This window comes from Sphingopyxis sp. GC21 (genome assembly GCF_025727575.1).
In the GTDB taxonomy this organism is placed as follows: domain Bacteria; phylum Pseudomonadota; class Alphaproteobacteria; order Sphingomonadales; family Sphingomonadaceae; genus Sphingopyxis; species Sphingopyxis terrae_A.
In genome coordinates, this window is the sequence record NZ_CP095845.1 from 3,584,761 (window position 1) to 3,698,126 (window position 113,366).

Here is a 113,366-nt window from a genome sequence, read left to right on the forward strand (position 1 = left end):
ACCCTTGCGCATGTCCGTCGCCCCGCAGGCCAGGAATATCCGCGTCGATGGCGGCAGCGGGATCATCGCGTCAGGATACCGATCACCCGCGACAGGGCGTCGGCATCGACCGTAGCGTCCACACTCACCCTGATGCCCGACGGCAGCTCGATGCCGATCACACCGTCGCTGCGCGCGGCGACCGTTGGGGCGGGCAAGGCCAGCTGCTCACTGATCTGCACCTCCGCAAATGCCGGCTCCGCCAGCTTGCGAACCCCGGCAAGCTCGCCGGACATCGCCTGTCGTCGCCAGGTGTAGATCGAGCCGCTGCCGACGTCATGGCGTTCACACGCCGCGCGCACGCAGCCCTCCGGCCCGAATGCATCCCGCAGCACGGCCAGCTTCTGCTCCACCGTCCAGCGCCGCCGGCCCGACAGCCGGCTAACGACCTCTATCCGACTACTCATACGACCGCTCGTATGAGTAGTCGCTGCACCGCTAGCTGAAACCTCGATCTCGTCCGACACCGGCCACCCCGCTCAAAGAGCGGCAATCATCCCCGCGAATGGGCGCCGTGCAAGGCGGTCGTCAGACCTCGCTTACGTCCTCGGAGGCTCCAGCGCGATCGCCTGAAAGCCGACGTTTGTCAGCCAAATCTCTGTTAGTTTGGTTTCTTGCTTGAGATTTTCGGTATCAAGCCACTCACATGCTACTTTGCACTACGCTACAGACGAAACCAGTGAGGCCTCCTTGATCAGCGCGTCGAGGAGCTTGAGAAGCTTCGAAACGTCATAGCTCGCCGACAGCAACGCCTCAGGAGACTGATCATAGAAGTGGCGCTGATAGGACTCCTTGAACTCAAGAGCACCGTGCCACGCCTCAATGTCCTTTTTGAAATTGCTCCATAGAACTTGCGCGGGACCGTAGGAGGGGAGGTTGAGATCGAGATAGCACTCGATCGCGGCCGCCCGGCCGTTAATATCTGAAATGCCGACGCCTTCCGGTCCGCGTGTCGGAAAGCTTCGAAAGTCGTCTAGGTCTGGCAGAAGCATGGAGCGCATGTTGCCCGGCAGCTTGAGCGCGTTCAGTTTCCGGTAGGCGTCCACCCCTTCAGCATCGTTGTCAAAAAGGAATAGCACTTTGTTCTGTACGTCGATGCGAAGCAGACCCTCGGCGAATTTCACGAGATTGCCTGTGCCCCAGAAGTGATGCCGTTCATCTACATCGACGAAATTAAAGAAGTCCGAAACATCAGGGCGAAGGATTTCGAGCGCACGCTTGATGATACGCGCATCCGATGCGCCTTCCGTCGCGATCAGGATTTTCTGCATCCTGCGTGCGCCCGGCTCGAAATTCTCTCGGCTCGCCCAGCCTGCTACGACCAGCGGGCCAAACTCCCATTTCACCTCTGCGTCGAGATTGTCTGGATTCAGCGCAAAGACATGGAGCATGGACTCAGGACTTAGAATCGCGAGCTTAGCAGCGATAAAGCTCGATTCCGACCAGAAGCTGTCGGAGTTGTCAGTCCAAGGGAGGCGGTCGAAATCCTTATCCGCCGCGAGCCTGCCTTTCGCTTTTTCTTTATCGTGAAACTCTGTTCCGCCGCCAAGGCTTGAAAGCGGATAACGCCGAATCAGAGCGCAGTATTCTTCGAAGGTTAGGAAATCAGTTTCATCGGGCGGCTCGCCATAGGACGCAAACTCTCGCGCTTCTGCGATGATTGCCTCGTATTCAAAGCGCGCGCTTTCGATACTGGAACCGAAGAGAAAAAGGCGGGGGAGCACACGCGATAAGGGCCTGACGAAGGCGGCCTCATGCACAACCAGCTCGTCTTTTTCTTCCGGGTGCTCCTCGTAATAGTCGTAGTTGATCGCGTCCGATTTACGGCGCGTCTCATCTCCCCGTTGGAACAGATATCCGAAGTCCATGCCCATGTGGTTTTTGGCGTAGGAGATAGATACATCGCCGACCTCCAGTTCGATCGCAGTTCCCATCAGGCGGCTGGCTCCTTGCGAGGCGGGACGGCCCACTTCATCTCGCCGGTGTCAGGATCGCGCCAAGAATTGAATCCGGAGGGGTAATCATTCCCGACTATTTCGAAAATACGGGCGATCTCGCTTGTCGTGATGAAGCTGAGACGGGTTTTCTTGTCACGGTCGCTGGTGAAGAAAGCGCCGTGCCCATCATCATGTCCAGATAATACGAAGATGAAGCTGTGAACCATCTGATGCGCAACGTAGAGAAGATCACGCTGCTCGGAGCGACCAACTTCCAGATCATACAGCTCCCAGAACTCGCTGCGATTATACCAGTCAACCAGTGGCTGCCCTGTGCGCTTGGGGTAACACTTTAAGGAGACCTGCAAATCGCGGGTTTCTGGGCCGACCTTCCCCGTGGCTTCGAGCAATTTGCGAACGGTATAGAAGCCGATGAAAATCTCCCGCTCAATCCGGGCGAACTGCGCGTCCGTGATGTTCTCTTTATCCATGTACTTTCGGATGAAATTGGCACCAGTCAGGAGTGGCCTTTTCCAGTAGTAGCTTTCTGTTATCATGCCCGAACAATAGCAAGGGACTGCGCGGGTGTCAGTGGCCGCTAGCGGAACGCGATGCAGCGCCAACGAGGCGTACCAGGCGTGGCAGAAATTGAGGCGCGCGCTGCGAGTCATCGGTGCTCGGGCGCAGTATGGCTAGGTCGAATGCGAGAGGAAGATAATTGCGCGGTAATCGCGGTACGAAGCAGCTTTTCCGTGCCGCGGCGCTTTTACGATGCTGTGTGCGGGCGGCGGTCGTCGGTCCGGTCGCGCATGTCGGCGAGCATTGCGCGGATACCGGGCGCGAGGTTGACTGACACTGCCGACAGCACCGCGAGTAGCACGTTCGCAGCGTAGGATCCGGGCCTGTGATCGGCGGTGAGCGCGGTTTCGATTTCGGGAATTGTCGCGGCGGGGAGCCGAAGCAGCGCTCGGCGCTCGTCCAAGACATGGCGCCAGTCCGACCGCACACGCGACGCGAGCGCCGCGAGAGCGACCGCCCGGTGGTGCGAGCCGTTCGCCCACTCGAGTACCCGCAAATGGGCGACGAACAACTGCTCAAGCGTCAGCGTCTTGTGCGCCGCGAGGCGGGCGATGCTCTCGGCCGCCGCCGAACCGAGGTCGGTTGCCTCGGCGGGCGGCGTGTCGGACCATTCGGGCAGGAGATCCGCCTCGGCCACCTCGTGGACGACGCCGCGAACCATACCGAGGGAATGGGGTTGCGCGAGCCCGCCTTTCAGTGAAACCGCGCCATAGGCGAGCGCGGAATCGCGGAGCGAACTGCGAACGAGATCGTCGGCCAGCTTGTCCGCCGTCAGCGTGGGTAGGGTGCCGGGAACAGCGTTCACCGGATCGGGTGGGTTCTGCTGCCAATCGCTTTCCGCGATATACTGGATCCCCTCGACATGCGGGACGAGGAAGCGCGAGAAGTCGTCGATCGACTGACGTTCGATCCCGTAATTGAGAAGGTCGGTCCGGATCATCACGTCGTGCGCGGGATAGCGCCTGCTGTCGGCGACCCCCGCCCAGTCCAGCACTTCGGCGGGCGGCACGCCTGCACGCAGCGCAGCGCGCGCTAGCATCATCCACGCGGGCGCGAGCCGGCTGAGCGGCTGCGCCGCGAGCCCCGGGTTGGGCGAGGGGTTACTGATCGCGCCAGGCACGAAGAGCACCGGCCCGTCGTCGATGCGGATATCCTCATCCTGAGCCCGCATCCAAAGGACGAGGTGGCGTGAGAGGAGGTGCAACGCGCGCGCCGTCTCACTCATGGCCGGATCGATCGTTTCAAGGCGCTCGAGCACGCCCGCCATCGCACGCACTGCGCCCGCCCGGTCGCCCGCGGCAAAGGCCGCCCAGACCGCGTCGGCTGCCAGCCCCGTCGCGAACACGTCGCTCGCCGACCGGGTCTCGCGTGCGCGGTGCTCCGCCGCCTCGAACCAGCGCCGCGCCTGGTCGTAGAGTTCAAGCTCGCCCGCGCTCATCGCACCCTCGCGCAACACGAACGCCGCCTCGATCGCCTCGACATCGTCGAGGCGTCCCGTGAGCTCCTTCGTGATCGCGACCACTTTCGGGTGATCGTCGGCCCGCCACGCGACCTTCGCGCGCGAACGCAAGATCTCGAAGCTTCCGGGAAGCTTGGCCCCGGCGGCGTCCAGTGCGGCGTCGGCGCCTGCCCGGTCGCCCGCATATTCGTCGAGCATCACGGATTGCGCGCGGAACAGCTTGCCCGCGAGCGCCGGCTCGCCCCATCCGATCGCCATGTCGGCGAGCCGCTCGAGCTCAGCGGCTTCACCGGTGCCATCGACGTCGCCCTTTTCCACTTCCTTCATCCACGCATTGTCGACGAACATCGAGGTCGCGCCTGGCTGCGTACTGAGCGATGCGAGCCAATAGCGCCGTTCGTCGGGCGCCAGCCCGTCGAGATTGCCGAAAAGGTCCGAAAGCGCAGGGCGGCCGGGCAGATACACCGCATGCGCGAGGAACATGAACTGGATCGGATCGCGCTCGAGTTTGGTCTCGAACAGATGCGCATAAGAGGCTTTTGCTTCGGCGATGGTCCGGAAACGCCGGAGGAGGGGGAACCAGTCGCGGATCTTGCCGAAGGCATAGCCGTCCATCAGCATTTTCATGAAGACGATGCCTGCGGCCGCCTCTTCGGCCTCGGGCCTGGCATCGGGCGACTTGGTCGCGGCGTCGAGGCGCTCGACCAACCGCTCCGCCGACCGGTCGACGTCGTCGGCCGACCCGATCGAGCTCAGCAGCAGGTGCTGTGCGAGCAGGAGCAGCAGCCGCTGCAACGGATATTCGTCGAGGAAGCCGAGACCCGCATCGGCGCGGCGGAACAAGGTCATCGCGCTCGCAAGCTTCGGCCGGTTTTCGTCCGTCGACGTGATCACCATCTGCACGATCATGTTCACGACGCCGCCGTTTTGCGCGAAGATCGCGTGCGCGAAGGCGAGGTCGATCAGGTCGGGCGAGATCGCTGTGCGTTTCAGGAGATGCGCGCAGATCGCCTCGTCGATCGCCTTCAGCTCGTCCGCAGAAAATGTCTCGCGGTCGAGCCCCGACACCAGCGGCGACGTGCGCAGGCCGCGGCTTCCGACCCGTTCGATCCAGTGGCCGGTCAGCTGGTCGAGCGAAAGGCCGATGCGTTCGAGCGCTGGCATCGCTTCGCCGACCGCGACCGCAAGCGGGCGGTCGAAGGTGCCGATGATCCGGGCGGTGCGGGCGAGAAGCGGAAGCGTGTCGCCCGTGAGTTCCGCGAGCAGGCGCCGCCGCGCCGCTTCGCGTTCGGCCTCGACGTCGCTGTTCCGCATTCCGGCCTCGGCCCATTCCTCCATCGCGGAATCGGGCCAGCCGCGCCGTTCGAGCCCCGCGATCGCCGCATCGACGAGCTGGGGATGCGCGCCGCCGACGAGCAGCGCGAACCACGCCCATTTGGCGGGATCGCCGCGATAGGCCGCGACGAGCTCGGCGGCGTCGCTCTCGTCGAACGAGGGGGCGGCGAACACCGCCGCGTCTACCGCGCCGGTCGCGCGCGCGATGCGGTGCGACGGCGGATGGTTGCTCGTGACGAGGAGCGGCGTGTCCCGGCGCGCCAGCGTCGCCGCCAGCGCCGAGAGCTCGGATAGGATCTCGGCCTCGAGATCGGGCGACAAGTCGTCGACCACCAGCCCGACGATGTCGGGCGCGGCAAGGATATGCGCGCGCGCGGCGGCCAGCCGCTCGCGGGCCACCGGGCCCGACGCGCCGCGCAGATCGAGAACCCGCCACGCGCTGCCACGCCGCGCGGCGGCGAGTTCGGCGAGGATCGATTTGCCGAGCCCGGTCGAGCCGTGAATCCATGCGACGCCATGTTCGGCCGCAATCGCGCCGATCGCATCGACCGCCACGCTACGCGGCGCGAAGGGACCCTGCGGCGGCGCGGCCGCCCGCCAGACCCCGGTCGCGTCGAGATCGATGCCGCGCGCCGTGAGGCCGCCCGCACCGATTGCCATGCGCGAGGGCACGCGTATGGTGATGAGGTCGAAGAGCTGCTGGATAAGGTCGCCGCGCGTGAGCCGGCGGTCCGCGCTTTCGATGACCGTGTCGAGAACGCGGACGAGAAGATGGTCTGCGGCGCGGGCCGCAAGCTCGGGCGTACCGCCGAGCTCATAGCCGAGCTCGACCAGCGCGGCGCGGTTGTCCGCCTCGACGCCCGCGATGTCGGGCGCGCCGCACACGAAACGGATCGGCGCGATCAGCGTTTCGCACAGTTCGTCGTCGCTGGCGTCGGCCAGCAGTGCAGCGATCCCTGCATGGTCCGCAAGCCGCTCCTTCAGCGCGGCGCGAAGCTCGTCCACCGGGCCGCCGCGCGCCGCGGTCGCCCAGACTTCGAGTCCTGGGGTCCCCGAAGGCAGCGGCGCACGCCGCTCCTTGCCGATCGGCGAGGTAGTCAGAAAGGCGAACCGGACCTTGCGGCCTTCATTGGCCTCGCGCAGCGACCAGAAGTTCGCGATCGCCTCGAGGACATCGGCGGAGTTTAGTGTGACGCTGCCGGACTCGCGCTTGTCCTTGACTTGCGTCGCGGCCAGCACCTCCTCAAGCGTGGCGGGATCGCGCGCGATCGCGGCATAATCCTCGGCGACCTCCAGATGTAGCGTCGCGCCTTCGGGCAGCGCGATCCATGCGGCCAGGCTCTGGTGCAACTGATAGGAATAGCCGCGCAGCGACGCGATCGCCTGCCTCTTGGCCTCTTCGGCCGCGAGTACCCATTCCGCCCCCCGGCACTGATCAGCGACGAAATATTCTGCCCCATCGGGCCGCCCTAGCCGATGATCCGGGCGGCGCAAAGGCGGACGCCCAGGCGCTCGCCATCTCGCTCGGAAACGGACCGGATGGCCCGCAATTGGGGCGCCTCGCCGACTCCTCCCTGTTAGGGTACGGCGATGAAGAGCGATATCGACCATCTTCCGCCGTACAAGCAGAGCGAGATCGAGCACGTTGTGGGCGTCGCCGAGACATCTACACCGAACATCTGGCAAAGCGGGAAGAGAACGGGCGCTGCGCGTAACTGCCTGCCGCTTCAGGATGCGGGCTCGGCTGCTTCCTTCGCCGTATAATAATCTTCAACCGCTTTGGCGAAGTCCGGAAGCGCTTGGCCCAGCATGTCGTGGTAGCCCAGGAATAGGCCAATCGAGCCCACAAGTCGGCCGATGATCGTTCCGCGCTGCGTTTCGCGGGACCGGCCGCCTCTCGCGAAGTTTATGACCATCTTCTCCTTGTCGATGATCCCGAACGCGCCGAACGCGCCCGACCAGTTCGGATGCGCGATCTCGCTGAGCGCCGCATAATGCTCTTCGAAATATCCCGGGATCACCTTGCTGACTTCGCGAAGCATGTCGTTGACATGAATAGCCCCGCCCAGCTCCTCCCAGAGTTTTGAGCCGGTCAGAAAACCAGTAAGTTTCTCTTCAAGGGAGGGAGAGCATCCTTGGCTGACCGCCCGGGTCACCAGCTTGTGCAGAAAGACGAGCGCTGCCGTCGTTTCCATCACCGCGCGCGTCAACAGCGCGGCGGTGACGAAATCGCCCGCCTCGAGCGCAACCAAGGCATTCCTTCCCAATTCTTCCGCGCGCCAGATCAGGCTTCCGCGGAGCATCTCGACCTTGCCGGGCGCCTTGTACCGCTTGTGCAGAGCAAGAAGGTCGATCGCCGTTGGCAGTTTATCCGCCAATCGCGCGAGGTCAGCCTGCAGTTCGGCAAGTTTCTTGTCTGACATTCCGCTACTCCGTGCGAACGGTTCATGCCCAAATGGGGTGGCGATCAAGGCGTAGCAGAGTCATCGGACCAAAGGCAGCCGCCGTTGCAGCGGTAGCGGTCTTGGCGAGGCGTAGACGGCTCGACAATGGGGCGCTCCTTTCAAAGGTTCTGCGCTTTCTCCTTCAGCCAATCTGCCTTTTCTCGGATGGCACCAAAATCGCTTTGCAGCGGGGAGGGTGATGAAATGATTGCGCAGGACATTTGGCTGATTGTTCCAGGTTTGTCGTAAAAGAGCGTAAGCACCCGGATCTGAGATGCGTCCAGGGAGAGACAGGCGGCCTGAGCGCCGAACCTGAACTCTATCGGGTCCGGCGGGTGTCCAATCCTGCACAGCCACACTTGTAGAGGCTCCTCCGTATCCATCATGAACCGGCGTTGGGTTTTCTCGTGCAAAGTCGATTCAAGGTCCGAAATTAAACTGGAGATTCTATCCCGGGCATCTCCACCGAGGTCACGAAGCGCATTGTCCATCGCTAGCCATCCGGTCGGTTTCAGAGCATCAAGCGCGGCCAAGACCCGTGCGAGAGTGGTAGGAATTGACTGGGACGGAACCGGCTTGGCCTCCCAGTCGGGACCTTCGAAGTATCGATCGACGACCTCGCAAAACGCGTCCAACGTCATCCGGTCAGCCTCGGCCATCGCTTCCCGAATATCAATATCGATGCGATTGCGGGAGATATATGCGCCGAGGTGATCTACTTCGTCGAACAGCATGGCGCTCGGTATCCCGGCGACGGCTTGGCGCACCTTGAGATAGTGCAACAAATGGCCCGCGGTGGGGAGGAAACGGTTCAGGACGAAGAGATCATCGACCGACATTGAGACAAAGGGAAAGTTGCCTAGAATGGGTGCCACCTCAGGCAGCTCTTTGGCCGCAGCGGAGAAGGGCGTGAAAGCCTCGATCGTTAGGCCGATCGGGAGGATGGAACGATAGTCGGTCCGCTTGAGTCTACCGATCTCGGTGTAGACGCCATCGGCGAGCCGATAAATCGGCACCTCTGCTGCGCTGTTTAGATATTCGATGAACCGTTGGCACTGACGATAAGCCTTGACCACCAAATCCTGGATTGCGCGCTCATGGGCTTTGAAGTTCGTAGCCGGCGAATGCATTGGCATCGTTCCCGCCTTTGCCTCGACTACGAGCAAGCAATCTTCCACCGCTATGAGCAGGTCGGTCTCAGCCCAGTTTCCGCTCTCGACGTCGCGATAGTACACGGATGAATGGAGGATCGCGCCGGTAAGCTGCTTCGAGAAGATGACCGGAAACGCTTCTTCCGCGATCGCCCCTTGGCGCTTGAGCCACTCGTCACGGTATGGAAGCCGCTCGCAAACTCCCCTTTGGATTGCCCTGTAGGCGGCGTCGCGAACGAACTGCGGCTCAGGCGCATAGTACTCATCTCCGAGCTTGACTCCCGGCTTGATACGCGCGGGAAGTGTGCGCATTGGCGTCCCGCGAAACGCCCCCTCTTCGAAGAATTCGGTGTTTTCACCGGGCAGGAAGCAAAGGTCTTCGAGCAACGGCTGCGTCATTTCGGTGTGCCGGCTGAGATTGCTCGTTCCGCCATAGAGCATGTCTTTCATCAAATCGGCAGTGCTGGACATGAAAGTATCGTCGGCAACGGCCAACGCTTTCATGACTGTCTCAAGGTCGTCGCCCGTCTCATCGACAAGTGCGTTGACTTGGTCGAAGCGCTGCATCATCCCCTCGGCGGCATTGCTGAATCCGGTCCGCATACTATCGGCGATGCCCTGAATCGAGGCTGCTACTTGGCCGGAATTCATCCCATAAGCCGAGCGGAGTGCCGCGTCGTGTGGACGGAGCGCATACCGAAAAAACTCTTCTTCGAGCACTTGGTAGCGATGACCTCGGATCAGGCTCCAGCTCGACTTGGCGTGAAACTGCATCTCCGCCAAATTTGGACGCTCCGGATCACGTGATGCAGCCGAACTCGCCATGCAATACAGCATCGTGGTTTTGCTGAGCCGCTCAAAGGCTTCTAGCAGTTTCGCTGCGTTCTCCTCGTTGAGCCGAGTATTCTCGGCCGGCAAGTCGGGTTCGCTGCTCCAGACGGCATGGGCGTATTCGAGCGCTAGCTGATGCTGCTGAAGGGTTTGGGAGTTGAGACGAGGGGGCTCTTCAGATTCGGAAACTTCGTACATCAGTGCGATATGAGTTTGCCCCAATAAGTAGCCGAGTAAAGCCACCGGCGGCTGTGAAGCAATCAGCTCGCGGATTTCTTCGGCGATCTCTTCCATTTGCGATTGAAGCACAGTTGCGTGGGCTGCGAGCTTCTCGCTGGGGTCGGCTGCGTCCATAGCCAGCATATCAGCGAGGTTGGCATTTCCTGTGTCATCGTCGCCCATGATTTTCTTTCATCCCCCAATTGGTGAGACAATAACTAGCAGCTACGCATCCACCAAGCACACCCGCCTCCAATTTTCCATCGACCGGAAGGCTTTGTGGCGTGCTTGGCTGTGGGCTAGAAGTGACCGATGCGCTTTTCACGACATTTGGAAATTGGGCAGTTTTTAGCCGAGCTCAAAGAACTCAAAGTCCTGGCAATTCCGCCAAATGACAGTGTACTTGAAAGGCTGGAGCGGCAACGAATTTTAATTCCACTGCTGCGATTACGCTATCCCGATCCCATCGAACGGCGGTGGTATGCGATGGAGCGGCCGGGCTACCGCCGACCGAAGCCGACGGGGCCGAAGGAACCAAACGGTCCGCGCTGGAAGGCGGCCTGCGCCCTAGAACGGGCTCGCCAGAAGCAAGACCAAAAGTGGGGATGCGATCCGTTGACCGAGCGCAATCCGCTGGACAGCCCTAACAAGGAATGGCGGCAGTTTATTCAGTATCCTGCAAGACGAAAGTTCGTGCCTTGGACGAGTTTTCGCGTTCGTGTAGATGCAAAGCGCGGCGGTCCGCTTTGGCACAACCGTACAGTGGTCACTTATTACAGCACGTGGCAATTACTACTTTTCCTCGAATGCCACGACATGGGTACACGATTCTTCGGCAATACGGAGAATTGGGATTGGCGTTCAGGACAAATCCCAGAATCCTGGACCGGAGGCGGGATCCATTTTGAACCGATTCGTTCACTGCAGTCATTTCGAAAATTCGAAAAAGTGCTGGATGCGATCGTTTGGTTTGCGGAAGAAGACGCGAAGAACGATCATTATGTTCTGATGCGATCGGGATGGCAGGGCAGACGCCAGATCGATGAGGCGGAACACGCAGAAATGGAGGCGAGATCGATCGAACTGGCAAAGCGGTGCCGGGCGCGCTTTAGGGTTAGCTATCCACAGGTCATTGAGGTTATTCGGTTCCTCTGTGGACGCTGGGGCGACTGGGAGCGCATAGGTTATCAAAATCACAAGAAGGCCTATCGGACCTTCATTGGTAAGTCCGTCACGCTTGCGCGCTATCTGAAGGACGTTCCGCCTCAACAGTTGTTTGAGGACGTTGGTCGCGTAACTGGACATTTCAAGCCGACCTTGCGGGTGATCTTCCAGGACTGGGCGACCGAATGGCGGGAAGATGCGGAACGGTTGATCATCAGCTTTTCGCGGCCCGACGCGATTCTGAAGGCTGGCTTCACCAGGGAGCAGGCGAACGCATTTCTGGACTTTGTTGAGGGCCACGACCTTTACGAATTCTATTGGCGTTGGCGATCCCTCAACGAACGGGCGTTTTCGGGTGACTCTCGGCACTTGGCAGGCCTTAAAAGTGATATCCAAGGCATGGCATTGAGCGTCGAACACCTCGTCCACGCAATGCTGGTCGGCAATGTTCAATTCCCAAAAACCCAGTTGTACGAAAAATTCAAACAGATCTGGCCAGTCGCCACTCCAGTTGGAAAGCTGCTGAAAGCCGACGAGTACCGAAAGATTTCGCAGCTGCACTCCGCGATCGATCTTGACTGGTTCAACACGAAGCAAGGAGGTCCCCTGCCGGCGCAAATTGCCAGCGATCTCGCTATTTGCCAGGCGATCCGCGGAAACGCTCATCATCAAATCTCGGAACAGAACCAGCTCAAGTTGGAGCGGATGAGCCTGATACTGCTACGCGGAGTAATGTATGCATTTCTGGAAGCAAAATCCCGCTGGCCGATCGTGAGGCTTACACAAACCCATTAACCGGCTCGAATGGAAGTTTTTTGACCTGCCCGATATTGGATTGGCTGGCGCGACATCGCGCGGCGGAATTTTCTGCGATGGATGAGGCGGCAAAATTGAGTTGCTCAGCTATGCTGAGACGACGGCAAAGAGGGGGCGGCGTTGCAAAAAGCGCGAGACATTATCGAGCAGATCTTGAAGGAGTTGCTGTCGATCCAAGTCGTGCCCGTTTCCAAAAGCGGTAGCGGCGAGGTACCTGAAATACCGGGATGGATCAGCGCGGGCAACGGCGATTCGCTCATCATCAACCGGGCTATCAGCGAGCTGATTTTAGAGCTTGCAGGACTTTTGCTCACAGCGCGGCCACAACTCGCAAACGCCATATCGGGCAAGGATTGGGGCTCGATCGTTCAGCGCGTGATTGGGCCTATCTTGGCCGAGATCGATCTCGATTTGCCGCTGGCCGTGAGCGCGCGGGATGCTCTCACCGCGCTAAACGGCGAACTCGACCAAACGAAATGGAATTTTGACAAACGGACCTTCCTTTTTGGCTGTTCGCTCATCGAGCACCATGAGATCTCGCCCTTCACCGTCGGCCCGGTCACGATTAGCCGCCGGAATATATGGCTCGACGCCGCGTTGGCCGAGGGCCGCATAACGCCCGTCACTCATCGCCGCTTGACTGCGCGTTGGTCGGGCAAAAAAGTTCGGCGCCGCAAAGGATCGGTCGATAGCGTCAACGAATCCGACATCTTTGAGACAGTAGGCGAAGCGCCCTTCATCTGTTCGGTCCAAACCGATGGTCTGTTTGGCAGTTTTGCGAAGGAAAAGGCGCTTCTCGCCGCACGCATCGCCGTCGTGGGTGTGGCGCTCATGTGGGTGAGCCCAAGACGCGCGCTTCGGGATATTAACTTCGCTTATGACGGGCCGCCCTACATCGAGACCTATGTTTTCTATCAAGATCGACCTGAATCGCTCGGTGGCAGGCGCCGGGCGCGCTCTTTCCATGGCCTCACCATCTTCAAGGACATCTGGGAGCCGCTCGTCGCCAAACGCGCTGATTGGTGGGCGACCTTGGCGGAGACCATCGAATTTTTGCTCGGCGATCCGGCTGCAGCACGTCGCCCCAAGCTCATGAACAGCTTCGCTCATGCGCTTATCTGGTTTCACGAAGCGTGCCGCGAACCCATGCCCATGATTGCGATTGCCAAATTTATGTCGTGCCTGGATGCACTCGCCTGCGGCAAAGGCGGCGGCGGGATCATGAATTTGATATCCGCGCGCACAGGCGTCGAGCCCACCACACCGATCCGAAAAGACGGCCAACCCTATAAGGTCGTCGTGAACGAGCTTTATTCGCAAGGACGGAGCCGTCTCCTTCATGGCAACAGCGATCGGCTCGGACACGATTGGGAAGATCTGCGCGGCCTTGCCGAAACACTCGCGCGCCGATGTCTCATCCACTGTTTCCACTGGGCTGCTCGCCATAGCGAGAGTGATGATCCGCAGCAGATGTCCGTGCCAGACTGAGGCCGACCCATGGCGGTTGGCGCTGCTAGTTTTCTTCCGCCAAGGCCTTGGCAGCGATATGTTCGACCGTCTCAATGAGTGGGCTGAGCTCAGTCCCCTGAAAGTCAGACCAAGCGAGCGAGGCAGTCAGACTTTGCTGTTCAAAATCGAGCGTTGGTGCAAGACTGGCGGTTAGCAGCTCGCGGTTGAAGAGGGTTGAATGGTGTCGGCCCATCGGTTTGACCAGTCCTTTGAAAAGGTCTGGTCGGCTCATAGCCGCTGTGTAGATTTTGTCGCGCAGCGGCTGATCTAGCGGCCCCATAACAAGGACAAGATGGACGCGCCCGGTCGATGGATGGAGCTTGATTTCGAATAGGAGGCCTCGGCCTGAACGCGTCCAGCTGCTGGTGCTGCAGCGAGCGCCCGCTAATGTTTCATTCCAGCGCGCCGGATAGAAACGGAAAATATTAGCGACTGAGCGATCTTCCTCGAGGCCCTCGACACTTAAGACCCGTGCTTTCAGATCATCCAAAATGCCGTTGGGTTCGGGGCGTGCCTTAAAGACAAAATCAAAGGCTTCGCGGTGGCGCTCATAAAGTCGCAACGCCAAGTCTCTCAATTCCGCGTGGGGCACGACATGTCTCCGGAGCATTTCGACATAATGGGCGAGAAGTAGCTTGGGTTCGGACGCAATCATCTCGTGTCGCGACAGCTCGTCGAACACCTCAGCTAATCGGCGATAGCTGAAGGCGACATAGCCTTCGCAGTCGGGCGTGATGCCGTGCGGCGTTAGAAAGACGAGGAGGCGGCGATAGTCCGGATATCGGCGCTCGACGACCGCGCGGTAGCGCTGAAGCTGACCATCGCTGGCGGCGGCGCCCACCTTGTTCTCGATAAGTACGACAAGCTTCAGTGAGGGGATTTCGATCAGCAAATCGATATTGTCGCGCTCGCGCTGGACGAACGCATCGTCCAAATCGGCAACGGCGAGCTCAAGCGGCCGGATCGGGCGGCTTTCCGGTGTGATATCATCGATGATCGCGCGCAGGACTTTCTGAAGGGCAAGCCCGGCCAAACCGTGCGCGCGGTTTGGCGAAAAGAGGAAGGCGAGGAAGTTGGAATGGCGAAGTTCCGAACGCACGCCGCCCATCGCTTCAAAGAGATTAAAACGGCCAAGCTGTCCGTCGAGATGATGAAATTCGCCATCGTCGACTAGGTCGTGTTGACAAAAGACTTCAGCCATAAGCGCGTAGCGGCGAGGTTGAGGAAGCTCTCGAACGAGAGAAGGGTTTTGTCATAGCGGGTGGCGATGCGTCGTTGCTGTTTGAGCTTGCCGAACATGCGCTCGACGCGGTTGCGGTCCCGGTAGCGGCGATAGTCGGGATGCTCGGGCACCTTGCGGTTCGAACGGGGCGGGATGATCGGCAGGATGCCGCGGACCAGCAGGCTTTCCCGGAAGCGATCACCATCATAGCCCTTGTCCGCCAGCAGCGCCTTGGGCGTGGCGACGGGGATCGCCATCAGCGGTTCGGCGGCGGTATAATCGGAGGCCTCGCCGCCGGTCAGGATGAAGCCGACAGGCAGTCCTTGATTGTCGCAGCGGGCGTGGATTTTGCTCGTAAAGCCGCCGCGTGATCGACCAAGAGCGTTCGCACAAGCCCCCCTTTTCCGCCCGCTGCCGAGACGTGGCCGCGAACGCTGGTGCTGTCGATCATGTGTTGCCAGTCGTCGGTCAGACCCAGGTCGACCAGTGTTTGCAGCAGGGCATCCCAGACACCCTGTTCGGCCCAGCGACGGAAGCGCACATAGACCGAGTTCCATTTGCCGTACCGCTCGTGCATGTCGCGCCAGGGGCAGCCGACCCGCAGCACGTGGAGCATCCCATTGAGGAAGAGCCGGTTATCGCCCGCCGGCCGCGCCCAGCGACCACGCTCAGGCGGCAGCAGCGGCCCGATCAACCCCCACTCCGCGTCCGACAAATCCCCGCGACCCATGACTGCTCCCCAAAAAGCAGTCTTGAATCAGAAGAAGGCCGGTTTGGGAATCCCTTTTGTCAACACGGCCTAGAATAAGTGAAAAAATTTCTGAGTAGCTTGGGAGAATCTTGCGACGATCCTATAACTAAGGGTCGGCGGAATAATGCCTCCGACGAGCTTTGAACATTAGCTCCAAGGAGAATGAGAATGAAGACCAGATTTAATCGAGAAATTGCGATGGATTTCCTGATTTGTCTAAGCAGAATGATAACCCTTAGACGAGAAGTAGACGGGATCCCTTCCAGAGAGGCTGCATTCACTGTTGCTGAAGTAGGGAATGAACATGGTTTTGAGCAGGCGGTAAAAGAAGCCAACAAAGACCTGATTGTGCTTGCCTTCAAGCCCGGGAAGGAACGCCGTGGACCCGCCAATATCGCGGTTTATGAGACCTATGACGGTAAAGTGAAGACGTGGCCTCGATGCTCGGCATGGGTTCTGTCCAGGGAAGGACCGGCTCTGATAGTTCCCAAGGGCGCGGATTTCGGGTTCGCTTATCACGATGCGGCACTTTGTCGGGTATTGGACATCCCGTTAGACTATCGGGCTGATCGGATCAAAATGGCGCGCAAGATCCTGTCACTGATGCCGCAGATCATGGCATGCGATCCCAATCCTTATGTAAGGGTTCATTGATCTCCCTGGGCGCAACGAGAGGTCGCTGGCAAGGCCGCGCTCCCGATTGGAGACGAAATAGGTATCATGGCGCGAGCTAACACCGGCCATCTGATGAACCCCTGATATGGGGCTTGCATAATGATAGATCCGGCTGGCCCAGGGTTCGGCAATTCGATTGCCGACACCTGGGCCAGCAGATTTCCTTAGCGACTAGTCGGATAGAGCGAACGAAACGTCGTCACGCACATCGTGGAGCGCATGGCAGCGCGCAACAACTTGCGATTTACCCACGACGCGGTCCAAGTCGCTGAAACTTGGCGACCGTTAAGCGCTTCCACGATCTGAGTGTTCCTGGCGGCCGACAGTCGGTCGGCAATCCAGACGATTAGCAACGCAAACAGGCGCGGCATTTCGCGCATAAAGACGACTGTCCCGCACACGGCAACGAGCACGATAATTGGTTCGACGCTAAACATTTCTTTTCTCCTCCGATCTTTAGATCACCTGCTGCGCGCCATTTATCCTCTCTTCTTCACGCCTGTAGTCATTGCTTGCAGATCCTCGCAAAGCGCCATGCGGAAACGCGGCATTCGAGAGTGCCGACCCCGGGCGTCGTCGAGGCCCGGCGCCGGCACGATGTCAGCGAGAGATTTGGGACATCGCCGCCGCCATGGCATATTCGGGCGGGACGATTCCGGTCCGTTCCCACCACCGCTCGGCGAGGCGCTTGCGAGAATTGTCCGTCCGCAGCCAGTTCTGGCGAACCTTGCCATAATCGCGGTGCTCCGGGTCATATCCTCGCAAGGTGATGAGGAAATGCGCATGGGGCGCGATTTCGGGCTTATCGTCGCTTTCTGCCTGATGATGGATCGCCCAGTCGACGACCATGCCGCGGGCGACCAGATAATCCTCGGCAAAGCCTTCGATCAGATTGCGCCAGAAGGCGAGGTCCTCATGGCGCGGCAGACTGCCAACGCAATGCGCGATGGTCGGCTCGTCGGGCCGATACCGCGCCGCATTCTCGTCCGCTTGTGCCCACAGCGCGATCCCCGACAGCTTGGGTCCGGCGGCGCGGGCAGGAGCGCATCGGCCCGCCGCCGCAAGGTCGGAGCGCGACTCCCAGTTCGGCGTCGGACCCCATTCATCGATGCTGTTCTGCCGGTTGATGTATGCGTAGCTCGCCTGCGCCGTGCGGTGCGTCCGCAAGAGCTCGGGTGTATAGCGGCTTGACCGGTCCCGGATCACATAACGGGTGTTGAACGGGCGGATGTTGTGGATGGTCGTCATTTGGTACTTCTTTCTACGAATGAAAAGGAGCCGCATCGCTGCGGTCCCCTTGCTGAGTTTGGATGTGATGGAGAAACGGCGAGGCGGCACCGCAGCGGCTACTGGGCGTCGATTCACCGGATATTTAAAGCTGGTCGCTAGACCGTGCCCTGACGGGCATGACAGCGGCCCATCACATGCGAAGCGTTGTGCATATGCACGCTCGCAGGCCTCGCTGCTCGCGCGACCCGAGCAGCGAGGCCATTTTTCCGTCGATTCTGGGCCTACGAGTTAGGCTCGCTCAGGCGTGGAACAGCCCGTCTTCGAAGCTGACCCATCTCGCGGTCTCGTCCCCCGCAGCAAGGCGTTGTCGATAATCGCGATAATGATGCGCGAATGAGTCTGCGCGGCGGATAGGGCGGGAGTTCCCGATATCGGCGAGCGCAGACTTGAGATATTCACTGGCATCGATCCAGTTGCGCAGCGCCAGCATCGTCTCGAAGAAGGGTTCCGGTCGCGCGCTGCGGAACGCCTCGACATGCGCCCACAGCATCAAGCGTGCGGTCGCGACGCGCAGCGCATGGTTTTCGGCTGCCGCGGGCGCGGCGCGCGACCAGGCGAGTTCGATGTCAGCATCGCCGATCTCGGGCATCGGGATCGAGAAGCGGCGGCACGCTGTTCGCTCATCGAACCCATGGTCACCCATTGCGGAGGGATCGATAGCCGTCTCCCCAAAACAGAGTTCTGCAAGAGCCGGCTCGACGAAGAAGCGCCGGCTGACCGCGTCCATCGCCAACGTCATGCGATCGGCCGTGGACGCGATCTGGACCGCGCCGGGCAACAGCGTCTTGTCGAGCAAGTGCGGCAATGGGATTTCCGATTTGCGCGCGTCGGACACGCAAATCGCGTTGATCCAGCGATGGCCATCATCCTGTTCGACCAACGTCAGGACCGCCGCCGCAACCGGCCGGCGTGCCAGCGCTGGATGCTCGTCCGGCAAGTCGTTCACCGGAATGCAGGCCAGACCGATCACCTGCAGGCATTTGGGAAGTTGATAATCGTTCACGATATTCTCCTTTCGGAGGATCAGGGATCCGAGACAGAACTCCTGCCTCTTTTCCTTTCACCCTGTTCCTCGCTTCCCGCGTCAGCGTCTCCATTGTTCAGCGGGCGCGCTGCCGCGTCTCGCTTTTCCATGCGGCGGACATACGAGGCCGTTCTGCGGCCGCGGCGCAGTGTGGTCGTCATTTTATGGGTGGCAGGTATTTCTGGCGGTCAGGCGATCAGCGGCCGCGGCCGCCGGGCTCTCGCCCGGCCCCCCCGCGAACGGGCGGATGAAGGCGCTTCGGCGGCTTCGATCGCTTCGCCTTTTGCTTCGCTGCTCGCGGCTTGATCCCGAAAGCTATGATAGCGCTGGCGGCCGCGATATCGCTGCTGGACCGCGCCGATGCCAGCGCGCGCTTCAACCGGTCCGCCTCTTTCGGCGGATCGAACCATACCGAACCGCGCTTGATCAGCAGCCACTCTTCGTCGAGCAACGGATCGCCCATATGCAGAAACCGGTCCGCTTCGTTTGCCCGCAGCGGCGCGGGTGGCAGCAAGCCTGCATCGATCATTCGATCATGCAGGATATCGCTCCGTGTCTCCTGCTGAACGAGCCAGGCGGCCCGGGTCCGGGCTTTTATGTCGGGCCGCGCCAGCCACGCGGCGCGAGACCCGAGGGCGTCGCGCAGCGTCTCCACGGTGTCCGGTGCTTCGGCATCCGAACGCCGGGCAAACAGAAAAGGGACAGGCGAACGCCGCCACAGGGCGGCCGGGTCGGTTTCCTGGTATGTGTCCATCAATTCGGCAGGCACCGGCGCAAGGTGCGTGGCAGGTTGATCAAGCCAAGATGCCCGCCGCTTATGCTCCATGTCCCAGGCCGTCGGCCGGCGCCCAAGATCGAAATCGGGCAGGTTCCCGGCCATCTGCGCTCGCTTATCGACAATCGCCGAAAGCAGGTCCTGTCCCGCCGCGCTCCTAATGTAAGGGGTATCGAACCACCCGCGGGGGTCGTCGCGCAGGTCGATCCGCAAAGCGCCGCGCCAGTGCGCGATCCGGACAGGATAGGTCTCGATGACCGATTGTAGCGTCTGGAGCTCGTTGATGGTCGGTTTGTCGGGAAACGGCCCATTGATTGGGGTGTGGGCAAGCCGCTGGTACAGATCTGCAAACTTTTCTCGCCCGTTGTTATGGATGGGGATATGGTCGTCAACGCGAACATCGCGCAGCGTCTTGGTGCGCTCCGTTGCGACCGGAACATTTTCGTCGGCGGGAATAGCGAGTTGGTGCGACCGCTCGGCACGCAGCGAGAGCCTTGCGGGCACCGGCTTTGGTTCGCGGCCGGGCCTGATGTTGCCCAGCCCAACCATGTCGAACCCGCGCGCGCCCAAGGATGCAAGAGTCGGCAAGGGCTGATCGAGCGCGCGAGGCGGCGACAACGCAAATTCTTGGTCAGCCTCCCGCTGGTGGTCTGATGCCATTTTGCGGGCCGCTTGGATGCGCAAATCGCGCAACTTGATCTGCCGTGCAATCTCGGGAGTATCGCGCCAGCGCCGCACCACCTTCTGCAGCCACGCGCTTTTGTCGACGAGATTATCATCATCTAGACCTGCCGGGCCGCGCTTGGTCAGCAAAGCGCAGACTTGGGCCAGTTCTCTTTGCTGGGTGTCGCGGATCGCCGGGAGGCGCTTTCGATAGGGCGCGGCATTCAGATCGACGCCGTGGATCAAATCCTGAGGATCGTCGGCCGGAAGGACCACGAGGTGTCCGTCGACGTCGCTGAGCAGGAGCGGCGTCTCGGCGATGCGCTGCATCACCGCATTGGGGTCGAGGATGGTTTGAGAGCGGGGCTCACGGGACAATATTGCGTTGATCACGCGAGTCGGCTCTGCATTCTGGACCGCAAGACTCAGGTCTCGCTCGAGGCGCTCGCGAAGATCGGCGGCGCTGCTTTCGAGAAACATCGCCTGGTCGCGGCGCTCGGCCATCGCGGTCTGTTCAACGACCAACTCCAGTTCTAGTTTATCGAGATAGGCTTCGGCCTCACTCCCCCGCCTGGTCCACGCGTGCGACAGATAGGTATCGTGTCCGTCCTTACGCGCCTTGTCCGCATAGCCCGGAGCAAATCTCGCAACGATACGCGGATGGCTGCGCGCCATAGCGCACAGCGTTTCGATCTCGGCGGCCTCAGCGCGCAGCCGGATCGCGGCATGCTCGCGATCGCGAAGGTCGAGCGCGAGCCGCGCAAGGCGATCACGCTCATCCGAATTGCAGACTTCGCGCACGCGCGCTTCGCGTAATTCGAAAGCCGTATCGGCATCCGCCAGATCCGCCTCGCGCTTCGCCACGTGCTGCGCAAGCACGCGCGACCAGCCGATCGCTGCATTGTCGAGCGACACATCCGGCGTATCTCCCGCGCGTTCGAGTACGGTGGCCTTGCCGCCGACCTTACGCATGGTTTGCGCGTCGAGCCCCATCTTCGCATAGGTTTCTGGCGAGAGCCGATAGTCAGCGTCAGTGGCCTTCAGTTCGACGTTGACGAGTCGCGCGATCTCGCAGCGGAACGGCTTCATGAAGCTGGTCGCGATTTGCGGCACGACGTGGGCGTCGAACGCCAGTTCACCGTCGCCATCGATGGACACCGCACGCTTACCGACCTGGAAGTGCAGGTGCCAGTTCGTCAGGTTATTGAGCGCGTCGGGTTCATGCCGCACGAACAGGGCGGGCACGACCCGATTTGCGTCAGCATCGCCGCTTTCGGATTTGGCGAGCGATTGCACCCAGGCGTTCGCACCGACGAGAATGCGTTCGTGCGCCGCGCCATCGAGATCGGCGGGCAGCTCCGCCTCGCCCGCAATGACCGCATAGCTGCCGCGACCTTCGCTGAGCTTCACCGGCGGATCCGCATCCGGCCAGCCGGGCAGCGCCGCGAGCCACTTCAGCGCGGCAGGCGCCTCCGGATCGATCCACGGCACACCAACCGACTGGCGCTTTTTGCCGAGCGCCTTGCCGCCATCCACCCGCCTCTGCTCGGCGTTGAGAATGTGACGCAGACCTTCGGGACAATCGGCGCGAAGCGCAGCGCCCGCCAGAAACGCAGGCGCGATTTCATATCTGATGTTGAGACGCGGCGGTCCGGCGGATTTATTCTTGCGCCGACCGAACTCATGCGCTTCGACCGCGTCCCACTGCCTGGCTCGCTTGACCGGATCCGGATCGAGCGTCGTGACGAGGACCTGGCGATCGTCATGGCCATGATCCTGCGTGTAGCGGTCGAACGTCGCAGCGGGCCGCTCCTCTGCCGCCATTTCCGGCTCCGCATTCGCATCGCCGATCTTACCGGTCGCATAATCATCGAAGGCGGCCGCCGCTCGCTCGCGGGTGACGTTGCGCGCCAGGTGGAAGCTGCGCTCCCCCGCCACGCTCGTCAGCCGCGATATGTCCGGCACGCTCGGAATGCCGAACCAGGCGCGCCGGGCAGGAGCCGCCTTCCCGCGCTCCCAGCGCTGCGCGGAATCGAGGCTCGCTCGGACCTTGCCGCGCAGGAGCCCCAACGGATCATCGAGTTCGGTCTCCGCCAGGTCGAGCGGCAAGTCGCGGATGATCCGCTTTGCTGCGCGCCTGCGAAAAGTTCCGATCGGATCCATGATCTCCAGTCCACGCTTTAAAAGACGGGCCGTGCCCGCCCTACCAGCCCGCGGCAGGCGCCCGCTCGGGAAGTCCCGAGCGAAACCGACCTTCCTAATCCGAAGGATATCATGTTGCTGCTAACTTCCACAATCGAAGAATGGGAGGTTAGCCTATTGCGCAAAACAAGTAAGCCCGCATCGAATATAGCTTACATCTTCAGGAATCCGAAAATCTCCTGCGCTGGAAACTCCATCGATAATGTAAAGGGATTTTCATTTCACCATACACGAAAATGGCGGATGTAAGGTGAAACGGACTTCGCCTTACACCGAGATATCGGTGACAAATAAACCACCCGTCTGCGATATTTCCACATGCGAAAGTAACGGTTATTGTGGAGATCGCTTTGACATTACCATAAATGGTAGCCCGCCCGATTCGTCAGGCCTCCGCGAGATTGTTTGCGAGGCCCGGTCTTCTCGGTGCGGGAGGACGATTTGGATTACCTTGACGACGCTCTTGATGCCATTGGTGATCTATTGTGCGAAGCGGCGTTCGCCGGTTTCGACGCCGCGGTGGATCAGCATCAAGCATCGCGAGCGACGGGCGCTGAACTGCGCAATGGCGCTGTTGCGCACGCGCTGCTCGGACCACGCTTAAACAGGCTATTACAAGGAATCATCGGTGAAGCGAGCCGCAAGACGGTCCCGCGTTTTAACGCCTACCGGCTCCATCCGCGGTATCGCCGTGAGGCGCTCGTGTTCGAACTCGAGGACGCTGAGAAAACTTTCCATGATGCGATCCTCAACTCGTCCGGCCTAGTCTGTCCGTCCCGCATCTTCAACATCGTGGTCGCTATTATCCGGATCCGCGCCGTCACAATAGCGCTTGGACCTGAATGCATTGTCGAACCAGCACCGCCGGGTCAGCAAAAGAAAAGCGCACCCTCGCTCCGCCGCCGCAAGATTACTGCGGCCGATATTCCAGACGAGATTGCTGAGATCCTCCTGAATTCGACGAACGGGCCAGAGCAGTGGGCCGCGGCGATCACCAATCTCGCGGCCATTCGCGGCACCGCTCTCGACGTCGGCGCGATTGCGACAAAGCTCTCGGCCCTCGCCGAACTCAAGGACGGACCTGAGATATTCAATCAAATCATCACGCGTCTTCTCTCAGCGGGTTACACACGCCAGACGAGCTCCCCCGCTGCCGATCCGGTCATGTTCTCGACTGGATTACAGCAGCTTCCCGAGCCGCCGCCTGCACCCGCATCTCCTACCGATCCGCCGCCCCTCGTCTCCTCGCGGCAAAAGCTCGTTACAACGACACCACACGCGGAAGAGGCAACACATAGTTCGCCGTCTCCGGAACGGGCGGGGAATGAATCCGCGGCGCCGGGTCGCGGAGCGGATCTCGCCGCGAGATTTGCCGGGCGAGCACGATCGCAGGGCGACGCCCGGCAACGTCTTGCCGAGGCGCACGCCAAGCACGGCAGGCCCAAATCATGACCGCACATTTCACGCGGGTAGCCGCACCCCTGCGGCCAGGCGACCAAACTATTCAACGCAGAAAGGAAGTGACCCATGGCGACCAAAGAACAGGTTGAGGAGCACCGGCGCAAGCGCCTCATGCTTTACGAGAAGGAGAAGGGCGGCGTCGGCAGCACCGGCACGCTGGCAACATTTGCACATTCGCTCATGCACCGCGGCATTCCCGTCATCTTCATCGAAGCGAGCCTGTCGCAGCGCGACATCGAACATGCCTATGGCAATCGACATCGCGTCGAGCCGATCGACCTGGGTGACGAATCCGATCAGGAGAAGCTCATCACGATCATCGATGACGCGCCCGATGACGCGTACATCCTCGTCAACGTTCCCGGCGGGCGATTTGAGGATCTTGATCGGGTCCACGAGTTTCTCCGCTTTGCGATTGAGGATGAAGAAGACCCGCTCGATATCCACGTCGATATCATCTGGACTATGGGCCTCGATCAGGCGTCACGCGCGACGCTCGATGCCATGCTCGCCGGTGACCCGCCAGGCCGCGTGCTGCTCAACCTCCCGGCCTGGCACGGGCCGCCCCAAAAGTTCGTGCTCGTTGACGCCGAGCTTCTCGCTGCAGTCGAAAAAACCGGGGGCGATGTCTTCTGCTGTCCGGCGTTGCCCGAGCACATCTACGACATGTTCCGCACCGGCAACATCGGACTCGATCAGATCGATGCGGGCCTATCGCGGGGAACCCGCGCGCGCTTTCGTATGTGGCAGCGCGATGTCGAAGACGCGCTGGGTGGGCTGTTCTGATGAGCAAGATCTCGAACGTCGCCGGGCTCTACCAAGCGATATACCACCGGGACCCGCCCCCGCAAACGCTGCTCCATCTGCAAACCATGGAAGCTATATTCGGGCTGCAGGACGACGAGCTTCTAACGCAAATTGTCGTATGCAATTTGGGTATCGCCGACCAGGTGGAAGCCGTGCTCAAGAAGCGCAGCGTCGAAGAGCAGGCGTTCATTGTGGAGCTTGCCGCGCACCGCGAAGAACTTGGGAACCTGCGGTATCAACTGCAGCGGCTCGTGGGCCAGGTGACTGCTGACGTCCGCCGCATTCCGCGACGTCCTGAATGGTCTGACCACACATCCTTTGGTGCAATCGAGGCCTTGGATCCGACCCGCATATTTCCTGTGCTCAGCTATCTTCGGCACGCCTTCAGCCGGTGCGACGGCGACGAGGCACGCGATGGGCTGATCTGGGCCGCTCGCTCGAGCCTTCTCCTCATCGTGCTGACCCTGATCTTCGGAATGGCAGTGTTCGTGGTGTGGAAGGCAATTCACGGGTGATCCGAGGCTCTGATCACTAACGGTCGTTCCATTGAAAATCTACAAAGGGAGAATCTATTGAATAACGAGTAAGATATTAGATTATGAAAGAAACAAGTATATAATTGAAGAAAGGATAGTAGCATGCCTAACTACGTTTATTGCGGCTTCCACGTTGAAGGCGATAAAAATGAAATTGAACGCTTTAAGCGGACGATGTTCAAGACAACAACGACTGATGGATCAAACTATATTGACGGACTTGATCGCCAGGAAACAATTTTGGATTTTGGCGCCATCTTGCCGATTCCCTCCGGCGAAGGTCAGGATTGGTGCGTTGAAAATTGGGGTACAAAATGGCCCGGATTCGATGTCGATTTCCGCGATTGTCAGGATGGGACGCTGCACTTCCAGTTCACCACTGCATGGGACTTTCCTACCGCCGCTTTCGATGCAATTGCCGCTGAATTCCCGAGCCTGGTGTTTGACGGTTCGGCCTATGAAGAGGATCACGCATTCGAACTGACGGGGCAATTTAACGGTGATAATTCTTGGGGACCCGGCGAGCTCGATTTCATCATCATTTAGGAGACATTTTGCTCTCGCATTCTTGGCACCTTCGCGGCCGCGAGCAATATAGGCCATTGTCGTACCAGCGACGCTGCAAAGCTTCGCAGGATCGGACCATTCAGAGAAAATGAGGTCGATCTTGCGCAACAGCTCATGGGCCGCGAGCCAGCCAAGGCAGCGCGCGTTTGCTTCCCGTTATGGGCGGAAAGGAAAAATGCACTGCAACCGTTTCTGAGCATACCGAGGCCTTGCCGCCTACTGGATTAGATCGGCTGTATTCGCATAGAGGACATTCGGCTCGATCGAGGATGTTCAAGAAATTGGTAAGCTAACCGCGCTAAATTCATTCGCATGAAATGGCTTTTTGTAATCGGGCTGGCGCTGTCGCCGATTTCCGTATCCGCGCAGGACATTAGTGGCTCGGGCCGGGCGATGGACGGCGACTCTCTCAGTATGGCGGGGATCGCCATCCGCTTGCACGGTGTGGACGCCCCTGAGCTTAACCAGACTTGCGCGCGCGAGGGACAGAGCTGGGCATGCGGCAAAGAATCGTCGGCAAAACTGGCGCAACTGGTCAGTGGTGCCGAATTGCGCTGTGAGCAGCGCGATGTTGATGACTATGCCCGGATCGTCGCCATCTGCACCGCGCGGCAAGTGGATTTGGGCCAAGCCATGGTCGAAGCAGGCCTTGCGGTCGCATTGCCACATTTCAGCGATCGTTATCTCAGCGCCGAGGCGCGCGCCAAGGCACTCAGACTAGGCATCTGGGCTTCCGAGTTCCAGCAGCCGGCGGACTATCGGGCCGCCAATCCCAGGGCACATCGGCCCAAGCCGCAGGCATCCGCCGTGCGCCGGCCTACTGCATCGTCGGCGCCGTCCGGCGTCTATTACCGCAATTGCAATGCGGCATGGGCAGCGGGTGCCGCGCCGTTATACCGCGGTCAGCCCGGATATCGACCAGAAATGGATGGCGACGGTGACGGGGTAGCTTGCGAGCCATTTCGGCGTCGCTGAGCATTTAGGCTGGGTTGAAAGGCCTTCAGGCAAAGTTTCTGGCGCGGTGTTGCGACATTGCGTAGGCCAAAGACATGACGATGATCGGCACGAGAATCGAAGAAACAGGGACGTTGCTCCGCGACGCGGGCGGTTTCTCGCTTCGCCGTGACCTTGGCGGTCGGTGGCGCCTCGACCTGCACCGCGTTCCGGTCGATCATATCGAAAAGCGTGTGCGCATTACCGGCATCGTGGTCGGTGAAGACCTGGTCGATGTCGACGGTGTGGCTCCCGAGAATATTGCGTCTTCGCCGCTGGCGGCCGGCGCGTAGCCCCACTGCGCCACCTGCACCGCTAGAACAAATATTTGAGCGCCTGCCACGCCCCGACGAGGAATGAGCTGCCCACCAACGCGGTCGCAATCCAGAATTCGATAGCGAGCGCCCGGTCGCGCCATTTGGGTCCGCGTTCTTGCATAGGCTCGGCATGACAGCGCGAAACATTGTAGGAAAGCGATTAATCCACGCCTGGTGGCGACAACATCCTACGGAATAGGCATCACCCCCGGAACTCACATTCAGGCGTGCGATACCGCCGACTCTGGCCGGTGCACGAACCGCTGCGCGGATTGGCGCTAGCCTCAATGTAAAGGGGCCGAGCGAGCGCCGCGCCTGATTGAACGTCGGCTGCCGCAGGCAGACCCTTTCGGCTCCTTTACCTGAGGAGTCGAACGATGAACGAGCTTATCCAGATTGGCCCGATCAGCCCGCTGCGCCAGCGGCTGATCGACGATATGACCATGCGGCGCTTCTCGAAGGAGACGCAGCGCAACTATCTGCGCGACGTCGGACGGTTCGCGACCTGGCTCGGGCGCTCGCCCCACACCGCGAGCGCCGAGGATGTCCGGCAGTTCCAGATCGAGCAGCAACAGGCGGGCGTCCCCGCACCAACGATGAACAGCATCGTCGGCGCGCTGAGGTTCTTCTTCACGCACACGCTCGACCGCCCCGACCTCGCGCGCAAGCTGGTCCGCACCAGGCAGGTACGCAAGATCCCGGTCGTCCTCACCATGGCCGAGGTGAAGCGCCTGCTCGATGCCACGCGCTCCTTGAAGCACCAGGCGGCGCTGTCGGTCGCTTACGGCGCGGGCTTGCGCGTCGCCGAGGTGTCGGCGCTAAAAGTCACCGATATCGACAGCAAGCGGATGCTGCTGCGGATCGAGCGCGGCAAAGGCGGCCGCTACCGCAACGCCATGCTGCCCGAAGGCCTGCTCCTGCTGCTGCGCGACTGGTGGCGCGCCGGACGGCAACAGGGCATCCTCCTTCCCGATGGCTGGCTCTTCCCCGGACAGAGCGCCGCAGCCCCGATCAGCACCCGCCAGCTCTACCGCGTCGTCGTCGAAGCCGCGGAGGCCGCCGATATCGACAAGCGCGTCGGACCGCATACGCTGCGCCACAGCTTCGCCACTCACCTGCTCGAGGACGGCGTCGATATCCGCGTCATCCAGGCGCTGCTCGGCCATGCCAAGCTAAACACCACCGCCTTCTACACCCAGGTTGCGACGAGGACCGTTCGCTCGATCGTCAGCCCGCTCGACAGGCTCGCGCTCGCATCGCCCAGCGAGGAAGCGCCCGACGGCTGAGGTCGATGCGCGCCTCACTCGAGGTCGCCGACATCTTCCGTGCCGCGGGGCCTGCCTATCGCATGGCCCATGCCGGGCATCTGAGCCTGCATCAGCTGGGGATCATGTCGGCGATCGAGCATTGTCGCACCGCCGCGCTCGGCGGCCACGTCGAGGCCTGTACCGACTGCGGCCACTGGCGGATCGCCTACAACAGTTGCCGCGACCGGCACTGCCCGCGGTGCCAGGGCGCCGCCGCGCGCACCTGGCTCGAGGCGCGCGAGGCCGATCTCCTCCCGGTCGGCTACTTCCACGTCGTCTTCACCCTTCCTGCCGAGGTCGCCGCGATCGCCTATTACAACAAGGCGCTCGTCTATGACCTGCTGTTCAGGGCCGCGGCCGATACGATGCTGACCATCGCCGCCGACCCGAAGCACCTCGGCGCCCGGATCGGCATCACCGCCGTCCTCCACACATGGGGCTCGGCGCTGACCCATCATCCCCATATCCACATGATCGTGCCCGGCGGCGGCCTATCGCGCGATGGAACACGCTGGATATCCGCGCGCCCCGCCTTCCTGCTGCCGGTCCGCGTTCTCGGCGCCCTCTTCCGCCGGCTTTTCCTCACCCGGCTACGTGCGCTGCACGATGCCGACAAGCTCGCATTCTTTGGAAGCCTCACGCATCTCGCCGAACGACGCGCGTTCCTGCGGCATCTGTCACCGGTCCGGAAGAAGCGCTGGGTCGTCTATGCCAAGCCTCCCTTTGCCGGCCCCGAAGCGGTCCTCGCCTATCTTTCGCGCTACACCCACCGGGTCGCCATATCGAACAGCCGCCTCCTTCGGTTCGACGAGGCCGGGGTCACCTTCCGCTACAAGGATTACCGCAAGTCTGGCGAAGGACGGCAGCAGGTCATGACGCTGGCCGCCGACGAGTTCATCCGCCGCTTTCTCCTCCACGCCCTGCCGCGCGGGTTCCACCGGATCCGTCACTATGGCCTGCTCGCAAGCGCCAGGCGCAAGGCTCATCTCGAACGCGCACGCCGCCTGCTCGATGTCGCACCTCCGCCGGTCGAGGAACCACCCGAAGAGCCCGACGTCCATCCCACCTGTCCGTGCTGCGGCGGCAGGATGATCATCATCGAAGTCTTCGAGCGCCGCTATCAGCCTCGCGCGCCGCCACCGTCCGTGGTCGCATCCGGGACACCTGCGCCGTGACCCGGCACGGCCTGGCACCGACACGATCCAGCGCACACCCGCGCCTGGAAGCGGCCCCCCTCGCGCCGGTGCTGCTCATAAGCGGACGTCGCCCGCCTGAAATCGGACGGTCGGACTTTCCGCGTCCGCTTTTACGATCCATATCCCGACGGTCCGCTATCGCGCACGTCCGCTTCTGGGCAACCCTCAGCAGCCCCACGACCCGCACCAAACAGCTTTCCCCATAGCTCAGCCCATGACCACCGCGGTTCGGGCACCGAAGACTTTCCGACGCCTGGCGGCGTCCGAAACTCTAAACGTTAGCGGTCGGGCAGCTTTCAAACGCAAATCGTGAGAAGCGGACATGCCGGTGATCCCAAGATTGCGGCCCGATGACGAATTGCGCACGTTCATCCACACCTATAACGTCGTGGATGCTTCTGCGCCTTCGGCATAAAGTCACATCGGTGTCATGGCGCTGCATTCTTGCTAAGCTCGGCGATCATCTACTATTCGGATTGGAAATTGCCCGCGCCTGAACCTAGGTCATTGGCGGCTATCGAGCAGGGCAGAAAAATTTGCAACAGCGACGCGATAGAAGCATTTGTTTATCTCGGGGGCAAGGTTGAGCACGAATTACTTCACCGACCGCGAATACGGTCAGCGGCTAGCGATATCCGAGACCATCGACGAGCGGGTGTGGGAGGCGCTTCAGGCTGCCATCGACATGCGGCTTGACGATGGGGCCTTCGGCTACCGATTCACGGCTCAGTGTCCCGATGGCGATGGGCCTTGCGGCTGCGATCGTCAGGCCTTTGCACGCTTCATCAAGGCCGAGGTGCCGTGGATCGACTGGCCTCTCCAACGCGGTGAGCTGCCCGACACGCCGGTTATCCTCGATCTGCTGGAATTCTGCGCCTCGGCAGTCGGCGAGCCGATCCTCGGCAGCTACCATTCTTATCACCATCATCATCACATGCAGTGGGACCGCGATGCGGGCCTGACGAAGTTCGTCGCTGAGGTGAATCTATTGTTTCGGCGGAACGGCATCGCTTTCAAGCTCGATGACACTGGCCATGCCCAACGGATCCTGCCGCTGCCGGTGGCGCAGACGCTGGGCTGGCATATGTTCAGTACCGGCGATGATGAGCTGGACCGCCTGTTGGAATATGCCCGCTCGCACTTCCTGTCGCCCAAGCTGGACGATCGGCGGGACGCTACCGAGAAGCTATGGGACGCGTTCGAGCGGATGAAGACGCTCGAACGCGGTGCGGACAAGAAGGCGCGGGCGGATGCGCTCCTCGACCGTGCTGGGGCTCCCGGTTCCACGATGCGCTCGGCTCTGAGCGAGGAGGCGAAGGCGCTCACCGACATCGGCAACAGCCTTCGCATCCGTCATTCCGAGATCGCGCAGGAGATGATCGAACGGTCCGAGCAGGTGGACTGGCTGTTCGTTCGGCTGTTCAGCTTCGTGCGGCTGCTCCTTCTAAGTTCCGGCCGAAGCGCTTGAGACGTTGGCGCGGCCCGGCCGGAGCGGCCATGTCCGACCTGCCAGTCCGACCTTCATGAACTTGGCAGGACACGCCCCGGACACATTATCTAGAAGCTTTATGGAATTGGAGGGCAGTGATCAATGCTGGTTCTAGTTGAGGACAACAGGGAAAAGAGCAAGGCGCAGAAGGCGATGGAGGCGTCGATTACCGGGCACCTCCAACGCGTTGGCAAGCGCAACATCGGCTTCCCGAGCGGGAATGTGGACGAGATCATGTACGCCAATGGCGACGGCTCCCTGTGGGCGGCGTTCTCGAACGCCTCCGATGCGAAGGTGCCGCGGCGGTGGAACGCCTTTGGCGTCTTCGACAGCAAGCGTTACGCGCAGATGATTTCCGTGGAGATCAACATTCCGACCACCTCGAACTCCGCGTCGGTCGCTGGCTTCTTCGCGCGCGATCCTTCGACGGGCGCCACCTATCTGATGCACGACGGAAGCGTTGGCGGCGGGAAGAAAGGGGTGGGAAGAGGGGCCTTCATAAGCTGGTCCGACCGGGAGCTCGTCGATGTGGAGCGAAGCGAGGGTGGACCGCGGCCAGGCATTGTCATCGGTCGCGTCGACGATTCCGATCTAGCCGGGCGTATCTGGAACTTCGTGCGCAACGTGCGTGACTTCAAGGACGCGGTAAAGCGCGGAGACCTCGACAGCGAAGCCGCACGCCGAAAGATCGCCGCGTGGAACGAGTTTAGAGAAGAGGCGTCGGGCCGTCGAAAGGGCCGTCGGCGCGCGGAGATCGACTACGTCTCCTACCATGGCGACGTCGTAAAGGCGCTTCGCGACGAGCGAGAGGCAAAGGTTTGCAAGGGAGAGCGGGTGGTCAATAGCCTGCTCGTCGACCTGATGGTGAAGACGGACGCAAAGATGACTGAGATCTACGAGGTGAAAACTGACTGCGGGCGGCAGTCCCTCTACACGGCGATCGGACAGCTGATGACCCACTCGGTCGGCACGGGCACCGGGATCGTCCGGACCTTGGTCGTGCCGGAGGGCGACCTGCCGGATGGGCTGGCGCTCTGCTTCGCGGAGCTGGGGATAACGTTGCGCCGCTTTCGACTGACGGCCGCGCCGAACAGGAAGGTAGTGCTGCTCTAGGGGCAAGAGGTGCAGCGAACCGGCGCCGCCTGAACAACCGTCGTTCGCAACACTCCGCTCCGACGTGGAAACCGGCGGTCATTCAAGTCACGAATTATGGCGCTCCTGGCCGGTTGCGGTCAGGCAGCTTTCGAATGAGGAACTGACAAAGCTGTCGTGACACTTATCGATTTCAAGCGGATGTGGCCCCTCAGAATCCTGCCCGAATACCCAATCGTACCGTCAGTGGTCGCAGCGGCGTGATCTGCTTGCCGTCGGCGACGGTGAATGGGTTGCCATAGGAGAAGGTATTACCGCTGGCATCGAGCAGGTTCGTGGCATCCAGCGAGATGGCCCAGCCTTGCGATGCGACAAGCGACGCCGACAGGTCGACCTGGGTCGTTTCGCCATGTTCGAGGATGAGTGGCGCCGTCGTCCCCAGGCTCGACGCGCCGATCAGGCGGACGGTACCGTCGAGCTTGAAGGTAAGGCTGGAGGACAAGGGCCTCTCCCAAGCCGCGCTGAAACGCGCACCGGTCCGCGCAATATTAGGCAGCGGCCGTTCGTCGGCCTCTTCGAGCCCTTCGGCAGGGTTGGTCAGCGCGCTGCGATTGACGAACATCGCGCCATCGAAGAACAGGCGATCGGTCGCATGCCAGCGGCCGTTGATTTCAGCACCGTAGACCGTGCCGCGTCCGATATTTTCGGTAAAGGGCAGCCCGTCGACCCCGATCAGATCGGCCTGGATACTTGTCCAGATCGAATAGGAGGTCGTGATGCCGCCTGAGAAGCGGGACGTGGCAGTATCGGCTTCGCTCCCGAACCTGATTCCGAGCTCCGCGGTGTGGATCGAATCCGAATCGAAGCGCTGCGCGGTGTTGACCCGCCCCCCGGTGATCGCGATGCCGCCGCTCCGAAAGCCGCTTTGGTAGCGGAGAAAAGTTAGAAGTTCGGGGTTCGGTTTCCACGACAGCGCAGCGGTCGGGAGGACACGAACCTGCCGACGCTTCGGTTCGAAATCCTGATCCGAGCCACCCATCAACTCGCCGATCGTCTCAGCAAAGACGACACGTCCGCCGAGTGTCCCGGACAGGCGCGGAGCGATCTGCTGCGTCGCTTCGCCGAAGACGGCGACCTCGGTCTTCTGGTTGCGCAGCCGCGCGAGCGTGACGGGCGCGTCGAGCGGACCGAGACGACGGTCGATGCGGTCGATGTTGTGGACGAGACCGAGCCCCACGACCCAGCTGTTGCCGAACGGCCCGCGGTGCGAAAGTCGCGTCTCGTGGGTCAGCAGGCGAATTTCCTCATGCCCTTCGAAAATCTGCACCTCGGGATTGCCGCCAAATCCGGTCGCATCGAAGGTTTCCGACAAGCCATGGTCAACGATACCCGTCGATGAGATGAGCTTGAGATCGCTCCAGTCTTTGGCAATCTCGAACCCCGCCGCCTTGAAATCATTGTCATACGGCTGCGGGATATTTGCAGCATGGGTCCGACGCGGCTGATCGGACTCGGCATATTGGCCGTCGCGGGTGTCGATATTCTGGAGCAACGCGTTGACATCGATCGTCCAATTATCTCCCGGTTCAATTCGCAAGTTTGCGCGTGCGCCATCGATGCGGGTCCGGTTGGTATTCTCGGTCCCCAACGTGCTATTGTCGATATAGCCGCCTTCGACCTGTTTGTAGCCGACGACGCGAAGCGCCACCCGGTCGGTCAGGATCGGGAGATTGACCATTCCCTCGATATCATATCCCGGCTCGGCTCCTCGCGTGAACGATCGACCTGCGGTTGCCGAAGCGTGAAAGCCACCCGCGTCCGCCATTTTCGGAACGATCCGAATGATCCCGCCAAGCGCTCCGGCGCCATAGAGCGTGCCTTGGGGGCCCTCGATCACTTCGATGCGGTCGATATCATAGAGGCGCAGGTCAGGCTCGGGCGCATTATAGGTGAGCCGAAGGTCACCGAGATAGATACCAACGGTCGACTGGGTCGGTCCGGAAAAGCTGCTGTCGGCGATTCCGCGCACAAACAATTTGTTGCGGCCCGGCCCCAGATTGGTCGAGGTCAAGGTCGGGATGCGCGCGACAAAGGCAGCAGTGCCCTGACTCTCTCCAATACCGACGCTGCCTACCGACTCGATATGCGCGGTGCCCGGATAGCTGTCGAGCGGCTGGCCTTGCTTGGTCGCAGTAACGATGATTTCAACGGGCGGCGTCATCGTTGCCTCGATACGCGGCGCGGGGGGTGCAAGCTTCGGAGGCGCCACGGGCTTCGGCCTCGCCTGCGCCTGCGGCGCCGGAATGATACGAACGGTCTCGGCATCGACGATCCGGTAGGTAAAACCGGTACCTCGCAGCATCATGGTGAGCGCCTGTGCGATCGTCATCCGGCCGCGAACCGGCTTGCTGCGCACACCTGCCAGACGCTGATCGATGCCGCCGATAGAAATTTGCGTCTCGTTTCCGAGCGTGATCAAGGCATTGTCGAGACGCTGGGCCGGAATATTAAAGTTGCGGCTTTCCGCCGCCGCCGCCGCCGCCGGGCTCGCAGTAACGATGGCGATTGCCGCGGCAGAAAGAAAATGATTCCAGGTCACCGGATTAGCGCGTCAATTGCCATCCTTTGGCACTATGGCGGGCATGGACGCCAAGCAAGGACTCCAGTTGCCGGAAGAGCTTCGCTTCGTCGCGATCGATGCGGATAACGCCCGAAAAGCGCCGGCTTGTCAGATCCGGCGAAACAGTCACCGGCGTGCCAAGCGAACGCGAGAGATCGAGCGCGATCGTGGTGAGCGGCGCATCATGATAACTCAGCCTCCCCTGCCGCCACCCGCCGACCGAAGCCGGGTCGATGGCCGTCACCACCGCCTTGGACTTGCCGCGCTGGACACGGAGCTGTTTGCCCGCCGTTACCGTGACCGCTTGGGCGCCCGGATCATATTGGATGCTGCCTTCGGACACGCCGACTTCCAGGCCGTTTACCGACTGGCGCACGTTGAAGATCGTGCCGAGATCACGGAGCGTTCCGTCGCCCGTCTCGACGACGAACGGCCGCGCGCTGTCATGCTTGATCGTGAAGATCGCCTCGCCGCTGTCGAGGCGCGCGAAGCGTTCGGCCTTGCGATCGAGGTGAATAGTGGTGCCACCGTTGAGGCCGATCGTCGATCCATCGCCAAGAGCGATTTCGCGTGTTTCGCCGGGCTGGGTCGTAATCACTTCCACTCCAGGCGATCGAAAAAGCATAGGCGACAAGAACAGCGCGAGGACGAGACTCGCCGCGATCGAGAGAAAAGCGGTGCGCCGATACCAGGGCCGGGCACCGGGCTCGTTGTCATTGGTCAGCAGCGGCTCATATGCCTCGGGCGCACTGGTTTCGGCCAGTTCTTCCGAAAGACGCTCGTCGGCGAGCGCGACGGCATCATAGGCATCGGCGTGCGTCGGATCGGCTTCCATCCAGGCTGTGAACTCGGCCCACAGCGCGCCGTCGGCCGCCGGCCCTTGCAACCGTACATGCCATGCGACGGCCTCGTCCACGATGCTACCGGTCCCCATCATCAATTCCTTCGGCCACTTGACGTTGCGGCGCGTCGATATCCACATCCAGCTGCTGTTTGAGCTCCAGAACCGCGCGGTACCCCCGTTGCAAATGCTTCTCCACCGCGCTCACGCTGATCCCCATTTGGGCGGCGATCTGCTTTTGTGGCACGCCATCGATCCGCACGGCGCGAAACGCGAAGGCGGTGCGCTCGGGCAAGGCGTCGAGCACCGCATCGACCCGCCTCAGCTGGTCGCGGGCCACAAGCATGCGTTCGGCCGATGGCTGCGCATCGCGCGGTGCGGCCATGCTGCCGTCGATATGCCCCTTCGTCCATTCCTGCTCGCGCGCGATGCGGCGCTGCGCCGAGCGGCGCCGGTCGAGGACCAGATTCTCCGCGGTTCGATAGAGATAGGCGAGCGGCTCGGCGATCAGGCTCGCGTCGATACCGGCGAGCTTCAGCCACAGTTCCTGCAGGATGTCTTCACCGTCTCCATCGCCTCGAAGACGAACGCGCAAATAGCGCGACAAAGCTGGCCGATTGGCCATGAATATCGCTTCGAGCCCGCCGGATCTATTCATCAAACGCTGCGCTCTTTCGTCTTCGTCCTTGCGGCAAGGCATAGTGTCTGCCTCATATGGCGCGAATATGAAAGGCGTGAGGCTGCACGAAGCGGTTAAGGCGAACGGCGCGCTCATTGCGGACGATCCGTAACTCGCCACAGAGCGAAACCAAGCAGGCCCGCAGCGACCAACGCCTGCAGCAGGGCATGATAACCGGCACCCACGAGCCCTGCAGAGCGGGTAAACAGGGGCAGCAGCGGCATGAGGCCAAGTCCGGCGATTATATTTGCCCTCACCGACAAGCCGGGTCGCCCGATGGCGATCAGCGCTGCACTTGTCGGTGGCCCTGCCATCGCGACGACGCGGGCGAGCGTCAGCCAGAGCATGACCCCGGCAGCGTCGGCGAAGGCTTGCCCGCCGATCAATATTGCGATTTCGCGCGAAAAGAAAGCGAGGATGACGAGAAGAGGCAGCGCCGTGGCGAACGCAATGCCGATGCACCGGCCGAGCGCCTGCCGGATAACGAGACCCGCGCCGCCGCCAGCCGCGAGGCGCGCGAGCTCGGCATAGGCGGCTTGCCCCAACATTTGCGCAGGCTGCGAAATGACGATCGTCGCGCGGTGGGCGATCGAATAGAGGCCCGCCGCTGCCGGGCCGAGCATTGCCCCGACAATGAGCGGTGTCAGCCGTCCGGTCAGGTCGCCAAGCATGATATCGGCATTGGCGGTGAGCATGAAGCGGCCCAGCCCCTCATGCTCGCGCCGCGCGTCCGCGATGGCGCCTAGCAAGGGCTGATCGAGCATATGACGACGGGCGAGATAGATCGCCGCAATCCATAGCGACGCGCCCTCGAGAAGCGCAGCGACGAGCCACGCAACGAGGAAGGCCGTGAGCCCCAGATCGAAGACGATGATGATCAGCGTCCCGAGCAGCCGCATCACCGGGGTGACGATATTGTGAAGCGCGAGGAGGTCGAAGCGCCGTAGTATCTGCAAATAACCGCCCGGCGTCGCGCGCACTGTCGCCAGAACGGCAAAGCAATAGGGGACCGCGAGCGCCTGCGCGTCCGCCGACCATCCGAGCAGCGGGCCGACGAGCGGCACCGCAAGCGCTGCGACAATGACGGAGGCGACGCCCGCCGCCAGTTCGATGGCGCCGGCAAAGCGAAGCAGCCGGATGAGCTTCGCATGATCGGTCTCGGCGGGCTGGACCCCGTAGCGAACGATCGCGTGCCAGCCCGGAAAGGCGATGAGGCCGCCGATCAGCATCGCGAAATAATTGACGAGCACCAGCACGCCATATTGTTCGGGGCCAAGGACACGCGCGGCGACGACGACATAGATGAGACTGATCAGGCCGGCCGCAGCCTTGCCGCCAAGCAGGAGGCCGAGATTTTCGTAGATGCGGCGAACCGGTCCCGGCGGCGCCTTTGCGGTCTCAGTAAGCAAGGCGGCCATCGGGGGACCTGCCCTCGGGCATGACGCCGCGCGCGAGGCAAGCGATCGCACGGGCGGCGCGCGCCGACGATGGCTCGGCGGTGAGGTCGAACGTATGGTCGAAGAGTCGGCGCTGCACGGACCGATAGCGGCCCGGGTGATCCGCCACCGCTTCCTCCAAACCGCGACCGAGGTCGCCGGCTCCCGAGATCACCGGCCCCGATTGCCAATGGGCGAAATTGGGATCCCGGTCGGGGTCGATGCCGTGGCTGTTGAGGAAAAGACAGGGCCGCGGCGATTTCAAAAACTCGTAGATCTGGCTGCTTACGTCGCCGAGATAGATGTCCGCGCCGTTGGTGTAGCTCATGTCGGTCAGCGCGGCGCTGCCGAGATCGATATGGATATTGGGCGCCGCCGCATATCGCCTGTGCAGGTTGCCGGGCAGGCCGAAGCGGAGCTTGTCGATCGTCACCGCCATCCGCCGCTCGAACATCATGATGTGCGGCGCGAAAATCAGATTGTAACGATCGGAACCAAGGAAATAGTCGAGTACCGCGCGGCCCTGCTTGTACCAGGATGAGAGATGCGGCGAGACGTGCGGATTGTAGAGGACGATCGGCCGATTGCTGCCGCGAAACTTGATCGGCCGTCCCTGCCCTGCCGCGATATCGAATTTGGGATAGCCGGTGATCGTCAGGCGATCCGGGCACACGCCCGCTTCCCGGGTCAGCCTGTCCCGGATTTTCGGGCCTGCCGCCAGGATATGATCGAACAGCGCCGCGGACTTGCCGAAGCCGATCGCCCGGTCACCGGCGCCATGATCGGTCAGCACCATGCGGAGCGATGAAAGGCCGTAGCGCGTCTTGAGGATGAGCGACGTCCGCTCGGTCACGACAAGCAAATCGAGCGAGCGGAAGAAGTCGAGATTGTCACGATATACCAACAATTTGGCGGCCGGAAGAATCGATCCGAGCACTGCGTTGAGGCTCCGCGACGCAGCCGAATTCAGACCAAGCGCGACAAGCCGGATGCCAGCCGGCACAGTGCCGCCCATCAACCGGATCGCCTCGCGCGCCAGCAGATCACTGGTGGTCGCGACCATGATATCGGCGCCCGTGCCTGCGCGCGCCAGGGCCATAGCGACCGGCAAGCTGTGCGCCATCTGATGAATCTGGTCGTGGTTGAAGAGAAAGCCGATCCGCATAGGGAGAACGACGCCGCGGCGGCCTGATATCCACAGCAAGTGCGGAAAATAATTCGGGCGGCGTCGTTCCTGCGGAGGAAGTCGCCCATGACATCATCGCGTCCGCTCTCGATCTTCGATCTCGATCGCACCTTGACCATCCACGGGACCTGGTCGCCGTTCCTGCTTTTCGCTGCGCGGCGGCATGCGCCGTGGCGCCTCGTCTTCGTCCCGCTCGTGGTCGCCTTGATGGCGGCGTACAAGGCCCGCTTGCTGTCGCGCAAACAGCTCAAGCAGGCGATGCAGCGCCTTATGCTCGGAAGCGCTGTCGATCTCGACACAATAACCGATCTCGCGGGCGCCTATGCCGAGCAGAGTCTTGCACAAAATATCCATCGGGATGGCGTTGTGAACATCGCAGCCGAGAAAACAGCCGGGCGCCGCGTCGTCATCGCATCGGCCGCGCACCTGTTCTATCTCGAGGCCATCGCCGAGCGGCTCGGCGTCACCGATGTGGTCGGTACGGGGTCGATGTGGCGCGGGCGCGACCTCACGCCCCGGATCGCCGGCGCGAATTGCTACGGCGCGGACAAGCGTCGCATGCTCGAACATTGGCTGGCGAGTCAGGAGATCGATCGCGTGGACGTCCACATCCGCTTCTTTTCGGACGATCTTTCCGACCTTCCTACCTTCGAATGGGCCGATGAAGCGGTGGCGGTCAATCCGTCGCGCCGGTTGCTCCATATGGCCTTGCGACGGGGATGGACGGTCTATGACTGGCGTCAGCCAAAAGCTGCGCCCGTGCGAAGCCTGCACGAGCGGCGCTCCATTCGCGGCTGACGGGCAACCCTCATCTCCGACAATTGCGTGTCGCGAAGCGCAGCAGGTTCCACCAGACGGGGGCATGGGGAAGCCAATGAAAGGCGTTCGCCTCGCGTGAGCCGTCATCCGGCTGCGCCGACGGCTTTGGCGGATTGCTGTGCTGCGGACCCGGTGCCGTCATCGACCAGCCGACAATATCGGCTGCCGGTCGGTGGGCAGCCGCATCATCAGGCGGTCGAGGCGGAACCAGCGCGACAGATGCCGCGCGGGTTGGCTCGCCGACACCAGCATCGCCTCGATGGCGCCGGGCCCGCGACGGATCTGGGCGCGAAGCATCGCGAGCGCAACACAGGCAAAGCCAAACAGGATCGCGACCTGAAACAGGGGCGCTAACGCGTTGGCGCCATCCTCGATCGCGACGATCGTCTGGACGAAGCCCACAATCAGCATGATGCCGAGGCCCAGCCCAAGCGCGGACGTCGATCGCTTGGGCGGAACACCGAGGGCAAAACCGAAGAGCGGGACAAGAGCGATAAAGGCGGCGGACACAAACCGGCTACCGAACGCTGCGCGGGCTGCCGCGCGTTCGGGCTCGGTCGGGGCGTGAGACGCGGCGCGCCACAGATCGCCGAACATGAGCCGGTCGTTTCGATGGCGCGGCGTCATATGGACGGGCTTGGCGGCCATCAACTCTATGGGCATCGCCATCGCTTGAAACGACGTGACTTCGAGTCGGCCGCTGGGGGACGTCACGACCACATGGCCATCGAACAGTCGCAACAAGACCCCCTCGTGCCCGCCATTGATCACCCGCCCTTCGCGCGCGGCAACCGTCAGGCTGCGGCTCTGCACAAGAAGTCCGCGAAAAATGCCCGTGCTCCTGTCGACGGCATCGACATGAAACATCGTCCCGGGCCTGGGACGCAGAAACTCGCCCGGCGCGATCGACAGGCCGAGATTGCCAAGCGCGATCGACGTGCCGAGCGCATCGAGCCGCTGCTCGCCGGCCGGTTCTATATAAGCGCGAATGCCGACATGCAGCAGCGCTACCGCCAGCCCGAACATCAGCGGCGCGCGGAGCAAGCGACGGGGGGAGAGACCGATCGACGCAAATATGTCGAGTTCGCCCTGAAGAGCGAAGTCGCGAAAGACGACCGCGACCGATACGAACACGGCAATCAGCAGGCCAAGCCCGAGATATTCGGGAACAAGATAGAGCATCAGCTTGATCAGCACGGCGACGGGCTGCTCGACATTGCCAAGCAACGCCATCAGCCGGCGGCTGTTCTCGAGTGTCAGCAACAAGACAATTACAGCGCTGACGGCGAGAAAGGGCCGTGCGAGCCGCCGCGCGATATAAAGATCGATCGCGGACATCAGGCCGCCCGGCGGAGCGACGCGAACGAACGATAGCGGCCGAACAGCGCGCCGAAATGATCGTCGATCAGCGGCACGCTCCCGGCGCGCCGGGCGACGGCCGCAGCGAGCGCTGCCGGATCGCGCGCGAGGAGCCGTCCGATCGCATGCGCCGCAGCGCCTGCATCGCCCGCTTCGTAGAGTTCGCCATTGTCGCTGCGCACGAAGTCCGACGCGCCGCCTTCGTCGGGGACGATCAACGGCAGACCCGATGCCGCGGCCTCCGCCGCGACAAGGCCGAAGGTTTCGGCTTCGCAGCCGTGGATCAGCGCGTCGGCGCTGGCCATCACGCGTGCCAGCAAGGCGCGATCGGCGACCGGCGCAAGGAGATGGACGTGCGGATTACTGCCGATCTGGCGGACGAGCCGTGCACGGTCGCGGCCGTCACCGACAAGGACCAGGCCGATCGGACGATGCTGTGACGCCGCGAGGCAGGCATCGATCACCAGCGGCCAACGCTTTTCGCCGCTGTGGCGGCCAACCCCGATCAACAGGGTCGCGCTTTCCGGGAGCGCGCAGCGCGCGAGAAGATCCCGCCGCAGGCCGGGATCGCGGTGCGCCGGCGAGAAGAGCCCCGGATCGACTCCCATGGGTATCGTCTCGACTCCCGCCACACCGCCCGCCCTGAGCCGCGCCGAAAGATGGCGATTGGCGCTGACGACGCTGTCGAAGCGCGCACCCAGCCGGCGCAGATGGCGCCAGAAGAGATCGAAGCTCTTGTCGATCGTCTTGCGGCTGCCGAACCGCCCGAACCAGCGATAGGCATAGGCAGCTAGCGGATCGGCATGCATGATCAGGGCCCGCGGCGCATCGCCCTGCCAGTCGGCGACGATATTGGCGGTGCGCCAGGGCGATGAGGCTTCGACCACATCGGGGCGTTCGGCGTCGAGGCGCGCATGAACGGCCGCGGCGTCGTCGAAATAGCGATAGCGCCGGTCGACGAGCAATTGCGGGCTCGCAACATGGACGATCGTGCCGCCGCCCGCCCGCCGCTCGACCCGATCGTGCGAGCCTGGCGCAATGACGACGATTTCATGTCCCATCGCGGCGCCGATCGCGAGCTTGCGGTCGATATAGGTTTTCACCCCGCCGCCGTGCGGCGTATAAAAGGCGCAGACGTCGACGATCTTCATTTGCGTTCCAGTGGCTTATATCTCAGCCCGCTCAGATAATTCATGACGACCTCGGTGCGTGTTGGCCCCGCGCCCACCACGACCGACGCGGCAGCCGCCTTCGGCTTCGACCAGCCGAGCTTCGGATTGCCGCCGAACCCGAGCCCGTCGGACAATTTGTCCCATTTGAGATTATGGTTGCGATCGTGCAGGACCGACAGGCTGTACCGGCCGGGTGCCGGGACGCGCAGACAGAGGGTGACGGGCCCCGATGGCGGCAGCTCCAGGTCCACTCGCCGGAACAACTTTTGCGCGTTGATCAGGACCGCATCGTCGGCAAGGAAATCGCTGTCGTTCGCCGGATAGAGTTCGGCGCGTACCAGGCCCTTGCGATCCTTGAGGCCGATCACCGAGACGAGGACCGCCGGACCCGTTTCATTCGCCCGGCACGCGGCCCCGGCCTTGCCCAGCGACGGGTCGGGTTTGACGGGGGCTGCCGCCACCAGCAACAGCGCCATGGGTGCAATCGCGACCTTCACGACCGATGCGCCTTCGCAAGTTCCGAGAGCGTCAAAACGGCGCCGAGAAGAAGGTGCACGAACAGGATCAATCCGGCGATCATTGCGATCAGCGGCCCGATCGCGCCGTCGTGCCCGATCAGGAAGAGCGCAACGCTGGCGAAAACAAGATCCTTGTTTGGCACGAAAGGCAGGCGCGTTACGAGCAGTTGCAGTGTGGCGAGGAGGAGCAGCGAGCCCATGGGCACGGCCGGCAAGGCGCTGTGCCACATCACGCCCGAGAGCAAGGTGGTCAGCAGCAGCCGGCCGGTATGGACGCCGAAGATCATCTTCAGGTCGGAGCGGGATAGCGAGAAGATGCGGTGCCTGAAGGCGAGCAGGGCGAGCGAGAGCCCCATGATGACCGCCGCCGACAGCGCGACGGTTCGACCATGGAATTCGGGGGCCACCTCTCCGATGACCGGCCAGGCAAGCGCGAGCATCGCCAGGGTCATGAGATTGCCGGCGACCGCCGAAAGGATGCTGACATCCTTGATCGCGCCGAAAGGCGCCGCCGCCATCTTTGCATGGCGCCGCGCCCAGCCGTAGAAATAGGCCTCGCCGCTATAGCCGAACAATATCTCGTTGCTGACGAGCTTGCGCAGCAGCGCAGCGAAACCGGTGCGCGGAATGTTCCACAGGCGCCGGAATATCAGCCATTCGGAGGCCGGCAGCGCGAAATAATAAGCAGCAAAGGCAATCCAGAAGACCGGCGACGCGGGGACACCCCGCACGAGTCCGGCCAAGCCGATGCTCGAAAGCTTCGAGCCGAGCGCGGCAAGGAGCGCGAGCGACAGGCCGAGAGAAAGATATTTTTGCCAGGGATGTTGCTCTTGGAGGAGAGGACGAAGGCGCTCTGCCCATCTATTTGGCGTTGCACCCAATGCTTGAGAAGCCATCGATCACCTTTTGGCAGGGGTCACTGAGGGACTGACGCCAAGCCCCCGGTAAATCCGCACCAGCGATTCAGGAAAATCGGCCGGATGCCAGGTCTGCGTAGGCGGCCGGCTGGTGCGACCGCGTAAAAGCACCGAGCGCGCGAATAATCTCGCGCATCAACCGCGGCGAATCGACGTCGTGCGGATGGACCGCGAGACGGACCGTCGATGCACGTGCGAGCAACGTCGTTGCGAGGCGCGACCACAGGATCGAGCTCGCGATGCGCAGGCGCGACCGGCTCGCGTAGGTCACGACCGGCCCGCGCGCGAAAACCGCGAAATTCTGGGGATTCCAGACGCGAAAATGATCTTCGATCAAGCGTATATCCTGCGCCGCGAGCGCGGCGAGACTATCCTCTCCATAGAGCCACGCAGGCGCGACAAACCCGTCGATCGGCCGGCCGATCACCTGTTCGATCATATCGCGGCCTTCCCCTATTCGCGCTTCGGCCTCGCGCGTCGAGAGGCCGAGGAATTCACCCTCGCCGGCCGTCATGCGCGAAGCCTTCCAGCGGGTGGCCGCGCCTGCATGGCGGCTCTCGTCGATGTGAGTGAAACCATGCAGGAATATTTCGCAGCCCGCGTCGGCCCAGCCGCGCAGGCGGCGGGCGAACTTCGGATCGTCCGTCAACAGGCCCTGCCGATGAAAATCGGGAACGACAAGGAGGGCGTAGCGTCCCGGACCCACGGCCGCTTCGACGATCGGAACGAGGCGGTCCAGACGCTCGGCATGAACCGGCGTGACATCATGGATCGAGGCCAGCAGGCGGCGCGCGGTCATCGAGCCAGCCGGTCAAAGAGCGCCAGATATTCGGCCGCCGAGGCACCAAGCCTGTGGCGATCCGTGATCTTGCGCGCTGCATTTGGTGCAGGAGGCGACCGGCGGAGCTGCGCGACGATCGCCCCGGCGATGGCTTCGGGTTGCCGCTGGCGAACGATCGCCCCCAGTTCGGGCGACGGGAAGATTTCGGGCAAGGCGAGCGAACAATCGGTGGTCACGATCGGGACCCCCGCCGCGATCGCTTCGACGAGGACCGCGGGATAGCCTTCATAATGCGAGCTCATCAGATAGAGGTCCGCCTGCGCAAGATAGGGCGCGATATCGGGAACATGGCCCGGCATCTCGACGCGCGCCGCGACACCCAGCCTTTCGGCTTCGCGTTCGAGCCGTCCGCGCAGCGGCCCTTCGCCCAGGATCAACAACCGTGCCCTCAGCGCCGAAGGGAGTTCGGCGAAGGCACGGAGGGCGGTGATCAGATCCTTCTGCGGCGCGAGCCGCGCGGCGCAGAGGATGAGCGGCGCGGGTTCGAGGCCGGCACGGCTGTGCGGGGCGGCGGCATCGTCCTCGAGGATGGGCTCGGCGATTTCAATCACGGCATGGCCCGGAAATACCGACCGCGCTTCGTCAAGCAACGAAGGCGACATCGCGACCAGCATGTCGATCGGCGCGGCGGCGAGCCGGATCGCCGCATCGGCGAGCCCGCATATGTGGTGGCGAATCCCTGCCCGGCGGATCGGGTTGCTGAGCTTGTTGACGAAAATTGGCCGCTTGGCGAAGCGTCGGCGCGCGAGAAAGGCGAGGATGATGAGGTGAAAATTGCCCGGCGAAAAGATGATATCGGGCGCCTCGGCCCGCACGATCCGCGCCATCCGCCACCCGAGTTGCATGCGCGACCAGGGGCTGCGCAATGTTTCGGGCGAGCAGGTCCTGACCGCGACGCCGGGGCCGACGAGCGCGCGTGCCGCGCCCGTCTGCGTTCCGCAAATGATCGTCACCCGCCGCCCCAGTTCCGCCCAGCGATTGGCGAGGCGAATGGCGATGCGTTCGCTGCCTCCGGTCGAGAAATCATGGAGGATGATCGCGATATGCTCGGCATGGGTCATGGTCAGAATTTCTGCCTCAGAAAGATCTGGACGCGCGCGTCCTGGCGCTGGATGTCGCGATCTTGCTGATCGCGAAAATCGATGCCCACCGACAGGCGTCCGGGCTCCCCTGCGGGATATAGACTGGCCGTCAGCCCCCAGCCGCGAACCTCGCGAGGCGCGCCGCCGGCAAGGTCGGTGATGCGCTCGACGGCCGTCCGCCTGTTCGCAGGACCGGTGTCGAACAGCGTGCCCGCCAGATCGAGGCGATCATCGCGGGTCCAGTGCAGGGCGACGGCGCGCTCGTCGGTACGATAATAGCGGTGCGGGCCGACGATGAACGCCGGATGCCACCGCTGGGCGACATAGGTGCCTGCGAGCGTCAGCGTGTCGCGATCCGAGATATCCCGGGACAGGTCGGCACCGATCGCCATCATCGCGAAGCGCTGATACTCGAAACTTTGCCCGGCCATTCGCGCGGACTCCGACCGTCCGCGCATGGCGGCCAGATGAAAGGCTCCGCCGTCCCATTCGCGGCCGCCCGATTGGCTCCTGATGGTGCCGAGCATCGCGACGTCGCCGTTCAGCATGATGATGGGAGAAGGAGCTGCCGGGATATGATCGGCCGAAAAGGCCGCAACCGGTGACCGCATCGATGTTCGCCCGTAATGTACGGGCGCGCTATGCGTGACAGCAATATTCGGCGCTGCCTCCTGCGCCATCAGGGCGCATGGATCGAGCATGGCTGCAACCGCTGCGGCACGGATCGCTAAAGCCCTCATTCCATATCCCCCGAGTTCGCGGGGCACCTGCCAGCCAGATGCCTGAAGGGTCAGACGCCATGGGCCTCGCGTTTCCACACCTGACACGGGGAAGTGCGGATCGCGCGGCTCCGCGGCGTCATTCAGCCGATCTCGAACCGGAAGGAGCAACGCGGATGAGCAAGAAGGTGGCAGGCGTGACTATGCTGATCGCGATGGCGCCGATGCTGTTTGTCGCGACGGTCCCGCCAGCCGCTTCCGCTGCGCAGCCGTACACGTCCCCGCAGCCCGTCACCGCCGGGCTCTCGATCATGGCCTATAATGTGAAAGGCCTGCCCTGGCCTATAACCTCCGACCGCGCGGTCGACTTCGCGCGCATCGAGGAGCGCCTTCTCGCAATGCGGGCACGCGGCGCGCAACCGCATGTGGTCATCCTGCAGGAAGCCTTCACTGCGCCAGCCAAGGCGATCGCCAGACGCAGCGGCTATCGTTATGTCGTCGAAGGTCCGTCTCGCGATCTTCCGAGCCCGGTCCAGCCGCGACTGGGCGATCGCCCCTTCATCGACGGCGCCAGCTTTTTCAAGGGCGAGCGGTCGGGCAAGCAAGTCTCTTCAGGGCTCATGCTTGCGTCGGACTATCCCATCCTCTCGGTGCGCCGCGAGGCCTTTCCCGCCTTTGCCTGCGCCGGGTATGACTGCCTCGCCAACAAGGGCATATTGATGGTGACCATTGCCGTTCCCGGAAGTGCGACGCCGGTGACCGTGGTCACCACGCATATGAACAGCAAGAAAGCCTCCGGCGTCAGCCAGGAGCGCTCGCTTTATGCCTATCGGCGACAAGTCGAAATAATCGACGATTTCTTGACGCGATACCGCAACCCCGACCTGCCGGTCATTCTGGCGGGCGATTTCAACGCGAGCTCGGCCGAGCGACGGAGCTTTCTCACAGCTCACAGCGCGGCCAACTGGACCACCAAACGCCGGCTGCCGATCGACAATGCGCTCCAGCATTGCCTCAAGCCCGGCGAACCATGCGGACGCGCCGTGCCCTCGATCGTCGCGACGGTGTTCCAGAGAGGGCGCGACTGGCAATTCTTCTCACCGGGCTATCGCGCCTCGATCCAAGCGATTGCGATGGCGGTGCCGTTCGGCCGTGAGCGCGACGGCACGATGCTCTCCGATCATGTCGGCTATGGGGTGACCTATCGCCTGACTCAGGCGCTCACCGCGCATTCCCTGCGGCATCGCTCGAACGGCTGACGCGGCGGAGGGTGCGCCTCAGGCGGCTGGTGCGGATTCGCGCCGCGTGAGCGCCAGCAGCACCGCGGGAAGAAAGAAGAGCACCAGCGGCACGGCGGCGATCAGGCCGAAGATGATCGCGGTCGCCAGCGGCTGCTGAAGGCCGGCGCCCCGGCTGATCCCCAGCGCGAGCGGCGCGAGTGTCAGGACTGCGATGAGGGCCGACATCAGGATCGGACGTAGCCTCTTCTTGCCGGCCTCCAGCAACGTCGCAGCCGTCATGGGGCTGTCGCGGTCGATTTCTGCGAGGAAAAAGATGACGAGCTCGGCGACCATGCCGACGACCATGGTGAGCCCCATGAGCGCCGAAATATTGAGCTCGATTCCCATGATCCACAGGCCGATCATCACGGCTGCCGCAGTGAGTAGCACCGTGGCAATCGCCGCGACCGTCCAGCCGGCGCGCTCGAACAACAGGGTGATGAGCAAGGCGCTGAGCAGCAAGGCGGCGCCGAATACCAGCGAGAGATCGGCGAAGCTCTTTTGCTGCTCGGCATAAAGCCCGCCATAGTCGACGCGGACCGAGGCGGGCAGCTTGAGCCGTCCGACCGCGCTCTTGATCTCGGTCATCGCCGAGCCGAGATCGCGCCCCTCCAGCCGCGCGGTCACGGCAATATAAGGCGCCAAATTCTCGCGCGTGAGCTGCTTTTGGCCGCCCTGCGTCGACACGGTCGCGACCGCCGCAAGCCGGATGCTGCTCCCGTCGGGCGCAACCAGCGGCAGGTTTTCGATTTGCGCGACGTCGCTGCGTAAATCCTGCGGCGCGCGCACGCGCACGCCAATGAGCTGCGCGCCGATGCGGACCTGCGTCGCCGGGGTGCCGCCCACGGCAGTTTCGAGCTGCGAAGCGATGCTGTTGGGGTCGAGGCCATATTGGGCCGCGGCGCCCGGATCGACCGCGATGCTGATCGCGTCGCCCGCGACGCGCAGGCCGTCGATGACCTCGACCACGCCCGAAATCTTACCGATACGATCGCCGATAGCCTTCGCCGCGGTTTCGAGCGCTGCCGGATCGTCGCCGAACAATTTGACTTCGATCGGCTGCGGCACCGCAGTCAGGTCGCCGATGAGATCCTCCATGAGCTGGATCAGTTCGACTTCGAGACCTGGCACTTGAGCCGCGATCTTCTCGCGCATATCGGTCATCACCGCTTCGATATTCCGCCGCGAGCCGCCCTTGAGGCGAATGAAATAATCGCCCTCGTCCGCCTCGGTCAGGCCACCGCCGAGCTGAAGTCCGGTCCGCCGCGAATAGCTGGCGACCTCGGGCGTCGCGCGAATGATCGTCTCGACGCGTTGCAGCAGCGCGTCGGTATCTTCGAGCGATGCGCCCGACTGCGCCTTATAGTCGATGACGAACCCGCCTTCGTCCATCTTGGGCATGAAGCCCGAGGGCACGTTACGCCACGCCATATAACCGCTGACCGCCAGCAGCGCCGCGACCACGACCGCGAGCAAGGCCGGCCGCCCGAACGCGCGCGTGCTGGCGCGACCGTAGCGATCGAGCAGCGGATCGAGGATCTTGTTGGCGCGATCGGCGGACTCGGCGTCCTTCTCGCGGAGCCAATAGGCTGCGACGAGGGGGATGACGAAGCGCGCGAAGAGCAGGGAAATGACCAGCGCCGCGACCATCGTAATCGCAAGCGCCTTGAAGAAGCCGCCGGTCACCCCGCTGATGAAGGCGAGCGGAAGGAAGACGACGATCGTTGCGGTGGTCGAGCCGAGCAGCGGCATGCCCATTTCGGCTGCGGCGGAGAGCAGCGACCCGGGTTCGGCCAACCGCTGCTCCTGCATCCGCCGCATCATATGTTCGAGCATCACCACCGCATCGTCGACCACGAGCCCGACCGCCGCAGCCATGCCGCCAAGCGTCATCATGTTGAAGCTCATGCCGAACGCGAAGAGCAGTAGGCAGGTGGCGGCGAGCACCGCGGGCAGCATCAGGCCGGTGATGACCATCAGCCGCCCCGATCGCAGGAAGACGAAAAGCACGATCCCGGCGAGCAGCGCGCCCATCAGGATCGCGTCGCGCACGGCATTTGCCGCGCCGACGACCAGTTCGGACTGATCGTAGAAGGTGGTGACCTTGACCGATGGCGGCAGATGCAGTTCGGCGATCCGCGCATCGACCGCTTTGACGATCGCCACCGTATCGCCCTTCAGCGCCTGGCGGACGTTGACGAGGACAGCCTGCTTGCCGTCGGAGGTTACGCGGTTGAACGCCGGGGCCGTCGAGGGCGAGATCGTCGCGATCTGCCCGAGCGTGACGACCCCTGCCCCGCCTGCGGCCGCCTTGACCGGGATCGCGCCAAGATCGTCCGCATTGGCGACGCGGTTCTCGATCAGCACCAGATAGAGACGGTGGCGATCCTCGATCTTGCCGAGCCCACGGACCATATTGGCCTTGCCGAGCGCGGTGACGACATCGGTGAGGCTGATCCCGAGCGATTGCAGCCGAGCGGGATCGACATCGACCGCGAATTCGCGCGGACTGCTTCCCAATATGTCGACGCCGGCGACGCCCTCGACCGAAGTCAAGGCAGGCAATATCTTGAGATCGGCGATCGCACGAAGCGCCTCGGGGCTGAGGCTGTCCGAGGTCAAGGCGAAGCCGGTGACCGGGAAGATCGTCGGGTCCGAGCGGCGAACGTTGAAGCTCGTGCCCGGCGGCAAGGTCGGCAGCAACGTCGCGAGCGCGCCCTGCGTCGACTGGGCGGCCGCCACCATATCGTCGCCCCACTGGAAATTGAGCGCAACCTCGGCGCTCCCGCGGCTCGTGACCGAGCGGACATTGGTCACGCCAGGCACCGCGCGGAGCCCGATTTCGATCGGGCGGGTGATCTCGGCTTCCATCTGCGCGGCGTCGCGGTCGCCGGCGTCGACCGACACGACGACGCGCGGATAATCGATGTTCGGGAACAGCCCGACCGGCACGCGCGTCGCCGATACCACCCCCGCGAGCGCGAGCAGGATCACCGTGAGCCAGATCGACCGCGCATGCTTGCTGATGACGTCGGTCACTTCTTCGCGCCCTGGATGCGGGTCTTCATCCCGTCCTCAAGCGCGGTTACGCCAGCCGTCGCGACGCGTTCGCCGGCCTTCAGCCCGGAGGTGACGCTGATCCGGTCGCCGGTGCGCGGCCCGACGACGATATCGCGTCGCTTGGCGATAGTGTTCGCGATGACGAAGACGAAGGGCTGCCCCCCGTCATCGAGCAGCGCCGCATAGGGAATGGTGATGCCGCCCGAGATATTGGCGAGCAACACGCGCCCGGTCAGGCTTTCGCCCGCACCGACGCCGCGCTCATTCGGTATCTGGACATAGACCGACGCCAGCTTCGTCACCGAGTCTACCACGCTGTCGACCGACAGCACAGGGACGTTGAAGGCCCGCTTGCTGCCAGCCGCGGTAACCTCAACATAGCTCCCCTTGGGAATGCGCCGCGCGATCGCGGGATCGACGCCGAAGCGCGCGCGCAAGTCGCCTTCCTTGACCAGCGATACGATCGTCGTACCGGCCGCGACGAGTTCGCCCGCGCTTGCTCCGATCACCTCGACCGTGCCGCTTGCCGGTGCACGAAGCACCAGTGCCCCGTTGCGGGTGGCGAGGCTCGCGCGCGATGCGTCGGCGGCCTGTTTCGCGGCACGTGCGGTTTCGACCTCGGCATCGCTCACCAACCCGTCGGCGCGAAGGCGCCGCGCCCGGGCGTGCGCCAGATCTGCGGCATTGGCATTGGCCGAGGCGGTGGCGAGATCGAGCCGCGCGGTCGGGCTTGGGCTCAGCCGTACCAATATCTGGCCGCGCGTCACGTGGCTTCCTACCGGCGCATCGACGGCCTGAACGATCGCCTCCATCGGAGCCGAGAGCGTATATTTGCCCGCGCCATTGGCCTCGGCCGCGCCATAGAGCATGATCTTCTCGTCGATATCGCCGGTGGTCACGGCCGCAACGTCGATCGTCGCGACCGGATCGGCGGTCGCGGCCGTATCGGTCGAGGATTGGCAGCCGCCCAGAAGACAGGCGAAGACGAGCGGCAGAGCGAGGGACGTCCGGCTGATCATAGGGTCCAGGATTCCTGCGGGGCGCCGACGAGCAGTTCGAGCGCAATGGTTTGTTCGGCGATCGCCTGCTGCGACTGGAGAAGGAGCAATTGCCGATCGCGAAGGCTTTGCTCGGCGACCTCGGCGGTCGCCAGCGCAAGGTCGCCGCGCTGCGCTGCGCGGCGGCTCGCTTTCGCAAAGTTTTCGATGGCAGGCATACCAGCGTGAAGGATCTCATATTGCTGGCGCGCGATCGCGAGCCCCGACACCGCGGCGGCGATATCGGCGCGGGTCTGGAAGAGGCGCGCATCATATTCCTGATGGAGCGCTTCGCGCGTGGCCTCGGCGACCGCGATACCCCCGCGATTGCGGTTCCATAGCGGGAGCGTGAAGCCGATCGACGGGCCGAGCAGCTTGTTGCCGCCCGTATCGCGCGCGCCGTTGATCGTGAGATCAAGGTTCGGGAACTGATCGAGAATCGCGCGGCGGACAGCAGCTTCCTGCGCATCATAGCCGGCACGCAGCGCGTCGAGATCGCTGCGATTGGCAAGAGCGAGAGCGAAGAGGCGATCGGTCCCAGGCACCCCGGCCGGCATCGGCACCGGCGCGAGCCGCAGGGCATAGTCGGGCGGCAGACCGAGCAAGCGGTGCAGTTCGGATCGCGCGGCCGCGAGACCGGTCTGGGCGCTACGGAAATTGCTCTGCGCATCGAGCGCGGCGATGCGCGACGACTGGACCTGATCGGGCGAAATGTCGCCGCGGCCCGCCGCCTTCAGATAGCGGCCGAGAAGCGCTTCGCTCGCGTCGGCGCTGGTCGCCGCATTGGCAAGCGCCTGCTCGAGCGAGAGAACCCGCACCGCCTGCAGCCGCGCGTTGCAAGCCGTCTGCCATTCGGCCCAGGCAAGGTCGAGCCGCACCTGCCGTGCCTCGGCGACGGCCTGCGCGCGCTGCACCTTTTGCGTGCGCAGTGCATTCAGGCTGAAGCCCAGCGCGCCGGCGATATTGTCGAGCGGGTCCGGCCCCGAAAGAATATGGTCGACGCCGAAGCTGAAGGTCGGGTCGGGAAGCAGTCCCGCGGCAAAGACCTGCGCGTCACCGACACCGGCGCGCGCGCGCTGCGCCTTGAGATCGGGATTGGCGATCACCGCGAGGATCGCGATGCCATTGGGGTCGAGCGGCGCCGAAAGGTCGAGCGCGACGGGCTTCAGATAGGGCCGGTCAATCGTCGTAGCGTCGCGCGACAGGATATCGGTTAGCGGGGCCTGAAGCGACGGCGCAGCACCGGCATCGACGAGGAGCGGCTTTGGCTCGTAGTGAGCGCACGCCGCCAGCGGGAAGAGCAGCAACAGTGTCGATGAGGCCCAGAACCGCTTGATCATGCTCGAACGATAGCCCTTTCGTGCCTGGACGCACGCCATTAACAACTCGACATCATTAACATTGGGATCGTGCGGAATCGACATTGGGCTGTTGACGCCGCTGAAACGCAGAATCCGCACCCCATAAGGAAAAATGGGGCCGACGCTCCGGCGGCGACACACTCAGGCCGGCCGGAACGCGATGAGCACGACGCCCACAGTGATCAGGCCGCCCCAGAGCCACGCACGTCCAACGTCTCCCTCCCCGGCGCAGGCATGAGCGCGGGGGCCTATCGGAACGAACTCGCGCCGGCGCCGGCATTTCGGTTCGCCTGCTCGCCGCGCAGTCACTGTTCGGCATTTACGGGCGCCATTTCGGCGGCGGCGGCCTGATAACGACTACGCTTTGCGGGCTGCCAGTGAACATCCGCCCCCGCGAACTGTTCGCGATCCGCACCGCGATACTAGTGGCCACGAACTTCGCCGCGGCGTTCGTGTTCATCCATCCGTCCGGTTCCCCATCATGTCCATAATCAGACGACTGCTTTCAGTGTCGGCCAACCACGGACTGAGCGGCCAACATGAGGCGCAAAGCAGCCTTTACAGATCACCTCATCAACGGCTATCGCGACAGTGTGCTCACGATCGTGAGTACACCCACTGAGTACACATGCGTCGTCTCACGTCGCAGAAAATGACGGAAAACCGTGGGCTTGTAGCCCATCCGACCCCTCCCGTAGGGGTCACCAAATCGCCGGAAGGGCGCCGAAGTCTCGGTTTTATGTTCGTGAGTGGCTCGGTGGATACACCAGACGCGTACACAAAGGACGAACAATCACGGATCCGAAAGGACTCTGGCGCGATCCGCGCAGCGGCATCTTTTGCCTCCGCCGCAGCATTCCGCCGCCGTTGCAAAGCGCCTTCGCTTGCGGCCAACTCTACAAAATGAGCCCTGGCACCGCCGATCCTCGCGATGGAAAATGAAAGCCGGCGATCGCAAATGGTGAATTTGAGCGGAAGTCCTGCCGAAAGGCTTGCCGCGAATGCCTCATGCAGCCCGAGCGGCTTCCATCGCCGGTCCCAGCGCCACCGCCGACGCCAAGCGGCGCAGCGATACCCATCGCGCGCGCGGTGCCCGATCGTCTGTCGATGACGGGCGCGAATGCGCGCTCGCTCCTCGAGGGTTCTTGCGCGCATCTCGTCACGGAGCTGCGCGCGCTCGGCGCCTGTCAGCAGGCTGAAGCGCGCAAGCTCGTCGTCGATGGCCTCCGACGCGTTCAGCCAGTCGCGGTTCCGGTCGCCGGTTCAGTCATTGTCGCGCAGGCGATCCCGATCGCTGTCCATATCGCTCCGGTCCTGGTCGCGAAGCCGGTCGCTGTCCTGGTCGCAGCTGTCTCCAGGCGTGCACGGACGGTGCGCTTACGGCGCACAAGCAATGCTAACCGGGACGTGTTGTGATAGGTAATGGTTGCTGCATCGCGACAGCGTATGTCCGCTTCAATAAGGGCTCGTCGTGGAAGCGGCTCTTCCCGACCGGCCGCTCTTCAATGAGGAACGGCACCGAGTTCGAACCCCGTTTTATCGTGCAGCGCGAACTTGTCGACGATGTCGGCGCTGGCGCGATTGTAACCGACGACCTCCACCGTGCGGCCTTCGCGGCGCAGGCGCGCGATGATCTTGTCGAGCGCGCCGACACCCGAGATGTCCCAGAAATGTGCGGCCGACACGTCGATGAGGATCTCGGGTGCGGCCTCATCAGTCTGGAAGCTCCGTGTGAAGCGGTCGACCGAGGCGAAGAAAATCTGGCCAGTCACGAAATAGGTAGTGCGGCTCGCGTCATCACTGGCCTCGCGCCGCACCTCGAACATCCGCTGCACTTTTGCGGCAAAGAATATCCCCGACAGCAGCACACCCGCGAGCACGCCAAGCGATAGGTCGTGGGTCGCCACGACCACAACCACCGTGGTCACCATCACGATCGACGAGGTCGGCGGATGGCGGCGCAGGTTCGCGATCGAGTTCCAGCTGAAGGTGCCGATCGACACCATGATCATCACCGCGACCAGCGCGGGCATCGGCACGCGGCCGACATAGGGGCCGAGCAAGGCGAGCAACATCAGGAGCGTGGCGCCGGCAGTGAAGGTCGAAAGACGGGTCCGCCCGCCTGAGGTGACGTTGATGACGGACTGACCAATCATTGCGCAGCCGCCCATCCCGCCGACGAAGGCGGCGGCGATGTTGGCGGTGCCTTGTCCGGCGCATTCGCGGCGCTTGTCGCTATCACTGTGCGTCATGTCGTCGACGATCTGCGCCGTCAGCAGCGATTCGAGCAGGCCGACTGCGGCCATCGTCAGCGAATAGGGCAGGATGATCCGTAGCGTTTCCAAAGTCAGCGGTACATCGGGCAGGACGATGTTCGGAAGACCTTCCGGAAGCTTGCCCATGTCGCCGACCGTGTTCACCGGCAGGCCGAACCCAATGCTGATTGCCGACAGGATCAGGATGGCGACGAGCGGCGAGGGAACGGCCTTCGTCAGCAGTGGGAGCAGGTAGATGATGGCAAGCCCGCCCGCGACCATCGCATAAGCCTGCCACGTCACATCGATAAGCTGCGGCAGCTGTGCCATGAAGATGAGGATGGCGAGCGCGTTGACGAACCCGGTGATCACCGAGCGCGATACGAACTGCATGACGAGGTCGAGCCGTAGCAATCCGGCGATAATCTGGATGATGCCCATCAGGATCGTCGCGGCAAAGAGATACTCAACGCCATGTTCGCGGACGAGCGGAATGACGAGGACGGCCACCGCGGCGGTCGCCGCCGAAATCATCCCTGGTCGCCCTCCGGTAAAGGAGATGACGATCGCGATCGCGATCGATGCATAAAGGCCGACGCGCGGATCGACCCCGGCGATGATCGAAAAGCCGATCGCCTCGGGGATCAGTGCGAGTGCGACGACAATGCCGGCAAGGATGTCGGCGCGTGCGGTCGCGGCGCCGGCGAACCATTGCTGGCGGTAAGCGGTAAATCCGTTGAACATGAAAAGCTCACATCAAGACACATGGCGCCCGGGCGGACGCGATCATATTTGCATGTGCGATGTTGTCCGGCGGATCGGCGGCCGGAATAGCCACCCGGAGTTGCACCGGGTCCTTGCGAATGGCGGCCCTCTATCCTGATGCCGGGCTCCTTTGCAAGCGATCGCTTTGTTCGCTTTCGTGCCTGGCATCATAAAAGCCGACCCTCTCCAGCCGGCCAGTCCCTGCCGAGTGCTGGACCGGCGCTAATTGGGGGCTTCGACCAGATCTTCGACCATCGTGGCCATCAGGCCGACCTGCGAATGGACACCGGCCTTTGCATAGATGCTCGCAAGCTGCGCCCGGATCGTCCCCGACGCCGCGCTGCGGAGGCATGCGATCTCTGCGGCATCGAAGCCCTTGAGTGCGAAGAGCGCGACATCGGCCTCGGCACCGGTCAACTGCCAGTCGAGGAACCGCTGCCGGACGAGATCTGACATCGCGCCGCGCGCGGTTGCGACCGCAGCTTCGTCAAGCCTTGCGCGAACGACCAGCCAGCGCAGCTGCAGCGTGCCGAAGACCACGCCAGCCAGCAGGGCGGCGGTTGCGCAGGATTCAACGAACAGGTGCATGCTCCATCCATCCGCGGCGATGTCGCCTGCGACGTCGGCGACGAAGAAGATCGTCGCGAGCGTCTGCAGCGCCACAAGGAAGGTGATGGCGACTGCCCGGCGCTCCAGCGCTCTTCGTCTTTCCCGCATGGTCACGGTCTACGCGCGTCCGGGCAACATGGCCAACAGGATTTCCCGGCCGCTGCGGCGCGTCTCGAAGACTGTTCCGGCGATATGCAGGGCAATCAGAATATAGAGCAGGTTGACGCTGGTCTCATGCACTTCTTCCCACATGCTTTCGCTACCCTCCGCGCCTTTCACCTCGTCTTCCTCCTCATCGTCGTCCTGTTCGGCGACCAAATGGCGGCTGACCTCGCCCGCCTGATCCGCAGAGCCGGGGAGCGCGCCCGAAGGTGGGCCTGCCATCGCTATTCCGCTGGCAATGATAAGGCCGAGCACGCACCAGATGGCGTAGACCATCAACGCGCCAAGCGGATTGTGCGAGCGATGGATCTCCTTTCGGCCGACCCTTATATCGCCTAGATGCCCCACAGCCCGGCGCAAGCTCGGCGGGAAAGCCGAAAAGCGAGCTTCGGCCGGACCTATCAAACCCCACAGCAGGCGCAGCGCGAAGACCGCGGCCAGCGCATAGCCCACCCAGATGTGCGCCCCCGATCCTTCTTCGGTAACCAGCGCATTGGCGATGATTGCGGTGACAATCGACCAATGGGTGATTTTCACGACGGGATCCCAGCTGCGACGCGAGCGATCGGGGGCTGGGGCAAATTCTTCGGGTTCGAATTGTTGCGCGTGTGGCATGCTCTTTTCCTTCGTTGCTCGAAGGATCCGATCATGGCTGACGCCGCCGGGCCATCGGTCAGATGCTTATGCTCGCGGATTTAAGCATCTGCTTACGCCAGGAGCACCGTTGCGTAAGTTTCCGGGCGCGCTTTGCGAACATTATGTGCCCGGAATTCCCGCGAGCTCTGCTGGCGTGACGACGGGTTCGTTCCGGTCCTTCCGCTCCGAGTAGCGGTCGACGAGCTGGTCGGCATGGCCGCGCGTGAGCACGGTGAAGCGCACCAGCTCCTCGGCGACGTCGACAATCCGGTCATAATAACTCGATGGCAGCATCCGGCCCGCCTCATCAAACTCCTGATAGGCCTTCGCGACGCTCGACTGGTTGGGAATGGTGATCATCCGCATCCAGCGGCCAAGGATGCGCAGCGTGTTGACGCTGTTGAACGATTGCGATCCCGCCGAGACCTGCATCACCGCGAGCGTGCGGCCCTGCGTCGGGCGAAGTCCCTTATAGGCGAGCGGCAGGTGATCGATCTGCGCCTTCATGATCCCGGTGATCTGACCATGGCGTTCGGGGCTGCACCAGACCTGGCCATCGGACCAGAGCGAATGCTGGCGAAGCTCCTCGACCGCCGGATGATCATCATCTGCGATCTGGTCAGGAAGCGGAAGGTCGGAGGGATCGAAGATCCGCGTTTCGCAGCCGAACAGCTGGAGCAGCCGCGCGCTCTCTTCGACGACGAGACGGGAGTAGGAGCGTTCCCGCAAGCTGCCGTAGAGCAGCAAAATGCGCGGCGCGGGATTGAGCGGGCCGAGACCGAGCGCCGGTTGTGCGCGCAGATATTGGGGGCTGAGCGCCGGAAAGTGGTCGGGGTCGACGAGTGCGCGCAGGCGCGCGAAGTTTTGGTCTGACATGAGCTAGTCTACCGTGGGGTGGTTGCGGGGAACCAGCGGCGGCCGAGGCGAAACGCCACACCGACGAGGAGGATGAGGACGGGGACCTCGACGAGCGGGCCGATTACTGCTGCGAAGGCGACGGGCGAGGCGAGGCCGAAGGCAGCAATCGAGACGGCAATCGCGAGTTCAAAATTATTGCCTGCGGCGGTGAAGGCGACCGCGGTCGTGCGCGGGTAATCGGCGTCGATGAGCTTACCCATCCAGAAGCTGATCAGGAACTGGATGACGAAGTAGATCGTAAGCGGGATCGCGATGCGAACAACGTCGGCGGGAATGCTGACGATCTCGCCGCCCTTGAGGCTGAACATCGCGACGATGGTGAATAGCAGCGCGACGAGCGTGATCGGGGCGATCCGCGGCAGGAAGCGTGTCTCGTACCAATCGTTGCCTTTTGCCTTCGCGAGAATATGGCGCGTCAGATATCCGGCGAAAAAGGGAATGCCGAGATAGATTAGAACCGCTTTAGCGATCGTCCAGAAGCTCACGTCGATGACGCTGCCTTCGAGCCCGAACAGCGGCGGCAGGATGGTGAGGAAGAACCAGGCATAGACACTGAAGAAGAGAATCTGGAAGATCGAGTTGAAGGCGACGAGCGCCGCGACATATTGATTGTCGCCTTTCGCGAGCTGGTTCCAGACGATGACCATCGCGATGCAGCGCGCAAGGCCGATGAGGATCAGGCCGGTCATATATTCGGGTCGATCCGCAAGAAAGAGGATGGCGAGCGCGAACATCAGCGCCGGGCCGATGATCCAGTTCTGGACGAGCGAGATCGCAAGGACGCGTCGGTCGTCGAACACGCGCGGAAGCTCGCTATAGCGCACGCGGGCGAGCGGCGGATACATCATCAGGATCAGGCCGATCGCGATCGGGATGTTGGTCGTGCCGATCGACAGCGCCTCGATCGCGCTTGGGAGGCCCTCGAAGATGGTTCCGAGAAGCACCCCCAAGGCCATCGCCAGGAATATCCAGAGCGTCAGATAGCGGTCGAGGAACGACAGGCGTTCGCCTTTGATCTGCGGCATCGATCAGTCGCCGATGCGGTTGCCGGCGTCGTCGACCACCTGCTCGCCGTCCTCCTTGGCGAAGGCGCCAAGCTGCCTCGCCGGAAGGATGTCGAGTACGGCCTCGGAAGGGCGGCAGAGCCTCACACCGAGCGGAGATACGACGAGCGGACGGTTGATCAGAATGGGATGCGCCATCATCGCGTCGATGATTTCCGCATCGCTGAGCGCGGGATCGTCGAGGCCGAGCTGGAGGTAGGGCGTGCCTTTCTGCCGCAGGAGGTCTCGCGGTGCTATACCGGCGCGGGCGATCAACTGTTCGAGCAGCCTACGCGTGGGCGGCGACTGCAGATATTCGACGATATGCGGTTCGATCCCCGCGTTGCGGATGAGGCCAAGCGTGTTGCGTGAGGTGCCGCAGTCGGGATTGTGATAGATGAGAATGTCGGCCACGGCTCAATCCCGATCAGCAGCAGGCGAGTTCGGCGAGCAGCGCTTCACAGAGTTCGGCGCGCCCGTCACAGCAATCCTTGGCGAGGAAAAGCATCAGGCCGCGAAGGGCATCAATGTCGGCGCGCTGGATGATGTTGCGTCCGCGCTTCTCTGACTGCACGAGTCCAGCCTTGGCGAGCACAGCGAGATGCGTCGAGAAGGTGCTCTGCGTCAGTCCAGAATGTTCGACGAGCTGTCCTGTCGAAAGTCCTTCGGGCTCGTGTCGCACAAGCAAACGGAAGGCATTGAGCCGGGTCGGATGCGCGAGCGCGGCGAGCGCCAGCAGGGCTGCGTCAGTGGTCATTCATCGAAATTACCCGATGGATTTCCATCTGGCAATAACAATCGCAAATTCCCGATGCGTTAATATCACTTTCCTCGTTTCGGTGCCCGAAGCAGATGAGGTGGATGGCTCCCGCTCGCGGCATCTATGTGCCAAGATGAGTTTACCCTAACGCGCGGATGGCAACTCTCAGGCCGTCAAATATCCGGCGCTATGTGTGGCTTCAGCCACATGCCCGACAATCTTTGCTTGGGAGAGCCGGCCGCCGTGTAAAGCCTTAACCGGGTTGGACAGATGCGCTTTACGGGCTGCGCTCCTTACTCTTGCCATTTGGACCAAGGTGACGACAATGCCTCCATCTGCCCGCGGGGATCAAGAATGCAAGACGGACTTGTCGATCGGATTTACGAATGCTCGGTGGTCCCGGAGGCATGGCCGGCGGTTCTCGACGAGGTGGCAGCGCTCGCGGGTTCGGCGGGTGGGCTTCTCTTCTCGGCGCGCAAGGCCCTGAACTGGACCGCTTCCGAGCGCGTAGCCGACGTCTTTGCGGCCTATGTGGAGGAAGGATGGTTCGGCAAATGCAGCCGGCGCGTTTGCCTGATGGGCCGCGAGGAACCCTCCTTTTTCGTCGAGCATGATTTCTGGAGCGACGCGGAAATCGATGCCGATCCGGTGTATCGCGATTTTTTCCGTCCGCGCGGGCTGGGATGGTCGGCGGGAACCGGGGTCCAGGTGCCGACCGGCGACAATATCGTGTTCAGCGTCGAGCGCGCCTTTTCTGAAGGCCCCGTGGCGGCCGAAAGCGTGGCACGGCTCAATCTGCTGCGCCCGCATCTGGCGCGCAGCGCGCTCGTGAGCGCGCGTATGCAGCACAAGCGCGCGCAGGGCGCCGCCGAGGCGCTGACCGCGATGCACCTGCCTGCCTTTCTCCTGCGCGCAGGCGGTGAAGTTGTCGAGATGAGCCCGCTTGGCACCGATGTGTCACCGCTTGTGATATTGGGTGCCCACGGCCGCCTGCGACTGGCGGACAGGCAGGCAGATGCGCTCCTCGACGACGCCCTGGCATCGCTGACCTCGGCACCCGCCATCAGCGCGCGATCGTTTCCGGTACGTGACGCGGCGGGAATGCCCCGGCAGGTCGCGCATCTGATCCCGGTTCAGCGCGGTGCGCACGATGTTTTTGGGGATTCCTATGCCTTGCTGATGATGGTGCCGGTCGCTTCGGATAGCGTGCCTTCGGCAACGCTGATGAAGTCGCTTTTTGACCTGACGCCGTCGGAAGCGCGCGTTGCCAGTGGTATCGCACGCGGCGAAACGCCAGAGGCAATCGCGGCATCGGGCTGTGTCGCCATCAGCACAGTGCGCAGCCAAATTCGCAGTGTGCTCGAGAAAACGGGCACGTCACGGCAGTCCGACCTTGCCGGGCTGCTGGCGCGGCTCGGTGCAACCGCTCCGAACTAGTCGAAAAACTCCGTCCCATCCTCCATCTGGAGGATGAACCGCATGCAGGCTTGGGCTCTATTCGCAATCGCTGACGGCGATCTGCGACCCACAGTCGTCAGCGGGCGGTGCGCTTGACCCATCGGGCCAGGCGCACCGCCGCCAGAACCCGCCCGATCGGCAAAAGGTCAAGGCAACGGGTGCAAGGCTTGATCGGCTGACCGCATCATTCGCAGCCTGACTGGTCGCGGCGGCAACGCTTTTCGCGACTGCCCCCATGGTAACCCCGGCGGCGTTTTCGCCGCAGTTCCGCAAAAATACCGACATCCTGTAAAAACTACTAGCAGGTAGATAATTTTTGCGGCATAGTTATCCCAACGGCTCGCCATCGACAGAATGGCACCGCGGAGGGAGATTTTGGTGTCACTATCCGACTGCCTTGGGTCGATGCTATGACGGTGGCCGTGTCCAGTGATTCCATGATCAATCCGCGCGCCCCCGGTGCCTCGCTCAAATCCGAGTTCGTTGCCTTCAAGGTCAACCGCATCGTCGAGGCTGCGAGCCATCTTTTTTACGAGCGCGGCTACAGCAGCTGCACCCTCGACAATGTCGCCAACCAGCTCAGCGTCACCAAGCCCTTTCTCTATTCCTATTTCCGGAACAAGGAAGCGATCCTTGCGGCTATCTGCGAGGTCGGCATCAGCGAGGCCCTCGCGGTGCTCGAGGATGTGCTGGCGCATCAGCATGAGAGCCACCGTGCAAAGCTTGCCGAAGTCGTGCGTAAGGTCGGGCGGATTGTCATCGACCGGCAGGAATATGTCGTCGTCTATCAGCGAGAGATGAAGCATCTCTCCGCTGATGATTACAAGCGCATCCTCCGGCTGCGGCACAGCTTCGATCACCAGATCGGCACGATGATTCGCGAAGGCGTCGCAAGCGGCGAATTCCGCGCCGACATTGATCCGTTCATCGCGGTCTGGATTGGCGGCCTCATCAGCTGGATCCCGACATGGTATTCGCCGACCGGCCAACGCACCGCTGACGAGGTCATCGAATATCTGGTCGAGGCCGCGCTGCGGCTGGCAGGCGCGGAATAGCAAAGGGAATCTGACACAGGCGGAAAACGGAGCGGGTTTCGATACCCGATTGGCCCAAACAGATAATCAAATACTGACGGGTAGATAATTATAAGCCCGGTATATCAGGGAGAGGCGATATGAATTTCAAGGTCAAGCTACTGCTGTCGGCGGCTGCCACGGCTTCGATTGCCGTCGCAGCGCCGGCGTTCGCCCAAGAGACCGCGCGCGATAGCGGTACCGAGGCCGGCGAGGATGGTGCCATCATCGTAACGGCAACCAAGTCCGGCAAGTCGCTGGAAGATACAGGGGGCTCGATTTCGGTTCTCGGTGCTGGCGATGTCGGCGCGGGCGGCATCGAAGACGCCGGCGATCTCGCCTCGGCGGTGCCCAATGTCTCGGTCGGCGATCAATTCGGCGTCAACCGCACCTTCATTCGCGGCATCGGCCTCACCAGTATCGACCTTGGCGCCGACGGCGCCGTGGCCTTCCTGCAGAATGGCGCGATGATCAGCCGCCCGGCGGCGCAGCTCAGCGGCTTCTACGACGTTCAGCAGATCGAAGTGCTGCGCGGACCGCAGGGCACGACATATGGCCGCGGCGCGACCGGCGGCGTCATCAATATCGTCACCGCGCGGCCGACCTCCCAATTCGGCGGCTATGCCCGTGCCTCTTACGGCAATTATGACGCGCGGACGCTCGAAGGCGCGCTGGGGGGGCCGATCACCGGCGAAAATCTGATGTTTCGCGTCGCGGGCAAATATGAAAAGCGCGACGGCTACGGCACCAACTTGTTCACCGGCAATCCTGTCGATGACCGCGATGCCTATGCCATTCGCGGATCGCTGCTCGCAAAATTCTCCTCGAACCTTGACCTGCTGATTGTCGCCGATCACTTCAAGGAGGACGACAACAATTATGCCTTCCACTATTTCGGTCCGACCGTGGTTCCCGAGGCGGGGCTGGCGTCGTCGCTTCTCGGCGGCAAAACGATCTTCGACTATTATGCGGCGCGCGGCGAAAAGCCCAACCTGCGCAACATCTACTCCGACGAAGACGCGGTCAACAAGCGCGACGGATCGAGCGTTCAGGGCATTTTGACGTGGGATTCGGGCGATCTCTCGGTGGTTTCCACCACCGCCTACCGCAAGTTCAAGCGTTTCAATCGCGACGATCTCGACGTCAGCGATATCAATGCCTTCGGTCAGAACAACTATACCGAGGACAGCAAGTCGTTCAGCCAGGAGGTTAATTTCACCTACAAGACCGGCGGCTTGTCGCTCTTGGGCGGCGCAACCTATTTCGACGAACGTCTGTTCGGCGAGGTTCGCGTGCCGACCGTCAACCTAGCATCCTATTTCAACATCGTTCTGGGCACCAGTTTGCCTGCCGACCAGTTCGACAACGGCAATTATCTCCAGCGCGGCACCGTCAAGACCAAGGCGGCGGGCGCCTATCTCGAAGCGTCATACGAGCTGCTGCCCGACCTGACGCTGACGGCCGGCGCACGCTATAATTGGGAAAAGCGCAGCGGGGTGGGGCGTTTCACCTTCGAGGCGCAGGGCCTCGATATCCCGACCGACAAGAGCGGCAGCTGGGATGCGATCACCCCCAAGTTCGCGATCGAATATCGCACCCCGGGCGGCATGCTCTTTTACGGTAAGGTCACGCGCGGCTTCAAATCGGGTGTCGTCAACATCGGCAGCATCAACTCGGTCATCGACCCCGAATATGTCTGGAGCTACGAGGCGGGCTTCCGCGGGGAAACCGCCGACCGCAAATTCGGCTTCGCCGGTGCCGTCTTCTATTATGATTACAGCAATCTGCAGGTCGGTTTCGTCAACGCCAACAGCATCGTCGAGACGATCAACGCCGCGTCGGCGCGCAACTACGGGGTCGAGCTCGAAGCCAATTTCCGTCCCGGAGAGAACACCACGATCCGGGTCTACGGCACCTATCTCAACGCGAAATACAAGGAATTCTGCAACGGCTATTATGGGGCGGGCAGTCCCGGCAGGCCGCAGTATCCGGCCTGTCCGACCGACCCGGCCCTCGTCGATCTGTCGGGCAACCGCTTGTCGAACGCGCCCAAATTTACGGTCGCGGCCTTTGCCGACCAGCGTTTCCAGCTCGGCAGCGCCGGCTTCCTCGACCTCTCCGCCGACGTCAATCTGCAGGACGAGGTCTTCTTCACCGAATTCAACAACCGCGACGCGCGGCAGCAGGCGTTCGCGCTGGTCAATGCGAGCATTACCTACCGGTCGCCCGACGAACGCTGGTCGCTCGCGCTGTGGGGCAAGAATCTGACCGACAAATATGCGCTCGCCAACACGATCATCTCCGCGCCGCTCTACAGCTTTGTGTCGGTGGGATCGCTGCGACCGCCGCGGACCTACGGCGTGACGCTCGGGGTCGATTTCTGATTGGAGTATCGCGGCATGGAGGCAGCGTTCAATATCGGCCGCTACCGTGTCTTCCGTCTCGAGGAGTGGCAGGGCGGCTTCAGTCCGCCCGAGGCACTCTTCGCGGAATATGAGGACGCTGCCTTCGCCGCCCAGGTGGCGGGTTTCGAGCCCGCCTTCTTTCGTGACGGGATGATCTACGGCTATCTGCAAAGCTGGCTCATCGATACCGGAACCGAGCGGATCATCGTAGATACCGGCGCGGGCAACGGCAAGGATCGTCCCGGCATTCCGATCTTCGGCAATCTCGCGACGCCATTTCTTGCGGAGTTGGAGGCGGCAGGGTTCGCAGCAGGCGATATCGACAAGGTCTTCTGCACGCATCTTCACATCGACCATGTGGGGTGGAACACCGAATGGCGCGAGGACAGCTGGCTGCCGACCTTCCCCAACGCGCGCTACTATTTCCCGCGCGCGGACGAAGCGGCCTGGAATCCCGAAAAGCCACTTTACGCGACCCTCGCCGGTGCGGGGGTCAACGCTAATGTCTTCGAGGACAGCGTCCTGCCGATCATCGACGCGGGCCTCGCCGAACTGATCGACGATGGCGCCGAGATCGCCCCCGGGATGCGCGCCTGGACCTTTCCGGGGCACACGCCCGGTCACATGGTCCTCGAAGTCGAGGATCAAGGTCAGGTTGCACTCTTCACCGGCGACATATTGCATCACCCGATGCAGGTGCTGCGCCCCGATTGGAACAGCGTCTATTGCGAGGACAGGGTGCAGGCGGCCGCGAGCCGGCGGCATCTGCTCGAGCGCGCGAGCGCCAGGGGAGCGCGCATCGTCCCCGCGCATTTCGGGGCCCCTCATTCGTTGTTCGGGGCGCGCGCCGATGACGGGACATATCGGCCGCGTTTTGCATAGCATTGACCGAGGCGCTGCGATGACCGAGCTTCCCTTGCCGCCCTTTTCGCCCGGCGATGCGTCGCTGAAGGCCGATCCTTACGACGCTTTTGCCCGGCTTCGCGAGCAGGATCCGATTCACCGGTCCGCGCATGGCTATTGGGTGGTCAGCCGTTACGACGATATACGATCGGTCCTGATGAACCGCGAGGCGTTCGGGCAGGGCGATTTTGTCGAGAATATTCGCCTTTTCTATGGCCCGGATTTCGATGTGATGGGACAGCGAGGCTATAAATGGCTGTCCGAGGTGTTTCTGATGCAGGACCCGCCGCATCACACGCGCGTGCGCGGACTGGTGACGGGGGCGCTGACCGCACGGCGGGTTCGCGCCATGGAGCCGCGGATTCGTGAAATCACCGATCGCTTGATCGACGATTTCGCCGCCGACCGGGAAGGCGATCTGATTGCGCGCTTCGCTTATGAACTTCCGGTCCGCGTCATGTGCGACATGCTCGGCATTGATCCCGAAGATGCCCGTCTCAAGACGGTAATCGATGCCATTGCGCAAAGCTTCATCGTCTTTGAAGCGCGCGCGCTCACCGACGCGGAACTGGCAACCGCGAATAGGCAGATTGCCGTGCTGCAGCAATTTTTCGAGACGCTGTTCGACGAGCGAAAGGCGGCGCCCAGGGACGATCTCGCCACCGCGCTAGTCCAGGCCGGAGGTGCCGAGGATGCGCTTTCGCACGATGAACTGGTCACCGTCGCCATCGGCCTGTTCGGGGCTGGCTTTGAGACGACCGCGCACATGATCGGCAACGGCCTGCTCTGCTTCAGCCGCTTTCCCGATCAATGGCGGCGTCTTGTCGGCGAACCGGAAACCCTTGCTGCAGGCGTGGTCGATGAAGTGCTGCGCTACGAAAGCTCGCTCATTGCAACCTATCGCACCGCACTGCGAGCAACCGAAATCCGCGGACAGTCGATCGCGCAGGGCGAGAAGGTTCTCACCCTCATCGGCGCCGGAAACCGTGACCCGCGGCTGTTCGACGATCCCGACCGCTTCGATATCGGTCGCGGCAATGCGGCTCGGCACCTCAGCTTTGGCGGCGGCATTCATTTTTGCGTCGGCGCCGAACTGGCCCGGCTCGAAGGCCGGATCGCCTTCGAAAGGCTGGCGACGCGCCTGCCGGGGCTGACCGTCGACATCGACGCGCCGGCATGGCGCGAGGGATTTCTGTTCCGTGGCATGAGCGCGCTTCGCGCGCAGTGGTGACGCGTCAGGGGGTGACGATGATCTTTCCGATCCGCGTACCCGACGCGAGAGCGCGTAGCGCGGCGGGGGCGTCGGACAGCGCGAAGCGCTGATCGATGACGGGCCGGATCCGGCCGCGCTCGGCAAGGCGGAAGATGATGGCGAGGATCGTCCGCACCCGCGCCGGATCGCTTTCGCCAAGATAGCGCGCATCCACGCCCGCCAGTTCGCCCGACTTGAGCAGCGGCAGATTGGCAGGAAGCCGCGGGATTTCGTCACCCGACGCGAAGCCGACGACCAGGTGCCGGCCATGTTTGGCGAGCGAGCGGAAACAGGGCTCGAACAGCGCGCCGCCGACCGGATCGAACACGCGATCGATCCCGCCGGGATAGCGGGTCTTGAGGACGGCGCGCCAGTCGGGATTGCGATAGTCGAGCACCAGCTCGGCGCCGAGGCCCGCAACATGGCGTATCTTGGCGTCTCCCGAGGCCAGGGCGGCGACGCGGCCGCCGCTGGCATAGGCGAGCTGGACCGCCGCCGATCCCACCCCGCCCGATGCTCCGGTCACGAGCAGCGACTGGCCTGCTTCATAATGGCCGCGATCGAAAAGCCCGTAATAGGCCGTCAGGAAGTCGAGGATAAGTGCGGAAGCGCCTGCGGCACCAAGGGCATCGGGCACCGCCACGCTGCTTGCGGCGCTGACGATCGCCTGTTCGGCAAGCCCGCCGCCGAATTGCCAGCTCGCGATGCGCTGGCCTTCCGTAAAGCCCTCGACATCATCGCCCACCGCCTCGATGCGACCGACAATCTCGCCTCCCGGAATGAAGGGCAAAGAGGGCTGCAACTGGTAATGGCCGCGCATCACGAGTGCATCGACAAAACCGAGCGCGGTCGCTTCGACATGGACGCGGATTTGACCGGGACCCGGCGGGAGGCTGGCCTGCTCCTCGATCGCGAAATCCTCGATCGCGCCGAGGCGGCGGCCTTGAAAGACTTTCATCGGTTTTGGCCTCGCCGCCGCCTAACCGGCTTCGGCGCGGGCATCGAGCCCGTCGCTGTCCTGCCGCCCGAAAGCCAGGTCGTCCGCATTGGGCGAGCGGGTCATGCGCCAGAAGGCGTCGTTACGCCACGGCGTGATTGCAATCACGCGGCCCTTCGCGTTTCGGTACCAGTTCTCGGTCCCAGGATGCGTCCACACGAGCTTCTCATGCGCTTCGTCGATCTGCCGCCGATAGTCCTGATAAACCTCATCCTTCACCTCGACCGTTGCGGCCCCGCGGGCGGCGCTTGCAAGAACGACCTCGCCCGCAAAATGCATCTGGTTTTCGATGTTGCGGATCATGCTGCCGCCATGGCCCGAACCGACATTGGGACCGAGCAGAATGAACAGATTGGGAAAGCCCGGCACCAGTGTTCCGAGATAGGCAGCGGCGTCATCTTCGCCCCAGATGTCGCGCAGCAACGCGCCGTTCCGTCCGATCACCTCATAGGAGCCGAGAACGCGGGTGGTCTGGAATCCGGTCGCAAGAATGATGACGTCGGCGTCGACCTCGATCCCCGACGACGAGATCAATCGATTGCCCTCCACCCGCGCCAGATGTTCGGGAATCAGCTGGACATTGGGCTTGAGGAGCGTGCGATACCAGCCGTTGTCGAGCAGCATCCGCTTCGCGAAGGGCGGATAGTCGGGAAGCACATCCGCTATCAGGTCGGGCCGTTCGGCCAGCTGCTCTTCGACGTAGCGGGTGAAATGGCGGCGGTGACCATCGTTGATCGCATTGACCGCGCGTTCGGGGTGCGGCCAGTCGGGATCGCGTCGAAGCGTGCCATGGACGCGGTCATTGAACGTCCACGACAGACGCTGTTCGAGCCAGGCCCGATAGAGCGGCACGGCCTGCATCAGATAGCGTACGCCGTCGGGAACCGATTTTCGGAACTGCGGAAACGGCGCCGCCCATTGTTTCGACCGCGCAAAAAGGGTGAGCGAACGCACCTCGTCGGCAATCGCCGGAGCAACCTGCATGCCCGATGCGCCATTGCCGATCACCGCGACCCGCTTGCCCGAAAGATCGGCGCCTTGCGGCCAGCGGCTGGTGTGGATCACTTCGCCCTCAAAGCCGTCGAGACCTTCGATGCTCGGATATTGGGGGATGTTGAGAATGCCCACCGCGCTGAAGAGATAGTCCGCGCGATGCGCGGCCGTGCTGCCATCGGGCTTCGAGACCACGACCTCCCACTGCTGCGCGTCGTCGATCCACCGCGCCGACTCGACCTTCGAATTGAACTGTGCGTGCGCCGCCAACCCATATTCGCGCGCGGTTTCGAGAAGATAATTCTCGATCTCGTCGCGCAGCGGGAAATATTTCGACCAGTCGTTGGGCCGACATGAGAATGTATAGGTCAGCGAAGGCGTATCCACCCCGCATCCCGGGTAGCGATTCTCGAACCAGGTGCCGCCGAAATCCTCGTTCTTCTCGAACAGCACATAATCGATGCCCAGCTGCTGAAGCTCGATCCCGGCGCAAATGCCAGAGATTCCGCCTCCGATCACGATCGCCGACTTGGTCTTGAGCAAGGGCGGTATCGCACGCGGCGTCGGCGCGTACAGCATCCCGGCGGCGACGATATCGCCATATTCCTCGGGAACATGCTCGGTCATTGCCACGCTCAGCATCCTGGCGAGATGCGCATTGTCGGGCCGCGGCAGGGCGAGCGGCGTGCCCGTCAGCCAGGCCTTGATTGCCAGCCGTGCGGCTTCGCGCACCTCGCGCTGGATGTCCTCGGGCAGCTGGCCGCTGTCATTGTCATCGAGGCCCGGTGCGCGCGCCGGCCGATAGGGATCTTCGAGCCACTTTTCCTCGCCGGTCATCTGGTGAAGCAGCATCAGCAGGGCAGGGATGTTCGCCTGCTCCACCCCCGATTCCAAAAGCGGCCAGTCGATCCGGTCCGCAGCGATCGGGCGGTCGGTTATCGGTTGGGTCATCTGACAAATATCCTGAAAGTAGCGGAAAGAAGAGCGCCCGCGCCCGCCGCGAGGCCGGTGAAGCGAGGGCGGTGCCCCGCGCGCGATGCGGAGGCCGGAAGGATCATGGCGAGAAGGATTCGCGGCGAACCCGCAGGCCGGCCGCCTCGCGATCCCAAGTGTCGTGCGTGACGCCCTCGCGCCGCAGATCGGTCTTCAACACTTTTGCCGACGGCGTCTTGGGCAGTTCGTCCAACACGCGAAAATAGCGCGGGACCATGAAATAGGGCATGGCTTCGATCAGGAATTGCGCGAGCGCGCGGCAGTCAATCGACCGGCCGGGCACCGGTGCGACAATGACCATCACCTCATCCTCGGAATATTCGCTCGGCACGGCGATAGCAGCCGCCTCGCGAACGTCGGGGTGGCGGCAGACTTCGGCCTCGACTTCGAAGGACGAGATATTCTCGCCTCGGCGCCGGATCGCGTCTTTGACCCGGTCGACAAAATAATAATAGCCATCCTCGTCACGGCGAAAGGCGTCGCCGGTGTGAAACCAGCCGTTGCGCCACGCCGCCGCGGTCGCCTCGGGGTTCGCATTATAGCCGCTGTTCATCGCCCAGGGCCGGTCGGTGCGGACGAGCATCTCGCCGATTTCCCCGATGGCGACCTCGCAATCATCGCCGTCGACGAGGCGGACCTCGACCCCCGGGCGCACCCGCCCGCAGGTGCCGACCTTCACCGGATTGGCTTCCGACACGATCGGCGAGGAAATCTCGGTCATGTTGAAGATCGTGTAGATATCGATGCCGAACCTCTCGGTGAAGGCGGGCGCATCGCCGGTCAACGGCACCATGAAGGCCTTCTTGACCCCGTGGTCGCGGTCCTGCGCGGCCGGAGGCGCCTTGAGCAGGAATGTGGCCATGACGCCGAGCAGAAAGACGACGGTGGCGCCGGTTCGCTTTGCGACTGCCCAGAATTCGTCGGTCGAAAAATTGTCGATCAGCGCGACCGAAGCGCCGCGCGCGAGCATGACGAACGGCGGCCCCATCCCGCCGATGTGAAAGATCGGCGCGACACACATATAGCGGTCGTCCTCGCCCACCATCGGCCAGCTTTCGGGTCCGGCATTCGAGAACATGTGAAGATAGGACGACAGCACGCCCTTCGAGGGACCCGTCGTGCCCGACGTGTAGATGATCGACTGGATGTCCCAGGGTTCGATCGGTCGTTCGAGCGGCAACCCGTCCGAGGGGTCGCCCTCCACATCGTCGTAACGCACCACCGGAAGAGGCGCTTGCGCCGCGGTGCCGGCTGTCGTGACGACAAGGCGTTCGAGACCGCCAAGATCGACTTCGGCGAGGCGCGGAACAAGATCGGGGTGAACCAGCAGAAACCGCGCCGACGCGTTGGCAAGCACATGCTCGAGCAAGCCGCCCCGATAAGCGGTGTTGAAAGGCACGAAGACGGCGCCGAGGTAGTTGATCGCATAAAAGGCCAAAAGCGCGTCGGGTCCATTTGGCAGCCACACCGCCACATGATCGCCCTGCTTGACGCCGAGCGCGCGCAGGCCGGCGGCCTTGGCGCGAACGCGGGCGTGGATGTCAGCAAAGCTCCATTCGGACCCGTCCGGAAAGACGATATGCGCCTTGTCGGGCCGCTCGGCCGCCCAGCGGTCGAGCAGGTAGCGCAGCACGCATTCGTCGCGATTGGGAATGCGCGGATCCTGAAAGTCTCTCGCTCGCGCGGCGTCCGGCATAGTCACCCCCCTGTCTTCCTTGGCTATCGTCCCGGCTCCGGCCATCGTCAGGCGGCGCGCCGAAGGATTTCGAGGATGTCGGCGGCCGAGGTGACCGGCCGGGGATTGGTGCGGCCCCAGATGTCGAGAAGCGTATATTCGGCGACCTGCTGGAAGCGGCTTTCGTCTACTCCCACCTCGCTCAGCCTCCGCGGCATTCCCAGCCCCGCGATGAAGGCATCGAGCGCTGCCGAAGCGCTCGCATGCTCGCCCCCGAGCACCGCGAGCGTGCGCCCCTGACGGCTTGCATCATGCTCGGCGTTCCACGCCAGGACATAAGGCGACATCACGCAGGAGGTATATCCGTGCGGGACATCGCAGGTGCCGCCCAGAATATGGCCAATTGCGTGGCTTGCGCCCATTGGAACGCCGCCGATGATGCTGATCATCGACTGCCATGCGCCGATCTGGCATTTCAGGCGGCCTTCGAGATCGCCCGGATCCGCCTTCACGCGCGGAAGTCCCTCGACAAGCAGTCGCAGGGCGCTTTCGGCAAGACCGTCGGCAAAGTCGTTCGACTGGTAGGAGGACAAGGTCTCGACCGCATGGTCTACCGAACGGACGCCGGTCGAGAGCCAGAGCCATTCGGGCGTGTGGCGCGTGATGGCGGGATCGAGAACGACCATGATGGGCGCCATGTTGCGGTGCTCATAGCCCTGCTTGTGCTGGGTGACCTCGTCGGTGGCGCCCGACAGCGCGTTGAACTCTCCGCCGGAAAGCGTGGTCGGCACGCAGATGACGGGAATATCGGGACCGATCGTGATCGGGTTGATCACCTCGCCTGCATCGGTGACAAAGGTGCGCAGCGGTTCGAACGCCTCGACGCTTCGCACGTCATGCTTGATCAGCAGGGCGACGATCTTTGCACTGTCGGTGACCGAACCTCCGCCGACCGAGACGATCAGGTCGGCACCCGCGGCGCGTGCGGCATCGGCGGCCTTGAGGACATCGCTGCGCGGCGCGTGCGGAGCGACCCCGCTGAAGGTTGCGGCATGACGGTCGCCAAGCGCCGCCTCGATCAAGCCGATTTCGCCGGTTTGTTCGCGCAGCGTCGCCGATGCCAGCAGAAAAACCTTGTTGCACCCCATCTTGGCGGCCTGGTCGGCAATCGCCTCAGCCGTGGGGACGCCCATGGTAACCCGCTCGGTCCGGGTGAAGCGCAATTCGCTCGGGGTGATCTTAGACATGATCTCGCTCTCCTCTGATCGTCCGGTCTGCGCCGGTCTGGTGAATCAGATAGTGACAGGAGAAGCGTATACTGGCTAGTATATTTTTCAACTGATGGGAATATGGGCGGCGAGCCCGCCAGGGGAGACGGATGACAAGCCTATGATAGAAAAAGAAAATGGCTCTGCGCCGCCGGCTTCCGGTATTCGGATTCTGGAATTTTCCGGGCTTGGCCCGACGCCTTTTGGCGCCATGCTGCTCGCCGATCTGGGCGCCGACATCCTGCGCATTGAACGCTTCGGCGCCGGGCGCCCGCTTGGCGGCGATCCGCAGTTCGACTTTCTTTATCGCAACCGCCCCTCGGTGGCGGTCGACCTGAAATCGCCCGACGGACACAATCTCGTTCGCGATCTGGCGATGAAGGCAGACGTTCTTATCGAAGGGTATCGACCGGGCGCGATGGAACGGCTCGGACTCGGTCCCGAAATACTCTGCGAAGCCAATCCGCGTCTGATTTATGCGCGCATGAGCGGGTGGGGGCAGGCCGGCCCTTTGGCGTCGCGCGCAGGACATGACATCAACTATCTCGCGCTCGCCGGCGCCCTCTATCCTATCGGGCCGAGTGACGCGCCGCCGACGCCGCCGCTCAATCTGGTCGGTAACTTTGGCGGCGGCGGCACATTCCTCGCCATGGGGGTGCTCGCTGCGCTGGTCGAGCGGCAGCGCTCCGGCAAGGGCCAGATTCTCGACGTGGCGATGGTCGACGGTATTTCGGTCCTGCTGACCCAGATGGCGGGCTGGATGCAGATGGGCCTTTGGAAGCGGGAGCGCACCGGCAATCTTCTCGACGGAAGCGCCTATTTCTATCGCTGCTATGAAGCCGCCGATGGCCGGCACATGGCTGTAGGCGCGCTCGAGCGCGAGTTCCATGATGCGTTTCTGGCGGGGCTTGGTCTCGACCCCGGGGATTTTCCCGACTATCTCAACCCCGACGTCTGGCCCGACCGCGCGCGCCGGATCGAGCCGATATTCCGCTCGCGTTCGCAGCGCGAATGGTGCGCAATTTTCGATCGGCTCGATGCCTGCGTCTCGCCAGTGCTGACCTTTGACGAGGCGGCCGATCATCCCGCGAATCGCGCGCGTGAAGCGCATGTTCATTCGGGCCGCTCATTGCAACCGGCACCCGCGCCGCGATTTTCGCGGTCCATCCTCCGGTCACCGGGCCCCGTGGTTTCGAGGCCCGATTTGCCCGGCAGCCTGATCGACTGGGCTGTCAGCGAAAATGAAATCCGATCGCTGCAGCAAAAGTCCATCATAGAATAGCTGCGCGGATTTCAGCGGCCGCCGGAAACTTGATCTGCGCCGAGCTCCTTCTGCCGACAGGCATTCAGCGCTCAGATGAGCATTGTTGCGATCCAAATGGTCTCGGTGTCCTCCGATGACCGCTTTTGGTGGATGCGCGCAATTCGTCCGGGCTCGTTGCAGCCGATTATCCGAAGAGAGCTTCAGATCGAGAGCTTCGCGTCCCCCTCGACAATGCGCTGTTCGAGCCTGGGCCGCGCCCCTGGCCGCCACATTTGGGCGTGGTGTGAGACGCGGTAGCGAAGCGGACCGCCATCGGGGGCTTTCGCCCGCGCGATCGGGCGGACGATGCACACGAACTCGGTTTCGATGGTGTCGGGCCCTGCGCTGACAACAGCATAGCCGTGACCGGCCATGTCGACGAATTCGAGATGGGGCGCAACGTCGGGATTGGTCAGCGCCCGGGCGGCTTCGATGTCGCCGCTCGCCGCATATTCGAGCGCCGCGCGCACCCCGCGCTTGATTGTGAGGTTGATCGTGTGCTCGGGCGGAGCGCCTTCGACCTTTCGAACATAGAGCGGGCGCAAGGCCGATTCCTTGAAGAACTCGGCAGCTTCGCCAAGGCCGGGAGCGGATATCGAACCGGTGATGAAGCTGAGTCCGACCGGCGCGAATTCCGCGGGCGGCAGGGCAGGCGCTGCATATCCGGCCCAGAAGCTGTGGCGGTCGCCGGAAACCGTAACGAAGCCCGGGATCTTCGCGTCGCGAACGAGATCGTAGATTTCGGCGCGTTCGGCGAAGGCTCCGCTCATATCGCCGCCGCCGAAGGTGCCATAATCCCTGCCCGGCCATCGGTCCTTCACCAGCCCCTCGGGCAGGTTCTGGGGATCGGTGCGCATATCGAGCGTGCCGTTGGTCGCGCCCCAGATCTTCCAGGTCGCAGTCGACTGGGTCAGCCGCGCCTTGAGCCACGCCTTTTGTTCCCGGCCGAGCACAGTATGCGCGGGTTCGTCCTTGCGATAATTGGGAATGCTCCTGTCCCCGATCGCGATGATCGCAGGCGGCTTGCCGCCCGCATAATCCCGCCCGCCGTCGACGATTTCCAGCCACTCTTGCGGGATCACCGGATAGTCGCCGGAGTCGAGCGCCGCCGCCTCGGGCCGATCGGTGGGGTCCGCCGCCTTGTAACTGTGCAGGTCGGTCAGGATCAGATCGACATGCTTGCCGTACCGCAGCGCGCGGTAGGTCGTCATGCTGCCGACCGCGATGCGGTTGTTGATTTCGGTGCCGAAGCCATCGTCGTCGAACGTGTCGATCGCGGCCTTTTCGACGGCAGGCGGGCTAAACTGCTCCAGCGCGGCGCCGGATGCCTTGCGAACGCGCGAGGGGATATATTCCCACCACGCCTGGTTGGCCGCGACGCGCAGCGGCTGCGCGGGCTCGACGGTGGCGCCATATTTGATGAAGCTCTGCCAGCCCTGCCAGGAGAATTCGTGATTGTCGCCCATGCACACGAAAGGAAGATAGGCCCGTGCATCCTGGATATCGGGATCGTCGATATGCGCGCGATAGACGTGGCGGTAGCCGGCGAGATTGGTCGGCACATAGAAATTGCCGACCTTGCGCGCGTCGGGAATGTGGCCGAGATCATAGACCGTGCGCGAATAGCGGTGCGGCGTTTCTTCAGGATATTCGACCACTTCGTAGATGAAGTCGCCGAGATGGAGCACAAAGCCGAGCTTGCGGTCGGCCGCCGCGCGCTCGTCCTCCCAGATCATGCGGGCGTAGGCGTTCTGCGCGCCTTCGTTGACGCTGTTGCAGGACACGAAGGCAAATTGAACGGGTCGCTGGTCGCTGGCGCGCGGGGCCGTGATCGTCCGCCCGATCCGGCTGCCCGCGCCGCTTTCATCGGCGAAACGGTACCAATAGACCGTCGCCGGCGAGAGTCCGCCGACCAGCGCCCGGCACGTCCAGTCGGCGGCCGCCAGCACCGGCGTGCGCGCCGCCGCGACGACGCGGCGAAAGTTCGGATCGAGCGCCACCTCGACGGTCAGTTCATGACGGTCGCCCGCGTCGAATGGCCGCCGGGTCCACAGGACGATGCTATGTTCGTCCGGGTCGCCCGACGCCACACCCTGGGGAAAAAGGCGGCGATCCTCTCGCCATGCCATTTGCGAGGGCGCCGCGGACAGACGGGACGCCCAGATGCCGCTGATCCCGATCGAAGCCGCACCCGCCATAAATTTCCGTCGGTCCATCGCTTGTCCCCCTCCTGACCCGTGCCGATCAGGTCGTGATGCAAACTCTAGCCGGGTTGGCCAGACCCGAAAGATTTAGGTCACGAGCGCCCCTGACTTTTCGACCAAGGGTGGAATGCGAGCGGCGCGCGGCTGGCAGAAGGGCAGACGGCGGCGTCGGATGCGTATCTAAGGGGCCTAGGAGAACCCGGGTCGGGAGTTTATCCCGCGCGCGCGGCCTGGCTTTCACGATGACGGTCGCGCAATCGAAATGGGAAGAGCGGAGATCCGGGTTGGCGGCCGCGGCCCCCATGCCGAACGGATCGCTCTTGCTGACTTTCACCGAAAAGAGACCATCCTCCAGGCACGATCGGAAGACGGCCGCAATGACTCAATCCGCGTTCCATTCGAAGACATCAAGCTGGGAACAGCCTTGCGTGTGCAACGGATCTTTGAAGGCAAACTGCTTCGCCTCGTCCAAGCTGGCGGCAATCAATATATAGGCGCCGCCGGATTGGTCGGTGAAGGGGCCGGCGCATTCGAGCCGTCCTGCATCGCGCAGGCGGTCGAGAAAGGCATAGTGCTCCCCAAGCACTTCTCTGCGAAATTCCGGCGTTCGCCGTGAAAGGACGAGGTACTTCATCATCAGGTTCCTTTTCTTTCGGTGATGGCGGACGAAATCCAGTCTTCCATCGCTCAAATCTTCCTGCTCAGGGTCAGAACGTCAGCAAGACGGAACCGGTGGTTCGTCCGGCCTCGAGGGCAGAATGCGCCTTGGCCACGTCGGCCAAGTCAAATTGCGCGCCGATCTCGACGTGCAGTCCGGCTTCCAGTTCTTCGAACAATTCGGCCGCGGCATTCCGATAGGAATCAAGGTCGGCCATATAGGCAAGGACGCTGGGCCGGGCCAAGGCGAGCGACCGCCGCGGGCCCAGTTCGGATATATCGATTGCCGGGAGCGACCCCGAGGCTTGGCCCACACTAACCACCAGGCCAAAGGGTCGGACGCAATCGAGGGTTCGCAGCAAGACGTCGCCCCCGATACCGTCGAAGGCGACATCGACGCCCCGGCCGCCGGTGATGTTTAGAACCTCGCGGACAAAATCGCTCTCTTTGTAAAGCACCGCATGGTCGAGACCGAAGCTCTTGGCCAGCGCCGCCTTTTCGGGCGAGCCGACGGTCCCGATGACGCTTGCTCCGAGTTTGCGGGCCCACTGGCTCAATATCAGGCCAAGGCCGCCTGCGGCGGCATGAATGAGGATGATATCTCCAGGCGAGATGCGTGCGACGCGCGTCAGCAGCATGTGCGCCGTGATACCGCGCAACATGGAAGCCGCAGCGACCGTATCCGAGATATGTGACGGGAGCGGCACCGCCCGGTTTGCCGCCAGCAGGCGCGTTTCGGCATAGCCGCCCATCGGCAGGCCCGCCCAAGCGACCCGGTCGCCCCGACGAAGATGGGTGACGCCATCGCCCAGCGCTTCGACCACTCCGGCCCCTTCGACACCGAGGACGGCGGGCAGGTGGGCTACGGGGTAGAGACCGGTTCGGTGATAGATATCGACATAATTTACCCCCGCTGCGGCGTGACGGAGGCGGATCTCGCCGGGACCAGGATCGCCGACATGCTGGTCATCGACGCGCAGAACAGCCGCATCCCCCACGGCGTGCATTTTCACCACTCGTGCCATCTTCTCGCTCCTTCGCTTTGAAAGCGGGCTGCTTAGGGCATGGGTGCGCGCACAGTAATTCCTTTAGTATGCCCAGTTATTGTGCAAAAATGCACAGATGCAGTGGGATGATCTGAAATATTTTCTGGCGCTTTTTCGGTCGGGGACACTCTCGGCCGCGGCGCGCACTCTGGGCGCAGAACACAGCACGGTCGCGCGCCGTATTGCGTCGCTCGAAGAAGGGCTTGGCATGCGTCTATTCGAACGGTCCGGTCGCGGATTCAGCCTTACGGCCGAAGGCGAGGCGATCGCGGATATTGCGGCGCGCGTCGAAGAGGAAACGCTCAACATCACGCGCGTGGCGCAAGGCCGGCAGTCCGATCTGGCAGGCGTGGTGCGCATCAGCGCGCCGCCCACATTCGCCAGCCGATTTATCGCGCCCCGCCTGACGGCGCTTCGGCGCCGATATCCCGGGATCGAGCTCGAACTTGCCGGCGACAGCCGCGCCATCAGCTTGTCGCGCCGGGATGCCGATATCGCGATCCGTCTCAGTCGGCCGACGACGGGTTCGATCGTGACGCGGCGTGTCGGAACGATGGCTTTCGGTCTTTATGGCCAGCGGGACTATCTTGCGAAAGCCGCAGCCTGCGACCGCGATTTTCTCGGCTATGACGATAGCCTCGATCATGTGCTCCAACAGCAATGGCTGCGACGTCTGGAGCCGGACTTGCGCCTGGCATTTCGCAGCAACGAATTGACCACGCTGCACGAAGCGGCGGCTGCCGGGATGGGTTTGGCGGTTCTGCCGCGTTTTCTCGGCGACCCCGACGAGCGGCTCGCGATGGTGGCCACACCCTCACCGCCACCGAGCCGCGAGCTTTGGCTGCTTGTTCATCCCGATCTTCGTCGGTCTCCGCGCATCCGGGCGGTCCTTGATCATATTGTGGACATTGTCCTTGCCGGGCGCGCGATACTCGATCCCGAGGGGGCAGCGAGCGATTAAAAGGCGATGACGGCCAGATCCGTGGGCAGTTCCTTATGTCGCGTATCGACGCCGGATGTTGTGGGGCCGGTCCACCCGCCGGGGTTTTCGAGAATATCGAGCGACGGCGCATAGCCTTCCTGCCGGAAGGTGCGAAACGCGAAGGGCAGACCATCTGCACCCAGCGGCGAGGCTGCATCGGCGACATGGATATGAAGGTGCGGAGCATCGGATTGCCCCGAGTTGCCGAGCGCCGCGAGCACCTCGCCCATGCGCACCCGCTCGCCTTCCTTCACTCTGATGCTGCCGGGCTTGAGATGTCCGTAAAGGACGCGGTTTCCACCCGGCAGCCGAAGGACGATATGATTGCCGGCAATCGTATCGAGGCCGATCTTGATGGCAGGCGGGGCCAGGGGTTGGTTGTCGGGCAAGCCATCAAGGATGCCCTCGACGACCGCATCGGCGACCGCCAGAACCGGTTCGCCATATCCGGACCAACTTTCGTTCCTCGAAGGATCGCCCGTAAAGGCACGGCCATGCGCATCGACCTTCACGAAGTCGATTGCATAGCGCTGCGCGATCCGGGCCTGGCCATCCACGACCGCGATCGTTCGGCGGTGATCGGAATCGTTCGACAGCGCATTGGCTGCGAGCCAGTGGCCCGGCCCAAGGGGCGCGTTCACCACCAGCGGAGCCTCGCCGCTCACCGTCAGTGGCGGGACTTCCAGAATAGTGCGCGATGGGTCGGGCGGCCCGCTTGATGCCGATGCCACATGGATATGGTGACCAAGACGCAACCCGGCTCCTGTCCCCTTGGGAACCGCCGTGTCGAAATATACCATGACAAAGCTGCCAGGCCCGATCTGAAGACGGTCGGCGCCCTCTTTCTGCTGTCCGGGCGTCGCAATCATCGTCGCTAAATCCTTCGCCGCAAATGCGCCGAGTGGACGGCCGCCGTTGCTGTCGAAGACGTCGATTTCCGTCAGGATGATCGTGCGCCCCGAATAGTTGGTCAATCGCATCTCGTAGAGAAGATGGTCGCGGCCGGACGCCTCGACCGGCGCAGGCGCTTTACCGAACTCAACATCAAGGGGGACTACCGAGGGCGCCGGCTCTTGACGGGCGGCGGCAATCTCACTGCCCAACAAGGAGGGCGCTATGGTGCTGCATAGCAGCAACAAGGCGAACTTCACCCGAGCCATAGTTGCGATACTCCCATCACTTTGCTGCCAAATCGACATCCGCTCAGCGCCGCGTAAATGCCGGCAGATCGCCGATCTGCCGATGGAATCGGGCGATTTCGCTCGCCTCCCCAGACGTAAGCTTCGCCCTCGTCACGGCTTCGTCGATGCTCGAAAAGCGCGCGCTGTCGCGCGCCTTGACCAGCCGCGATGCGAGATCGCGCTTGCCTGCGAGGAGATAGGCGAGGCTGGTAGCGTCGGCCGTATTGAGGTCGACCACCAAGGGTTCAGTCAATTTCTCGTCCCACGGCGCCGCGGGAATATGGACGTCGGGGTTCGTCATCCAGAGTTCCGGAGCGAGGTGCGCATCAAGCGCGAACTTGCCCGCCGCGACTTGATCGGTAGCTGCGGCGAAGGCCTGGCGATAGAGCGGCAAATTGCGAAGAAAGTCGGCAAGCTTGCCATGCGCACCGGAACAGGAAAGCCGCGCAGTGGCGTCGCGCAAGTCCGCGCTCGCCGTCGCGCCGCCGGTGGCCTCGAGAAAAATACGAGTGACCTGCTTTGCATCGTCGGGATAGAGCCGGGCCCAGTCGCGAACCAGATCGACCAGCGGCGCGCGGCCATGCCAGTCCGCGCGCCGAGCGAGAATCGTGAACAGCTTTTCGTAGCGAGCGAGCAAAGCCTCGCGCGTCATGCTTTTTGCGAGGAGCCGGTAGAAGATGGTCGCGGCGACGCCTTCGGACGCCATCTGCGCCTCGCCCGATCTGACGCTGCAGGGGTCTAATGAATAATCGGTTTGCGCGAGGCGCCATCCCTCGATCCCCGAAGCTTGCGGGTCCGATCGGACCGATCCGAAGAGAAAGCCGCCTTGCGGGATCGCCGTCTCGCGCAGCCAAGTCTCGCGGCGGCTGAGCCAATAGTCGGCGGGCGATGGTGCCCCGAACCGCGCGCGGGCGCGAAACCCCTCCGACGCCGTCAATGCCAGCGCCAGGGGCTGGAAATGTTCACCGAAACCCTCGTCGAAAGCGGTCGTCGGATCGGTCGTGACAAGCACCGAATGGCCATTTCGCGACAGCGTCGGGGGGATCGGGCCAAGGAGCCGGCGCAAAAGCACATGGCCGAATTCATGCGCGAGCACCTCTTCGAACTGGCCGTCGGCGATACTGGCTTCATCGACCGTGAGATCGATGAAATAGTCGCGGCAAAGTGCGCGGCGCCCCTTGCCGTCCTCGATGAACAGGTCTTTGCGGGCGAAACCGCCGTCTTCGTCGGAAAGATAGACGATGATGCCGCCGCCGATCGAGGGGCAGTCGAACGTCTGCCGGCTTCTGGCCCGCGCCATCCGATCGAGATCGGGAAGCAGGGCAGCGACCCCGCTCGCCGTCGCTGCGAGTAGCCTGCGTTTCAGCGGGCCTTCGGCGATCGGCATGCCAACCGGCAGCTCCCGGCCATCAGACAGCCGCTCGGTGATGGCCTGGCCCGCCGCATCCCGTGCCGGAACGAGAAAGGTCATTTCAACTTCGAGCGCTTGCGCCGGCGCCGCAACGGAGAGTCCGAAAAAGGTCAGTGATGAAAGAATAGTTTTGAACATCGCGGTTTCGATTCGCAGGGCGTCAGAACGGCCACACTGTATTGCTTGATTAATACAGGCACAAGGCTTGGAATCGCGGTTTTGGCAACAATTCACGGTCGCTCCCGAGGCAGGAATTGAAGTCTGGGCGTCGATGCCCCTTCCCGAATCTGGGTCCTCGGAGCAATGGACGGGCTGGAGAAGCGGCGGCGCCACGCCCGGCATTGAAAGAACGTCGGCGCGGAGCAGCTATTTTGCGGCGTTGGCGTTGCGGCTTTTCTCGCCTGAACGCGGGCCTGTTTACGGATATTCGACCGTCACCGGAATGCGGCCGCGGTAGTCCCCGTCGGTGGCGCCGGCAACCTGCAGCCGTCCGCCGAAGCGGAAGACGAGGCGGCCGTCGGGGCCGAGCCGCGGCGCCGCGCCCAGGTCGGTTGCCAGCCCGGTCACGCGCGCGCTCGCGCCGCTGCCGCTCTCCAGATCGACCGACGGGGGCAGAGTGACACGCACTTCGGCGCCGGGCTCACCGCTGACGGTGACGACGCCGGTAACCGCAAAGCCGCCGAGGTCGCGCACGTCGCCGCGCAGGCGGCGCGCGCCGGTGAGCGGATCGATCTCGATCTCGCCGCCGCTCGCGCCGACCGCGACGCGGCCCAGGTCGAGCTGGGTGTCGACCTCGACGCGCAGCGGCATGCTCGCCTTGCGCGCCACAATCGCGGCATCTTTGCCGTCTTGGCCGCACAATTGGCACTGGGCGGCCAAGGGGGCCGGCGGCGCGCCGAACAGCAGGAGGGCAAGGAGGAGACGCATTATCACCCCTTCGGCATAGCGCGATCGTGGTTAATCGGCGGTAAAGCAGGCCACGCTACCCCTTGCGGGGGCGCGGCATCGCGCCGATATTCAGGCCATCATGCGGCGCCCTTCCCCACCCCCGTGCGCCGCCCAGGAGTAGCCCATCATGACCGACAAGCAACTCGACCCAATGGCCCATCATGTACTGCGCGAAGGCGGCACCGAGCGCGCTTTCACGGGCAAATATACCGATTTCAAGGGCGACGGCCTCTATCGCTGCGCCGGTTGCGGCACGCCGCTGTTCGACAGCCGCACCAAATATGACAGCGGTTCGGGCTGGCCGAGCTATACGGCGCCCGCCAGCGATGCGTCGGTCAGCGAACATCGCGACATGAGCCATGGCATGATCCGCACCGAAGTGCGCTGCGCCAAGTGCGAGGGGCATCTGGGCCATGTCTTTCCCGACGGTCCCGGGCCGACGGGGCTGCGCTATTGCATCAACAGCGCGGCGCTTGACTTCGCCGACCGCGGGCAGGATGAGGCGGGGACCGGCGAAGGCTGATCCCCGCCGGGCCGGCTGCCGCATCGCCGCGCAGCGAAAGAAGGAATCTGGATTTTGCGCCGCGAGCGACAATCGTCATCCGCCCCCAAATCGTCATCGTCAGGCAAAGGCTCGGGCAAGGGCCCCGGCTCCGGGGGACCGTCGGGCCTGCGCCTCTGGCTCCGCCGTCTGTTCCGCTGGGGCCTCGCGCTTGCGCTGGTCGGGGTCGTCGCGGTCGCGGTCGCGGTCGGCATTGCGGCGCAGCGCATCCCGAGCTTCGAGGAGCTGAAAAAGTCGCCGGCGGGCCAGACGATTCGCGTCCACGCCGCCGACGGCACCGTCTTCCTGTCGCTCGGCCCCAATTACGGGCGCTGGCTGACGCTGCGCGAAACGCCGCAGGTGATGCAGGATGCGATGGTCGCGGTCGAAGACCGGCGCTTTCGCTATCATCCCGGCGTCGATCCGGTCGGAATGACGCGCGCTGCTGTCTTCGCGGTCGAACATTATGGCACCGGGCGCCGGATGCAGGGCGCATCGACGATCACCCAGCAGCTGGCGCGCAATATCTTCCTGTCGAACAGCTACACCTGGTCGCGCAAGCTGCGCGAAATGATCCTGTCGCTCGCGCTTGAATGGAAATTCTCGAAGGACGAGATCCTCGAACTCTATCTGAACAAGGTCTATTTCGGCGGCGGCAGCTACGGCATCGACGCCGCATCGCGGCGCTTTTTCGGGCATAGCGCGACCCAGATGTCGCTGTCCGAAGCGGCGGTGGTTGCGGGGCTGGTCAAGGCGCCGTCGCGCTATTCGCCGACTGCCGATGCCCAGGCCGCGCTCGGCCGGTCGGGGGTCGTGCTTGAAACCATGGTCGATGCGGGCTTCATCACCCAGGCGCAGGCCGACGGTGCCAAGCCCGCCGATGTCCAGCTGGCACAGGAAACGGGCCAGAACAGCGCGCGCTATTTCACCGACTGGGCGCTGCCGCAGCTCGACATGCTGATCGACGAAGGCACCGAGGCGCTCGATGTCTACACGACGCTCGACCTCGGCATGCAGCGCGCCGCGACCGCGGCGATCCAGGCCGACACGCCGAAGGGCGTGCAGGGGGCGCTCGTCTCGCTCGATCGCGACGGCGCCGTGCGCGCGATGGTCGGCGGCACCGACTATGTCGCCTCCAACTACAACCGCGCGACGCAGGCGATGCGCCAGCCGGGGTCGGCTTGGAAATTGTTCGTCTACATGGCAGCGCTCGAAGCCGGCTATAAGGTCGACGATCAGGTGGTCGACGAACCGGTGACGATCAACGGCTGGAGCCCGAAAAACTCGTCGGGCCGCTTCGCCGGGCCGATGAGCCTGCGCACCGCTTTCGCTTATTCGGTCAACACGATCGCGGCGAAGCTGGGCAATGAAATCGGCTTTTCGTCGGTCGCCAACATGGCGCGCCGCTTCGGCATCACGACCCCGATCAACACTCACCCGTCGATGGTGCTGGGCAGCGCCGAGGTGCGGGTGATCGACATGACCGCCGCCTTCGCCGCCGTGTCGCGCAAGGGGGTGTCGGTGCAGCCCTATGGCATCACCAAGGTGACGACCGCCGACGGGCGCCTCCTTTATCAGAAGCCGGCCGAGCGCGGGCAGGTGCTCGTCGACAATTGGGTTGCCGCGGGCATTACCGACCTCTTGCAGACCGCAGTCGCGACGGGGACAGGGCGCGCCGCGCAGATCGGCCGACCGGTGGCAGGCAAGACCGGCACGACGTCGAGCAACAAGGACGGCTGGTTCCTCGGCTTTTCGAGCGGCCTGACCACCGGCGTCTGGATGGGCCGCGACGATGCCAAGGCGGTCGGGGGGCTGCAGGGCGGCCGCGCGCCGGCCAAGGCCTTCGCCGACTATATGCGCATCGCTGTCGCACGGCGCCCCGTCGAGCCCTTCGATACCGAGGTCAAGCTGCCCGAATGGCAGCTTGAGGGCGATGACGAGGCCTATTTCGGCGCACCTGAGGAAAATGGCGGCATGGTCGATGAAAATGGCATGCCGATCGAACTGCCCGCTGCGCCCGACACCGCCCAGGGCGACGTCCCGCCGCCGCCCGCCGATGGCCCTGTGCTCAACCAGCAATGGATCGAGGAGCAGACGGGGCGCCGGCCGCCCGCCGACAATGGCGCCGCCGCGCCAAAGGCGGCCCCGCAGCAGCTACGTCCCCCCGCACCAGCACCGCCCAAGGCGCCGCCACCGGTGCTGAAGGTGCCGCCCGCGCGTACGCCCGCCAATGGCGAGGGCAATTAAGGATCAGGTGAAACGGTAGCGGTGCAGCCCGCGGCCTTCGCGGCGCAGCCACGCGCGCGCCGCGCCAACGTCGCCATCGTGCAGATCGTCGACCAGCGCGTGAAAGGCGGCGCTATGGTCCATATGCCGCAGATGCGCGACCTCGTGCGCGACGGTGGCGCGGCGGACATGGTCGGGCGCCATGACGAGCCGCCAGCTGTAGCGCAGGTCGCCGTCGTGGGTGCAGCTGCCCCAGCGGCTGCGCGGATCGCCGACCCCGACGCGGCCGACGGTCAGTCCTGCGCGCGCGGCAATTTCCCGGCTCTCGCGCGTCATGATGTCGAGCGCCGCGGCCTTCAGCCAGCGCTCGATGCGGCGCCCGACGGTTTCGGCGGGGCCGCCGACGCTCAGCCGGTCGCCCTCGGCGCGAACCGCGCGCGGAGCGGTCGCCGTCCATTCGATCCGGCGCTCCATGCCGAACAGTGGGAGCGCCGTGCCGGGGCCGACCTGGACCGGCGCAGCGGTCTTGCCGACCTGTTCGGCGAGCCAGTCCTGTTGCTCGCTCGCCCATTTGATCGCGCGCGCGGCGCTTGCCCGGCGCGGCAGCGTGAGCCGCAACTCGCCGCGCGCGCCATCGAAGACCAGGCGATAGCGCCGCGATTGCGCATGCGGGACCAGCCGCACCGGCCACGGCGTATCACCGACCCAGATACGCGGCCGCTCGTCGCTGGCCCGTTCGCGGCGCATCAGACGACGCGCTCGACGAGATGATTTTCGAGCGGCCCGGCGCGATCCTCGCTCACCGTCCAGCCGACGATCGACTCGCCCGCCCGGTGCACCGCGTCCGGATCGCCGCAGACCAGATAATGCCATGCGGGCAGCGGCTCGCCCTCGGCGCGCAGGCGGTAGGCACAGGTTTGCGGCAGCCATTCGATGTCGGCGACGCTGCGCTTGGTCAGCGTCAGGCAATCGGGGACATGGCGGCGGCGACGCTTGTAATCGCCGCAGCGCGCTGTTTTCAAGTCGAGCAGGCGGCACGCGACATTGGTCGGATAGATGCGCCCGCTGTCTTCATCCTCCAGCTTGTGGAGGCAGCATTTGCCGCAACCGTCGCACAGCGCCTCCCACTCGCCCGCGTCGAGCGAGGCGAGCGGCGCTTCCCAGAAGCGGCGCCCCGCCCCGGTCACTTCACCCACTTGCCAAGGTCGGCGGCGACCTTGTCGGGCGCGCCTTCATCGACGTCGGTCGACGGGTCATCGAGCGGCAGGAGCGCGAGCGGCTTGCCGGCCGGGTCCATCAGGAAGGCGAGCTGCGTATGCGCCATCAGATAGCGGTCGGGCGCCGATCCCTCCACCTTGTGGAAGGACACGACATATTCCTTCGCGACCGCCGCGATCTGTTCGGGGGTGCCGGTCAGCCCGATCAGGCGCGGGTGGTACCGGCTGACGAAGGCCTTGAGCACGGCGGGCGTGTCGCGCGCCGGGTCGACGGTGATGAACATCGGCTGCACCTTGGCGCCGCGCGCCGGATCGGCCTTCTCGAACGCCGTCAGCCCGCGCATCAGCTTTTGCACATCTACCGGGCAGATATCGGGGCAATAGCTGTAGCCGAAATAGACGATGCGGTAACGGCCCGCGAAATCACTGTCGCGTACCGGCTTGCCATCCTGATCGATCAGGCTGAACGGCCCGCCGATCTTCGCGCCGGCGAGCGGCGGGGTCGCGTCCTGCGTCGCCGACGGAGCGTTGCACCCAGCGAGCGCCGCGCCAAAAATCAGAAGCAGGCTTGCGCGACCGGCGTTTCGGACCATATTCGGGATGTTCATCATGCGGCCAGCCTTGATGGGCTAGGCCACGAAAATCAACCTTTCTCGTCGCGCCGTGCGACGATCATCGCCAGGGGTCGCCCAATCATGTTTCGACGCGCGGAGCTCCGCCTCGCCTCCTTCCTCCTGCTGATCGCCGCCGCGCTCGGCGCCGGCACCGCGGCGCATGCGCAATTCCGCGGCGGCTACGCCTTTCTGCAGGCCGTGGAGAACCGCGACGGGACGAAGGCGACCGAGGCGCTGAAGGACGATTCGACGCTGGTCAACACGCGCCATCCCGACACCGGCGAAACCGCGCTGATCATCGTCACCAAGCGCCGCGACACGACGTGGCTGCGCTTCCTGATCGGCAAGGGCGCCGACCCCGAAATCGGCGACCGCCAAGGGGTGACGCCGCTGATGCACGCGGCGCTGCTCAACTATCCCGACGGCGCCGAGGAACTGATCGAAGCCGACAAGTCGATCGTCGACATGACCAATCGCCGCGGCGAGACGGCGTTGATACTGGCGGTGCAGGCCAAGAATGCGGCGATGGTCCGGCTGCTGATGCGCCACGGCGCCAATCCCGACAAATCGGATCATATCGCGGGCATGTCGGCGCGCGATTATGCCAAGCGCGACGACCGGACCGGCCAGATGCTGCAATTGCTCGACGCCAAGCCCGATGCCCCGCTGCGCGATCTTGGACCGATCTTCGGACCCAAATAATAGCGCAATGTGATTTCTCTATTGGGAATCACATTATGATGTGATAATTGCGGGGCATGTCTACGCAACTTATCGATCGCATCCGCGCCATCGTCGACGACGGCAGCATGTCCCGCTCGGGGCTTGCGCGCGCGGCCGGCCTCCACGCCAACAGCCTGCGCGACATGGAATCGCCGGGCTGGAACCCCACCGCCGAAACGTTGCGCAAGCTCGAGAATTGGCTCGCGCACGGCAGCGACCTGTCGCCGATGGCGACGCCGGAGGAAATCATCGCCGAGGCGCGCAACGGCCGCATGTTCATCCTTGTCGACGACGAGGATCGCGAAAATGAGGGCGATCTGGTCATCCCGGCGCAGATGGCGACCCCCGATGCGGTCAATTTCATGGCGACGCACGGCCGCGGCCTGATCTGCCTGACGCTGACGCGGTCGCGGGTCGAAACGCTGGGCCTCGAGCTGATGAGTCGCAACAACGGCACTCGCCACGAAACCGCCTTCACCACCTCGATCGAAGCGCGCGAGGGCGTGACCACCGGCATTTCCGCCGCCGACCGTGCGCGCACCGTGTCGGTCGCGATCGACGCCGCCAAGGGGCGCGACGATATCGTCACGCCCGGGCATGTCTTTCCGCTGATCGCGCGCGACGGCGGCGTGCTGGTGCGCGCCGGCCATACCGAGGCGTCGGTCGACATCGCGCGCCTCGCCGGCCTCAATCCCTCGGGCGTGATCTGCGAGATCATGAACGACGACGGGACGATGGCCCGGCTCGACGACCTGATCCCGTTCGCGCGGCGCCACGGGCTGAAGATCGGCACGATCGCCGACCTGATCGCCTATCGCAGCCGCACCGACCGGCTGGTGGAATGTGTCGCCGACGAACCCTTCGAATCGGATTATGGCGGCGACTGGCGGCTCAAATCCTATCGCAACAAGGTCGACGGCAGCGTCAATCTGGTGCTGCAGAAGGGCGCGGTCGATCCCGATGGCGTGACGCTGGTGCGGATGCACGCCGTGTCGATCTTCGACGATATCATGGGCCGCCCGGGCCCCCGCAAGCGCCGCCTGCAACGCTCGATGGAGGCGATCGGCGCCGAAGGATCGGGGGTCATCGTCATGCTCATGCGCCCGCTCCCCGGCTCGGCCGCCGCCGACGCGGCCCCGCCGCCGACCGGCGGCATGGATCTGCGCACCTACGGCATCGGCGCGCAAATCCTCGTCGACCTCGGCGTTCATGCGATGGAGCTTCTGACGCCTTCGCATAATAATCTCGTCGGGCTGGAAGGCTATGGCCTGTCGGTCGTCGGCGAACGCGCAATCCCCGGAGAAGAATGATGGCCCATATCCTGATCGTCGAAGCGCGTTTCTATGCCCATCTCAACGACATGCTGATCGATGGCGTGCGCAGCGCGCTCGAGGCCGAGGGGCACAGCCACGAGGTCGTGACCGTTCCCGGCGCGCTCGAGGTTCCGGCGGCGATCGCACTTGCCGATCAGAGCGGCCGCTTTGACGGCTATGTCGCGCTTGGCGTCGTCATCCGCGGCGAAACCTATCATTTCGAAGTGGTGTCGAACGAAAGCGCGCGCGGCATCATGGCGCTGACGCTCGACGGCCTTGCCATCGGCAACGGCATCCTGACCGTCGAGGATGAGGAACAGGCGCTTGCGCGCGCCGACAAGACGCGCAAGGATAAGGGCGGCGAGGCGGCGAAGGCCGCACTCGCGATGCTCGCATTGAAGGATCAGTTCGGCGTTGCTTGATCGCACTCCTCCCGGCCGATATTCCGTCGTCGAACGCGGCGGCCGGCTGGTGGTGATCGACCGCGCGACCGGCGGAACCCCGCCGACCGCGGCACAGCGCATGGCCGAACACGATCGGCGCCGGGGCCTCGAACCCGCCCTGCCGGCACCGCGCGAAGAGATACCGGAACCTATCAAAGCCCCCGCTACGATTGCCGGCACAGCTCCCGCTGATCGGCTGCGTGAGGCGATCGCTGCGCGCGGCGCCCAGGCCAGGGCGCGCCAGCCCTGGGGCGACACGCCCGCCGCGCCGCCAGCGCGCGCCTCCGTGCCGGCGCGAATCCCGGCGCATGTCCCCGAAGCCGCTCCGATCCCGGCATCGCGGTCTCGTCCGGCGCCGCAACCAGATCGCGGTTCGCGCAAGACGGTGGTCACGTCGAAATGGTGGGATGCAAAGGGGCCGCGGACGATCGAACTCGGCGCGAGCGGGCAATCGACCCTGAGCGGCGGCTTCGTGACGATCTTCGCGATCGGGCTCGCGATCTTCGTCTTCCTGCTGCTCATCATGCCGGTAGCGGCCTTTGTCGCGGCCTTTCTGCTGTTCCAGTTCGGCGGCAAGATATTGGCGCCGATCGGTGCGGGAATCGTCGACAAGGCGGTCGCCGAGAGGGGATAACGCCCGTCGACTGAAGATAGCGTGCCCCGCGAAGGCGGGTGGCCCATCTTCAGCCGGCGCAATCTGAAACCGACCGGAAGTGTGTCCCCGCCTTCGCGGGGACACACGAAATTGTTGTCTGATCTGATCTAGGCGGCGACCAGCGCCGGATAGTCGATATAGCCCTCGGGCCCGGGCGAGTACCAGCTCTGCGGATTGTCGGTGGCCCAGGCCGCGCCGGTGCGGATGCGTTCGACCAGATCGGGATTGCCGATGAAGGGCCGCCCGAAACTGATCGCATCGGCGAGGCCGCTCGCCAGATCGGCTTCGGCCTTCGCCACGTCATAATCGCTGTTGAGCACCAGCGGCCCCTTGAAGACCTGACGGATCGCCGGCGACTGCTTGGGCACGTCGGTTTTGCCGAAGGTGCCGTCGGGGCCGGGTTCGCGCAGTTCGAGGAAAGCGATGCCCAGCGCGTCGAGCGCCGCGGCGGCGGCGGGGAACAGTATTTCGGGCGCGCTGTCGTCGACACCCTGCGTCTCGCCATTGGGCGACAGGCGCACCGCGACGCGATCCTTGCCCCACACCCCGATCAGCGCTTCGGTCACTTCGCGGAGCAGACGGATGCGGTTTTCGACCGGACCGCCATAATCATCGTCGCGCAAATTGGTGCCGTCGCGCAGGAACTGGTCGATCAGATAGCCGTTGGCGCCGTGCAGTTGCACACCGTCGAACCCGGCGCGCTTCGCATTTTCGGCAGCCGCGACATAATCGGCAATCACGCGCGGAATCTCGTCGAGGCGCAGCGGGCGCGCTTCTTCGAGCTCGAGCCGCCCGACCGGCGTGTGCGCGCGACCTTCGCCCTTCGTTGCCGAAGCCGACACCGGCTGCTTGCCGTCGTTGAACACCGAATGGACGAGCCGGCCCATGTGCCACAGCTGCGCGACGATGCGCCCGCCCGCGGCGTGGACCGCCTCGGTGACGGGTTTCCAGCCTTCGACCTGTGCGTCGGTCCACAGTCCCGGCGCCGAGGGCCAGCCGAGCCCTTCCTGCGAAATTCCCGTCGCTTCGGAGATGATCAGCCCGGCCGAGGCGCGCTGGCGATAATATTCGACCGCAAGTTCGTTGGGGACGAAACCGGGGCCGGCGCGGCCGCGCGTCAGCGGCGCCATGAGGATGCGGTTGGGCGCGTCGATCGCGCCAAGCTTGATCGGGTCGAGAAGCGATGCGGGCATAGATTCCACCTTTCACTTTACCGGCGACGGCCCGTGCTGTCGCCGCTATGGCCGCCGAAGCTATGGATGCGGCGGCCGCTGCACAATGGTGGGTAGCAAAAGAAAATCTAAATGAGCAACAAGCCAATCAGCCCGCCCACCATTTCGCCGGTCGATCCGGTGGCCAAACCGGTCGCCGCCACGGTGAACCGATGGGCCTTTGCCGCGCTTGTCGGTGGCAATCTGGCGCTGTCGCTGACCGCGATGGTGGTGCGCTTCGCCGATACCGGTCCCGTGGCCGCGGCCTTCTGGCGACTCGCGCTCGCGCTGCCGCTGCTCGCGCTGCTGATGCGGCGCGAAACGGGCGGTCGCCTGCCGCCGCGCGGCGCGCTGACGGTGGCGGCGGGGGCGGGGCTCTTCTTCGCGCTCGATCTTGCCGCCTGGCATCTCGGCATCCTTCAGACCAAGGTCGCCAATGCGACGCTGTTCGGCAACAGCGCCAGCCTGCTCCTCGTGCTGTGGGAGATTGCGGTCGCGCGCACCCTGCCGCGCGGGTGGCAGGCGGTGGCGGTGCTGCTAGCCTTCGCGGGGTCGGCGCTGCTGATGGGGCAGAGCTATGAAGCGTCGGCCGCCTATCTCGTTGGCGATCTGCTCAGCCTTTTCGCCGGGGCGCTCTATACGGGCTATGTTCTGATGATGCAGCGGGTGCGCGGCGACATCGGCCCCTGGTCGGCGCTCGCCATATCGTCGGCGGCGGGGATCCCGGTGCTGCTCGGCACGGCGCTGCTCTTCGGCGAAGCGATCCTGCCGCACTACTGGACCCCGCTGATCGTGCTGGCGCTGATGAGCCAGCTGGTCGGGCAGGGGCTGCTCATCTGGGCATTGCCGCGCTTCTCGCCGCTCGTCGTCGGCCTGACCCTGCTCGTCCAGCCGGTGGTCGCGGCGACCGCGGGGTGGCTGATCTTCGGCGAGACGCTCAGCGCGATGGAATTGTTCGGCGGCGCGATGGTTGCCGCGGCGCTGGTGCTGATTCGGTTGCCGAGCCGCCGCGCGGCGCCTATCTGATGGTCATGGCTCAGCATCCGTCCGCCGCAACTCTGCCCGCCGATCCGACGCTCGACGAGATTCGCGCCGCGCTGGCGCCGCTTGTCGCGGCTTCCGCTGCCTTCGACGGCTTCACCGCCGCCACGCTCGACGAAGCTGCCGACGCGCTCGGGGTCGACCGCGACGTCGCGCGGCTAGCCTTTCCGGGCGGTGCGCGCGACATGGTCGACGCCTGGTTTGCGACGATCGATGCCGCGATGGCGGAGCGCTGCCCGGCGGAAACGCTCGCGACGATGAAGATTCGCGAGCGCATCACTCGGCTCGTCGAAACCCGGATCGATCTGCTCGCGCCCAACCGCGAATCGCTGCGCCGCGCGCTGGCCTTGCTCGCGCTGCCGGGCAATGCCCCGCACGCGGCCAAGCTCGGCTGGCGCGCCGCCGACCTGATGTGGCGCCTCGCGGGCGACACCGCGACCGACTATAATCACTACAGCAAGCGCGCGATCCTGACCGGGGTCTATGGATCGACGATGGCGGTCTTCCTCAACGACGAGAGCGAAAATTTTGCTGAAACGCGTGCCTTCCTTGCGCGGCGGATCGACAATGTGATGCGCTTCGAAGCGTGGAAGCACCGCCGCGCTGCGCACCGCATCGAACGGCCCAGCCTCGCGCGCTTCGTGGGGCGGCTGCGCTACCCGGGACGCTGAGGCGGCGGCGCCGGCAAATTTTGGGGCTGGCGCTTCGCTGCTGTTATTGATAATCGCTCGCAAATGATCGCGAAGCTCGATTCCTCCCCGCTTGGCATCGCGGTGCGCATCGCGCGCATCGACTGGACGTCGATGTCGCACGACGAAGGGCGCCGGCTGCGCGAGTTCGGCTTGCTGGAGGGGAGCGAAGTCACCCCGCTGCATCGCGGCAGCCTGTTCTCGCGCGATCCTCTCGCGCTGACGATCGGGCGGATGAAAGTCATCATCCGCAGCAAGCAGGCCGCCGCCATAGAGGTCGAACCGGCGACGACATGACCGGCCCCGCACCCACGATCGCACTGGTCGGCAATCCGAACGCCGGCAAATCGAGCCTGTTCAACGCGCTGACCGGCGCGCGGCAGAAGATCGCCAATTATCCGGGCGTCACGGTCGAACGCAAATCGGGCCATGCGAGCTTTGCCGACGGCCGGCCGCTCGCGCTGGTCGATCTGCCGGGCAGCTACAGCCTGTCGCCCGCCAGCCCCGACGAGGCGGTGACGCGCGACGTTGTGCTCGGCCGCCAGACGGGCGAGAAGCGCCCCGACGCACTGATCGTCGTCGTCGACGCGGCGAACCTCGACAATCATCTCTGCTTCGCGCTCGAACTGATCGCGCTCGGCCTGCCGACCGTCATCGCGCTCAACATGCTCGACTTGGCGGAGCGCGACGGGCTGACGCTCGATCCCGACCGGCTTGCCGCCGAACTCGGCGTGCCAGTGGTGCCCACCGTTGCGGTGCGCAAGCGCGGCCTGACCGAATTGCTTGCGGCGGTCGATGGCGCGCTCCTCTCGCACGGCCTGTCGGCGACCGACCAGCCGGCGCCGCCGCCCGGCGACACCGCGCTGCACCAGCGCGCTCGCGCCATCGCGCGCGCCGCGACGCTCGCCGAAACGCCGGTGCGCCGCTGGACGCAGCGCGTCGATGCGGTAGCGCTACATCCGGTCTTCGGGCTGCTGATCCTGCTCGCGCTGATGTTCGTGATGTTCCAAGCGGTCTACGCCTGGTCCGAAGCACCGATCGCCTGGATCGAGGACGGCATCGCCGCGTTGCAGGCGCTGGCGAGCGATCACATGGCCGCGGGCTTCCTGCGCGGGCTGGTGGTCGAAGGACTGCTCGCCGGCGTCGGCGCGGTCGTCGTTTTCCTGCCGCAGATCCTGATTCTCTTCCTCTTCATCCTGCTGCTCGAAGCCTCGGGCTATATGACCCGCGCCGCCTTCCTGATGGACGGGATCATGGCAAAGGTCGGTTTGTCGGGACGCGGGTTCATCCCGCTGCTCTCCAGCTTCGCCTGCGCGGTTCCCGGTATCATGGCGACGCGCGCGATTCCCGATGCGAAAGACCGGCTGACGACGATCCTGATCGCCCCGCTGATGACCTGTTCGGCGCGGCTTCCCGTCTACACGCTGATCATCGGCGCCTTCATCCCGAACCGCAGCGTCGGCGGATCGCCCGTTGGCCTGCAGGGACTCGTGCTGTTCGGCCTCTATGTGTCGGGCATCGTCGGCGCGCTGGTCGTCGCCTTCGTGCTGCGGCGGTCGGTGACCAAGGGCAATGCGGCGGGCTTCATGATGGAAATGCCGCGCTATCAATGGCCGCGGCTGCGCGATGTCGGCATCGCGCTATGGCAGCGGGCGTGGATCTTCCTGCGCCGCGCGGGCACGATCATCGCCGCGACCACCGCGGTGCTGTGGCTGCTGCTCAGCTATCCGCAGGCGCCGGCGGGCGGCGACGTCCGCCAGGTCGATTACAGTATCGCCGGCCGCATCGCGAGCGGACTGGAAGTCGTGGTCAAACCCATCGGCTTCAATCACGACATCGCACTCGCGCTGATCCCTGCGATGGCGGCGCGCGAGGTGGCCGTCTCGGCGCTCGCAACCGCCAATGCGATCGACGCGGGCGATGACGAGGATGCCGTTGCGCAATCGCTCAGCGAGCGGCTTCAGGGACGCTGGAGCATCGCGACCGCGCTCGCCTTTCTCGCCTGGTTCGTCTTTGCCCCGCAATGTATCTCGACGATCGCGATCACCCGGCGCGAGACCAATGGGTGGAAATGGCCGCTGTTCATGGTTGGCTATTTGTTCGCGCTCGCCTATGCCGCGGCAGGTATCACCTACTGGACAGCCGTCGCCTTTGGACTAGGCTGATCCTTCCAACATTCAAGCGGAGCGGAGCGGCATGGCTGGCAGCGTCAACAAAGTTATTCTGATCGGCAATCTGGGCGCCGATCCCGAAATCAAGTCGTTCCAGAACGGCGGCAAGATTGCCAATATCCGCATCGCGACCTCCGAACAGTGGAAGGACCGCATGACCGGAGAGCGCAAGGAGCGCACCGAATGGCACAATGTCGTCATCAACGGCGACGGCCTCGTCGGCGTCGTCGAGCGCTACCTTAAAAAGGGCTCGAAGGTTTATATCGAAGGATCCTTGCGCACTCGCAAGTGGCAGGACCGTGACGGCAATGATCGCTACACGACCGAAGTCGTCGTCGCTGGCATGGGCGGCACCTTGACCATGCTCGACGGTGCGCCTGGCGGCGGCGGCGGCGGCTCGCGCGGCGGCGATAGCTGGTCGCAGGGCGGCGGATCGAGCGGCGGCTGGGATCAGGGTGGCGCCGCGTCCGGCGGCAGTTCGGGCGGCGGCTGGAACCAGGGCGGCGGCGGCGCCTCGGGCGGCGGACGTCCGCCGTTCGACGACGATCTGGACGACGACGTCCCCTTCTGAGGGTTTCTGAGCGATGGCGAGTGACCTGCTGACCGCCGCGGACGTCGCGCGCGGCGTGTGCCGGCTGTTCGCTCAGCAGGGGCTCGTCGCGATCCCCGAGGTGACGCTCCCCAACGGCCGCCGTACTGACCTCACCGCGATCGACGCGAAGGGCCATATCACGATCGTCGAGATAAAGGTTAGCCGCGCCGATCTGCACGGCGACGGCAAATGGCCCGACTATTGCGACTGGTGCGACCGCTTCTATTGGGCGCTCGCGTCTGGCCTCGACCCCGCGATCCTCGAGACCGAGGGCTACCGCCCCGAAACCTCGGGCCTGATCGTCGCCGACCGCTATGGCGCCGCCGTGGTGCGCGAGGCCGCGAGCTGCAATCTCGCGCCCGCGCGGCGCAAGGCCGAACTGCTGCGGATCGGCCGGCTCGCGATGCGCCGTTCGATGATTGCCGCCGATCCCGAAATCGCGGCCGGCTGGGCCGAGCGCTGACGGCCTGTTTCAGGGGCGGTCGAGCGGCTCGGTGCGCTCATACTGGATGCACCAGGCAAGCCCGGCGGCGGTAAAGCCGACCCAAAGCAGCGCACCGATCCACATGATGCCGTGCCAATAGGCAGGCAGCGCGATGAACAGCAGCGCCGCCGCCGCCGATGCGACCACAACCCGCGCATAGCTTTTGGCCGGCCGCTGCAGACGCGTTTCGACATGCTGGACCGCCGCGGCGAGCAGCACGAGCGCAAGCGCCATCGCGGGCAGGAACAGGCCGATTGCGTGATGGACGAACTGGATCGCGAACAGCAGGATGGCGCAGGCCCAGATCGCGATGCGCAGCCGGACGATCGCCTGGCGGCGCGGGTCGCTCATCCGCGCGCCTGCATCCGAGCGAGATAGCGCGCGAGGACGTCGATCTCGAGATTGACCGGACGTCCGACCGCCACTTCGTTCAACGTCGTCATCTCCTGCGTGTGCGGGATGATGTTCAGCGTGAAATGCGCGGTACCCTCCGGCTGGTCGGTCACATCGTTCACGGTCAGCGATATGCCGTCGAGCGTGATCGACCCCTTGGGTGCAATATGCGGCGCGAGCGATGCCGGCGCCTCGACGGTCAATTTGACGCTGTCGCCGACGGGATCGACCCCGACGATCCGGCCGACTGCATCGACGTGCCCCGTCACGATATGTCCGCCCAGTTCATCGCCGACGCGCAGCGCGCGCTCCAGGTTCAGACGGCGCCCTGCATCCCACATGCCCGGTGCGGTGCGCGCCAGCGTTTCGCCGCTCGCGTCGATCGCGAACCAGCCGCCGGGACCGTTGCTGCCGTCATCGACGCCCTTGTCGACGACGGTCAGGCACGCGCCCGAACAGGCGATGGAGGCGCCGAGGTCGATCGTGTCGACGTCATAGCCGGTGCCAATGACGAGGCGCGTGTCGCCGCGATCCTCGCGGCTGCGGATGGTGCCGATGTCGGTGATGATGCCGGTAAACATGGGGGCGGTCATTCCTTCCTGATGCGCTCGTAGACGTCGATCCGGTCGCTGCCAAGCATCCGACTGTCGGCCGGTCGCCAACGTCCGTGCGCGCCCGCCAGATCGCCGAGGCCGATGTCACCAAGCGCGCGGCGGCCGGCACCGATCAGGATCGGCGCGCGATAGAGAAGCAGCCGGTCGACGCGGTCGGCGGCAAGAAAGGCAGCCGCCGCCCCGGCGCCGCCCTCGACGAGCAGCGAATCGATCGGCAGCGCATCCACAGCGTCCGGCGCAGCGAGCGCGGTCCAGCCGTCGGGGGCATCGCCGTGCGTCAGGAGCAGGCGCTGCGGGCTCCGCGGCGCAAGTCCGGGCAGGCGGACGTCGAGTGTCGGCGCGTCGGCCTCGAAGGTACCGCGCCCGACCAGGATCGCGCCATGCCGCGCGCGTTCGAGATGCGCGTGCGCGCGTGCAGGGGCGCCGGTGATCCAGCGGCTCGAACCGTCGGCCATCGCGATGCAGCCGTCGAGCGAAGTCGCGAGCTTCAGCGTGACGAACGGCCGGCCGCGCGTCGCGCGCGACCACCAGGGGGCCATCGCCGCCTGCGCTTCACCGCAAAGCAGGCCGCTCTCGACCGCGATTCCTGCCGCGCGCAGCCGGGCGATGCCCTGTCCGTCGGTGCGCGGATCGGGATCCTGCGCGGCGACGACGACGCGTGGGATGCCAGCGGCGATCAGCAAGTCGGCGCAGCACGGGCCGCGGGTGCTCGCATGGGCGCAGGGTTCCAGACTGACATAGGCGGTTGCGCCGTGCGCGGCGTCGCCCGCCGCCGCCAGTGCCATCGCTTCGGCATGCGGCCGGCCGCCCGCCTGCGTCCAGCCGCGCGAGACGACGCGGCCGTTCTTGACAATCAGGCAGCCGACATTGGGGTTGGGTGCGGCATCGGGGCGCCCGCGCTGCGACAGCGCGATCGCCGCGGCCATCCACTCGGCATCGGCGCGCACCGGGGTCAGGGCTGGGTCGCGGGCGCCGCCGCGCCACGCGCTGCCCGCTCTGCGAGCGTCGAGCGCTTTGGCGGCTCGGGTTTCTTTTCGATGGCGTCGGCTTCCTTGCCCAGCGTCTCGCGCGTCACCTTCTCGGCTTCGCTGGCGTCATACTCGACCCCCATCATGTCCGCGAGCCGCTGGAATTCGGCGCGGCGCTTGGCGTTGGCGCGCGTCGTTTCCTTGGCGCGTGCCACCCAGTCGGCGCGTATCTCCGCTTCGCTGCGGTCGGCCTTCCAGTTTTCGAAATAGATGATCTGCGGCTTGGGCCTTTCGTAGGGCACAAGATATTTGGAAAAGCCGTAGAAGATCAGCAGCGGCAGCACGATCGCGAGGCCCCACACCGTCCAGCGGTGCGGGCGCGGTTCGCGGATGTAGGCCCAGAAATCCGACAGGCCGCCGCCGACATCCCAATTTTTGAGCATAGACATGGCGTCAATCTAGGCGATGTCGCGCCCATTTGCGAGGGGGTGTGCGCGCGGAGAGGATTGCATGCTTTGCATGCTATCGATGCCAACGATTGCAAATTTTGCAATGCCGGATGCTTATTTCGCAGTTGCACAATCAATTGTGCAGTGCAATATCACACTTGCCTTTTAGGCATCCTCTCCCAAAAACTTTCAAGGGTCGCCCTCGGGCGGCCCTTTTTTTTCGACCTTTTTGGTGGAGAAACGCGAATCGGCGACGTTCGGCGCGAACCGCCCACCTCAATCCTGAATGGGCAAGCGGGTTTCGAATCGCCGGACTTCGGCGATAAAGCTTCCCGGAAGCGCCGTCGGCTTGCCCGTATCGAGGTCGAGATGGGCGTAGCTGATCTCGATATCGGTCAGCCGTTCGGCGGCGCGAAATATTGCACAGTGGAGCGTGAAACTCGTCCGCCCGAAGTGGCTGACGCGCGCCGCGATGGTGATCAACTCATCGAGCCGGGCCGGCGCGTGATAGTCGATTTCGCTATGTACTTCGCGGATATCTGTACCATATTGGTGAAAATAGGGGCCCGGCTGCCCTTCGCCCAGCGCGCGAAAATATTCGGTCACGCCGATGTCGGCGTAGATCAGATAATTGCCGCTGAAGACGATATTCTGGCCGTCGATCTCGTTGAAGCGGACGCGCACATCCTGCTGGACGCGAAAATCGGCGCGCGGGACTGACCAGTTGGCCCGGTCCATGCCGCGCCCCTCAGGCCGCGAGCGCGGCGACGCCGCGATCGATCGGCGCGCAGGCGGCGGCCAGCCATTCGCGGTCGGCGGCGACCATCCCTGGCGACAGCTTCTCGACCACCTCGGCATGATAGGCGTCGAGCCAGTCGGCCTCGGCGGGCGACAGCATCGCCCCGACGATCAGATTGCGCGCGATCGGCGCGAAGGTGATGGTTTCAAAGCCCAGCATATCCTCCTCGGCCCCCTCGATCCGGACGGGTTCGACCACCACCAAATTCTCGATGCGGATGCCGAAATGGCCCGCCTTGTAATAGCCGGGCTCGTTCGACAGGATCATGCCCGCGTGGAGCGGCTCCTCGGTTCCTGCCTGCCCGCCGGCGGGCTTGGCAATTCGCTGCGGCCCTTCGTGGACCGCCAGATAGGCACCGACCCCGTGGCCGGTGCCATGCGCATAATCGACCCCGTCGGCCCACAGATACTGGCGCGCGAGAATGTCCAGCTGGCTGCCGCGCGTCCCCTTGGGAAAGCGCGCGGTTGCGAGCGCGATATGCCCCTTCAGCACCTGGGTGAAGCGGCGGCGCATTTCGGCACTGGGTTCGCCGATCGCGATGGTGCGCGTGATGTCGGTCGTGCCATCGGCATATTGCCCGCCCGAATCGACGAGATAGAGCGTGCCCGTCTCGATCGCGCGATTGGTCGTTTCATCGACCTTGTAATGCGGCAGCGCGCCGTTGGGACCGGCGGCCGAGATGGTATCGAAGGACAGATCCTTCAAAACGCCGCTTTCGTCGCGAAAGGCGCGCAATTTCGCCGCCGCGCCAAGTTCGTCGAGCTCGCCCTGCGGCGCGACCTCTTCCATCCATTTGAGGAAGCGCGCGACCGCGACGCCGTCGCGGACGTGCGCGGCGCGGGTTCCGGCAAGCTCGGCGCTGTTCTTGATCGCCTTGGGCAGCACCGCCGGGTCGCGGTGGCGCGCGATCTTTGCGCCCGCGCCTTCAAGCGCGGTGAAGATTGCAGCGACCGCGCGGTCGGGGTCGACCGCGACACGCTTGCCCGCCAGTGCGGCGAGCGCAGGATCGAAGGCGGTGCGGTCGTGGATGCGCACGCTGTTGCCGAGATGCGCGCGCACCGCGTCGGTAATCTTTTCGGGCGCAACGAACAGGTCGGCGGTGGCGTCATCGTGGAGCAGCGCAAAGGCAAGCCCGACGGGCGTGTGGCTGACGTCTTCGCCGCGGATGTTGAAGGTCCAGGCGATCGAATCGAGCGCGGTCATCACAGTGGTGTCGAGCTCCTGCGCCTTCAGCCAGTCGGCGATCACGCCGCGCTTGTCGGCCGCCGACTGCCCCGCCTGCTCGGTATCATAGACGGCGATCGGCGCGGCGCTCGGCGCCGGCTGGTCGTCCCACACTGCGTCGATGGGGTTGCTGTCGACTGCAATCAGGCTGGCGCCCTTCGCGGTCAGCGTCGCCGCCAGGCCACGCGCCCAGTCGATGCCGTGCAACCAGGGGTCATAGCCGATCTTCTGCCCGGCGCTGACATTGGCGCCCAGCCATTCGGCGACGCTCGACTGCGGCACCCCGACATAGTCATAAAGCGATCCGTCGACCTGGTCGCGCACCTGCACCGTATAGCGGCCGTCCACGAACACCGCCGCCTTCGCCGGCAACACTGCGGCGGTTCCGGCCGATCCGCCGAAGCCGGTCAGCCACGCCATGCGCTGTGCGTAGGCGCCGACATATTCGCTCAAATGCTCGTCGCTGATTGGCACGACAAAGCCGTCGAGGCCCCGGCGCGCGAGTTCGGCGCGCAGGCGGGCGAGGCGGTCTGCATGGTCGGGGGTGGACATGCGCTGTTCCTTGTTTCTACATCGCAGCCAATTCCTGCCCGACCGGGGCGACGCTGCGGGGGTTTTCTTGATGCGCGCTATTTGGATGTTTCTGGCCGCAATTACCACCCCGCTTGTCGCGCCCGGCAGCGCGTTCGCCGAAGAGAAAGAGACGATATTGACCACCAGCCCCGCCGCCCCGGTCGCCGACAGGCGGCCGCACGAAGTCACGCTGCACGGCAAAACGCTGTCCGATCCCTATTTCTGGCTCCGCGACCAGAGCTATCCGGTGATCGATGACGCGGACATCCTCGATTATGTGAAGGCCGAAAACGCCTATTTCGATGCGGCGATGAAGCCGCACGCGAAGCTGGTCGAGACGTTGTTTCAGGAGATGAAGGGGCGCATCAAGGAAGCCGATTCGTCGGTGCCGCAGAAGGACGGCGACTGGCTCTATTGGGTCGAATTTGACGAGGGCGCCGAATATAAGAAATGGTATCGCAAGCCCGCGTCCGGCGCGGGCCAGACCCAGCTGATCCTCGACGAGGTCGCGATGGCGCAGGGCAAGGAATATTTCCGCCTCGCCGAACTGTCGATCAGCCCCGACGGCCGGCTGATGGCCTATTCCTTCGATGACAATGGCTCCGAACGCTTCGAGGCGCGCATCCGCAATCTCGAAACGGGCGAACAGCTGCCCGACGTTATCCCGGGCACGCTGTCCTCGCTCGTCTGGACGTCGGGGAACGACGCAATCCTCTATGGCCTCGCGAACGAGAATTGGCGCACCGACAATGTCCGGCTGCACAAGCTCGGGACGAGTGTTGCCGACGACAAGCTGCTCTACAAGGAACCCGACATCGGCTTCGGGGTGGGGATCGGCAAGACCGCCGCCGACAATTATATCGTGATCGCGACGGGCGATAACGAGACGAGCGAGGTCTATCTTCTCCCCGCCGATAACCCGGAAGCGCCGATGCAACTGGTGTCGGCGCGCCAGAAGGGCCGCGAGTACAGCGTCGATGAGCGCGACGGCACGCTCTACATCCACACCAATGACGTGCATCCCAACTTCCGCATCGCCACCGCGAGCGTGAAGGATCCGGGCAGGTGGACCACGCTGATCCCCGGATCGGATCATAGCTACATCACCGGCCTGTCGATATTCCGCGACTATTTCGTCATCGAAGCGCGCGAGGACGGGCTCGATCAGGTCGATATACGCCGCTATGACGCGCCGCTGACCCCCGGCCGGATCAAATTTCCCGAGGCGACCTATGTGGCGGGCCTCGGTGACAATCCCGAATATCATCAGGACAAGCTGCGGCTCGATTATGAATCGATGGTCACCCCCGACACGGTCTATGATTATGATCTGGCGACCGGAACGCTCGAAACGCTCAAGGTGCAGGAAATCCCGTCGGGTTACGATGTAACTCAATATGTAACCGAATGGGTTAATCTTCCGAGCCGCGACGGCAAGACGATGATCCCCGCCTCGCTCGTCTACAAAAAGGGCACCAAGCTCGACGGCAGCGCGCCGATGCATCTCTATGCTTATGGCTCGTACGGCTATCGCGTCCCGCCGGGCTTTTCGACCACGCGGCTCAGCCTCGTCGATCGCGGCATGATCTATGCGATCGCGCATGTCCGCGGCGGCGACGATCTGGGCCGCGGCTGGTATCTCGCGGGCAAGACGACCGAGCGCAAGAACACGTTCAACGACTTCATCGATGTCGCGAGGGGGCTGATCGCGAAAAACTACACCAGCGCCGGCAGGATTTCGGTCGAAGGCCGCTCGGCGGGCGGGCAGGTGATGGGCGTGATCTATAACGAGGCGCCCGAGCTGTGGGGCGCGGTGCTCGCGGGGGTTCCCTTCGTCGATGTCATCAACACGATGGTCGACGAAACGCTGCCGCTGACCCCAGGCGAATGGCCCGAATGGGGCAATCCGGTTACCGACAAGGCGGCGTTCGATTATATGCTGAGCTACAGCCCCTACGACAATGTGACGGCGAAAGCCTATCCGCCGATGCTGGTGTCGGCCGGCCTCAACGACCCGCGCGTGACCTATTGGGAGCCCGCCAAATGGGTCGCCAAGCTCCGCGCGACGCGCACGAACGACGCGACGCTGCTGCTGCGCACCAACATGGGCGCGGGCCACGGCGGCAAATCGGGCCGCTGGGGCGCGCTCCACGAAGATGCCGAGGAATATGCCTTCGTGCTGACGCAGTTGGGGGTGGAGAAATAGGGGGGAAGATGGTCGAGCTTCATGAAACCGCAGTCTCGCTAGGTTTCTTTGGCGACGATCTCGATCCGGCCGACATTTCCAACCGGCTTGGAGCAACGCCAACCTTCAGCGTTGCGAAAGGTGCCAAGTGGAAGACGCCCCGCGGCAGTGAGCGGATCGCTCGCACCGGATCTTGGAGGCTGCAGGTACCGAGATCGATTCCCGGCGACTTGCCGGGCCAGGTAGAGGCCATTTTCGCACCGCTGACCCGCGATACGGCCATTTGGCAGGAACTTGCTGCACGCTTTGCTGGGCGCCTCTTCTGCGGCCTCTTCCTTGAAGAGAGAAACGAAGGTTTGCGGATATGTTCCCAGACGTTGGCCGAAATAGCAGATCGCGGCTTGTATCTGGATCTTGATATCTACGCGCCCGAGGGTAGCAAAACCCATCAGGTGGCTGACAAATAGCCCCGCGCCACCAACTCGCGCTCCAGCGTCGCCGCATCGACGAACCGGTGCCCCGCGATGCCGACCGCCTTGGCGCCGGCGATATTGTGTGCGACGTCGTCAATGAAGAGGGCGCCAGCGGGATCGATGCCGAATCGCTCGATCGCAAGGGCGTAGATGGCGGGGTCGGGCTTCATCAGCTTCTCGGTACCCGAGACGATGATATCGCGGAAGCGGTCGAACACCGGCTGGGTCGGGCGGAAGCCTTCCCAGAATTCATGTCCGAAATTGGTGATTGCAAACAGCGGCACCCCCGCGTCGTCGAGCCGCTCGACCAGTTCGAGGCTGCCGGGAATCGGCCCCGGAATCGTCTCGTTGAAGCGCGCCGCATAGGCGTCGATCAGGGGCGCATGCGCCGGATATTCAGCCTTCAGTTCGGGCAGCATGTCGGCGAGCGGCCGGCCCGCGTCGTGCTGGAAATGCCACTGCGGCGTAACGACGTTGGTCACGAACCATTCGAGCTCGCCCGCATCGTCGATCATCTTCGCGAACAGGTAGCGCAAGTCCCAGTCGAACAGGACGCGGCCGACATCGAAAATGACGCACTGGCGAATCATGGCTGCTCCGGACACGCGAAAGCGCCGCCGGAAGCATCCGACGGCGTTACGCTTACTCGCAAATGCGCGGGGACACGCGGTCCCGGCAAGGCATTTAGCCCTGGCGCGCCTTGAAGCGGCGGTTGGTCTTGTTGATCACATAGGTGCGGCCACGGCGGCGGATAACGCGGTTATCCCGGTGGCGGTCCTTCAGCGACTTCAGGCTGTTGCGAATCTTCATTGGTCTGTTCCGTAAATCTTGGCGTTGTTACGCGAAGCGGCGCAACTATGGGGAAGCGGGTGAAAAGTCAACCGCCCCCGTCCTTAATTTCGTCATCCCGGACTTGATCCGGGATCCGCTATTCCGGCGCTGTGGGAATGGACCCCGGATCAAGTCCCGGGCGACGAAGAGGGGGCGTAAAATTTCACCCCGCCAGCGCCTTCTGCCGCCGCCGTTGCACCGACGAGCCATAGCCCATCGCCTCGCGATATTTGACCACGGTGCGCCGCGCGATGTCGTGGCCTTCTGCCGACAGCTTCTGTGCGATCGTCTCGTCGGACAGGATCGCCTTGGGGTCTTCGGCCTCGATCATCGCCCTGATCCGGCTCTTGACCGCTTCGGCCGACACCGCGCCGTCGCCCTCGGTCGCCGAAATCCCCGACGAGAAGAAATATTTGAGTTCGAACAGGCCGCGCGCGCAGGAGAGATATTTGTTGCTGGTAACGCGGCTGACGGTCGATTCGTGCATCCCGATCGCCTCGGCCACCTGGCGCAGTGTCAGCGGGCGCATATGCGCGACGCCGTGGAGGAAAAAGCCCTCTTGCTGCTTCACAATCTCGCTCGCGACCTTGACGATCGTGCGTTGACGCTGGTCGAGGGCGCGCACCAGCCAGTTGGCCCCCGCGAGCTGTTCGGATAGCCACGCCTTGCTCTTGGCCGCGGCGTCCTTTGCCAGTTCGGTATAATAGCGGCGATTGACGAGCAGCCGCGGAAGCGTGCCGCTGTTTACCTCGACCGCCCATCCCTTTGCGGTCTGGCGGACATAAAGGTCGGGCACGACCGCCTGCGTCGCGGTGCCGCCGAAGCGCAGACCGGGCTTCGGGTCATAGGCGCGCAATTCGCGGATCATGTCGGCCAGATCCTCGTCATCGACGCCGCAGATGCGCTTGAGCTGGGGGAAGGCGCCCTTCGCCACCAGGTCGAGATGCGCGATCATCGTCGCCATGGCGGGATCGTAGCGGTCGGCCTCGCGCGCCTGGATCGCGATGCATTCGGCAAGGTCGCGCCCGCCGACACCCGAAGGGTCGAAGCTCTGGACGCCCGCGAGCACGGCCTCGACCAGCGCGAGTGGCACGCCGAGCCGCTGCGCCAGCTCGGCGAGCTCGGCGCGCAGATAGCCCGCCTCGTCGATCAGCGCGACGATCTGTTCGGCGACCATCGCCTCGATGCCTGAAAAACGTTCACCGACCTGGGCGAGCAGATGGTCGTAAAGCGTGCCGTCGTCGCCCGCGAAGCTGTCGAAATCGATGCCCTCGCCATCGCCCGACAGCCCCACCGAATCGCTCGCGCTGTCGTGGTGGAATCGTTCCTCGGCAAAATCGACGTCGAGATCGTCGGCGGTACCCGCTTCGGACGACAGCGCCAGGTCGGTGTCGACGGGCGGGCCGTCGGACGGCGGCGCTTCGTCGCCGCCTTCGTCATCGCCCGGTTCGCGGTCACCCGGCGTCGCATCGAGCAGCGGATTGCCTTCGAGCGCCTCGGCCAGATAGGCTTCGAGTTCGAGGTTCGACAGCGCGAGCAGCTTGATCGCCTGCTGCAGCTGCGGCGTCATCACCAGCGATTGCGACTGGCGTAAATCGAGGCGTGGACCCAACGCCATCGGCGACTACCGCATCAAAGCGAAAAGCCCTCGCCAAGATACAGGCGGCGGACCTCTGGGTCGGCCACCAGCTCGGCGGGCGATCCGGCAAGCAGCACCTTGCCGTCGTAGATGATGCAGGCGCGGTCGACGAGGTCCAGCGTCTCGCGCACATTATGGTCGGTGATCAGCACGCCGATGCCGCGCGTCTTGAGGTCGGCGACAAGGTCGCGGATATCGCTGATCGAAATGGGATCGATGCCGGCGAAGGGTTCGTCGAGCAGCATGATCGACGGGTTGGCCGCGAGCGCGCGCGCGATTTCGGCGCGTCGTCGCTCGCCGCCCGACAGCGCCATCGCCGCCGCGCTGCGCAGCCGGGTCAGGCCGAATTCGTCGAGCAGCTCGTCGAGCCGCTGCTGGCGCGCGATCTTGTCGGGCTCGGCGAGTTCGAGCACCGCGGCGATATTCTGTTCGACCGTCATGCCGCGAAAGATCGAGGTTTCCTGCGGCAGATAGCCAAGGCCCAGGATCGCGCGGCGATACATGGGAAGCGCGGTGATGTCGGCGCCGTCAAGCATGATGCGTCCAGCGTCGGGTTTGACCAGCCCCATGATCGAATAGAAGCAGGTCGTCTTGCCCGCGCCATTGGGACCGAGCAGGCCGACGACTTCGCCTTTGGCGACCGACAGCGACACGTCCGACAGGACGGTGCGCTTGTCATAGCTTTTGGCGATCGAAATAACCGCCAGCCCGTTGCCCGCCGCGGCGTCCTGCTGGACGTGCGCGGTATGCTCGGCGACGCCGTGATTGGTGTCGGAAAGCGTGCCGGCGGTGGACTGGTCGGTCATAGGATCTTCGGTTCCGTTCTGGGTTCCTGTCGCTGCCCCCTTGCGCGCGTTACCCCAGCGACGCAGCGAAGGTCAATCTGGCAAGATTTTTGCAGGCAGATGAGCGGTCAATGCGCCGCCTGCGGCCCGCGTACGACTCCCGACGCCGCAAGCTGACCGTCGATCGCGGCCATCAGCCTCGCGAGCGCCGCTTCGTCCTTCGCCTCGGCGCGGGCGACGAGAACGTCCTGCGTGTTCGATGCGCGCAGCAGCCACCAGCCGTCGTCGGTCAGCACGCGCGCGCCGTCGGTGCGGTCGACCGTTGCGCCCGCCGCGGTCAGCCGCGCCAGAACCTCGTCCACAATGGCGAATTTGCGCACCTCGTCGACCTGGAAGCGCAGTTCGGGGGTGTTGACCATCGCGGGCATTTCGCCGCGTAATTGCGTCACGCTCTTGCCGAGCTTCGTCGCCGCCTCGATCAGCCGGACCGCCGCGTAGGGCGCGTCGTCATAGCCGTAATAATGGTCGGCGAAGAAGATATGCCCGCTCATCTCGCCCGCCAGCGGGCTGCCGGTTTCCTTCATCTTCGCCTTGATCAGGCTGTGTCCGGTCTTCCACATCAGCGGCTTGCCGCCGAGTTCGGCGACCCGGTCGAACAGCGCCTGACTGGCCTTCACATCAGCGATCACCGTCGCCCCCGGCCGTTCCTTCAGCACTGCGGCGGCATAGATCTGCAGCAGCTGGTCGCCCCAGATCACCCGGCCTTCGCCGTCGATCGCGCCAATGCGGTCGCCATCTCCGTCGAATGCGACGCCGAAGTCGAGCTTCTTTGTCGCGACGAGCGCCTTCAGGTCGGCAAGGTTCTTTTCCTCGGTGGGATCGGGATGGTGATTCGGAAAATGGCCATCGATATCGGTGTAGAGGAGATGATGTTCGCCGGGCAGGCGCGCGGTGAGCTTTTCGATCACCGTGCCCGCGGCTCCGTTGCCCGCATCCCAGCCGATGCGGAAGGCGCCGCCGGCAAAACCTTCGACCAGCCGGTCGACATAGGCATCGACGATGTCGATGCTCTGCGCCGTGCCTTCTCCCCCCGGGTTGACGGCTTCCCAGTCGCCTGCCGCGGCCATTTCGCCGATCCGCTGGATATCGGCGCCGAAGAAGGGGCGGCCCTGAAACACCATCTTGAAGCCATTATAGTCGGGGGGGTTGTGGCTGCCGGTTATCTGTATACCGCCGTCCACATCTTCGGTTGATGCGGCATAATAGAGCATCGGCGTCGGCCCCAGCCCGACATTGAGCGCGTCGATGCCCGCAGCGTTGATCCCGGCGATCAGCGCGTCGGCGAGCATCGGCGACGACAGCCGTCCGTCATAGCCGACCGCCACCCGCTTGCCGCCGGCACGTGCGATCAGCGTCGCGAAGCTGCGCCCGATGGCATGGGCGTCCGCATCGGACAGCGTGTCGCCGACCACCCCGCGAATGTCATATTCGCGCAGCATCGTCGGGTGGAATCGATGGGTCATGGATGCCTCTCGGGAGGATGGAGGGTCAGGCGACGGCGAACAGGTCGCCGTCGGGGTGGAGCCGTTCGCGCTGCGGCAGGTTCAATCCCGCCATCGCCTCGCGCAATTCCTGCCGCGCGACGACATGACCGATCCCCATGCCGCCGAGATGCGCCTTGTCGAGCAGGGTGAGGCCGGCCGGGAACAGCTCGCGATAGATCACGCGCTCGCCCAGGCCCGGAATGACGCGAAAGCCGACGCGCCGCGACAATTGGTTCAGCGCTTCGCCGACTCGGCGCATATTGTGCGCGTCGACGTGCTGCAGACGGTTGCGCAGGATGATCCAGTCGATCGTCCGCCCGTCGCTTTTCGCCCGCGCCTTGCGCGTGTCCCAGATCAGTTCGGAGTAGAAGCTGGGTCGGGTGACCTGAAAACTCTCGGGGTCGACCTGACCGATCAGGTCGAAATCGATGAAGCTGTCGTTGATCGGGGTGACGAGCGTATCGGCGGTGGTTGCAAGGTGGCGGGCGAACACATCGTCGCGGCCGGGCGTGTCGGCGACGAAATAATCGACCCCGTCGGCCAGCCGCGCGACCTGTTCGTCGAGTTCCTCGACTGTCGTGCCTTCGAACACCTCGAACTGTGGCATCGGCAGGTCGATCCCGCGGCGCTTGGCGGTGTTGGTGCGGTTTTCGAGATAGCGGTGGAAGGTGCGCTGGCGCGGGTCGAGGTCGATCCCCGCGACGCGCCAGCCTTGGCTCGCCAGCGCGACCGCGAAATGCACCGCGCAGGTCGATTTGCCCGTGCCGCCCTTTTCATTGGCGAAGATGATCCGGTGCGGGGGGGCTTTCGTCATGACCGTTGCGATTTTCCTGTTGGCGCGGCATGGCAGCCGCATGAAGGGCGTATTGGCGCCGCCAATATCGGAGGCAGGGCAAGCGTGCAAATCATCCGTGACATCGCCACGCTCCACCGCGCGGTCGCGGCGCTGAAGCAGGGCGGCAAGAGCGTCGCGCTGGTGCCGACGATGGGCGCGCTGCACGCCGGGCATCTGTCGCTCGTCCGCATGGGCCGCCGCGTTGCCGACCATGTCGTGGTGTCGATCTTCGTCAACCCGACCCAGTTCGGCCCGAACGAGGATTATGCCGCCTATCCGCGCGACGAGGCGCGCGACGCCGCGCTGCTGGTCGAGGAAGGCGTGGCGCTGCTATGGGCGCCCGATGTCGCGACCATGTATCCGGGCGGCCATGCCACGCATATCGAGGTGGCCGAACTCGGCGCCGACTATTGCGGCGCGGCGCGGCCGGGGCATTTCGACGGCGTCGCGACCGTCGTCGCCAAATTGTTCAACCAGGTGCGCCCCGACGTCGCCATCTTCGGCGAAAAGGATTGGCAGCAGCTGGCGATAATCCGCCGCATGGCGCGCGACCTCGATTTCGCGCTCGACATATTCGGCGCGCCGATCGCACGCGATGGCGACGGGCTCGCGCTGTCGTCGCGCAACGCTTATCTGTCGCCCGAACAGCGCGCCGCCGCGGTGGCTTTTCCGGGCGCGCTCAAGGCCGCGGTGGCGGCAATCGCGGGCGGTGCCGATGTTGCGAAGGCGCTGGCCGATGCCGAGGCGGCAATCGTCGCGGGCGGGTTCGACAGCGTCGATTATGTGGCGCTCGCCGACGCCGAAAGCCTCGAAAGATTGACGATCTTCCGCGCGCCGGCACGGCTTCTGGCGGCGGCGCGGATGGGAAAAACGCGCCTGATCGACAATTATGCGGTCGATTGATCAAACGAAAAATTGGCGGATTTTTGTCATTTTCTCCGCCTATCGCCAAAAAAATCACCGCGCCATTAACGCTTTGTTGACCATAAGCCGCAAGGTTTGACCCCGAAGTCTCCATGTGGGGTGGAGGCGACAGGGGGTTATCATGGCTAACAGTCTGAAGTCTGCCCAGTATCTGATCGAAAGCCGACTGCTCGATGCGGCGCGCGGCGATGCCAATGCCTATTTCGACCTTGGCGTGGCCTTCTCGACCGGCACCGGCGGTGTCGATGTCGATCTGATCCAGGCGCATAAATGGTTCAATCTTTCCGCGCTCGGCGGCAATATCGAAGGCCAGCAGTGCCGCGCCGACGTTTCGGCCGAAATGAGCCGCGACGAGATCGCCGAGGCGCAGCGCCAGGCGCGCGCATGGCTCGACGAAACCGCCCGCCGCCCGGCGGCGCGTCGTTACGCCGCCTGATTCCTCAGCGGCTCCGCCGGAACGGCATCTGCCCTTCCAGCCATTGCATTTCGCTTTCCTCGGCCGCCCGTTCGCGTTCCAGAAAGTCCGCGACCGCGCGGCGGAAGCCCGGATCGGCGATGAAATGCGCCGACCAGGTCGCAACGGGGGCATAGCCGCGGGCCAGCTTGTGCCCGCCCTGTGCGCCGGCCTCGACCCGCGCGAGACCGCGCGCGATCGCAAGGTCGATGGCGCGGTAATAGCATAGCTCGAAATGCAGATAGGGAATGTCGATCAGGCATCCCCAATAGCGGCCATAAAGCGTGTCGGCGCCGATCAGGTGCATCGCGCCCGCCATCGGCCGCCCATCCTGCCACGCGATGCTCAGCAACACCTTGTCGGCCATGCGCGCACCCATCATGTCGAACGCCGCGCGCGTCAGATAGGGATGCCCCCATTTGCGCGCGCCGGTGTCCTGATAAAAGGCCCACATCGCGTCCCAATGTTCCGGGCGGATCGCGTCGCCGCTGACATCCTCGATTCGCAGACCCTGGACCGCGCGCGCGCGTTCCTTGCGAAGCTGCTTGCGCTTTGCCGAGGTCAGCGTGGCGAGGAAATCGTCGAAATCGCGATAGCCGCGATTGGCGAAATGGAACTGGATGTCGCGGCGCAGCAGCCAGCCCGCCGCCTCGAACAGCGGCATCTGGTCGGGCGCAACGAAGGTCGCATGCGCCGACGACAGGTCGTTCTGCCGGACCACCGCCTCGGCTGCGCGCAGCAGCAGCGTCGCATCGTCGGCCTCGGCCGCGAGCAGTCGCGGTCCGGGCACGGGGGTGAAGGGCACCGCGATCTGAAGCTTGGGATAATAAGCGCCCCCGGCGCGCTCCCACGCGTCGGCCCATATATGGTCGAAGACATATTCGCCCTGGCTGTGCGTCTTCAGATATGCGGGCGCCGCGGCGACGAGCCGGCCCGCACCGTCCTCGACCAGCAAGGGCGCGGGCTGCCATCCGGTCCCCGGCCCAACGCTTCCCGATTCTTCGAGCAGCGCCAGAAAGGCATGACCGACGAAGGGATTGCCGCCGCCCGCCAGCGCGTCCCACGCCGCCGCATCGATCGCGGCGACGCCGGTGCCGAGCGACAGGGTGCGGGTGGGCGGGTCAGCCTCGGCCACGATGGGCTTACGCGGGCTTCACCGCGACGATCGCATCGACTTCCACCGCCGCGCCGAGCGGCAGCACCGACACGCCGACGGCGCTGCGCGCGTGGCGGCCGGCTTCGCCGAACAGCGATTCCATCAGCTCGGACGCGCCGTTCGCGACCTTGGGCTGCTGTGTGAAGGCGGGGTCGCTGTTCACGAACACGCCCAGCTTGACGATCTTTTCGACCCGCGACCAGTCGCCGTCCAGCGCCTTGCCGATCTGGGCGACGAGCATCAGCGCGCAGCGCCGCGCGGCGTCATAGCCGCTTGCCTCGTCGGTGTCGGCGCCCAGCCGCCCGGTCACGACCTGCCCGTCGCGGAAGGGAAGCTGGCCGCTGATATGCAGCAGCCCGCCCGCCTCGACGACGGGGACATAGGCGGCAACCGGCGCGGCGGGTTTGGGAAGCTCGAGGCCGAGGTCGGCGAGCTTGGCGGCAATATCCATGGTGATTCCTTCTGTCTCGTTTGGGGGGATTATACGGCTTCCGGCGCCGGGGCCGGAGCCTTTTCGGCAAGCCGCGCCAATATCCAGTCCTGCGCCGCCGCCCAGTCGTCGATACGGGCATGGGCATGGCGCGCGGCGGGTATCTTGTCCGCGATCGCCGGCTCGCCGACCATGTGCAGGCGCCACACGTCGGGCGCCTCGATCGCGACCGAATGATGATGGTTTGCGAGATCGTCGATAAATACCGCGACCGGCGGCCGGCGCTCCTCGATCAGCGCGCGCACCGGCTCGCCCTTGCCGCCGCGGCTGCCGATCACCGGTGCATCGAAGCCAAGGGCCGCAAGCTGCGCCATGCGCGCCGCCTGATGGTCAGGGCCGACATTGGTCAGCACGACGATGTCGGCATAGCGCGCGATTTCGGCCATCGCGGAAAGCGCGCCGGGAATCGGATATTGGCGCGGCATTTCGGTGCGGA

103 protein-coding genes, 1 pseudogene and 1 other annotated feature (2 of these 105 only partly in view) are annotated in these 113,366 nt (G+C 63.8%); of the genes and pseudogenes, 39 read left to right on the forward strand and 65 right to left on the reverse strand.

What is annotated here, in order from left to right; all coding sequences use genetic code 11:
* The 7 genes from tnpB to MU856_RS17370 form a co-directional block, all read right to left on the reverse strand.
* Positions 1–66 carry the 5' end (the start) of an IS66 family insertion sequence element accessory protein TnpB gene (gene tnpB / locus MU856_RS17340; RefSeq protein WP_263588064.1) on the reverse strand. 282 nt of this gene lie to the left of the window's left edge, so the window shows 66 of its 348 coding nt (coding positions 1–66); the start codon lies at positions 64–66; its stop codon lies off the left edge, out of view.
* Entirely contained in the window at positions 63–446 is a 384-nt protein-coding gene (gene tnpA, locus MU856_RS17345; RefSeq protein WP_263588065.1) for an IS66-like element accessory protein TnpA, read from the reverse strand. Before tnpA ends, tnpB begins: the two co-directional genes overlap by 4 nt.
* Positions 447–698: 252 nt before the next feature.
* Positions 699–1,973, reverse strand: a complete 1,275-nt coding sequence (locus MU856_RS17350) for a HEPN/Toprim-associated domain-containing protein (RefSeq protein ID WP_263588066.1) — start codon at positions 1,971–1,973, stop codon at positions 699–701.
* On the reverse strand, positions 1,973–2,533 hold the full coding sequence (locus MU856_RS17355) for a SprT-like domain-containing protein (protein WP_263588067.1): 561 nt from the start codon (positions 2,531–2,533) through the stop codon (positions 1,973–1,975). Before MU856_RS17355 ends, MU856_RS17350 begins: the two co-directional genes overlap by 1 nt.
* Before the next feature lie 209 nt (positions 2,534–2,742).
* The gene (locus MU856_RS17360; RefSeq protein WP_263588068.1) at positions 2,743–6,843 is read right to left on the reverse strand and encodes a hypothetical protein; all 4,101 of its coding nucleotides are present in this window, start codon (positions 6,841–6,843) and stop codon (positions 2,743–2,745) included.
* Positions 6,844–7,076: 233 nt separating this feature from the next.
* Complete coding sequence (locus MU856_RS17365; RefSeq protein WP_263588069.1) at positions 7,077–7,772, reverse strand: hypothetical protein; 696 nt, start codon at positions 7,770–7,772, stop codon at positions 7,077–7,079.
* Between the two features lie 140 nt (positions 7,773–7,912).
* Positions 7,913–10,177 (reverse strand): hypothetical protein, encoded by a 2,265-nt coding sequence (locus MU856_RS17370; RefSeq protein WP_263588070.1) that lies wholly within the window; start codon positions 10,175–10,177, stop codon positions 7,913–7,915.
* A 129-nt stretch (positions 10,178–10,306) separates the two neighbouring features.
* Between MU856_RS17370 and MU856_RS17375 the strand changes: the two genes are divergently transcribed.
* Positions 10,307–11,953 (forward strand): hypothetical protein, encoded by a 1,647-nt coding sequence (locus MU856_RS17375; protein ID WP_263588071.1) that lies wholly within the window; start codon positions 10,307–10,309, stop codon positions 11,951–11,953.
* A 141-nt stretch (positions 11,954–12,094) separates the two neighbouring features.
* Positions 12,095–13,462, forward strand: coding sequence for a hypothetical protein (locus MU856_RS17380; protein WP_263588072.1), 1,368 nt, complete (start codon positions 12,095–12,097; stop codon positions 13,460–13,462).
* Between the two features lie 25 nt (positions 13,463–13,487).
* Here the strand turns inward: MU856_RS17380 and MU856_RS17385 are convergent, their stop codons facing one another.
* Both MU856_RS17385 and MU856_RS17390 read right to left on the reverse strand, forming a co-directional pair.
* Entirely contained in the window at positions 13,488–14,684 is a 1,197-nt protein-coding gene (locus tag MU856_RS17385; RefSeq protein ID WP_263588073.1) for a PD-(D/E)XK nuclease family protein, read from the reverse strand.
* Positions 14,654–15,435: pseudogene (locus tag MU856_RS17390) on the reverse strand (IS5 family transposase). Before MU856_RS17390 ends, MU856_RS17385 begins: the two are co-directional and overlap by 31 nt.
* Positions 15,436–15,624: 189 nt before the next feature.
* On the opposite strand from MU856_RS17390, the gene MU856_RS17400 reads away from it, so the two are divergent.
* A complete protein-coding gene (locus MU856_RS17400) occupies positions 15,625–16,110 on the forward strand; it encodes a hypothetical protein (protein ID WP_263588075.1) in 486 nt (161 codons plus the stop codon).
* Between the two features lie 185 nt (positions 16,111–16,295).
* Here the strand turns inward: MU856_RS17400 and MU856_RS17405 are convergent, their stop codons facing one another.
* From MU856_RS17405 to MU856_RS17420, 4 genes are all read right to left on the reverse strand, one after another.
* Complete coding sequence (locus MU856_RS17405) at positions 16,296–16,568, reverse strand: hypothetical protein (RefSeq protein ID WP_263588076.1); 273 nt, start codon at positions 16,566–16,568, stop codon at positions 16,296–16,298.
* A gap of 163 nt (positions 16,569–16,731) precedes the next feature.
* Positions 16,732–17,379: a MobA/MobL family protein gene (locus MU856_RS17410; protein WP_263588077.1), complete on the reverse strand. Its 648-nt coding sequence runs from the start codon at positions 17,377–17,379 to the stop codon at positions 16,732–16,734.
* A 280-nt stretch (positions 17,380–17,659) separates the two neighbouring features.
* Positions 17,660–18,424, reverse strand: coding sequence for a hypothetical protein (locus tag MU856_RS17415; RefSeq protein ID WP_263588078.1), 765 nt, complete (start codon positions 18,422–18,424; stop codon positions 17,660–17,662).
* Between the two features lie 217 nt (positions 18,425–18,641).
* Entirely contained in the window at positions 18,642–22,046 is a 3,405-nt protein-coding gene (locus MU856_RS17420) for a hypothetical protein (protein WP_263588079.1), read from the reverse strand.
* 480 nt (positions 22,047–22,526) lie between these two features.
* Here MU856_RS17420 and MU856_RS17425 point away from each other — a divergent pair, with 480 nt between their 5' ends.
* The 6 genes from MU856_RS17425 to MU856_RS17450 all read left to right on the forward strand — a co-directional run bounded on the left by MU856_RS17425 (position 22,527) and on the right by MU856_RS17450 (position 26,742).
* Positions 22,527–23,537, forward strand: coding sequence for a hypothetical protein (locus tag MU856_RS17425; RefSeq protein WP_263588080.1), 1,011 nt, complete (start codon positions 22,527–22,529; stop codon positions 23,535–23,537).
* A 75-nt stretch (positions 23,538–23,612) separates the two neighbouring features.
* Positions 23,613–24,332 (forward strand): hypothetical protein, encoded by a 720-nt coding sequence (locus MU856_RS17430; RefSeq protein ID WP_234181448.1) that lies wholly within the window; start codon positions 23,613–23,615, stop codon positions 24,330–24,332.
* Complete coding sequence (locus MU856_RS17435) at positions 24,332–24,868, forward strand: hypothetical protein (protein WP_263588081.1); 537 nt, start codon at positions 24,332–24,334, stop codon at positions 24,866–24,868. The genes MU856_RS17430 and MU856_RS17435 overlap by 1 nt, the downstream gene beginning before the upstream one ends.
* A 123-nt stretch (positions 24,869–24,991) precedes the next feature.
* A complete protein-coding gene (locus MU856_RS17440) occupies positions 24,992–25,435 on the forward strand; it encodes a hypothetical protein (RefSeq protein WP_263588082.1) in 444 nt (147 codons plus the stop codon).
* A 333-nt stretch (positions 25,436–25,768) separates the two neighbouring features.
* Positions 25,769–26,431: a thermonuclease family protein gene (locus tag MU856_RS17445; RefSeq protein WP_263588083.1), complete on the forward strand. Its 663-nt coding sequence runs from the start codon at positions 25,769–25,771 to the stop codon at positions 26,429–26,431.
* A gap of 80 nt (positions 26,432–26,511) precedes the next feature.
* Positions 26,512–26,742 (forward strand): DUF5818 domain-containing protein, encoded by a 231-nt coding sequence (locus MU856_RS17450; RefSeq protein ID WP_412072800.1) that lies wholly within the window; start codon positions 26,512–26,514, stop codon positions 26,740–26,742.
* Positions 26,743–26,764: 22 nt separating this feature from the next.
* On the opposite strand, the gene MU856_RS17455 is transcribed toward MU856_RS17450, so the two are convergent.
* A complete protein-coding gene (locus tag MU856_RS17455; RefSeq protein ID WP_263588085.1) occupies positions 26,765–26,887 on the reverse strand; it encodes a hypothetical protein in 123 nt (40 codons plus the stop codon).
* A gap of 256 nt (positions 26,888–27,143) precedes the next feature.
* Between MU856_RS17455 and MU856_RS17460 the strand changes: the two genes are divergently transcribed.
* The 4 genes from MU856_RS17460 to MU856_RS17475 all read left to right on the forward strand — a co-directional run bounded on the left by MU856_RS17460 (position 27,144) and on the right by MU856_RS17475 (position 31,871).
* A complete protein-coding gene (locus tag MU856_RS17460) occupies positions 27,144–28,052 on the forward strand; it encodes a site-specific integrase (RefSeq protein WP_263588086.1) in 909 nt (302 codons plus the stop codon).
* Between the two features lie 5 nt (positions 28,053–28,057).
* Positions 28,058–29,248 (forward strand): IS91 family transposase, encoded by a 1,191-nt coding sequence (locus MU856_RS17465; protein ID WP_184101819.1) that lies wholly within the window; start codon positions 28,058–28,060, stop codon positions 29,246–29,248.
* A gap of 604 nt (positions 29,249–29,852) precedes the next feature.
* Entirely contained in the window at positions 29,853–30,737 is an 885-nt protein-coding gene (locus tag MU856_RS17470) for a hypothetical protein (RefSeq protein WP_263588087.1), read from the forward strand.
* Positions 30,738–30,860: 123 nt separating this feature from the next.
* Positions 30,861–31,871 (forward strand): hypothetical protein, encoded by a 1,011-nt coding sequence (locus MU856_RS17475; protein WP_263588088.1) that lies wholly within the window; start codon positions 30,861–30,863, stop codon positions 31,869–31,871.
* A 190-nt stretch (positions 31,872–32,061) separates the two neighbouring features.
* On the opposite strand, the gene MU856_RS17480 is transcribed toward MU856_RS17475, so the two are convergent.
* The 5 genes from MU856_RS17480 to MU856_RS17500 are packed head-to-tail and all read right to left on the reverse strand — an operon-like array spanning position 32,062 to position 38,591.
* Positions 32,062–34,449 carry a TonB-dependent receptor domain-containing protein gene (locus MU856_RS17480; protein ID WP_257549234.1) on the reverse strand — a complete coding sequence of 796 codons (2,388 nt, stop codon included), beginning with the start codon at positions 34,447–34,449 and terminating at the stop codon, positions 32,062–32,064.
* Positions 34,450–34,453: 4 nt separating this feature from the next.
* Positions 34,454–35,407 (reverse strand): FecR family protein, encoded by a 954-nt coding sequence (locus MU856_RS17485; RefSeq protein WP_263588089.1) that lies wholly within the window; start codon positions 35,405–35,407, stop codon positions 34,454–34,456.
* Positions 35,391–36,086 carry an RNA polymerase sigma factor gene (locus tag MU856_RS17490; RefSeq protein WP_257549230.1) on the reverse strand — a complete coding sequence of 232 codons (696 nt, stop codon included), beginning with the start codon at positions 36,084–36,086 and terminating at the stop codon, positions 35,391–35,393. The genes MU856_RS17485 and MU856_RS17490 overlap by 17 nt, the downstream gene beginning before the upstream one ends.
* Positions 36,083–37,408: a lipopolysaccharide biosynthesis protein gene (locus MU856_RS17495; RefSeq protein WP_257549228.1), complete on the reverse strand. Its 1,326-nt coding sequence runs from the start codon at positions 37,406–37,408 to the stop codon at positions 36,083–36,085. The genes MU856_RS17490 and MU856_RS17495 overlap by 4 nt, the downstream gene beginning before the upstream one ends.
* Complete coding sequence (locus tag MU856_RS17500; RefSeq protein WP_257549226.1) at positions 37,389–38,591, reverse strand: hypothetical protein; 1,203 nt, start codon at positions 38,589–38,591, stop codon at positions 37,389–37,391. Before MU856_RS17500 ends, MU856_RS17495 begins: the two co-directional genes overlap by 20 nt.
* Positions 38,592–38,678: 87 nt before the next feature.
* On the opposite strand from MU856_RS17500, the gene MU856_RS17505 reads away from it, so the two are divergent.
* A complete protein-coding gene (locus MU856_RS17505; RefSeq protein ID WP_257549224.1) occupies positions 38,679–39,410 on the forward strand; it encodes an HAD family hydrolase in 732 nt (243 codons plus the stop codon).
* Between the two features lie 159 nt (positions 39,411–39,569).
* Here MU856_RS17505 and MU856_RS17510 read toward each other — a convergent pair whose 3' ends face one another.
* The 7 genes from MU856_RS17510 to MU856_RS17540 form a co-directional block, all read right to left on the reverse strand.
* The gene (locus MU856_RS17510; RefSeq protein WP_257549221.1) at positions 39,570–40,769 is read right to left on the reverse strand and encodes an LptF/LptG family permease; all 1,200 of its coding nucleotides are present in this window, start codon (positions 40,767–40,769) and stop codon (positions 39,570–39,572) included.
* Entirely contained in the window at positions 40,769–41,941 is a 1,173-nt protein-coding gene (locus tag MU856_RS17515) for a glycosyltransferase (protein ID WP_263588090.1), read from the reverse strand. Before MU856_RS17515 ends, MU856_RS17510 begins: the two co-directional genes overlap by 1 nt.
* Complete coding sequence (locus MU856_RS17520; RefSeq protein ID WP_257549217.1) at positions 41,938–42,459, reverse strand: DUF2141 domain-containing protein; 522 nt, start codon at positions 42,457–42,459, stop codon at positions 41,938–41,940. The genes MU856_RS17515 and MU856_RS17520 overlap by 4 nt, the downstream gene beginning before the upstream one ends.
* Positions 42,456–43,376 carry a hypothetical protein gene (locus MU856_RS17525; protein ID WP_257549215.1) on the reverse strand — a complete coding sequence of 307 codons (921 nt, stop codon included), beginning with the start codon at positions 43,374–43,376 and terminating at the stop codon, positions 42,456–42,458. The genes MU856_RS17520 and MU856_RS17525 overlap by 4 nt, the downstream gene beginning before the upstream one ends.
* 67 nt (positions 43,377–43,443) lie before the next feature.
* Entirely contained in the window at positions 43,444–44,196 is a 753-nt protein-coding gene (locus tag MU856_RS17530) for a polysaccharide deacetylase family protein (protein WP_263588091.1), read from the reverse strand.
* A complete protein-coding gene (locus tag MU856_RS17535; RefSeq protein ID WP_257549211.1) occupies positions 44,193–45,299 on the reverse strand; it encodes a glycosyltransferase in 1,107 nt (368 codons plus the stop codon). Before MU856_RS17535 ends, MU856_RS17530 begins: the two co-directional genes overlap by 4 nt.
* Before the next feature lie 2 nt (positions 45,300–45,301).
* On the reverse strand, positions 45,302–45,931 hold the full coding sequence (locus MU856_RS17540; protein WP_257549209.1) for a hypothetical protein: 630 nt from the start codon (positions 45,929–45,931) through the stop codon (positions 45,302–45,304).
* A 284-nt stretch (positions 45,932–46,215) separates the two neighbouring features.
* Between MU856_RS17540 and MU856_RS17545 the strand changes: the two genes are divergently transcribed.
* Positions 46,216–47,298 (forward strand): endonuclease/exonuclease/phosphatase family protein, encoded by a 1,083-nt coding sequence (locus MU856_RS17545; RefSeq protein WP_257549207.1) that lies wholly within the window; start codon positions 46,216–46,218, stop codon positions 47,296–47,298.
* Between the two features lie 18 nt (positions 47,299–47,316).
* Here MU856_RS17545 and MU856_RS17550 read toward each other — a convergent pair whose 3' ends face one another.
* From MU856_RS17550 to MU856_RS17560, 3 genes are read right to left on the reverse strand one after another with little or no spacing between them, the layout of a single operon-like run.
* Entirely contained in the window at positions 47,317–50,358 is a 3,042-nt protein-coding gene (locus tag MU856_RS17550; protein ID WP_257549205.1) for an efflux RND transporter permease subunit, read from the reverse strand.
* A complete protein-coding gene (locus tag MU856_RS17555; RefSeq protein WP_263588092.1) occupies positions 50,355–51,398 on the reverse strand; it encodes an efflux RND transporter periplasmic adaptor subunit in 1,044 nt (347 codons plus the stop codon). Before MU856_RS17555 ends, MU856_RS17550 begins: the two co-directional genes overlap by 4 nt.
* Positions 51,395–52,840 (reverse strand): TolC family protein, encoded by a 1,446-nt coding sequence (locus MU856_RS17560; RefSeq protein ID WP_263588093.1) that lies wholly within the window; start codon positions 52,838–52,840, stop codon positions 51,395–51,397. Before MU856_RS17560 ends, MU856_RS17555 begins: the two co-directional genes overlap by 4 nt.
* Before the next feature lie 1,026 nt (positions 52,841–53,866).
* Between MU856_RS17560 and MU856_RS17565 the strand changes: the two genes are divergently transcribed.
* Positions 53,867–54,193 carry a hypothetical protein gene (locus MU856_RS17565; RefSeq protein ID WP_263588094.1) on the forward strand — a complete coding sequence of 109 codons (327 nt, stop codon included), beginning with the start codon at positions 53,867–53,869 and terminating at the stop codon, positions 54,191–54,193.
* Between the two features lie 86 nt (positions 54,194–54,279).
* On the opposite strand, the gene MU856_RS17570 is transcribed toward MU856_RS17565, so the two are convergent.
* From MU856_RS17570 to MU856_RS17600, 7 genes are all read right to left on the reverse strand, one after another.
* Complete coding sequence (locus MU856_RS17570; RefSeq protein ID WP_263588095.1) at positions 54,280–55,776, reverse strand: SulP family inorganic anion transporter; 1,497 nt, start codon at positions 55,774–55,776, stop codon at positions 54,280–54,282.
* A gap of 60 nt (positions 55,777–55,836) precedes the next feature.
* Positions 55,837–55,892: a sequence feature (sul1 is cis-regulatory element that is thought to sense ions involved in sulfur or methionine metabolism; They are found in Alphaproteobacteria), on the reverse strand.
* A 127-nt stretch (positions 55,893–56,019) separates the two neighbouring features.
* Positions 56,020–56,460 (reverse strand): helix-turn-helix transcriptional regulator, encoded by a 441-nt coding sequence (locus MU856_RS17575; protein WP_263588096.1) that lies wholly within the window; start codon positions 56,458–56,460, stop codon positions 56,020–56,022.
* A 63-nt stretch (positions 56,461–56,523) separates the two neighbouring features.
* Positions 56,524–57,105, reverse strand: coding sequence for a cytochrome b/b6 domain-containing protein (locus MU856_RS17580; RefSeq protein WP_263588097.1), 582 nt, complete (start codon positions 57,103–57,105; stop codon positions 56,524–56,526).
* A gap of 219 nt (positions 57,106–57,324) precedes the next feature.
* Positions 57,325–58,080, reverse strand: a complete 756-nt coding sequence (gene arsH, locus MU856_RS17585) for an arsenical resistance protein ArsH (RefSeq protein ID WP_263588098.1) — start codon at positions 58,078–58,080, stop codon at positions 57,325–57,327.
* 8 nt (positions 58,081–58,088) lie between these two features.
* Positions 58,089–59,138, reverse strand: coding sequence for an ACR3 family arsenite efflux transporter (arsB, locus tag MU856_RS17590; protein ID WP_412072834.1), 1,050 nt, complete (start codon positions 59,136–59,138; stop codon positions 58,089–58,091).
* 12 nt (positions 59,139–59,150) lie between these two features.
* Entirely contained in the window at positions 59,151–59,579 is a 429-nt protein-coding gene (arsC, locus tag MU856_RS17595) for an arsenate reductase (glutaredoxin) (RefSeq protein WP_263588100.1), read from the reverse strand.
* A gap of 13 nt (positions 59,580–59,592) precedes the next feature.
* Entirely contained in the window at positions 59,593–59,922 is a 330-nt protein-coding gene (locus tag MU856_RS17600) for an ArsR/SmtB family transcription factor (protein WP_263588101.1), read from the reverse strand.
* 357 nt (positions 59,923–60,279) lie between these two features.
* On the opposite strand from MU856_RS17600, the gene MU856_RS17605 reads away from it, so the two are divergent.
* The 5 genes from MU856_RS17605 to MU856_RS17625 all read left to right on the forward strand — a co-directional run bounded on the left by MU856_RS17605 (position 60,280) and on the right by MU856_RS17625 (position 66,995).
* The gene (locus MU856_RS17605) at positions 60,280–61,362 is read left to right on the forward strand and encodes a helix-turn-helix transcriptional regulator (RefSeq protein WP_234179363.1); all 1,083 of its coding nucleotides are present in this window, start codon (positions 60,280–60,282) and stop codon (positions 61,360–61,362) included.
* A 443-nt stretch (positions 61,363–61,805) separates the two neighbouring features.
* Positions 61,806–62,438 (forward strand): TetR/AcrR family transcriptional regulator, encoded by a 633-nt coding sequence (locus tag MU856_RS17610; RefSeq protein WP_234179362.1) that lies wholly within the window; start codon positions 61,806–61,808, stop codon positions 62,436–62,438.
* A gap of 119 nt (positions 62,439–62,557) precedes the next feature.
* Positions 62,558–64,840 carry a TonB-dependent receptor gene (locus tag MU856_RS17615; protein WP_263588102.1) on the forward strand — a complete coding sequence of 761 codons (2,283 nt, stop codon included), beginning with the start codon at positions 62,558–62,560 and terminating at the stop codon, positions 64,838–64,840.
* Positions 64,841–64,855: 15 nt separating this feature from the next.
* Positions 64,856–65,743: an MBL fold metallo-hydrolase gene (locus tag MU856_RS17620; RefSeq protein ID WP_263588103.1), complete on the forward strand. Its 888-nt coding sequence runs from the start codon at positions 64,856–64,858 to the stop codon at positions 65,741–65,743.
* 19 nt (positions 65,744–65,762) lie between these two features.
* On the forward strand, positions 65,763–66,995 hold the full coding sequence (locus MU856_RS17625) for a cytochrome P450 (protein ID WP_263588104.1): 1,233 nt from the start codon (positions 65,763–65,765) through the stop codon (positions 66,993–66,995).
* Positions 66,996–66,999: 4 nt separating this feature from the next.
* Here MU856_RS17625 and MU856_RS17630 read toward each other — a convergent pair whose 3' ends face one another.
* The 4 genes from MU856_RS17630 to MU856_RS17645 form a co-directional block, all read right to left on the reverse strand.
* Positions 67,000–67,974 carry an NADPH:quinone oxidoreductase family protein gene (locus MU856_RS17630; RefSeq protein ID WP_263588105.1) on the reverse strand — a complete coding sequence of 325 codons (975 nt, stop codon included), beginning with the start codon at positions 67,972–67,974 and terminating at the stop codon, positions 67,000–67,002.
* Between the two features lie 21 nt (positions 67,975–67,995).
* A complete protein-coding gene (locus MU856_RS17635) occupies positions 67,996–69,957 on the reverse strand; it encodes a flavin-containing monooxygenase (RefSeq protein WP_263588106.1) in 1,962 nt (653 codons plus the stop codon).
* 103 nt (positions 69,958–70,060) lie between these two features.
* Entirely contained in the window at positions 70,061–71,695 is a 1,635-nt protein-coding gene (locus tag MU856_RS17640; RefSeq protein WP_263588997.1) for an AMP-binding protein, read from the reverse strand.
* 47 nt (positions 71,696–71,742) lie between these two features.
* Positions 71,743–72,921, reverse strand: coding sequence for an iron-containing alcohol dehydrogenase (locus MU856_RS17645; protein WP_040590218.1), 1,179 nt, complete (start codon positions 72,919–72,921; stop codon positions 71,743–71,745).
* A gap of 142 nt (positions 72,922–73,063) precedes the next feature.
* On the opposite strand from MU856_RS17645, the gene MU856_RS17650 reads away from it, so the two are divergent.
* Positions 73,064–74,224, forward strand: a complete 1,161-nt coding sequence (locus tag MU856_RS17650) for a CaiB/BaiF CoA transferase family protein (RefSeq protein ID WP_263588107.1) — start codon at positions 73,064–73,066, stop codon at positions 74,222–74,224.
* A 182-nt stretch (positions 74,225–74,406) separates the two neighbouring features.
* On the opposite strand, the gene MU856_RS17655 is transcribed toward MU856_RS17650, so the two are convergent.
* The 3 genes from MU856_RS17655 to MU856_RS17665 all read right to left on the reverse strand — a co-directional run bounded on the left by MU856_RS17655 (position 74,407) and on the right by MU856_RS17665 (position 78,131).
* Entirely contained in the window at positions 74,407–76,461 is a 2,055-nt protein-coding gene (locus MU856_RS17655) for an alkaline phosphatase D family protein (RefSeq protein ID WP_263588108.1), read from the reverse strand.
* 370 nt (positions 76,462–76,831) lie between these two features.
* Positions 76,832–77,086: a YciI family protein gene (locus tag MU856_RS17660; protein ID WP_263588109.1), complete on the reverse strand. Its 255-nt coding sequence runs from the start codon at positions 77,084–77,086 to the stop codon at positions 76,832–76,834.
* Between the two features lie 70 nt (positions 77,087–77,156).
* Entirely contained in the window at positions 77,157–78,131 is a 975-nt protein-coding gene (locus tag MU856_RS17665; protein ID WP_263588110.1) for a quinone oxidoreductase family protein, read from the reverse strand.
* Positions 78,132–78,228: 97 nt separating this feature from the next.
* Between MU856_RS17665 and MU856_RS17670 the strand changes: the two genes are divergently transcribed.
* Positions 78,229–79,113 (forward strand): LysR family transcriptional regulator, encoded by an 885-nt coding sequence (locus tag MU856_RS17670; protein ID WP_234179352.1) that lies wholly within the window; start codon positions 78,229–78,231, stop codon positions 79,111–79,113.
* Here MU856_RS17670 and MU856_RS17675 read toward each other — a convergent pair.
* The 3 genes from MU856_RS17675 to MU856_RS17685 all read right to left on the reverse strand — a co-directional run bounded on the left by MU856_RS17675 (position 79,110) and on the right by MU856_RS17685 (position 82,653).
* A complete protein-coding gene (locus MU856_RS17675) occupies positions 79,110–80,294 on the reverse strand; it encodes a M23 family metallopeptidase (RefSeq protein ID WP_234179351.1) in 1,185 nt (394 codons plus the stop codon). The two genes, MU856_RS17670 and MU856_RS17675, sit on opposite strands and share 4 nt — an antisense overlap.
* A 43-nt stretch (positions 80,295–80,337) precedes the next feature.
* Positions 80,338–81,864, reverse strand: a complete 1,527-nt coding sequence (locus tag MU856_RS17680) for a hypothetical protein (protein WP_263588111.1) — start codon at positions 81,862–81,864, stop codon at positions 80,338–80,340.
* 279 nt (positions 81,865–82,143) lie between these two features.
* Positions 82,144–82,653, reverse strand: coding sequence for a DUF4402 domain-containing protein (locus MU856_RS17685; RefSeq protein WP_263588112.1), 510 nt, complete (start codon positions 82,651–82,653; stop codon positions 82,144–82,146).
* A gap of 148 nt (positions 82,654–82,801) precedes the next feature.
* On the opposite strand from MU856_RS17685, the gene msrB reads away from it, so the two are divergent.
* Positions 82,802–83,197, forward strand: a complete 396-nt coding sequence (gene msrB, locus MU856_RS17690; RefSeq protein ID WP_003046857.1) for a peptide-methionine (R)-S-oxide reductase MsrB — start codon at positions 82,802–82,804, stop codon at positions 83,195–83,197.
* A 54-nt stretch (positions 83,198–83,251) separates the two neighbouring features.
* On the forward strand, positions 83,252–85,462 hold the full coding sequence (locus MU856_RS17695; protein ID WP_412072801.1) for a transglycosylase domain-containing protein: 2,211 nt from the start codon (positions 83,252–83,254) through the stop codon (positions 85,460–85,462).
* A 3-nt stretch (positions 85,463–85,465) separates the two neighbouring features.
* Here MU856_RS17695 and MU856_RS17700 read toward each other — a convergent pair whose 3' ends face one another.
* The 3 genes from MU856_RS17700 to MU856_RS17710 are packed head-to-tail and all read right to left on the reverse strand — an operon-like array spanning position 85,466 to position 87,269.
* Positions 85,466–86,188 (reverse strand): M48 family metallopeptidase, encoded by a 723-nt coding sequence (locus MU856_RS17700; protein WP_263588113.1) that lies wholly within the window; start codon positions 86,186–86,188, stop codon positions 85,466–85,468.
* Complete coding sequence (locus MU856_RS17705; protein ID WP_263588999.1) at positions 86,188–86,628, reverse strand: YcgN family cysteine cluster protein; 441 nt, start codon at positions 86,626–86,628, stop codon at positions 86,188–86,190. Before MU856_RS17705 ends, MU856_RS17700 begins: the two co-directional genes overlap by 1 nt.
* Positions 86,625–87,269 carry an SCO family protein gene (locus tag MU856_RS17710; protein ID WP_263588114.1) on the reverse strand — a complete coding sequence of 215 codons (645 nt, stop codon included), beginning with the start codon at positions 87,267–87,269 and terminating at the stop codon, positions 86,625–86,627. Before MU856_RS17710 ends, MU856_RS17705 begins: the two co-directional genes overlap by 4 nt.
* Positions 87,270–87,353: 84 nt before the next feature.
* Between MU856_RS17710 and MU856_RS17715 the strand changes: the two genes are divergently transcribed.
* Genes MU856_RS17715 through MU856_RS17730 form a run of 4 tightly spaced genes read left to right on the forward strand, consistent with a single transcriptional unit; the run spans position 87,354 to position 90,385 of the window.
* Positions 87,354–87,974 carry an ankyrin repeat domain-containing protein gene (locus MU856_RS17715; RefSeq protein ID WP_003046841.1) on the forward strand — a complete coding sequence of 207 codons (621 nt, stop codon included), beginning with the start codon at positions 87,354–87,356 and terminating at the stop codon, positions 87,972–87,974.
* Positions 87,975–88,030: 56 nt separating this feature from the next.
* Positions 88,031–89,305: a 3,4-dihydroxy-2-butanone-4-phosphate synthase gene (gene ribB, locus MU856_RS17720; RefSeq protein ID WP_062901273.1), complete on the forward strand. Its 1,275-nt coding sequence runs from the start codon at positions 88,031–88,033 to the stop codon at positions 89,303–89,305.
* Positions 89,305–89,730, forward strand: coding sequence for a 6,7-dimethyl-8-ribityllumazine synthase (gene ribH / locus MU856_RS17725; protein ID WP_062901272.1), 426 nt, complete (start codon positions 89,305–89,307; stop codon positions 89,728–89,730). The genes ribB and ribH overlap by 1 nt, the downstream gene beginning before the upstream one ends.
* Positions 89,723–90,385, forward strand: coding sequence for a hypothetical protein (locus MU856_RS17730; protein WP_263588115.1), 663 nt, complete (start codon positions 89,723–89,725; stop codon positions 90,383–90,385). Before ribH ends, MU856_RS17730 begins: the two co-directional genes overlap by 8 nt.
* A gap of 128 nt (positions 90,386–90,513) precedes the next feature.
* On the opposite strand, the gene MU856_RS17735 is transcribed toward MU856_RS17730, so the two are convergent.
* Positions 90,514–91,599 (reverse strand): alkene reductase, encoded by a 1,086-nt coding sequence (locus tag MU856_RS17735; RefSeq protein ID WP_062901270.1) that lies wholly within the window; start codon positions 91,597–91,599, stop codon positions 90,514–90,516.
* Positions 91,600–91,710: 111 nt separating this feature from the next.
* Between MU856_RS17735 and MU856_RS17740 the strand changes: the two genes are divergently transcribed.
* From MU856_RS17740 to MU856_RS17765, 6 genes are all read left to right on the forward strand, one after another.
* Complete coding sequence (locus MU856_RS17740; RefSeq protein WP_263588116.1) at positions 91,711–92,643, forward strand: DMT family transporter; 933 nt, start codon at positions 91,711–91,713, stop codon at positions 92,641–92,643.
* On the forward strand, positions 92,643–93,329 hold the full coding sequence (locus MU856_RS17745) for a COQ9 family protein (RefSeq protein ID WP_202988420.1): 687 nt from the start codon (positions 92,643–92,645) through the stop codon (positions 93,327–93,329). The genes MU856_RS17740 and MU856_RS17745 overlap by 1 nt, the downstream gene beginning before the upstream one ends.
* Before the next feature lie 63 nt (positions 93,330–93,392).
* Positions 93,393–93,644, forward strand: a complete 252-nt coding sequence (locus MU856_RS17750; protein WP_003046824.1) for a FeoA family protein — start codon at positions 93,393–93,395, stop codon at positions 93,642–93,644.
* Positions 93,641–95,512, forward strand: coding sequence for a ferrous iron transporter B (gene feoB / locus MU856_RS17755; RefSeq protein ID WP_062901268.1), 1,872 nt, complete (start codon positions 93,641–93,643; stop codon positions 95,510–95,512). Before MU856_RS17750 ends, feoB begins: the two co-directional genes overlap by 4 nt.
* A 31-nt stretch (positions 95,513–95,543) precedes the next feature.
* A complete protein-coding gene (gene ssb, locus MU856_RS17760) occupies positions 95,544–96,089 on the forward strand; it encodes a single-stranded DNA-binding protein (RefSeq protein ID WP_062901267.1) in 546 nt (181 codons plus the stop codon).
* A 13-nt stretch (positions 96,090–96,102) separates the two neighbouring features.
* Positions 96,103–96,573: an MmcB family DNA repair protein gene (locus MU856_RS17765; RefSeq protein WP_003046818.1), complete on the forward strand. Its 471-nt coding sequence runs from the start codon at positions 96,103–96,105 to the stop codon at positions 96,571–96,573.
* A 9-nt stretch (positions 96,574–96,582) separates the two neighbouring features.
* On the opposite strand, the gene MU856_RS17770 is transcribed toward MU856_RS17765, so the two are convergent.
* The 6 genes from MU856_RS17770 to MU856_RS17795 all read right to left on the reverse strand — a co-directional run bounded on the left by MU856_RS17770 (position 96,583) and on the right by MU856_RS17795 (position 101,593).
* Positions 96,583–96,945 (reverse strand): hypothetical protein, encoded by a 363-nt coding sequence (locus MU856_RS17770; RefSeq protein WP_062901266.1) that lies wholly within the window; start codon positions 96,943–96,945, stop codon positions 96,583–96,585.
* Positions 96,942–97,568: a riboflavin synthase gene (locus MU856_RS17775; RefSeq protein WP_263589000.1), complete on the reverse strand. Its 627-nt coding sequence runs from the start codon at positions 97,566–97,568 to the stop codon at positions 96,942–96,944. Before MU856_RS17775 ends, MU856_RS17770 begins: the two co-directional genes overlap by 4 nt.
* Positions 97,569–97,576: 8 nt before the next feature.
* Complete coding sequence (gene ribD / locus MU856_RS17780) at positions 97,577–98,527, reverse strand: bifunctional diaminohydroxyphosphoribosylaminopyrimidine deaminase/5-amino-6-(5-phosphoribosylamino)uracil reductase RibD (RefSeq protein ID WP_062903051.1); 951 nt, start codon at positions 98,525–98,527, stop codon at positions 97,577–97,579.
* A gap of 26 nt (positions 98,528–98,553) precedes the next feature.
* A complete protein-coding gene (locus tag MU856_RS17785; RefSeq protein ID WP_234179347.1) occupies positions 98,554–99,018 on the reverse strand; it encodes a hypothetical protein in 465 nt (154 codons plus the stop codon).
* A gap of 276 nt (positions 99,019–99,294) precedes the next feature.
* A complete protein-coding gene (locus MU856_RS17790; RefSeq protein WP_186401384.1) occupies positions 99,295–99,756 on the reverse strand; it encodes an acyl-CoA thioesterase in 462 nt (153 codons plus the stop codon).
* A gap of 10 nt (positions 99,757–99,766) precedes the next feature.
* Positions 99,767–101,593, reverse strand: a complete 1,827-nt coding sequence (locus MU856_RS17795) for an aminopeptidase P family protein (RefSeq protein WP_263588117.1) — start codon at positions 101,591–101,593, stop codon at positions 99,767–99,769.
* A gap of 70 nt (positions 101,594–101,663) precedes the next feature.
* Between MU856_RS17795 and MU856_RS17800 the strand changes: the two genes are divergently transcribed.
* Both MU856_RS17800 and MU856_RS17805 read left to right on the forward strand, forming a co-directional pair.
* Entirely contained in the window at positions 101,664–103,820 is a 2,157-nt protein-coding gene (locus tag MU856_RS17800) for a S9 family peptidase (protein ID WP_263588118.1), read from the forward strand.
* Between the two features lie 8 nt (positions 103,821–103,828).
* On the forward strand, positions 103,829–104,266 hold the full coding sequence (locus MU856_RS17805; protein WP_217372944.1) for a DUF4279 domain-containing protein: 438 nt from the start codon (positions 103,829–103,831) through the stop codon (positions 104,264–104,266).
* Here MU856_RS17805 and MU856_RS17810 read toward each other — a convergent pair.
* From MU856_RS17810 to MU856_RS17835, 6 genes are all read right to left on the reverse strand, one after another.
* Complete coding sequence (locus tag MU856_RS17810; protein ID WP_217372945.1) at positions 104,248–104,862, reverse strand: HAD family hydrolase; 615 nt, start codon at positions 104,860–104,862, stop codon at positions 104,248–104,250. The genes MU856_RS17805 and MU856_RS17810 overlap by 19 nt on opposite strands.
* Positions 104,863–104,956: 94 nt before the next feature.
* Positions 104,957–105,082 (reverse strand): type B 50S ribosomal protein L36, encoded by a 126-nt coding sequence (ykgO, locus tag MU856_RS17815; RefSeq protein WP_003046794.1) that lies wholly within the window; start codon positions 105,080–105,082, stop codon positions 104,957–104,959.
* A gap of 184 nt (positions 105,083–105,266) precedes the next feature.
* The gene (gene rpoN / locus MU856_RS17820; protein WP_263588119.1) at positions 105,267–106,721 is read right to left on the reverse strand and encodes an RNA polymerase factor sigma-54; all 1,455 of its coding nucleotides are present in this window, start codon (positions 106,719–106,721) and stop codon (positions 105,267–105,269) included.
* Between the two features lie 14 nt (positions 106,722–106,735).
* Positions 106,736–107,548 (reverse strand): LPS export ABC transporter ATP-binding protein, encoded by an 813-nt coding sequence (gene lptB, locus MU856_RS17825; protein WP_062901258.1) that lies wholly within the window; start codon positions 107,546–107,548, stop codon positions 106,736–106,738.
* A gap of 107 nt (positions 107,549–107,655) precedes the next feature.
* Positions 107,656–109,050, reverse strand: coding sequence for a phosphoglucomutase/phosphomannomutase PgmG (gene pgmG, locus MU856_RS17830; protein ID WP_234179343.1), 1,395 nt, complete (start codon positions 109,048–109,050; stop codon positions 107,656–107,658).
* A gap of 25 nt (positions 109,051–109,075) precedes the next feature.
* A complete protein-coding gene (locus tag MU856_RS17835) occupies positions 109,076–109,885 on the reverse strand; it encodes a division plane positioning ATPase MipZ (RefSeq protein ID WP_234179341.1) in 810 nt (269 codons plus the stop codon).
* A gap of 84 nt (positions 109,886–109,969) precedes the next feature.
* On the opposite strand from MU856_RS17835, the gene panC reads away from it, so the two are divergent.
* Positions 109,970–110,809: a pantoate--beta-alanine ligase gene (panC, locus tag MU856_RS17840; RefSeq protein ID WP_263588120.1), complete on the forward strand. Its 840-nt coding sequence runs from the start codon at positions 109,970–109,972 to the stop codon at positions 110,807–110,809.
* Positions 110,810–110,951: 142 nt separating this feature from the next.
* On the forward strand, positions 110,952–111,266 hold the full coding sequence (locus MU856_RS17845; protein WP_003046750.1) for a sel1 repeat family protein: 315 nt from the start codon (positions 110,952–110,954) through the stop codon (positions 111,264–111,266).
* Between the two features lie 4 nt (positions 111,267–111,270).
* Here MU856_RS17845 and MU856_RS17850 read toward each other — a convergent pair whose 3' ends face one another.
* The 3 genes in view from MU856_RS17850 to MU856_RS17860 are tightly spaced (at most 29 nt apart) and all read right to left on the reverse strand, a layout consistent with a single transcriptional unit that may run on beyond the window.
* On the reverse strand, positions 111,271–112,419 hold the full coding sequence (locus MU856_RS17850; protein WP_263588121.1) for a GNAT family N-acetyltransferase: 1,149 nt from the start codon (positions 112,417–112,419) through the stop codon (positions 111,271–111,273).
* A gap of 7 nt (positions 112,420–112,426) precedes the next feature.
* A complete protein-coding gene (locus tag MU856_RS17855) occupies positions 112,427–112,891 on the reverse strand; it encodes a RidA family protein (RefSeq protein ID WP_003046743.1) in 465 nt (154 codons plus the stop codon).
* A gap of 29 nt (positions 112,892–112,920) precedes the next feature.
* On the reverse strand, positions 112,921–113,366 hold the 3' portion of the coding sequence (locus tag MU856_RS17860; protein WP_263588122.1) for an HAD family hydrolase. The gene runs 196 nt beyond the window's last position; the window shows 446 of its 642 coding nt (coding positions 197–642); the start codon falls outside the window, past its right edge — the gene reads right to left on this strand; its stop codon occupies positions 112,921–112,923.

Excerpts from the sequence above, each read along its gene's own strand:
- tnpA (WP_263588065.1), bottom strand. The coding sequence starts at position 446 with ATGAGTAGTCGGATAGAGGTCGTTAGCCGGCTGTCGGGCCGGCGGCGC.
- MU856_RS17350 (WP_263588066.1), bottom strand. The coding sequence starts at position 1,973 with ATGGGAACTGCGATCGAACTGGAGGTCGGCGATGTATCTATCTCCTAC.
- MU856_RS17355 (WP_263588067.1), bottom strand. The coding sequence starts at position 2,533 with ATGATAACAGAAAGCTACTACTGGAAAAGGCCACTCCTGACTGGTGCC.
- MU856_RS17365 (WP_263588069.1), bottom strand. The coding sequence starts at position 7,772 with ATGTCAGACAAGAAACTTGCCGAACTGCAGGCTGACCTCGCGCGATTG.
- MU856_RS17370 (WP_263588070.1), bottom strand. The coding sequence starts at position 10,177 with ATGGGCGACGATGACACAGGAAATGCCAACCTCGCTGATATGCTGGCT.
- MU856_RS17375 (WP_263588071.1), top strand. The coding sequence starts at position 10,307 with ATGCGCTTTTCACGACATTTGGAAATTGGGCAGTTTTTAGCCGAGCTC.
- MU856_RS17385 (WP_263588073.1), bottom strand. The coding sequence starts at position 14,684 with ATGGCTGAAGTCTTTTGTCAACACGACCTAGTCGACGATGGCGAATTT.
- MU856_RS17400 (WP_263588075.1), top strand. The coding sequence starts at position 15,625 with ATGAAGACCAGATTTAATCGAGAAATTGCGATGGATTTCCTGATTTGT.
- MU856_RS17405 (WP_263588076.1), bottom strand. The coding sequence starts at position 16,568 with ATGTTTAGCGTCGAACCAATTATCGTGCTCGTTGCCGTGTGCGGGACA.
- MU856_RS17410 (WP_263588077.1), bottom strand. The coding sequence starts at position 17,379 with ATGACGACCATCCACAACATCCGCCCGTTCAACACCCGTTATGTGATC.
- MU856_RS17420 (WP_263588079.1), bottom strand. The coding sequence starts at position 22,046 with ATGGATCCGATCGGAACTTTTCGCAGGCGCGCAGCAAAGCGGATCATC.
- MU856_RS17430 (WP_234181448.1), top strand. The coding sequence starts at position 23,613 with ATGGCGACCAAAGAACAGGTTGAGGAGCACCGGCGCAAGCGCCTCATG.
- MU856_RS17435 (WP_263588081.1), top strand. The coding sequence starts at position 24,332 with ATGAGCAAGATCTCGAACGTCGCCGGGCTCTACCAAGCGATATACCAC.
- MU856_RS17440 (WP_263588082.1), top strand. The coding sequence starts at position 24,992 with ATGCCTAACTACGTTTATTGCGGCTTCCACGTTGAAGGCGATAAAAAT.
- MU856_RS17445 (WP_263588083.1), top strand. The coding sequence starts at position 25,769 with ATGAAATGGCTTTTTGTAATCGGGCTGGCGCTGTCGCCGATTTCCGTA.
- MU856_RS17450 (WP_412072800.1), top strand. The coding sequence starts at position 26,512 with ATGATCGGCACGAGAATCGAAGAAACAGGGACGTTGCTCCGCGACGCG.
- MU856_RS17455 (WP_263588085.1), bottom strand. The coding sequence starts at position 26,887 with ATGCAAGAACGCGGACCCAAATGGCGCGACCGGGCGCTCGCTATCGAA.
- MU856_RS17460 (WP_263588086.1), top strand. The coding sequence starts at position 27,144 with ATGAACGAGCTTATCCAGATTGGCCCGATCAGCCCGCTGCGCCAGCGG.
- MU856_RS17465 (WP_184101819.1), top strand. The coding sequence starts at position 28,058 with ATGCGCGCCTCACTCGAGGTCGCCGACATCTTCCGTGCCGCGGGGCCT.
- MU856_RS17475 (WP_263588088.1), top strand. The coding sequence starts at position 30,861 with ATGCTGGTTCTAGTTGAGGACAACAGGGAAAAGAGCAAGGCGCAGAAG.
- MU856_RS17485 (WP_263588089.1), bottom strand. The coding sequence starts at position 35,407 with ATGATGGGGACCGGTAGCATCGTGGACGAGGCCGTCGCATGGCATGTA.
- MU856_RS17490 (WP_257549230.1), bottom strand. The coding sequence starts at position 36,086 with ATGAGCGCGCCGTTCGCCTTAACCGCTTCGTGCAGCCTCACGCCTTTC.
- MU856_RS17495 (WP_257549228.1), bottom strand. The coding sequence starts at position 37,408 with ATGGCCGCCTTGCTTACTGAGACCGCAAAGGCGCCGCCGGGACCGGTT.
- MU856_RS17500 (WP_257549226.1), bottom strand. The coding sequence starts at position 38,591 with ATGCGGATCGGCTTTCTCTTCAACCACGACCAGATTCATCAGATGGCG.
- MU856_RS17505 (WP_257549224.1), top strand. The coding sequence starts at position 38,679 with ATGACATCATCGCGTCCGCTCTCGATCTTCGATCTCGATCGCACCTTG.
- MU856_RS17510 (WP_257549221.1), bottom strand. The coding sequence starts at position 40,769 with ATGTCCGCGATCGATCTTTATATCGCGCGGCGGCTCGCACGGCCCTTT.
- MU856_RS17515 (WP_263588090.1), bottom strand. The coding sequence starts at position 41,941 with ATGAAGATCGTCGACGTCTGCGCCTTTTATACGCCGCACGGCGGCGGG.
- MU856_RS17525 (WP_257549215.1), bottom strand. The coding sequence starts at position 43,376 with ATGGCTTCTCAAGCATTGGGTGCAACGCCAAATAGATGGGCAGAGCGC.
- MU856_RS17530 (WP_263588091.1), bottom strand. The coding sequence starts at position 44,196 with ATGACCGCGCGCCGCCTGCTGGCCTCGATCCATGATGTCACGCCGGTT.
- MU856_RS17535 (WP_257549211.1), bottom strand. The coding sequence starts at position 45,299 with ATGACCCATGCCGAGCATATCGCGATCATCCTCCATGATTTCTCGACC.
- MU856_RS17540 (WP_257549209.1), bottom strand. The coding sequence starts at position 45,931 with ATGCGGTCACCGGTTGCGGCCTTTTCGGCCGATCATATCCCGGCAGCT.
- MU856_RS17545 (WP_257549207.1), top strand. The coding sequence starts at position 46,216 with ATGAGCAAGAAGGTGGCAGGCGTGACTATGCTGATCGCGATGGCGCCG.
- MU856_RS17555 (WP_263588092.1), bottom strand. The coding sequence starts at position 51,398 with ATGATCAGCCGGACGTCCCTCGCTCTGCCGCTCGTCTTCGCCTGTCTT.
- MU856_RS17560 (WP_263588093.1), bottom strand. The coding sequence starts at position 52,840 with ATGTCGATTCCGCACGATCCCAATGTTAATGATGTCGAGTTGTTAATG.
- MU856_RS17570 (WP_263588095.1), bottom strand. The coding sequence starts at position 55,776 with ATGTTCAACGGATTTACCGCTTACCGCCAGCAATGGTTCGCCGGCGCC.
- arsH (WP_263588098.1), bottom strand. The coding sequence starts at position 58,080 with ATGTCAGACCAAAACTTCGCGCGCCTGCGCGCACTCGTCGACCCCGAC.
- MU856_RS17600 (WP_263588101.1), bottom strand. The coding sequence starts at position 59,922 with ATGACCACTGACGCAGCCCTGCTGGCGCTCGCCGCGCTCGCGCATCCG.
- MU856_RS17605 (WP_234179363.1), top strand. The coding sequence starts at position 60,280 with ATGCAAGACGGACTTGTCGATCGGATTTACGAATGCTCGGTGGTCCCG.
- MU856_RS17615 (WP_263588102.1), top strand. The coding sequence starts at position 62,558 with ATGAATTTCAAGGTCAAGCTACTGCTGTCGGCGGCTGCCACGGCTTCG.
- MU856_RS17620 (WP_263588103.1), top strand. The coding sequence starts at position 64,856 with ATGGAGGCAGCGTTCAATATCGGCCGCTACCGTGTCTTCCGTCTCGAG.
- MU856_RS17625 (WP_263588104.1), top strand. The coding sequence starts at position 65,763 with ATGACCGAGCTTCCCTTGCCGCCCTTTTCGCCCGGCGATGCGTCGCTG.
- MU856_RS17630 (WP_263588105.1), bottom strand. The coding sequence starts at position 67,974 with ATGAAAGTCTTTCAAGGCCGCCGCCTCGGCGCGATCGAGGATTTCGCG.
- MU856_RS17635 (WP_263588106.1), bottom strand. The coding sequence starts at position 69,957 with ATGACCCAACCGATAACCGACCGCCCGATCGCTGCGGACCGGATCGAC.
- MU856_RS17640 (WP_263588997.1), bottom strand. The coding sequence starts at position 71,695 with ATGCCGGACGCCGCGCGAGCGAGAGACTTTCAGGATCCGCGCATTCCC.
- MU856_RS17645 (WP_040590218.1), bottom strand. The coding sequence starts at position 72,921 with ATGTCTAAGATCACCCCGAGCGAATTGCGCTTCACCCGGACCGAGCGG.
- MU856_RS17650 (WP_263588107.1), top strand. The coding sequence starts at position 73,064 with ATGATAGAAAAAGAAAATGGCTCTGCGCCGCCGGCTTCCGGTATTCGG.
- MU856_RS17655 (WP_263588108.1), bottom strand. The coding sequence starts at position 76,461 with ATGGACCGACGGAAATTTATGGCGGGTGCGGCTTCGATCGGGATCAGC.
- MU856_RS17660 (WP_263588109.1), bottom strand. The coding sequence starts at position 77,086 with ATGATGAAGTACCTCGTCCTTTCACGGCGAACGCCGGAATTTCGCAGA.
- MU856_RS17665 (WP_263588110.1), bottom strand. The coding sequence starts at position 78,131 with ATGGCACGAGTGGTGAAAATGCACGCCGTGGGGGATGCGGCTGTTCTG.
- MU856_RS17670 (WP_234179352.1), top strand. The coding sequence starts at position 78,229 with ATGCAGTGGGATGATCTGAAATATTTTCTGGCGCTTTTTCGGTCGGGG.
- MU856_RS17675 (WP_234179351.1), bottom strand. The coding sequence starts at position 80,294 with ATGGCTCGGGTGAAGTTCGCCTTGTTGCTGCTATGCAGCACCATAGCG.
- MU856_RS17680 (WP_263588111.1), bottom strand. The coding sequence starts at position 81,864 with ATGTTCAAAACTATTCTTTCATCACTGACCTTTTTCGGACTCTCCGTT.
- MU856_RS17685 (WP_263588112.1), bottom strand. The coding sequence starts at position 82,653 with ATGCGTCTCCTCCTTGCCCTCCTGCTGTTCGGCGCGCCGCCGGCCCCC.
- msrB (WP_003046857.1), top strand. The coding sequence starts at position 82,802 with ATGACCGACAAGCAACTCGACCCAATGGCCCATCATGTACTGCGCGAA.
- MU856_RS17700 (WP_263588113.1), bottom strand. The coding sequence starts at position 86,188 with ATGCGCCGCGAACGGGCCAGCGACGAGCGGCCGCGTATCTGGGTCGGT.
- MU856_RS17710 (WP_263588114.1), bottom strand. The coding sequence starts at position 87,269 with ATGATGAACATCCCGAATATGGTCCGAAACGCCGGTCGCGCAAGCCTG.
- MU856_RS17715 (WP_003046841.1), top strand. The coding sequence starts at position 87,354 with ATGTTTCGACGCGCGGAGCTCCGCCTCGCCTCCTTCCTCCTGCTGATC.
- ribB (WP_062901273.1), top strand. The coding sequence starts at position 88,031 with ATGTCTACGCAACTTATCGATCGCATCCGCGCCATCGTCGACGACGGC.
- ribH (WP_062901272.1), top strand. The coding sequence starts at position 89,305 with ATGGCCCATATCCTGATCGTCGAAGCGCGTTTCTATGCCCATCTCAAC.
- MU856_RS17735 (WP_062901270.1), bottom strand. The coding sequence starts at position 91,599 with ATGCCCGCATCGCTTCTCGACCCGATCAAGCTTGGCGCGATCGACGCG.
- MU856_RS17740 (WP_263588116.1), top strand. The coding sequence starts at position 91,711 with ATGAGCAACAAGCCAATCAGCCCGCCCACCATTTCGCCGGTCGATCCG.
- MU856_RS17745 (WP_202988420.1), top strand. The coding sequence starts at position 92,643 with ATGGTCATGGCTCAGCATCCGTCCGCCGCAACTCTGCCCGCCGATCCG.
- MU856_RS17750 (WP_003046824.1), top strand. The coding sequence starts at position 93,393 with ATGATCGCGAAGCTCGATTCCTCCCCGCTTGGCATCGCGGTGCGCATC.
- feoB (WP_062901268.1), top strand. The coding sequence starts at position 93,641 with ATGACCGGCCCCGCACCCACGATCGCACTGGTCGGCAATCCGAACGCC.
- ssb (WP_062901267.1), top strand. The coding sequence starts at position 95,544 with ATGGCTGGCAGCGTCAACAAAGTTATTCTGATCGGCAATCTGGGCGCC.
- MU856_RS17765 (WP_003046818.1), top strand. The coding sequence starts at position 96,103 with ATGGCGAGTGACCTGCTGACCGCCGCGGACGTCGCGCGCGGCGTGTGC.
- MU856_RS17770 (WP_062901266.1), bottom strand. The coding sequence starts at position 96,945 with ATGAGCGACCCGCGCCGCCAGGCGATCGTCCGGCTGCGCATCGCGATC.
- MU856_RS17775 (WP_263589000.1), bottom strand. The coding sequence starts at position 97,568 with ATGTTTACCGGCATCATCACCGACATCGGCACCATCCGCAGCCGCGAG.
- ribD (WP_062903051.1), bottom strand. The coding sequence starts at position 98,527 with ATGGCCGCGGCGATCGCGCTGTCGCAGCGCGGGCGCCCCGATGCCGCA.
- MU856_RS17785 (WP_234179347.1), bottom strand. The coding sequence starts at position 99,018 with ATGTCTATGCTCAAAAATTGGGATGTCGGCGGCGGCCTGTCGGATTTC.
- MU856_RS17790 (WP_186401384.1), bottom strand. The coding sequence starts at position 99,756 with ATGGACCGGGCCAACTGGTCAGTCCCGCGCGCCGATTTTCGCGTCCAG.
- MU856_RS17795 (WP_263588117.1), bottom strand. The coding sequence starts at position 101,593 with ATGTCCACCCCCGACCATGCAGACCGCCTCGCCCGCCTGCGCGCCGAA.
- MU856_RS17800 (WP_263588118.1), top strand. The coding sequence starts at position 101,664 with ATGCGCGCTATTTGGATGTTTCTGGCCGCAATTACCACCCCGCTTGTC.
- MU856_RS17805 (WP_217372944.1), top strand. The coding sequence starts at position 103,829 with ATGGTCGAGCTTCATGAAACCGCAGTCTCGCTAGGTTTCTTTGGCGAC.
- MU856_RS17810 (WP_217372945.1), bottom strand. The coding sequence starts at position 104,862 with ATGATTCGCCAGTGCGTCATTTTCGATGTCGGCCGCGTCCTGTTCGAC.
- ykgO (WP_003046794.1), bottom strand. The coding sequence starts at position 105,082 with ATGAAGATTCGCAACAGCCTGAAGTCGCTGAAGGACCGCCACCGGGAT.
- rpoN (WP_263588119.1), bottom strand. The coding sequence starts at position 106,721 with ATGGCGTTGGGTCCACGCCTCGATTTACGCCAGTCGCAATCGCTGGTG.
- lptB (WP_062901258.1), bottom strand. The coding sequence starts at position 107,548 with ATGACCGACCAGTCCACCGCCGGCACGCTTTCCGACACCAATCACGGC.
- pgmG (WP_234179343.1), bottom strand. The coding sequence starts at position 109,050 with ATGACCCATCGATTCCACCCGACGATGCTGCGCGAATATGACATTCGC.
- MU856_RS17835 (WP_234179341.1), bottom strand. The coding sequence starts at position 109,885 with ATGACGAAAGCCCCCCCGCACCGGATCATCTTCGCCAATGAAAAGGGC.
- MU856_RS17845 (WP_003046750.1), top strand. The coding sequence starts at position 110,952 with ATGGCTAACAGTCTGAAGTCTGCCCAGTATCTGATCGAAAGCCGACTG.
- MU856_RS17855 (WP_003046743.1), bottom strand. The coding sequence starts at position 112,891 with ATGGATATTGCCGCCAAGCTCGCCGACCTCGGCCTCGAGCTTCCCAAA.